The following is a 112,460-nucleotide window of genomic DNA, read 5'->3' as shown; positions in this document are numbered from 1 at the left end:
CCATTTCTGTCGATTTGAGGGGCGACAGATATGGTTGGGTCAAGACAATCAGGAACATCGATGGCGCGCCGCCTTGGGGCGAACATCGCCGCCCTGCGCAAGGCGAGAGAGTGGACCCAATCCGACCTTGCCGAACGGGTGGGGGTGGACACCGAGACCATCTCCCGCTTCGAGCGCGGTGCGACGCTTCCATCCCTGCTGACCTTGGACAAGATCAGCAAGTCCCTCCGGATCGGCGTCGGAGAACTGCTCGCCGAAAGCTCGGCACAACCTGACGATCAAGCCTCCACACTCAGCGCGTGGCTTGCCGATCTTGATGAGGCCGACCGAACCTTCGTTCTAGACCTCATCAAGCGGACCTGCAATCACCTGCGCGACCGCGAAGTCTGAGAGGCGGATTTCCGTAACCGCGAGGTACCCCCACCCCCGTCTAGGGAAATGCCGGGGGCTACTTCGGTTTCGGTTTCCTGTCGGCCCGAAGGGGCCCCACCCGAGCGTCGTCCGAGGACGCAACGTCAAAGTGCGGGTCTCCATGGTCGAAGCCTTCCTCCGTCAGCTTCGACCAGACTTCATCGTTTGGCAGGACACAGGCTGTCAAGGGTTCGCTCTGCCGGTCTTCGACCGCCCTTGACAGCACCCACCATCCCGCAAGGCTCGGTGTTCTTAGTCTGAGAACGTAGCAGCCAGACGCCACATCCAATGTTCCCCGGCGCTACGCGCCAGATGCCCGCTGCGCGTGCGCACTCCCGCGCATGCAGAAGGAAACCACCGTGATCGCATCGGGCATCTTCGTCTTCCTCAGCGTCCTGCTGATCTTCTTCAAGTTGTCTCGTCACTGGCAGCTTCGCTTGCTGGGCAGGCCGCTGCTGCTGGACCTGTCAGTGGCCTCAGCGACGTTGTTCCTTCATTGGGGAACGTTCACGGGAGTCATGGCGGCCACCATCGCCGGGCTACTCGCCAGCTTGTCCACGAGCCTTGCCCGCCGAGTCTTCGGCTACGCGCGAGGCGGTACGTACTACCCCGGACTGCTGCACATCCGGCACTGATCGGCCCTTTGCCAGACCTCATCCACTGAGCCCGCGCATGCGGGCTTTTTCGTTTCTTGGAGTCCCGAAATGAGCACCATCTACCAGCGCATTACGCAGACCATTCTGGACAAGCTGTCTTCGGGCGTTGCCCCTTGGGTCCGCCCTTGGCGCACCGTTGTCGATCCAATTCCGTGCAACATGACCACGAACCGCCCCTATCGAGGCATCAATGCCTTCATGCTGCACCTGCTCGCGGAAGAAGCGGGCTATTCGTCGAATCGCTGGCTGACCTATCGGCAAGCGGCATCGCTCGGGGCGCACGTCAGGCGCGGCGAGAGAGGCGTTCCCGTCATCTTCTACCAGCGGCGTGAGCCGGGCGCAGAAGCTCAGGATACGGAGTGCGCGGATGGCAGCGGGGCGCGCGCTCCGATCATCCGCGTCTACACTGTGTTCAACGTCGCCCAGATCGACGGCTTGCGGCTGGACGCACAGGACAACAGCCACGTACCCGACGATGCAAATGAACGAGCGGAAAGCCTGCTGCGCCGGTCAGGTGCAATGATCCGGCACGGGGGAAACCGGGCCTACTATCGTCCGGCGACCGACTCGATCCAGTTGCCGCAGCCAAAGGCGTTCGAGGATGCGGGCGCGTACTACGCCACGGCACTGCATGAACTGGTTCACTGGACGGGCCACGTTGGCCGGTGCAACCGAGAGTTCGGCAAGCGTTTCGGTGATCGCGCCTATGCGGCCGAAGAGCTTGTCGCAGAACTGGGTTCGGCCTTCCTCTGCGCCGACTGCCGGGTGGACGGTCGGCTGCAGCACGCGGAGTACATCGGCCAATGGGTGGCGTTGCTAGAGCATGACTCCCGAGCCATCTTCGTGGCCGCCACCAAGGCACAGCAGGCAGGCGACTATCTGCTAGGCATCCGTGAGGCGGCTGGTGTTGCCGTCGCCGCATAGAGTTGCGCTCGCGGCCTTACCCCTACACTGTTGAACCGTCGCGCGTCGTTGGGAGCCACCGTGAAGGCTCCGCAAGACCACGGCACAACCGGCTTCATCCCGTCGCAAGAACACTGGACCACATGTGGACCACGGGCTTTTCGAGCGCAAAGAAAAAAGGGCTACGATTTCTCGTAACCCTTTGATCTTATTGGTGGGCGGTGCAGGGATCGAACCTGCGACCCTTGCCGTGTGAAGGCAATGCTCTACCGCTGAGCTAACCGCCCTTCGCGTCGCCGCTGAGGCGATTCGAGGCCCGGCGCGGGCCGCGCGGGGCGCGCATTATTGCCCAGTGCAGGCCGCGGTGCAAGACGCGCACGTCCGCAGGCCGTACCGATCGGTCCGGGCAACCGATACACTAGCCGGATGATCGGTCCGATGCTCGCAGTAATCCTCCTGCTCAGCGCGCTGGCGCTGTGGCAGAACGCGCTCAAGGCGCGCGACCTCGCGCGCGCGCGCGGCCACGACCTCTGCGCCCGGGCGGGCGTGCAGTTGCTCGACCAGAGCGTATCGCTGGCCGGCGTCGGCTTTGCGCGCAATGCCGATGGCCACCTGCGCCTGCGTCGCAGCTATCGTTTCGAAGTCAGCCTCGATGGCCACGACCGCCATCGCGGCGGACTGACGATGCTCGACGGACGCCTGCTCGCGTGGAGCCTGCCGGTCGCGGATGCGCGACCGGTCGTGCGCGACTCGAACGTGATCGAATTGCCGCGCCGGGCAAACTGAACGCCGCCTACTTCACCACGCGCAGGTGCGGGCCTTTCTTCGGCGCCGGGTCGGCCGGCGCGACGGTAGCAGCAGATGCATCCGTTTGCGCGGGCGGTTGCTCGGTTGCGGTCTGATTCTCGGCCGGGAACATCATGCCCTGTCCATTTTCCTGCGCGTAGATCGCGAGCACCGCGTTGATTGGCGCCTCGACGGCTTGGGAGACGCCGGCGAAGCGCGCCATGAAGCGCACGTGATCGGCGCCGAGTTCGAGCTGGGCGACGGCGCGCGCGGCGACGTTGAGCACGACGCGACCGTCCTTGATCGCGCTCCTCGGCACGCGGACGCCGGGGGCGTTGGCATCGACGAGAATGTAGGGGGTCATGCCGTTGTCGGCGATCCACTCGTACATGGCGCGCAGCAGGTACGGGCGGTTGGAGGTCATCTTGGCGGCGGTCATGGTGTGGTCGCGCGCGCTCACGCGCGCAGCGCCTTCTCTTCTTCTGTAAGGCTGCGGCTGAAACCCGGGTTGCGGAAGATGCGCTCGCCGTAATCGTCGATCACGCGTGCCTCACGCGGCAGTTCGATGCCGAGACTGGGCAGGCGCCAGATCAACGGCGCCAGTGCGCAATCGGCCAGGCTCATCTCCGGATTGAGGAAGAACTTCGCCGCCTTGAACAACGGCAGGCTCGCCAGCAGCGTCTCGCGCAGGCGTTTGCGCGCGGTGTCGGCGGGGCGACCGCCGGCCGCGATCTGCTCGACGAACGGATACCAGTCGCGCTCCATGCGCACCGTCGCCAGACGCAGGCGCGCGCGCGACAGCGGATCGATCGGCATCAGCGGCGGATGCGGGTAGCGCTCGTCGAGGTACTCGCAGATCACGCTCGTTTCGTAGAGCACGAGGTCGCGGTCGACCAAGGTCGGTACGCTGTGATACGGATTGAGATCGACGAGATCCTCAGGGGGCGACGCCAGATTGACCGCGACGAAGTCGTGGGCCACCCCCTTCGCCGCCAGCACCAGGCGGACGCGATGACACTGCACGTCGTCGCGCGAGGAATACAGCGTCAGAACGGTACGCGATCGCGGATTCAAGACCATGCTGCGACTTCCCTATTTTCCCAACGCCCCCTGGGAGCCGATATCGGCGGCCACGCTGGCTTGCCGCCATGCTTTTGCAACAATTTACACCTACGCGACGGCGTCGCCTAGCCCGCACTGCGCCGCAGGAGCGGCGTGAACGGCGCAGCCGGCCGCGTCGCGGCGAAGTGCAGGGATGCCCGGAACAAACGAAAACCGGCGCCACAGCGCCGGTTTCATGCCAGATCTGCCGCCATCCCGACCTGACTGCCTCCATTGAGGAGTACGGCCAAGGATGGGCGCTTCTCGACTTTCGCGATCAAGGACGATCGCAAAGATCAACCCACGTCCTTCCAGTACTCCTTGTTGAGCAGCCACGCCAGGAAGGTAAAGAACGCGAGGTACAGGATTGCCCACACACCCACCGCCTCGCGCTTCAATGCCGCAGGCTCGCCGACATACTGCAGGAACGCGGTGATGTCGCGTGCGGCCGAGTCGAATTCCTCCGCCGACAGCTTGCCCTTGCTCGCCAGTTCGAGTTTCTCGACCGCAGGCTCCTCGCCCGGCTTGGCCGGCGCGTAGTGCGCAACCTGGGTGCCCTGCAATTCCCAGAGCACGTTCGGCATCGAAGCGCCGGGGAACACGGTGTTGTTCCAGCCCACCGGGCGCGACGGATCGAGGTAGAAGGACTTGAGGTAGGTGTAGATCCAGTCCGGGCCTTTCGCGCGCGCTTCCAGCGAAAGGTCGGGCGGTGCCTTGCCGAACCACACTTCGGCGCCTTCGGCAGGGCTATCGCCGACGGCTGGCTTGGATGGCATGTTCGATACGACCTGGTCGCCGATCTTCGCACCGGTGAAAGCGAAGTTGCTGAGCACCTCGTCCGGCGAGAGCTTGAGATCTTCCGCCAGACGCGAATAACTCTGGTACTTGATCGAGTGGCAACCCGAGCAGTAGTTGAAGTACAGGCGCGCGCCGCGCTGCAGCGAGGCGATGTTGCCGACTTTCGTGTTGGCGACCTCGAGGCCGCCACCTTCTTCGGCGAACACAGGCGCGGCGAACGCGAACACGGCAAAAACAAGCGCGGTTTTACGCATCATGGCCGGAAGATTTTCATTGAGAAGTGCTGCCAGGGATGGCCGCTTTTTGATTCTCGTCGTCATGGATGATGGCATGGACATGGACATCAGTGGCCCCCGAAAGTCACGCGGTCGGGAACGGGTTTCGTTTTTTCGTACCCGAACGCGGTATAGATCCAGAGGAAGATGAAATAGCCAAAATACATGAGGACGAGCAGCCAGCCGAAGTGCATCTCGATGCTGGTCACGTCCGCGCTCGCGCCGAACAGCTTCGGGATCATCTCGCCGGTGATGCCCGCGCCGATCGAGCCGAGCAGCAGGAACGTCGCCGCGAACAGGCCGAGCGCCAGCTTGTAGCCGAGCCCGCGATAGCGGATCGACTTGACCGCTCCGCGGTCAACCCACGGCAGCAGGAACAGCAGCACGATCGAGGCGAACATCGCGAAGATACCCAGGCCCTTGCTCGGGATCACGCGCAGGATTCCGTAGAACGGCGTGAAGTACCACACCGGCTTGATTTCCGGCGGGGTGACCAGCGGATTGGCCGGAATGAAGTTGTCGTTCTCGAGGAACCAGCCACCGACCGTGGGTTGGTAGAAAATGATGAACGCGCAAATTGTCAGGAAGAACCCGATGCCGACGATGTCGTGCACCGTGTAGTACGGATGGAACGGGATGCCGTCGAGCGGCTTGCCCGTGGCCGGATCCTTCTTCTTCTTGATCTCGACGCCGTCCGGGTTGTTCGAGCCGACCTCATGCAGCGCGAAGATGTGCAGCACGACGAGCAGCAGCAGCACCAGCGGCAGCGCGATCACGTGCAGCGCGAAGAAGCGGTTCAGCGTCGCGTCGGCCGGGTTGTAGTCGCCCATGATCCACTGCACGAGCGTGTCCCCGATCAGCGGCACCGCGCCGAACAGCGAGATGATCACCTTCGCGCCCCAGAACGACATGTTGCCCCACGGCAGCACGTAGCCCATGAACGCCTCGGCCATCAGCGCGAGGAAGATGAACATGCCGAGCAACCAGACCAGTTCGCGCGGCTTCTTGTACGAGCCGTACATCAGGCCGCGGAACATGTGCAGGTAGATGACGATGAAGAACATCGACGCGCCGGTCGAGTGCATGTAGCGGATCAGCCAGCCCCAGTCGACGTCGCGCATGATGTATTCGACGGAGTCGAACGCGGTTGCCGCACCCGGCTTGTAGAACATCGTCAGGAAGATGCCGGTCAGGATCTGGTTGACCAGCACCACCATGGCGAGGACGCCGAAGTAGTACCAGAAATTGAAGTTCTTCGGCGCGTAGTACTCGGTCATGTGCTTGCGGTACACCGGCATCATGCCCGGCGCACGCTCGTTGACCCAGTTGCCGATGCTCGTGAATACGTTGGCCATTAGGCTTTGTCCTCCGGATTCACGCCGATCATGATGTGGGTGTCGTCGACGAACTTGTACGGCGGCACGACCATGTTCAGCGGCGCGGGCACGCCCTGGAACACGCGGCCGGAAATGTCGTAGCGCGACTTGTGGCAGGGGCAGAAGAAGCCACCCTTCCAGTCCGGATCGAATGGTTCCGGCTTGATGTCGGGCACGTACTCGGGCGAACAGCCCAGATGCGTGCAGATGCCGATCATCACCAGCCACTCGGGCTTGATCGAACGGTCGATGTTCTGCGCGTACTTCGGCTGGTCGCTGGCGAGCGAGTCCGGATCGCGCAAGCGGTCCTTCAGGCCCGGCAACGTGTCGAGCATCGCCTTGGTGCGGTTGACGATCCACACTGGCGAGCCGCGCCAGAGCACGGAAATCTTCTGCCCGGGCTCGATCTTGCTGATGTCATGCAGCACCGGCGCACCGGCGTTCTTCGCGCGCTCGCTCGGTTGCCACGACTTGATAAAGGGAGTCGCCGCGAACGCAGCCCCGATACCGCCGACGACCGCGGTCGTCCCGGTCAGGAATCTGCGGCGTCCCTGATTCACACCCTCATTTGCCATCCGGCACTCCGAGATATTGAGAAGTTTGCAAAACCGGGCATCCTGCCACGGTTTGCAAACAAACGGTCGCGGCAAAGCCGCGCCACGTTTGCCGCATCAAGCACTTGCGTGCCTGATGCGTCGGCGCATCCGTGCGCCGAGTCTGAAAATCCGCTGAGCAGCCCGCGCGGGCTCCCCCAAAAATCGTGTTAGTTTAACCAAAGCCCAGCCTCGCAGACAACGAAAACAAAACGTCTGCCCCTGCTTTCGATCCCGAATGAAAAATCTCGCCCGCCTGATCCAGTTCGTCGCGCAGTATGTCACCCTGGGACTTGCCCTCGCTTTCGTCGTCTCGTTGGTCGCGCCACGCTGGACCGAGCGCTTGCGCGGCACGTCAGCGGGGACACCGCCTCCCGCCGCCGCGCAAGGCGAATCCGCAAGACCACCGGCAACCAAGCCGGTAGTGCGATCGCCGGGACCGGGCGTAGCCTTTGGCCCGGCCAGCGCAACGAGCGCCGTTCAGCCGGACGCCGGCTCGATCACCGCTTCGTATTCGAGCGCCGTTGAGGCCGCCAGCCCAGCGGTCGTGAGCATTTTCGTCAACAAGATCGAGCAGCAAACGAGGCAAGTGCTGGTAAGGACCGACAACCCCAATCTGCCGCCCGTAGTCCCGGCGAAAGTGGTGACCAACGTGCCCACGCAGAACCTTGGATCCGGCGTGATCGTCAACTCGGACGGCTACGTCCTCACCAACCATCATGTCGTCGAGCGCGCCACCAACATCAGCGTGGGCATGCCTGACGGCCGCAGCATGCCTGCCAAAGTCATCGGCAGCGACAAGGAAACCGACCTCGCGGTGCTCAAACTCGACGTCTGGAACGTAGCTACGATCCCGATCGCGAAGCGACCGGCAGTGGTCGGCGACATCGTGCTCGCGATCGGCAATCCGTTCGGGCTGGACAAGACCGTGACAATGGGCATAGTGAGCGCGGTCGGCCGCATCATCCACCCGGAGACGGGCGAGGATTTCATCCAGACCGACGCAGCGATCAATTCGGGCAATTCGGGAGGCGCGCTGGTCAATGCCTACGGTGAGCTGGTCGGGATCAACTCCGACACCCTGCCTTCGGCGAACGGCGGCAATGTCGGCATCAGCTTCGCCATTCCGGTCGAGCGCGCGAAGAAAGTACTCGACCAGATCATCCGCTACGGCCGCGTGATCCGCGCCTGGATCGGCGTGACCTGCCGCGATGCGCCCAGCCAGTCCGGCGACCCGATGCCCGTGGTGACCGGCGGCGCCTTCGTTACCGAGGTTGCCGCCGACAGCCCCGCGGCCAAGGTGGGACTCACGACGGGAGATGTGATAACCCGCATCGACGATCAATGGGTGCCGAACGCGCTGGCGCTGCGCAACCGCGAAACCCACCTCGCGCCGGGAACCAAGGTCGGCGTGACTGTCCTGCGCGGCGGCAAGCAGTTGCAATTCAACGTGGAACTCGCCGAACGCCCCCAGCCCCCTGCCCAGATCGGACAGGACGCCGGCCCGCAGGCGGGAAACTGATCCGCTTGGTCAGCGCGCCTGCCCGTAGCGCTTGCGCAGGGTCGCGACGCGCTCGACATAGACCCGGGTTTCGTCGAACGGCGGCACGCCGCTGTATTTCTGCACGTTCTGCGGGCCGGAGTTGTACGCTGCGGCAGCGAGGCGCTCGTCACCGTTGAACAACTTGAGCAGTGTCGAAAGGTAGCGCGCGCCGCCGCGAATGTTCTGCGCCGGATCGAACGGGCTGGCCACGCCCATGTCGCTCGCTGTCGCCGGCATCAATTGCATCAATCCCTGCGCGCCCTTGACCGAAATCGCGTTCGGGTTGAACGCCGACTCGGCGTGGATCACCGCGCGCAGCAACGCCTGATCGACGCCGAATTCGGACGCCGCCGTGGCGACCTCGTCCCTGTACGCATCGGTGTTGAGTGCGAGAGTGGCGAAGTTGACCGCCGATTTCACGTCGCAGGCATAGCAGGTCGCGATGTAGGTGAACATCATCGTGTAAGTGCCGCCGCCGGGCTTGACGTTGGTGTATTCGACAATGCCGTTCGCACGCTCGATCTTGTACACCGCGCCGCGCCGCACCTCGATGTGCCGGTCCGGGCGCTCGGTCGCGTTCGCCGGGGTCCTGGCCGGCACCTCGCCGTTGAGGCGCGTTTCGCTGACGACATCGGCGAACGGGAAAGCCGGTGCCGATCGGTATTCGATGCGCGGCCCGTCACCTGACGGCTTCGCGGCGACCGGTTCGGGCGCAGCGGGGGCGGGCTTGGCCGCATCGGGCTTGGGCGAATCCGGCCCGTGCCTGTCGGCGTTGGAAACCGTCGACAGTGTCGCCACACCGGACTTGAGCGTCGGCTTGCGTGCCTTCGCAGCCGGTTCGGCATATTCGCTGTTGGCGAGCTTGGTGCAGGCGGCATAGCCCTCGGGCTTGTTGGTAATCGCGATCTCGCCGCGTGCGCCCGAGCAGCGATACACCGCCCCGGCGCGCGCGAACGGCGCCAATGCGGCAAGCACCAAGGCCAGCGTGACCCAAAGCCCCGAATGGTGTAACGCAGGAATCATGGATGCCTCAAGTTTCAGGCGTCAAGTTTCTGACAGACAAGGGGTTTTGCCAAGCATCATGCAGCAAGAAGGCGAGCCGACCGTGCCGCCGGCACATGGCAGGCAGCCTCATCCCGCCTTAGAATGCGCGCTTCACGAAAAATTCCCTGTCTTCACGAGTTTCGCACTCCATGCCCGGCAAACTTTTCATCAAGACCCACGGCTGCCAGATGAACGAGTACGACTCGGCCAGGATGGCCGACGTGCTCGCCGCCTCGCACGGGCTCGAACTGACGCAGAACGAGGCCGAGGCCGACGTCATCCTGGTCAACACCTGCTCGATCCGCGAGAAGGCGCAGGAGAAGGTATTTTCGCAACTCGGACGCTGGCGCGAGCTCAAGGCGAACAAGCCGAACCTCGTCATCGGTGTCGGTGGCTGTGTCGCGAGCCAGGAAGGCGACGCGATCGTCAAGCGCGCGCCGTTCGTCGATCTCGTGTTCGGACCGCAGACGCTGCATCGTTTGCCGCAGATGATCCAGGCGCGCAAGGAGACGAAGAAGGCGCAGGTCGACATCTCTTTCCCCGAGATCGAGAAGTTCGATCATCTGCCCGCACCGCGCAAGGAAGGCGTGGCCGCATTCGTCTCGATCATGGAAGGCTGCTCGAAGTATTGTTCGTACTGCGTAGTGCCGTACACGCGCGGCGAAGAAATCAGCCGCCCGTTCGACGACGTGATCGCCGAGGTGGCGCAGCTCGCCGACCAGGGCGTGCGCGAAGTGAATCTGCTCGGCCAGAACGTCAACGCCTATTGTGGCGCCACGCATGACGGCGGTGCGGCGGATTTGTCCTTGTTGATCCACGCGATCGCCGAACTCGACGGCATCGGCCGCATCCGCTTCACCACCTCGCATCCGCTGGAATTTTCCGACTCGCTGATCGAGGCCTATGCGAACGTGCCGAAACTCGCGAACTACCTGCATCTGCCCGTGCAGTCCGGTTCCGACCGCGTGCTCGGCGCGATGAAGCGCGGCTATACCGCGCTCGAGTTCAAGCAGAAGATCCGCAAGCTGCGCCGCGTGCGTTCGGACATTTCCGTGTCGAGCGACTTCATCGTCGGCTTCCCCGGCGAAACCGACGCCGAGTTCGAGCAGACGATGAAACTGATCGCCGACGTCGGCTTCGACCAGAGCTTCTCCTTCATCTTCTCCCGGCGCCCCGGCACGCCGGCCGCGAACCTGGCGGACGACACGAGCGACGCGGTCAAGCACGCACGCCTCGAGCGTCTGCAGGCCGCGATCAACGCGAATGCCAAGGCGATTTCGCTGGCGATGGTCGGCAGCGTGCAGAGCGTGCTCGTCGAAGGCCCGAGCAGGAAGAATCCGCAGGAAATGACCGGGCGCACCGAGAACATGCGTTACGTGAACTTCCCGGCACCCGCGAACTTGGTCGGCCAGTTCGTCGACGTGCAGATCACCGAGGCGATGAGCAACTCGCTGCGCGGACGCATCGCCGCGAAAGCAGCGGCGTGACTACGGTTTGACGATCTCCGACTCGACGACCATATCGAGCACATAGGCTACCGCCGGAGCATCAGCCGGCGGATTGGGGATCTTGAACTTCTTCAACCGCAGCACGTTGCGCACGCCCGGTTCGTGCGTGTAGCCCTCGATGTCCTGATACAGCACCTGCCACTCGCCGGGCGTACCGATCTTGAGGCCGTTGCCGTCGTAGTGGACTTCGCGCACGCGCAGGCATTGTTTGTCGTGGATCAGCGGGTGGTTGCAGGGCACGGTTTGCGCGGCGACTTCGAGGAACATGCGCTCGCCCGTGTCGCCGTAGCGCGTCTCGGCAGTGGGCTGGCCGACGAACGCGAGGCGATCGCCATTGCCGATAGTCAGTACGAGGAGCGGTGCGTCGATGGCGGACGACAGCGCAAGCGCGGGCTTGCCTTCGAGCCGTCTCGCGATCGCGCCATCCAGCTCGGCGAGCTTCGGATCGGCGCAGGCCATCATCGTCGACGCGAGATGCACGACCTGCAGGTGCCCCGCATCCGCTGAATACGCACCGCCGATGCGGTTGCAGGCATTCACGACGGCTATGCGACCGGCGGCAAAGTCGAGTTGCAGCGGCATCTCCGGCCGCGCGAACAGGGCGTCGATACGCGCGCCATTGCGGTTGGTCGCCTCGGCCAGCACCCAGTGGTAGCGATCCAGCAGCGCGGAATTCGTCATGGCGGCGGCCGTCGGCTTTGCTCCAGGCGCAGCGGCCGAACCGGCATTGCGTGCCGGCGTCGCGGAGCAGGCCGCGAGCACAAGCGCAACGATCAAGTACAGATACTGCATGGCGCGGCTTCCGTCGTCGATGGAGTGGCAACGAGTATGCAACGGCAAGCGTCGCTGCCGCCACTGGCCAACCCGGGCCCCGCGCGCTACGCTCGCGCACCTATGACGAAACCCATCCATCGCGATTTCGCGCTCGCACCGAACAACGGCGAACGCATGGCCAATCTTGCTGGCCCCTTCGATGCGCACCTGCGCCAGATCGAACTGCGCTGCGGCGTCGAGATCGCCCACCGCGGCAACGTGTTCCGCGTCAGCGGCGAGGCGGCGAAAGTCGAACTCGCGGAGCGCGTGCTGCGCGATCTGTTCGAAGCGACCGCGAGCGACACGCTGGACGGGGCGCAAGTGTCGTTGCGCCTGTCCGAGTCCGGCATCGAGGCGCTCGCCGACAAGGGCTTCGAGGCGCAGGAAGTCGCGATCAAGGTCAAGCGCGGCAGCGTGCGCGGACGCGGCGCGAACCAGCTGAAATACCTGCACGCCATCACCCGCCACGACATCAACTTCGGCATTGGCCCGGCCGGCACCGGCAAGACGTATCTGGCCGTGGCGATGGCGGTCGATGCGCTCAACGACTCGCGCGTGCAGCGCCTCGTGCTCGTGCGCCCCGCGGTCGAGGCCGGCGAGAAGCTCGGCTTCCTGCCGGGCGACCTGACACAGAAGGTCGATCCGTACCTGCGCCCGCTGTACGACGCGTTGTTCGAGATGCTCGGCGTCGATCGGGTGACCAAGCTGATCGAGCGCAACGTGATCGAAATCGCGCCACTGGCCTACATGCGTGGACGCACCTTGAACGACTCGTTCGTGATTCTCGACGAGGCGCAGAATACGACGGTCGAACAGATGAAGATGTTTCTGACCCGCATCGGCTTCGGCTCGGTCGCGGTCGTCACCGGCGACCTGACCCAGATCGACCTGCCCAAGCAGGTGAAGAGCGGCCTGCGCGACGCGATCGAGGTTTTGGCCAAGGTCGAAGGCATCAGCATGACCTTCTTCGAGGCCCGCGACGTGGTGCGCCATCCACTCGTGCAGCGCATCGTGCGCGCGTACGAATCACGCGAATCAGGCGCTCACGAGCCATCGACGAAGGTGGACGCGTGAGCACGCGCCTCGATCTTTGCGTGTTCGTGCGCAACGACTTCGGACGGCGCGGCGTGCCGACGTCGCGTTCATTCGAGACCTGGGCGCATGCCGCCCTCGCCGGCCGGTGCCGCGGTCGGATCGAGGTCAACATCGCCCTGCTCGACATCGAAGCCGCGCGCGAATGCAACCTGCGCTATCGCGGCAAGGACTACGCGACCAATGTGCTGAGCTTTGCGTACGAGTCCGCGCCACACGAGAAGTCCAGGCTGCTCGGCGAGCTTATCCTGTGCCCGCCGGTCGTCGCGCGCGAGGCTGCCGAGCAAGGCAAGGCGGTGCGCGACCACTACGCGCACCTGACCATCCACGGCATGCTCCACCTGCTCGGCTACGACCACGAGAAAGACAGGGACGCCCGCAAGATGGAGGCGCTGGAGTGCCGCATACTGGCCGGATTCGATATTGCCGATCCATATAACTGACTGAATCACAAGACTTTATTGTTCCGCAAGCGATTCCCCGGTATACTGCACGGCCGCCCGGATGGGCTTTGCCTCGACGTAGATGAACGACGATCCTCCGAATTCGGCCCCGCCGCGATCCTGGTTGGACCGGATCAGCCAGTTGGTATCTGGCGAACCGCGCAACATCGAAGAATTGCTCGAGGAGCTGCGCCACGCGCAGGCGAACGGCCTGCTTTCCAATGACACTCTGTCGATGGTCGAAGGCGCCATCGAAGTGGCCGATCAGCAGGTCGGCGACGTGATGGTTCCGCGCGCACAAATGGTCGTCCTGCCGGTCGATGCGCCTTTCGACGAGATCCTGCGCCGCGTGGTCGACTCGGGTCATTCGCGCTTTCCCGTGCACGGCGAAGACGCCGATGAGATCGTCGGCATCCTGCTCGCCAAGGACCTGCTCCGCAGCTTCGCCGGCAGCGAGGTTCCGAGCAACATCCGCGCGTTGCTGCGCCCGGTGGCGATGATTCCCGAGTCGAAGCGGCTCGACATCCTGCTCAAGGAGTTCCGCCTCTCGCGCAACCACATGGCGATCGTGATGGACGAATACGGCGGCGTCGCCGGCCTGATCACGATCGAAGACGTGCTCGAGGAAATCGTCGGCGAGATCGACGACGAGCACGACGAGGAGGACCCGGCACGCAAGAAACTGATCCAGGCCCAGCCCGATGGCCGTTACCTGGTCAATGCGTTGACCCCGATCGCGGATTTCAACGAACGCCTCGGCAGCCAGTTCTCCGACGACGAATTCGACACGATCGGCGGCATGGTCACGAGCGAGTTCGGCCACCTGCCCGAAACCGGCGAGGAAGTCGACCTCGGCGGCTTCCATTTCCACGTCACCCGCGCCGACGATCGCCGCGTACTGCAGTTCGCGGTGCGACCCGCCGATGTCTGATCACGCCGGCGCACTGCCCCGCGCTTGGCAACGCGTTCTCGCAGCGTTGTGTTGCTGCTGCCTGCTGATCCCGGCGGCGCACGCACAAATCAGCGCAGCCGATGCAGCGCAGCCTGGCGCCAATCTCACCGTCGCCCTGGTATCCTTCGGCCCCGGCAAGGAAGTATGGGAGCGCTTCGGCCACAACGCGATCGAGATACGCGACGGCAGCACCGGCGTTGCACGCCTGTACAACTACGGCATGTTCGATTTCGCGCAGGAGAATTTTTTCGTCAACTTCGCGCGCGGCCGCATGATGTATCGCATCGCGGTCGGCGACCCGGCCGATGAATACCCGATCTATGTCGACGAAGGTCGCTGGATCGTGCGCCAGCAACTGAACCTCTCGCCGATCCAGCGCGCCAGGCTGGCCGAATACCTCGAAGTCAACGCACGCCCGGAGAACGCGCAGTACCGTTACGACTACTTCCGCTCGAACTGCTCGACCAAGGTGCGCGATGCCATCGACGGCGCACTCGGCGGCGCGATCAAGGCGCAACTCATCTCGCCATCGCGCGGTTTCAGCTACCGCATGGACGCCGATCGCCTGATGCGTCCCGATACGGCGCTGATGCTGGCCATCGACGCCGGTCTGGGTCCCTACGCCGACCAGCGCCTGTCGTACTGGGACGAGAGCTTCGTGCCGATGGAATTCATGCGCCACGCGCGCGAGATCACGCTGCGCGACGCCAATGGCCAGACGATTCCGCTCGTCGCCAACGAAACCGTGATCAACAAAGGGCATTTGCCCGATCCGCAGGAATTCCCGCCGCGCTGGACCTGGGGCGCGCTCGCGACCGGCATGCTTGCAGCGCTGATCCTGCTTGGCCTCGCGCGCGCGCGCGAGCGCGCGGCGGCGCGTATCGCGTTCGCGGCGAGCGCGAGCCTGATCGCCCTCGTCTGCGGCATCGGCGGCCTCATTCTTGTCGGCCTGTGGGCCTTCACCGAACACGTCTCCGCTTGGCGCAACGAAAATACCTTGCTGCTGAACCCGCTGTGCTTTCTTCTGCTGCCAGCATGGCTCGGCGCGTTCCGCCGGCGCTGGCAACCTTCACGCTTTGCGCAACGTGTTGCATGGGCAATCGCGTTCTGCGCCATCCTCGCCTGGTTCGTGAAAATCCTGCCCGGCTTCGTCCAGGACAACTGGTTCTGGATCGCGTTGCTGCTGCCCATCCACCTCGCCCTGGCCTTGGTCCTCGCACAAATCGCTGCGCACCGGTATTCGTAGACGCGCGCCGCGCGATTGCTGCCGTGACCGCACTTCCTGCATGATGCGCCGGTCAACGGCCATGGCGATAGAATGATGGACATGCAAGTCCAATCCGGCGCTCAAGCCAACGCCCCCGCAACCGCGCCGCCGGACGCAGCGGCGACGCCGATGCTGGTCAACTGCATCGCCTACGGCAAGGACGGGCGCAAACTGCGCGACGTCGCGCTCGACGATATCAGCAACGTACTGCAGTACGCCGACCAGTTCATCTGGGTCGGCCTGCACGAACCCGACGAGGCGCTGCTCGGCAAGCTGCAGGAGGAGTTCGGCCTGCACGACCTCGCGATCGAGGACGCGCACCGCGCGCACCAGCGACCGAAGATCGAGATCTACGACGACGTTCTGTTCGTCGTCCTGCACACCGCGCAGGTCGTGACCGGCAAGATCGAGTTCGGCGAGACGCACATCTTCCTCGGCAGGAACTTCCTGCTCACGGTCCGCCATGGCGCCTCGCTGTCCTATGCCGCGCCGCGCAAGGCCTGCGAGCAAACGCCGGAACTCATGACGCTGGGGCCGAGTTACGCGATGTACGCCGTGCTCGACTTCATCGTCGACAACTTCATGCCGATCGTGTCGACGTTCAAGGAAGAACTGCACGAGCTCGAAAAGGAAATTTTCGAGGACACGTTCAAGCGCGAAGTGATCGAGCGCCTGTATCTGCTCAAGCGCGAACTCGTCACCCTGCGCCTGGCGGTGTCGCCGATGCAGGACATCCTCAATCAGCTTTCGCGATTCCACGGCCGCCAGGTCGACGACGAGGTGCGCCCGTACCTGCGCGACGTCTACGACCACGCCACGCGCATCAGCGATGCGACCAACACGATGGGCGAGTTGCTGACCGCGGCGATGAACGTCAACCTCGCGATGGTCAGCGTCGCCCAGAACGAAGTGGTCAAGCGCCTTGCCGGCTGGGCCGGTCTGCTCGCCGCACCGACGCTGATCGCGAGCTGGTACGGCATGAACTTCCACAACATGCCCGAGCTTTCCAGCGATCACGGCTACTACGTGTTGATCGGCGCCACGGTGGCGATCTGCGTCGGTCTGTACGTCGTACTCAAGCGCGCGAAGTGGCTGTAGGCACATTCGCGCAACGTGCGCGCAGGGTGGCGCCGCGAACTACCCGCGAGTCCGGGCCACCTCGTCGCCCGGCCTTCCGGCTGTGCCTTGAGCCACACATTCAGACTCGATTTCGGCCCGGGCCAGGCGGCGGTGAACGCCGCCATCGTCAACATCGGCAGGAACGGCACGGTCGTCCTGTTCCGCTCGGGCGGGGAACACGCATCTGATCACCGACGAAACCGGCGGGTCCGCACTGGATCGGCAATCCGGCGAGGCGAGCGGCGCACGGGCATTTGGCCGAAAGCTCGTCTTGACGGCACCCCGACCGCACACGACACTCGCGCGGACATGAATTATCGGCGAGAGGGGCTATGAACGGCATTGTCGGCAAGCTGGTCTGGGGCGCAGTCGCGGTTGCCGGTGCAATGTGTCTGGGCGTCGTCGCGTTGAGCCGCGGCGAGTCGGTCAACGCCATCTGGCTGGTCGCCGCCGCGCTCGCGGTGTTCGCCATCGCCTACCGCTTCTATTCGAAGTTCATCGCCGACAAGGTGCTCGGTCTGGATCCCACGCGCGCCACGCCCGCGCGCCTGCGCAACGACGGCCTCGACTACGTGCCGACCGACAAGTGGATCGTCTACGGTCACCACTTCGCCGCGATCGCCGGCGCCGGCCCGCTGGTCGGCCCGGTGCTCGCCGCGCAGATGGGCTATCTGCCGGGCACGCTGTGGATTCTCGCCGGCGTCGTCCTCGCCGGCGCGGTGCAGGACTTCATGGTCCTCGGGCTGTCGGTGCGCCGCGACGCACGTTCGCTCGGCCACATGCTGCGCGCCGAACTCGGCAACGCCGCCGGCGTGACCTGCATGATCGGCGTGCTCGTGCTGATGATGATCGTGCTCGCCGTACTCGCGCTGGTCGTGGTCAAGGCGCTCGCGATCAGCCCGTGGGGCACGTTCACCGTGGCCTGCACGATTCCGATCGCGATCTTCATGGGCATCTATCTGCGCTTCCTGCGCCCCGGCCGCGTGCTGGAAGTGTCGATCATCGGCCTCGTGCTGCTGCTCGTCTCGATCTGGCTCGGCGGCGTGGTCGCGGCCGACCCGGCGTGGGCGCCCTGCTTCACCTTCAGCGCAAAACAACTCGCCTGGCTCGTGATCGGCTACGGCTTCTTCGCCTCGGTGCTGCCGGTGTGGCTGCTGCTCGCGCCGCGCGACTACCTCTCCACCTTCCTCAAGGTCGGCACGATCGCGCTGCTGGCGATCGCGATCTTGCTCTCGGCTCCGTACCTGCAGATGCCGGCGGTGACGAAATTCATCGACGGCACCGGTCCGGTGTTCCAGGGCAACCTGTTTCCGTTCCTGTTCATCACGATCGCCTGCGGCGCGGTCTCGGGCTGGCACTCGATCATCTCCTCGGGCACGACGCCGAAGCTGCTGTCGAACGAAGCCGAGGCGCGCATGGTCGGCTACGGCGGCATGCTGACCGAAGCCGCGGTCGCGATCATGGCGATCATCGCCGCGAGCGCACTGCATCCCGGCGTCTACTTCGCGATGAACTCGCCCAGTGCATTGATAGGCAGCGATGTCGCGAGCGCAGCGTCGGCGATCAGCCAGTGGGGCTTCATCGTCACCCCCGAGCAGCTCACGCAGACGGCGAAGGACATCGGCGAATCGACCATCCTCTCGCGCGCCGGCGGCGCGCCGACGCTCGCGGTCGGCATGGCGCAACTGCTGCACGGAATCATGCCCAGCGAAGGCATGATGGCGTTCTGGTACCACTACGCGATCCTGTTCGAGGCGCTGTTCATCCTGACCACCGTCGATGCCGGCACGCGCGTCGGCCGTTTCATGATCCAGGAACTCGTCGGCCTCGCCGTGCCGGCGCTGAAGAGGACCGAATCCTGGGGCGCGAACATCGTCACCACGATCTTCTGCGTCGCGATCTGGGGTTATTTCCTCTACGCGGGTGCGACCGATCCGCTCGGCGGCATCAACACGCTGTGGCCGCTGTTCGGCATCGCCAACCAGATGCTCGCGGCGATCGCGCTGACCCTGTGCCTGGTCGTCGTGGTGAAGAAGAAACTATCGCGCTACGCCTGGGTGCCCGGCCTGCCGGCCGCATGGCTGGTGATCTGCACGCTGAGCGCGGGTTGGGTCAAGCTGTTCGACGCGAAGATCAGCTTCCCCGCCGCTGCGGCCAAGTATTCGCAGGGCATCGCGGACGGCAAACTGATTGCGCCGGCGAAAACCGCGGCCGAAATGCAGCAGATCGTCACCAACAACACCATCGATGCGGTGTTGACCGGACTGTTCATGGCGCTCGTCGTCGCCACCGTCGCGTTCGGCGCGCGCGCGATCCTCAAGGCAAACGCCGCCGCGCAGCCGACCGTGAACGAGGAGCCCTACATCGCCCTCGCCTCGCTGTCGCGCTGAATTCATTGGTGCGCTCAATCCTGATTGCGAAGATAAAAGGCGGCCATCCATGATCACACTGCTCGAATGAACGGGAACGAGGTTTTGCAACAATTCTGGCGCCGCGCCGTGCAGACGGCGCGCCTCGCGATCGGCGTGCCCGATTACGACACCTACGTGCGGCACCTGCGCCGCAACCACCCCGAGCGCGCGATCCCGAGCTACGAGGAATTCTTCCACCAGCGTCAGGAGGCGCGCTACAAGAACGGCGGCACGCGCGGCTGCTGCTGAGCCGCGCACTGTCGTCGCCGCATGGTTGCAATTCGCCCGCGCAGACCGCATTGTCTGGCGCCTGATTCGATTTACCGCCCCCGTCTGCATGAAGTGGTTCCTGCTCGCCCTGTTCATCGTGCCCGCGATCTACGTGCATTTCCGCGGCCGCGTGCGCTACAACCCGTTCCGCCAGCTCGGCGATCATTCGACGATCTTCGCGCCACTGAACCTGTTCATGTACGCGTTTTCGCGCGTACGCGCGAACCCGTACCTGCCGCCATCCGAACTGGCGGGCGTGGACAAGCTGCGCGCGCACTGGCGGGAAATCCGCGACGAGGCGCTCGCGCTGCGCGCAGCGCACGAGATCAAAGCGTCGAACCAGTACAACGACGTCGGCTTCAACTCGTTTTTCCGCTTCGGCTGGAAGCGCTTCTACTTGAAGTGGTACGACGACGCGCATCCCTCGGCGCTGAAGCTGTGCCCGCTGACCACGCAGTTGCTCAAGCAACTGCCGCAGGTCAAGGCGGCGATGTTCGCCGAGTTGCCGTCCGGCGCGCGCCTGATGAAGCACCGCGACCCGTACGCGGGCTCGCTGCGCTATCACCTCGGCCTGGTCACGCCGAACGACGACGGCTGCTGGATCGACGTCGACGGCCAGCGCTACAGCTGGCGCGACGGCGAGGATGTGGTCTTCGACGAGACCTACATCCATCACGCCAAGAACGAGACGCAGACCGACCGCATCATCCTGTTCTGCGACGTCGAACGTCCGATGAGGTATCGCTGGGCGCAGTCGGTCAACGACTGGTTCGGCCGCCACCTCGTGCGCGCGGCGAGTTCGCCGAACGAGGCGGGTGACGCCACCGGCGGGCTCAACCGCGTGTTCAAGTACTTCTACGCGGTGCGCCTCAAGGGCAAGGCGCTCAAGGAAAGCAACAAGCGCCTGTACTACGCGATCAAGTGGTCGATCGGCGTTGCCGTGCTCGCGCTGATCATCTGGTTGTAGCGTCGGGATCGTGATCATGTCCGCCGTTCCGCTGCGCGTCGACATCTGGTCGGACTTCGTTTGCCCGTTCTGCTTCATCGGCGCGCTGCGCCTGGAGCAGCTCGCCGCGCAACGTGCGCTGGCCCTGCACTGGCATGCATTCCAGTTGCGCCCGGCCGGCGCACCGCCGATGGACGCGGCCAAGCGTGAGTGGATCGGCGAACATACACCCCGGCTCGCCGCGCAAATGCGCGAGGAATTCGGCCTCGACATCAAGCGCGGCCCGCTCGACATTGATACGCGCGCCGCGCACCGCCTGTTCGCCGCGTCGCTGGAAGCCGGCAAAGGCGTACAACTGCACGATGCGCTGTTTCGCGCCTACTGGCTGCAAGGCGAGGACATTTCCGATCCGAACGTACTTGCCGCGATCGCCGCAAAGAACGGTTTCGACGGCACCACCGCGATTTCCGGCCACGACCAGGCGAGTGAGCGATCCGTCGCCGCCGACCTGGCGCAGGCCGCACAGTACGGTTTCCAGGGCGTTCCCGCGCTGGTTTTCGGGAGGAAGTATTATGTCAGCGGCGCGCAGCCGCTCGCCGTGTTCGCGCAGGCCGCGGAGCAAGCCGCGTCCGAACAGGACGCGTGACGCGGCGACGGCAATGCACTCGCGCGCCACCGAATTGATCGACACGCTGCGCCTCGCGCCCCACCCGGAAGGCGGCCGCTATCGCCGTGCATACACTTCCACTTCGCAACTCTTGCACAACGGCACGATGCGGTCGGCGACGACCGCGATCCACTATCTGCTCTGCGCCGGCGAGGTCAGCCGCTGGCATCGTATCGATGCCGACGAAGTCTGGCAGCACCATGAGGGCGATGCGCTCGAATTGATGCTGTTCGATGCGGCGACCGGAAAACTCGACCTCCACCGCCTCGGCCGCAGCGACGACCGACAGCACCCGCTGGTCGGTGTGCCGGCCGGCATCTGGCAGGCCGCACGCCCGCTCGGTGACTACGCGCTGGTCGGTTGCAGCGTCGCACCTGGCTTCGACTTCACCGGCTTCCGGCTGCTCGACGCCGACGCGGCGGCGCTGGACGCCCTGGCGCAAGCCGCGCCGGACGCACTCCGGTATCGCTGACAAGCCATGCCAACCCGCGCGGTGCAGGTATGGCGGCGTTCGCGGGCAACAAGCCCACGCTGTTGACAGTCCGGCGCATGCCCCCGGATAATGCCTTGATTTTCAAGCAATAAGGACCCGCGCCTTGAACAAGTCCCGCCGGCCCGTGCTTGTCGTGATCCCAGCCTACAACGAAGCGGCTACCGTCGCCGAGGTCGTGCGCGACGTGATTGCGAATGCGGTTTGCGATGTCGTCGTGGTCAATGACGCGAGTTCCGACGATACCGCCGCGCAGGCGCGCCGCGCCGGGGCGGCGGTGATCGATCTGCCGCTGAACCTCGGCGCCTGGGGCGCGACGCAGACCGGCATGCGTTACGCCCAGCGCAATCGCTACGATGCAGTTGTCACATTCGACGCCGACGGCCAGCATCATGCCGAGTCGTTGCCGACGCTGCTTGCTGCGCTCGAGGCCGGCAACGCCGATGTCGTCATCGGTACGTACGCACAGCGTCTGTCGACTGCCAAACGCATTGCCTGGTGGTACTTCCGCATGTTGACCGGTTTGCCGGTCCAGGACTTCACCTCGGGACTGCGCGCCTACAGTCGGCGTGCGGCACGCACGCTCGCCTCGCGCGAGGCAAGCCTGCTCGACTATCAGGACATGGGAGTGTTGATGCTGCTCTACCAGAAGGGATTCCTTTTGCGCGAGCTGGAAACGCCGATGTCGCCGCGCAAGGCGGGCATGTCGCGCGTGTTCGCCTCGTGGTCTGTCGTCGCGCGCTACATGCTGCACACGACCGTGCTCTGCTTCGCGCGCCTGGACGTGCGCGGGCGCATCCGCCAGCGCATCGCGGTGCGTTCCGAGACCGCGGCATGACCGTCGTCCTCGTCTCCGCCTTGCTCGGCATCGCGCTCGCCGGCGCGATCCTCTATCTCGTGCGCCGCGACCACCTCCACGGCAGCTACGCGCTGTGGTGGCTCGTCGTCGCCGCTGCGACCCTGGGCATCGGCATGTTCCCGCATGTCGTCGACTGGCTCGGCGAAATAGTCGGCATTGCCTATCCACCGATACTTGCGATCATCCTCGGCATGGGCCTGATCCTGATCCGCATGCTGTTGATGGACGTCGACCGCTCGCGGCAGGAACGCACCTTGCGCCGCCTGACCCAGCGCCTGGCCATTCTCGACCAGGAACTGAGCGATACGCGCGCCAAACTGGCCGTGCAGGATTCCGCGAGTGCGGCCGAGGCGCCTTCCACGCGCAAGAGCGCCCAGGTCATCGCGCTGCCGAAGTCCGGCGGCGAAAATTGACGCGACGCGATGGCGTAGATCCCGATCGTGCGCGTACTCCATATCGGCAAGTTCTACCCACCGCACATGGGCGGCATCGAACGCTACAGCGCCGACCTGTGCGCCGCCCAGGCCGCGCGCGGGGTCGAAGTCGCGATATTGGCGCATGCCTCGCCCGGACAAGGCATGACGCGGCGATTCAACAACGCCGGCGTCCAGGTGCACCTCGCCGCCTGTCATGGGCAGCTGCTGTATGCGCCGGTCAGCCCCTCGTTCCCGTTCCTGCTAGCGCGCCTGTTGCACGAATTCTCGCCCGACCTGCTGCATCTGCATGTGCCGAACACCTCGGCGTTCTGGCCACTGCTCGTGCCTGCGGCACGACGCCTGCCCTGGCTCGTGCATTGGCATGCCGACGTGCCGCTCGACATCCGTCGCCCGGCGGTGCGCGCGGCATACGCGCTCTATCGTCCGTTCGAGCAGGCCGTGCTGCGTCACGCAGGGGTCATCGCCGCAACCTCGAGGCCGTATCTCGATTCCAGTGCCGCGCTTTCGCCCTGGCTTGCCAGGACCCATGTCGTGCCACTAGGCGTCGGCCCGCTCGAAAAAGTGGAGAGCGCGTCAACCGGCGTTTCCTCTTCCGCAGTCCACTGGCCGGGCGACGGATTGCGCGTGCTCGCGGTCGGCAGGCTGAGTTACTACAAGGGCTTCGATGTGCTCTTGCGCGCCATCGCGCTGGCACCGGAAACGAGTCTGCTGCTGATCGGCAGCGGCGAATGCGACGCCAGCCTGCGCGCGCTTGCGCGCGAGCTGCGCATCGAGGATCGTGTGTGCTTTGCCGGCAGTATCGACGACACCGGGCTCGCCGACGCATACTCGCGCGCGCAGCTGTTCTGTTTGCCTTCGGTCGAGCGCACCGAGGCGTTCGGCGTCGTCCTGCTCGAGGCAATGCGCGCGCGCCTGCCGGTGATCGCGACGAAGATCGCCGGCTCCGGCGTCGGCCATGTCGTGGCGGACGGGGTCACCGGCACGTTGATTGCTCCAGGCAACGTCGCCGCATTGGCGAGCGCGATACGCAGGTTCGCCGACGACGCCGGCATGCGCCGGCGATTCGGAGACGCCGGCTATGCGCGCTGGCAGGCGGAGTTCACCCTGGATCGAAGCGCGGAGCAGATGCTCGGACTGTATCGTTTGTTGGTCCCGGCCAGCATGCATCGCGCAGCAGCAGCGCCAGCAGCGTCACCCACGCCGGCGCGAGTTGAAGAACGAGACGGTTGATCGCGGTATAGCTCTGCGCCCAGACCGAGGCGTCGGTGAAGAAGAACAGGACCAGCAGCGATGCCGAACAGACGCCCAGCAGCAGCGCCGGCAGGCGCAGCCAATCGTGCGCAACCAGTTCGCGCCAGCGCCACGCCAGCACGGCCGGGGCCAGCCACCAGAGCAGATTCCAGTTCGGCTGCGCGAACAGGGTTTCGACCGTGCTCGTCAAAGCGCCTGACCGCCACTGCAGCTTGAGGAGCAGCGCCAGCGGCCCGATCGCGGGTATGGCGGCACTGCCGTCCGCAGTCTGCACGCCCGCGTGCAGACACAAAAAGCGCAGACCGCCCAAGGGAAACAGCGCCACGAACAACACCGCCGCGCTCGTCCCGAGCCAGCTTTGCCAACGCCGCGGCAACGTGCCGAAACCGATCGCGCCGAGCAGGCACGTAGCCCAAATCCAGCCTTCCATCTTCAGCCAAGGCAGCACCACCGCGCAGATCAGCGCGGTGCATAGTTGGCCTCTGTCCCGCCAGCGCAACCATCGCACCCATGACAGCACGGAAAAACCGAAAGCCGCGGCGACCCAGAGATCGGCGTAACCCGCCAAAGCAGCATGCACCGTCAGCAACGGCAGCGATCCGAGCGCATAGATGCAGAGCAACGCGCGCGTCCGGTCGAGGCCAAGCGCACGCCACTGCCCATAGTGGCCCAGCAACAGCGCGACCCACAATCCCAGCCACGGCAGGTTGATCAGTGGCTCTACCCATCCGTCCGCGGCACTGGCGAACCAGACTTCGATCCACGCCAACGCATTCGGGTAGTGCCACGCAACTTCCGTATGCACATTCTCGTGCCACGCGCGCAGCCAGTCGCCAGGCGAGACGAACGGCACATAGTGACCGAGCAGGAACCAGACTTTGGGCTTCACCGCCCAGGCCGACCAGGCGTCCCATGGATACAGCGGACGCAACCAGATTTCGCGAGCAACGATCCAGCCCCGGAACACGAGCGAAGCAATCAGTATGCCCAGAGGTACATGCATCCAACGCGCGATCGAGGCGGAAGGTAGCGGAGCCGCCGCCATTCTGCGACGCCAGGCAACCGGCGCGGCGAAAATCAGCACCAAGAGCAGGCATCCGCCGGCGTACTTCCAGGCCTGCGTCGTCTCCGTGCGCGCCACGACGGAAGTAGCCATCCCCGTCAGCAACATGCCGAGAAAGAATCCATAACCGGTTGCGCCGATTTTCCAGCCGGCGACCCGCTGCGGATTGAATGCGAGATACACCGCAACACCTGCCGACAACGGCAGGAGCCATGCGCCTGGATAGACCCAATTCAAGGCGCCCTCCCGTCGACCCGGAATATGCGCAGCCCCTTGCTCGCATACAACGGCTCGACGGAAATTCCAGTCGTGTCGTTGCCGAGCCGCCGGGAATTCTCGTCGTACTTCCACTCGCTGTCGAACACCGCAATCAGCGCGTCCCGTGGCAGCGGCGTTGCCGGTGCCTCACTCAGCGCCAACTGCAACGGAGCCACATTCAGCGGCAGCAGGAAGTAGATCATGCGCAGCATCGTATACGGCGAGTCGGCATGCACCAGCACGCGTCCGGCATGCATTTCGGCTGCGATTCCGGCGATTTGCCGCGTCGCCGCGAGAGTCGCCTCGTCCGGCTGCAGGGCAACCCTCTCGGCCCACGGCCTGCCCGCGTAGACTTCCTCGGTCACCGCATGCTTTGCAAGCAGATCGTCGAGCCAGCGCAGATCGAGAAGCAGCCAGACGATCGCGGCGGCGACGATGGCCACCCGGGCGAGACGTCGCCGTGGCCAGCGCAACGCGATCCACGACACCGCGAGCGACAACCCGACGCCGAGCACGAGGACCGGCTGCATCCACGACGGCGAGGACGTCGCAATCTGCGGACCGAGGGCGCTGATCGAGTACAGCGCCCACGGCCGGTAGCCAAACCAGTCGCTGCGAAGACGTGGCAGTACGTCGCTCCACGACGATGACTGCAGCTGCACCTGCTCTATGCGAAATGGTTTGAATACCGCAGCCACGCTGGGCGGTACCAACTGCCCTCCCGCGTACTGCGCAAAGCCCAACTCGGTGATTTCACCACGCCACTCCGCGAACCTGGAGAGATCGACTGCGATCTCGCCTTTGCCCGGCGTGGGCAACGAAATGGTTTGTACATCTTGCGGGCTGTCGCTGCGGCGGAATACGAGAGCAAGCTCGAGGGTGTGGGGAAAGCCGACGATACGGTAACGCAATATCGGATATTGCTCGGCGCGGACGCGCGCCAGGCTTTCCGTCTGCAGCCCCATGCCATTGCTGTCGAAAGCTCGCACGAGCAGCCCCTGCGGTTCAGTCGAGGCCTCTCCGAACTGGACGTGGAATTCACGCGGCGATACCGACAGACGCGCGGCGGCCGTCCACGGCGCACTCCAGGGCACATCTGCCGCCCACGCAAACAAGGCCAACCAGATCACGAACAGGATCGGAAGCAGGACGAGGCGTCGGATCATGCTGCGAATTGTGTCATCAGGCGGTTAATTTCATGTTCGCTGAAGCCCGCGGCGCGACGTGCCATTTCATTGAATGGCGGCTTCAACGCGGAGCGCGCATATTGCGCGACCAGGTGCTCGAACATTGCCTGCGCGTCGCCCCCGGAACGCGTGCAACACCAGGCGAACCAGCGCGAACCCGCAGCGACGTGAGCGATCTCCTCGCGCAGGATGACATCGAGGATTGCGATGGTTCGTGTGTCGCCGACCTCGCGCAAACGCACGATCATGCCCGGCGTCACGTCGAGCCCGCGCGCCTCGAGCACGCGCGGCACGAGCGCCATGCGCTCGAGGCAGGAATTGGACGTCTTTACCGCCATTTCCCAAAGGCCGTTGTGCGCATCGAAATCGCCGTAGGCATGACCCAATTCGGCCAGCCGCGCCGACAGCATCTGAAAATGGCGTGTTTCGTCAGCGGCCACCCGCGCCCAGTCGCGGTAGTACTCGTGTGGCATGTCGCGAAAGCGATAGACCGCGTCCCAGGCCAGGTCGATCGCGTTGAACTCGATGTGCGCGACCGCGTGCACGAGTGCGGCGCGGCCCTCGGCGCTGCCCAGCCCGCGTCGCGGCAATTCACGCGGATGGACGAGGCGTGGCCGCGGCGGTCGGCCCGGTTGCGCAATCGGATCGGGTTTGTCCCGCGATTCGATCGCGACGTCGCCACCGGCAATCCGCGCCGCGGCCTCGGCGCTGCGCGCAAGCTTGTCTTCGACACTCGTTGCGGCGATGCAGGCTTGCGCCAGCGAAAAAACGTCCATATCGGCACATCCACCCGAACAGTTGGTTCACGCGCAAGTGCGAAGACGAAAAGGCGGGGATTCGTCCCGTTTCTTCGCGTCCGCGCGCGAACCAGTTTTCCCTGTACGACGATTCTACGACACGTGGCGCCGCTGTGCCTTGTTTTCGTCCGCGCGCGCGAACTCGAGTTCACGCAGGTAGGTGCCGTCGACCCCGGTGACGTATTCGCCGGAGAAACACGAAGTGTCGAAATGCCGCAGATCCTCGTTGCCGTCGGCGACCGCGGCGATCAGGTCCTCCAGGTCCTGGTAGACCAGCCAGTCCGCGCCGATGAACTGCTGCACCTCTTCCTCGGTGCGACCGTGTGCGACCAGTTCGGCGGCGGCCGGCATGTCGATGCCGTAGATGTTGGCGAAGCGTACCGGCGGCGCGGCCGAGGCGAAATAGACCTGGCGCGCGCCCGCGTCGCGTGCCATCTGCACGATCTGCTTCGAGGTCGTGCCGCGCACGATCGAGTCGTCGACGAGCAGCACGTTTTTCTTGCGGAATTCCAGTTGCACCGGATTGAGCTTGCGCCGCACCGATTTCACGCGCTCGCTCTGCCCCGGCATGATGAAGGTACGGCCGATGTAGCGATTCTTGACGAAGCCCTCGCGCATCGGCACGCCGAGCGCCTGGGCGAGCGAACTGGCCGCCGTGCGCGAGGTGTCGGGAATCGGGATCACCGCATCGACGTGGTGATCGGGCCGCAGGCGCTTGATCTTCTCCGCGAGGCGTTCGCCCATGCGCAGGCGCGCCTTGTACACCGACACGTCCTCGATCATCGAATCCGGACGCGCGAGGTAGACGTACTCGAAAATGCACGGCGCATGCAGCGCGCCTTCCGCGCACTGCCGGCTGAACAACTTGCCGTCGGCGGTCAGCAGCACGGCCTCGCCCGGCGCGACGTCGCGCACGAGGCGGAAACCGAGGATGTCCATCGCGACCGACTCGCTTGCCACCATGTATTCGCGCCCTTCCGCCGTCTCGCGCTCGCCGAGCACGAGCGGGCGGATGCCGTGCGGATCGCGGAACGCGACCACGCCGTAGCCGAGCACGAGCGCGACCACTGCGTAGCCTCCGCGCACGCGCGCGTGCACGCCGGCGACCGCCTTGAAGATATGGTCGGGAGTCAGCGCATGCCGTTCCTGGATCTGCAACTCGTGGGCGAAGATGTTGAGCAGCACTTCCGAATCGGATTCGGTGTTGATGTGGCGGCGGTCCTCCTCGTACATCTGCCGGCGCAATTCGTCCGTGTTGATCAGATTGCCGTTGTGACCGAGCGCGATGCCGTACGGCGAGTTGACGTAAAACGGCTGCGCCTCGGCAGCGGCTTCCGAGCCCGCGGTCGGATAGCGGCAGTGGCCGATGCCGATGTTGCCGCGCAACTTGAGCATGCTGTCGCGGCCGAACACGTCGTTGACCAGGCCCGCGCCCTTGTGCAGGCGCAGCTTGTCGCGCTCGATCGTGGCGATGCCGGCCGCGTCCTGGCCGCGGTGCTGGAGCACGGTCAAGCCGTCATAGAGCGCCGAAGCGACTTCGGATTTGCCGACGATACCGATGATTCCGCACATAAGGTTTTACTGGCGTGAAGGCGAAAGATCAAAAGGGTTTGACACGGATTTGCGCGGAACAACACGGACAAGAGCGGATCAGACAGAACAACCGAACAAAACGACGTTCGTCGCAGCGCAATTCTACCCGCTTGCGCACCTATCTTTCTCGTCGATTTCGATCTATCGCCTCTTATCCGCGTTTTATCCGCCCTGATCGATGTCAAATTTTCTTTTGCTCCTGATTCGGCGATGGCGAAGGCAGCGCCTGCGGCAGCAATCCGCGCAGGTCGAGATACTTCGTCGCCTCGGCCGGCATGTGCGCGGAGGCCCATTGCGCGGCCTGCTGGAAGCTCGGCAGCAGACGCGACTGGTGCCACCACGGATCGCGCGGGAACGGGGTGAAGCCGAGCAGCAGCACCACCAGCGTCACCAGTGCGAGGCCGCGCGCGAGGCCGAACACCGCACCGAGCAGGCGATCGGTGCCGCTCAAACCACTGCCCGCGATCAGCTTGCGCAGGAAAAAACCGACGATCGCGCCCGCGATCAGCACGGCGACGAAACACAGCGCATAACCGAGCACGATGCGCGCCGACGGCAGGCTGACCGCGCTCAATGCCCCCGCGACCTGCGGGCCCAGCGTCCAGGCGACCCACAGCGCGACGACCCACACGGCGAGCGCAAGCACCTCGCCGATGAAACCGCGCCACAGCCCCATCAGCACGGACAGAGCCAGTGCGGCGACGATGACGTAATCGGCCCAATTCATCGCGGAGCCGGAACTTTCACGGTTGCGTCTTGACGATCGCCGTCACCTGGAACTTCTGCTTCAACGCCGCCACGGCGGCGTCGGCGCCGCCGCGGTCGGCATACGGACCGGCGCGCACCTTCCAGAATGTCGTCTCGCCGTCGCTGGACTTCTCGACGTAGGCAGCGACGCCACCGTTGCGCAGCCGGTCGCGCAGCTTGTTCGCCTCGTCCTCGGCCTTGAACGCGCCGGCCTGGACCACGTAGGCACCGGCACGATTCGCCGGCAGGTTCGGCGCAGGCGATGCCGGTTCCGCCGCGACCAGCTTCGCCGCCGCGGGTTTCGCCTCGCCCGCCACGGCCTTGTCCGCCGGTTTGTCGGACGGCCTGTCCGGATCCGCGGTCTGCACGATGCCACTCGGCAGCTTCGCGTCGGCCTGCTTGATCTTCAGGCGCACGTTCTCGGCCGATGCGCGTTCGGCATAGGGGCCGACGCGCACGCGCTGCGCGGGCTTGCCCTGATATTCCGTCGCCTCGGCGAACGCCGGATAGCCGAGCTTCTTCATCTTGTCGACGAGCGCGCCGGCATGGCCCGCATCGGCATAGACGCCGAGGTTGACGAGGAAGCGCCCGGCCATCGGCACCGCCGGCGCGGGCGGCGGCGCCGACATGGAAGTCGAAGCCGGGGCCGCAGTCGCCGGCGGCGTCACCGGCGCGGTCGCGACCGCCGGCTTCGCCGCAGGCGTGGAGCGGGGCGCGCTGTCCGGCGCCTCGAAGCTTGCCGGCGCGCCGGTATCGACCGTGGCGAGCTTGTCGCCGGACGCGGGCGCGGCCGTTGCGGCCTGCGGCACGCCAGGCGCCGGAGCCGACGTTGCCTCCGGCTTGGGCGGCTCCACACTCAGATTGCGTGTTTCGAAATTGCGCTCGGGCGCCGGCGGGATGCTGAGACTCTGCGTGGTCGTGGTCGCGAGCTTCGGCGGCGTGCCGGAAAAGAACATCGGCACGAAGACGATCGCCAGCGCGATCAGCACGGCCGCGCCGAGCAGACGTTGTTTCAGGGCAGAATCCATACGTTGTCTCCATCGATCTTCCCGACCGAAACCAGACCGGCCATCCGGGCCGGGCTTCTAAAAACAAGATCAGACATTGTCCGATTATAGCCGCGCCCTGCGCGCAAGCCGCGCCTACCCGGCCGCACCGTTCACCTCAGGTTGCGGCGGCGAACCCATGTCGCGTCGCCCACGCCAACGCGGGCGCCGCGACATGGAACGAGCCGAAAGCGATGACGCGGTCACGCGCGCCCGCCGCGGCGAAGGCGGCATCGAGCGCCTGGTCGACATCGACGCGGACCTCGCAACGCGGCGCCAATGCGGCCTTCGCCATGCGCGCGACGAGATCGGCCGCGGCGAGACCGCGCGGAGATTCCGCATCGAGCCCGCCGACGAACCAGCGCCCGATGTGCGCGGCAAGCGGCGTGACGATGCCGGCGATGTCCTTGTCGGCAAGCGCGCCGAACACAGCCAGCGTGCGGCCCTGCGTCGACGTCTGCTCGAGCCAGCTTGCCAGCACCTGCGCCGCCTGCGGGTTGTGTGCGACGTCGATCACGAGCTCGGCCACGCCGACCTTGGCGAAGCGCTGCAGGCGCGCAGCCACGCGCGCGGCACGCACGCCCGCCGTCAAGGCAGCGTCGCCGATTTCGACGCGCGCGCGCAGCGCATGCAACGCGGCGATCGCCGCCGCCGCATTCGCCCGCTGCACCGGCGCCGCGAGTACCGGATCGGGCAGCGCGACTTCGCGTTCGCCGGCAGACCAGCGCCAGCCGGGTTTCGCGGACCCGAAACGATAGTCGCAGCCCGCACGGAAAACCGTCGCCCCGATGGCACGCGCGCTTTGTTCCAGCGCGACGGACGCGGACGCGTCGCCGATGATCGCCGGCCGGCCGCCGCGGAATATGCCGGCCTTCTCGCGCGCGATCTGTTCGCGGTCGTCGCCGAGCCAGTCCTGGTGGTCGAGATCGATCGTGGTCACGATCGCCGCATCGGCATCGACGATGTTGACCGCGTCGAGCCTGCCGCCGAGGCCGACTTCGAGCACCGCGACATCGAGTTTACTTTGCGCAAAAATCCACAATGCGGCCAACGTGCCGAACTCGAAATAGGTCAACGTGACCGGCTGATCCGGCTGCGCCATGCGCGCCGCCTCGATGCGTTCGAACGCGTCGACCAATACCGCATCGTCCACCTCGGCAGCGGCGATGCGTACGCGCTCGTTGTAGCGCAGCAGATGCGGCGAGGTGTAACAGCCGACGCGCTTGCCCGCCGCGGCGAGCATCGCCTCGAGGAACGCGACGGTCGAGCCCTTGCCGTTGGTGCCGCCAACCGTGATCACGACCGGCGCGACCGGCGGCGCGCCCATGCGCGCCCACACCGCGCGCACGCGCGCCAGGCCCAGATCGACGCCGAGCGCGTGCACGCCCTGCTGGTAGGCCAGCCATTCTTCGAGAGTGCGTGGAGTCATTGCAAATTGGTTCCGTCTCTGGCGTGATGCCGGCATGCCGCACGCGTCCGTCAACGCCCATCTGGACAACGCCATCGCCGCGTTGCCGCCCGGTGCGCTGGCGGTCGGCTACAGCGGCGGCGCGGATTCTAGCGTGTTGCTGCATGCGCTCGCGCGCAGTCCGCGCGCGCGCGCGCGGGGGCTGCGCGCGATCCACGTCGATCACGGCCTGCACGCGGACAGCGCAGCGTGGTCGGCGCATTGCCGCGAGGCAGCGGCGGAGCTCGACATCGCGATTGATATCGTCCGCGTCGAGGTCGATCGCGACGGCGGCGGCGGGCTCGAGGACGCCGCGCGCGGTGCCCGCAGGGCGGCGTTCGAACGCTTGCTGCGCCCCGGCGAGATCCTCGCGCTCGCCCATCACCGTGACGATCAGGCGGAAACCGTGTTACTGAAGCTGCTGCGCGGCGCCGGCCCGGAAGGCCTCGCCGCGATGCGTGGTCTGCGCACGTTTGCCGCGGGATACCTGTGGCGGCCACTGCTCGGGCTGCCGCGCTCGACGCTGCGAGCCTATGCCGGCGAACACGGCCTGCGCTGGCTCGACGACCCGAGCAACGCCGACACGAGGCTGCGCCGCAATTTCCTGCGCTGCGAGATTCTGCCGCGCCTGCGCGCACGCTGGCCCGCGGCGGAGGTCGCGCTCGCGCACAGCGCGGCCTGGGCGGGCCATGCGGCCGATTTCATCGATGCGGAAGCACGCACCGCGCTGATCCGCCTGCACGGGTCGGATCCGGCAACACTCGTCTGGCGCGGGTGGCTGGCGTTGCCCGCTGCGCTTCGCGGTCCGGTATTGCGCCTGTGGTTGCGCGAATTGCGCCTGGCCGAACCCGCGCATTTCCATGTCGACGAACTCGAGCGCCAGTTGCACGGCGCCGGCGACGACCGCCTGCCCTGCGTGCGCTTCGCCGACACCGAGTTGCGCCGCTACCGCGACCTGCTTTACGCGCTGCACCCGCTGCCGGCACTGCCCGCCGATTGGGAAGCCGCCTGGGACGGCGGCGCCGCCCTGGGGTTGCCTGGCGGCGGCACGCTTGAACTGTCGCCGCCGCAGAAGCTCGAACCGCCGCTGCTCGTGCGCTACCGGCGCGGCGGCGAACGCATCCGGCCCGCAGGGGCGGCGCATACGCGCGAACTGCGTCTGCTGCTGCAGGAGGCCGGCGTGCCGCCGTGGCTGCGCGGGCGCATCCCGCTGGTCTTCCGCGCCGGTGAATTGATCGCGGTCGGCAACCTGTGTTTCGCCGCTGCCGCGGCGGGTCCGCGCATGCGGATCCGCTTCGATCCCCTCGCCCGCCGATAGCGCGCCGCGATGTGCATTGATTCCGCAACGCGCTTGGGTTAGCGTGCACGGCATGCCGCAGACTGCCGCCGAGCCCAACAAGATCGCCGAATTCGAAGCCTCGCTGGACGAACTGGAGAAACTCGTCGCGCGCATGGAGGGCGGCGAGATGAGTCTCGACGAATCGCTGCAGTCGTTCGAGCGCGGCATCGCGCTGTACCGCAACTGTCAGGGCGCGCTCGACGAGGCGCAGCTGCGCGTCAGGCTGCTGCGCGATCCGGCGGCGCCCGGAACGGCAGAAGACTTCGACCCGCAAACGCCGTAAGCGCCGCACCTTGTCCACCGACTCCACCCGTGCCGCCACCGCGGCCTTGCAGCAATGGGGCGCGCGTGCCGACGCGGCGCTCGCCCGCGCCTTGCCGCCCGAGGATGCGCCGCCGCCGGAACTGCACCGCGCAATGCGCTATGCCGTGCTCGGCGGCGGCAAGCGCCTGCGCCCCGTACTCGTCTACGCGACCGGCACCGCTTTCGGCGCGTCCGCCGAGGCGCTCGATTCCTCGGCCTGCGCGGTCGAAATCATCCATGCCTATTCGCTGGTACACGACGACCTGCCGGCGATGGACGATGACGACCTGCGCCGCGGCCGCGCCACCTGCCATGTCGTGTTCGGCGAAGCGATGGCGATCCTCGCCGGCGATGCGCTGCAGGCACTGGCGTTCGAGGTGCTCGCCGACGACACGCGCCTGCGGGACAATCCGCGCAACCAGGTCGAGATGCTGCGCACGCTCGCCGCCGCCTGCGGCGCGCACGGCATGGCCGGCGGCCAGGCGTTCGACCTTGCCGCGGTCGGCAAGGCGCTGACGCCGGACGAACTGGAGCGCATGCACGTATACAAAACCGGGGCGCTGATCCGCGCCTCGGTCCGCCTCGGCGCGCTCGCCGCCGGCTGCCGCGACGCGGAAACGCTCGCTTCCCTCGAGCGCTATGGCCACGCGATCGGTCTCGCCTTCCAGATCCGCGACGACATCCTCGACGTCGAAGGCAATGCCTCGACCATCGGCAAGACCGCGGGCAAGGATGCCGCCGACAACAAACCGACCTATCCCGCCATCCTCGGCATGGACGGCGCGCGCAGACAGCTCGACACGCTCACCCGACGCGCGCTCGATGCGGTCGCGCCGCTCGGCGACGGATTCGCCGCGCTCGCCGCGCTCGCGCGCTTCGTCGCCGAACGCCACGCGTAGCGGTCTGCGCTGACGCATCGATTTGCCGCGCGCGTTGTCGCGCGCGCGGCGCGGCGGGTTACTTGATCAAGCGCAGGCTGACCGGATAGCGGTAGGCGACACCTTCGTTCGCCTTGACCGCGGCGATGATCGTCAGCACGAGCCAGGCCACGCCGACGACGACGCCTACCGGAATCGCGAGGAGCAAGCCGAGGCCGAGGGTAATGATGCTGAGCACCAGCAGCGCCAGACCGATGATCGCGAGCGTGATGTTGAAATTGAGCGCCTCCTTGGCCTGATCATCGACGAACGGCAGCGTGTCCTTCTTGATCAGCCAGATCACGAGCGGGCCGATGAAGCAACCCCAGGCGAACATGTGCCCGGTCACGATGGCGCCGAGCAGTGCGGACAGATGCGCGAACATCGCCCACTGCCTTTCTTCCGCGCCCGGCATGCCGGGAGGCGCCGGCGGCGGCGTGACGGCGTCGCTCGATGCAGAACCATTGCCCGACGGGGCCTCGTTCGGCGGAACGCTCATGCGCATCTCCTGCGTGATTGGGGACGAGGCCAGTTTCCTGCGGACGCGCGCGTTCGGCAAGCGCCGGAGGTCATGCTTGAATCCATGAGACCGCACCACATTTGCGTGGCGTTCATTGGCCGGCGATCGTCATGCGCTCGACCAGGATCGAGCCGGTCAGGATGTGCGAGCGCGGATCGACGTCGGCGCCGATCGCGGCGATGCCGGCGAACATGTCGCGCAGGTTCGATGCGATGGTGATGCCCTCGACCGGATAGGCGATCGCGCCATTCTCGACCCAGAAGCCCGAAGCGCCACGCGAATAGTCGCCGGTGACGATGGTCACACCCTGCCCCATCACCTCGGTGACGAGCAGGCCGGTGCCGAGCATCGACAGCATCGCCGCGAAATCGCCAGCGCCGGTGGTGACGATGAGGTTGTGGATGCCGCCGGCGTTGCCGGTCGATTCGAGGCCGAGCTTGCGCGCGGAGTAACTGCCGAGCACGTATCTTTCGAGCACACCCGCGCTGACCAGGGGGCGTTCGGCCGTCGCCACGCCTTCGGCGTCGAAGTTGCCGGAGGCTTGCCCACGAGTGAGGTGCGGCTTCTCGATGATGTCGACGAAGGACGGAAGTATATTTTTCCCCGCGTGATCGAGGAGAAAACTGGCCTTGCGATAGAGCGCGCCGCCCGACACTGCCGAAACCAGATGGCCGATCAGACCGCGCGCCACCTCGGGCGCGAACAGCACGGGCGAGGCGCGCGTCGACAGCTCGCGCGCGTTCAGGCGCGCGAGCGTGCGCTCTGCCGCCTTGCGCCCGATCGCGGCCGGATCGCCGAAATCGCCGGCCGCACGCACCGATTCGTACCAGTAGTCGCGCTGCATGCCCGTCTCGTCGCCGGCGATCATCGCGCACGACAACATGTGTCGCGTGCCACGCTCGCGGCCTATGAATCCGGCGGACGTCGCCAGCACCGACAACGACGCGCCGGCCTGTACCGATGCGCCTTCGGAGTTCGTGATGCCGGCGTGGCTGCGCCCGGCATCCTCAATCTCGATACCCAGACGGATCGCATCCGCAGCATCGATGCTCCACGGATGCCAAAGATCGAGGTCGGCAAATTCGCGCGCGAGCCGCGCCGGATCGGCCAATCCCGCGCAGGGATCCTCCTCGGTGTACTTCGCGATCGCGCAGGCCTGCTCGATCGTCTTCGCGATCGAATCGGCGGCAAGATCGGCGGTGCTTGCCGAACCCTTGCGCTTGCCGAAATACACGGTCAGACCAAAACCACGGTCACGCGAATGCTCGACCGTCTCCACCTCGCCGAGGCGCACGCCGACATTGAGGCCGGAATCGATGCTCGCGCCAACCTCGACTTCGCTGGCGCCGGCGGCACGGCAGCGCCGGATCACGTCCTCGGCCAGATCGGCGAGGCGGTCGAGCTGGGCAACGCTGTCGTCCACCAGCGCGGCAGGGGAATCGGAAATGACCTGGTTCACTCGGCGGTTCCTCGGTGCGATCGGCTATTATCGGCGATATGCCGACCGGTGAACACGAACTCAATACCGCAGCGCCCGAACCGGGCGAGGCCATGCCCAGCCGCAGCCAACTGCGGCGCGAAGCGCTGGACGTGCTCAAGCTCGCGCACACCCTGGTCGATCTCAGCGATGCCCAGCTCGCCCACGTCCCGCTCGCCGCCGATCTGCTCGACGAGGTGCGCCGCGCGCGCGCCGTGACGCAGCAGATCGCACGCAAGCGTCAAACCCAGTTTCTCGCCAAGCAGATGCGCAAGCTCGACGAGGCAGATGTCGAGGCGATCCGCGCCACGCTCGAGCACGACCGCGACAACATCCGCCGCGAAGCCGCCGCCCTGCATCGCGTCGAGCAGTGGCGCGACCGCCTGCTCGAAGGCGACGACGAAACGCTCAACGAATTCATCGCCCACCACCCGCTCGCCGATCGCCAGCGCTTGCGCGCGCTCGCGCGCCAGGCGCGCGGCGAACGCGAACGCAACAAGCCGCCGCACGCGGCACGCGAGTTGTTCCGCGCGCTGCGCGAGGTGATCGGCGGAAAAGAAGACGGACAGGGATGAAAAAAGAAAGGCGGCCGCAGGCCGCCTTGGATGTATCGATGGTGCCGGAGAAGGGAATCGAACCCCCGACCTACGCATTACGAATGCGCCGCTCTACCAACTGAGCTACTCCGGCACGGAGCCGCGCATTTTAGCCGCGAACGCCAGACATCACAAGGCCTGGCGGCCGAGCGGATCAACCGGCCCGCGCGTTCAACCACATTCCTCTGCCGGGCCTCCGGAAGCCGACGCCAGGCCGGTCGAATCCAGGATCAGGTCACCGCACGAATCCGCGGCCTGGGCGTGTTGCGGGCTGACGACGATGCGAACCGTCTGCGCGTTGGCGCCGAGATCCACGCGGGACAGCGCGTAGTAGCCGCCCGGCTGCGACATGGTTGGCAGCGCGAGGCCGTTCGTCCCCACGTCTGCGGTATAGCGGTTGAAGCCGGCATGATGCCGTTCCTCGCTCATCATCAACATGTGCAGGAAAGCCTTGCCTTCCGCACGCCGGGCCTTGCGCACTGCCGTCTGGTACGACGGTAACGCAATCATCGCGATGATTGCCAGAACGGCGAGCACAACGACAAGTTCGATCAGACTGAAGCCGGAACAATCGGAGTGCTTGCGCATGCTGCCTCCCTGGTCAGCCCGGCGCCGCGGCCGTCGCGGCCACGGCATATACGCTTTCGACGACTCGCGAAAAATCCTCGCTGGCGCCGACGCCCCGGGCGGTGATCCGGAACAGGCGCTGCGGCGATGACGCGGAACCGGCGGTCTTCGGCGCGTTGCCCAAATCCTCCACCACATACACGGGCGTGGCGGCAAGCTGCGCGGTCGCGTCAGCGTATCCGAGCCGGGCCAGGTCGATGCGAAACGGATTCGCCGCCGCCTGCGCTGCCGGCGTGCGCATGTACGCGACCGGATCGACCGGCGCACCGGCGTCGCGTACCGCGCAGCGTAGCGCGGCGCACACTGCCTCGGCGCCGGCCTGCGCGGCGACCCGCGCAATTTTCGCCCGCGCCTCGCTCATCGCGCTGTCCGCGGCGAGCTGCGCGAGTTGCGCACTGCGCGCGGCACCGACCATGCGATTCTCGAACACCGCGCTCTTCGCCATCGCCACCGCGAGCAGCGAGAGCACGAGCAGGATGATCGTCGATACGAACAGCACCGCACCGCGCTGCGTGCGCATCGACTCCCGCATGGCCGCGCGCGCGATCATGCGGCGAGTCCACGCAGGGCGACGACGGTGCGGAACTCGCGACGCAGCATCCGCCCCGACGGCAGGCCGGTAACCGGCATGGCCGCGGCGGGACGCAGCACCTTGTCGCCGTCGATCGAGTAGCGGTAATCCCAGGCGTCGGCCGCGGCCTCGGCGGGCAGGTCCTCGACCGTGTTCACGAGCAGCGAAATTTCGACTGCGTCGACGTCCTTCCACGAACACGGCTGCTCGGCGCCGGCCGGTCCGCATTGCAGCAGGCTGCCGTCGGCGGACACATGCCGGCTCAGCGCATCCGCATCCAGCCAGTGTGCGTTGCCGGCAGCGTCGGTCAGCGAATAACGCAGATCCAGGCGCTCGACGCCCTGCACGACTTCGTTGGCGACGCCGTTGATCCGCCGCATCAGCACGGCGATCTTGCGCCCGCGCACCTTGTCGTCCGCGGTCAACTGCAGGTACCAGGTCGAGGTCTGCAATTGCGCGTCGAGATCGAACAACCGCGTATGCGCATCCGCCACGGAACATTTCGGCGCGCCGAGACTGCCGACCACCGGCAACACCGCGTCGCCCTGCAGGCTGACCGGAAAAATCTGCGCCTGCGTGCAGCCCGCGAGCAGCGCCAGGTGCGCGGACTTGAGCCCGTCGAGCACGGCGTCGCCCGGCGTGCGGCGCAGGTTGAGCGCGGTGATCTGTCCATCCGTGTCGCAGACCTGGCTCGCGCCGCCCGCAGCCAGGCCGTCGCCGCGCAGATAGCGCACGCTGAGCACGTCGGTCCCCGGAAGCTTGTCGCCCGCGGCCAGACCCGCACCCGGCACGCCGGCGACCACGGGACTGCACGATTTCGCCGCGCAGCGGCTGCCGCCGACGAAAATGCCGCGGTCGAGCGGATACGGCACGCCGCCGGCAAGGTCGGCAGGAGCGCGCGCTTGCGCCGGCTGCCCGGCGATGTGGGCGGGCAGCGCGTCCGTGAACACCAGAGGGCTGACCTTCGAGCCACAAGCCAGGAGCCCCGCCGAGCGCAAATCGTCGGCGATGAGGCTCATCGCGATGCGGCCATTCTCCTGCAGTCGCGAGAGCGCGGCCTGCGTGGTGTTGACCTTGCCCGCCGCGGCAAACAGGATGTAGATGCCCTCGGCCACGAGCAGGCCGAGCACCAGCGCGATCATCAGTTCGACCAGCGAAAAACCACCCGCGCCATGCACGCGCGAATCGACGCACACGCCGGCAGCACGACGCTGCGCGAGCGCGCCGCTCACGGCTGGAACACCCACACCAGCGACTGCGGCGACGGCTCGCCGCCCTTCGCCAGCGCACGTTCGGACCAGTCGATCTCGATCCGGCAGACGCCATCGTAGACATCCGCAACCACGGCGCCCGCGGACGGATCGCACTTCAACCGCGCCTTCGCGTCGGGCAGCGCCACCGCGAGCGCGCGATCGAAACGGGCGAGATCGTCGCCCGCACGCGCCGCCGCGTTGCAGGCATGCATGCGGCAGTCGACGCCGGCCGCCGCGTTTCCGCGCGCACCATCGTAACTGCCCTGCGCCACCGCAGCCGGATTGACGTGCATCGACTCGACCAGCGCCTGCACCGCCAAGCCGACCTGCGTGCGCTGGTATGCGCCCTGGTTGATCTTCGCCGTGGTCGCCATCAGCCCGGCGAGGCCGAGCAGGCCGACGCTGCTGACCACGACCGAGACGAGCACCTCGATCAGGGTCGCGCCGCGCTGGCGCCGGGTTGTCAGAGCCATATTCATTGCGAACGAACCTGCGTCACCCTTCGCATCCAGGCACCGCCACGAACCGGCGTCGCCATCTTCACGACCACGAGAATACGCTGGCCCGGCAACAGGCGCGATGACTATCCATCACCGCGGCATGTAGGAGACCATCGACGCGTGGATAGCGCAAAACGCTGACTTCGATTTCACCATAGCTGCACCGCAACGCATGTGCGTCATTGCGAATCCGGCACTTCACGCCAGTTGATGCGTGTCAAGCCAGATTTGCCGCGGAACAGGATGTTGCCGTCGGCTTCCGACGAAGCGCTCTTGCCCGTGCCGCCACTCGTCGTATCCAGGCCCCACATTGCCGTCAGCATCGAAGACGAAGTCGACGATCCGGATCCCGGCCCGTTGACCAAAGTCAGGTTGGTGACTACGCCGTTCAGGTATTGGAGACTGGAAACCCGCACCGACGGCGTATCCGCGCTTTGCAGCAGCGTCTTGCCGATGACGACGTTGCCGGAGCTATCGGTGTCGAGACCGGAGTCGAAGTTCAGCGAGAACACGCGCGAACTGCCTTTGTTGCAGATGTTCTGTCCGTACAGATTGGCGGCGAAAAGCACCACTCCACTATTTGCGACCATCTGGACGTTGATGCGTTCCGCCGATGCCTGCGTGCCGGTACCGCTGGTAGCTGCCGGAGCCAGATCCATGTAGAACCCGCGCTTGCCGACAAGGGCCGTCGCAGTCACGCCAGTCGCAGGGTCGTCCGCGATCAGGTCGGTGCGCTTGATCGGGAATGTGCTCGTCTTGTCGATTGCGGCGTTCGTGCCGTCGATGAAGGCATAGAACGTCTGGGTCTGCGTGTTGACAAGATCTGCATCGGACAACAACTGGCCTGTACCAACGAAGACATAGCGCTTCTGCGACGTCGGATCGATGGCAGTCACCGGGTATGTGGTAACGGGCTGCGGCTTGCTGGTAAGCGGATCGACAAGTGTCGCGAACTGCTCCGCCTTGTACGTACTCTGGGTCAGGTCCACGCGCCAGACATTGCCGAGCAGATCGCCGGCGTACAAGGCGTCCGCAGTAAAGTCCGGTCCGCTGGGAACCGAGGCGACAAGATGCGCCAAGCCCGCGGGGTTCGTGGTCGAGGGCGCACCAACATTGGCTGAGATGATCTCATAGAGGCTACCGTCTTTCGGGTTGATCAGGTAGATGTACCCGCCACCATCGTCGTTGCCGTAACCAGACGTCAGCACTACGGTCCAGCCGTATTTCTTGGTCTTGATGATGTGCGGCAGGCCGTAGGAATAGCCCATGTGCACGAGTTTGCTCGGATCTGTTTCCCACAACACCTTTGATGCCAGTGTCGCCTCATTGGTAATCGTGGAAGGATCGGTGACGTCGAGCGCGACGTAGCCGCCACCGACGCAGGATGTCCGGCCATTGGCGCAGGTAGTGGCACTGCTGCCAGTGCCGCCGCCCTTGCCGAGACCTGCGATGACGATCGTGCGCCAGTCCGATGGCGCCGTGGCCCACGTTGGATCGGTGGTTGCGAGGTTGGCGCGCGCGAAGTCCACGTCGCGAACGACGGGCACCGCATCGACCATGAAGTGGTGATTCAACGGGTTGGCAGTCAGTGAGCCCAGGCCGACTGGGTTTCCGCTCGAATCGACATTCGTCGTCAGCAGTGCGCTGGGCACATAGGCGAACAACTCCTTGCCACCCGTGGCCCCGGCCGAGCAGGTGGTAATCCCACTGCTCGTGGTGCAACTCGCCGTTGCATCGAACGCATGCAGCATGCCATCGTTGGCACCTACATAAAGCACCGGACCTCGGGACGATTTTGCGGTCTTGAACGCCGAATAACCCGGATTGAGCGGGGTATCCGCGTATGGCAGGCTCGGCGAACCATAAACCACGGGTTGCGAATTTGTGATATCGCCCAAGACCGACGTATTGCGCAAGCGGAACGACGACGAGGCAGTCGACCCTTCGTTGCTGCGGTCGCCGCGAACGTAGTTCAGCACCTGCGTCTGCGTCGCGGAGGTCCAAGTCGGCGAAACGAGTTGTGCCTTCTGCCCAGTGGAAAGGTTACCGAAACGGAACGGTACGCCTTTGCCCGCGCCGAAGCCTGAACTGGTCGCAATCACGCGCGTGTCGTAAGTCAGCACACCCGCGCCCGAGTTTGGCGGCAGCCACGTCCCCGCATCCCAGATACCCTTCGTATTGCCCGTATCAGTGCTGAGCACGCTGCCTGTGACTTTGACCACAAGGCTTTGCGCACTCACACTCCCGCTCCAGTCATTCGCGTACTGGGAGACGTAGTTGATATTGCCAGCCGTAGCAACCGAACTCGAACCCAATCCGAGAGCAGACGACGTACCCGCCGGCGCGTTTGCCACGATCTTCAAAAACGCCGCATTCAGTCCCGAAATCATCTTGCTCGGATTGCTGGCCTGAAAATACTGGTCGGGCATCAGGTTGCCATGATCGTCCACATTGCCCGCGTAGATCGTATTTGCCGTCAGCGTACCGGTACTGTCCACGTAGTCGACCTTGGTCGAACCTTGGCCCAATTTGCCGCTGTTCCACCACGAAGTCGGCAGTGGCTTGGTACGCACGTACTCATCGCTGCTCGCGCTGAGCGTGGGGGTTCTGCCGATAATGCTGAACAATGGATTTTTGGCCGCATCCTTCTGCGAAGTGTCGAACCCACCGTACTTGGCCGTCAGCCAGAACTGATTCTTTTCGTGATAGTCGTTGTTCTCCATCACGTCGAGCCAGAACGTCGACACCGTGATCGCACTCGACTTGTTGACGATGTCCTGGCGGATGTCCCGGGTATGCAGATCGTACGCCAGACCCGCCATCAGGAAGCTGTGCGAATTGCAGCACCAACCGCCGGTGGGTGACCCGATAGAATCTATCGCCGCATTGCCAATGCCGGTAGCGAGTTGGTAGTCACCGCCTGAGCCGCCGCCGCCACTCGCCGATATCTGGTTCTCCAGCGTCGCGATCCAGTTTGCGGCCGTCACCGCGTTCACGCCGGTGGTCGACGAAGCATCGGCCGACACCTCCGACGGCATGGCCGGCTCCTTGCTGGTGGAGTAGGTACGCCCAGGGAGATTTGCGTCGGCATGCGTATGAATGTCACCGATGCCGATGATGTAGTTGGTGCTGCAGGTATAAGCGATCGGGTCGTCCTTGGCATTGCTGTTGGTGCCGTCGTTGTTCGCCGCAAACGAGATGACAGGAAAGCCGTCGTACATGGCCGTAGTCAGGCCATTCGAATAACTTGCCACGCTGCCGATGCCACGGTAATAACGCGTCGCGGCGTAGTACATCTCGCCGACCGGGTCGAAGCTCTTGTAGGCGCCTGCGCTGAAACCGAACTGGTTCAGATAGTTGATCACGCCGCTGTTCGAGCCGGCAGGTCCGTAGGTGCTGGCGTCGTTGCTATCGGGATTCGCAATGAACGTACCATCCGCGGTGTTCCATTCCGCCGAGGTCTTGGTCGTCGGATTGTTGGCGGCGCTGTTGGGCTGGACCGGTTGACCGGGGTTGGCCATGTACGGCCCCACCGACTTCATACGCGCGCGCATGACACCACCATCGCGGGTCAAGCTCGTGTCGAACAGGTAGCCGAATGCCGAATAGCGGATGGTGTCGGTACCGGCCGGGGTCTCCGCCGCGTACTTCTGCATCAGGCCCGTTGGTTTATATACCGAAGGCGCAGTGCTGCCATCGGCGGAATAGGGATAACCGCGGCAACGGGAATCGCCCTTGTCCTTGCCCAATACGCAGACTTGCACGGCGCCGTAAAGCTTGTAGGCCACGGTGACGTTCGACGTCGTTTTTACCGTCGGCGAATTCCATACGGAACAGGTCGAAATACCTCCCGAACTGTTCTTCGTACCCACTGTTTTGCAAGTCTGCTGATACTGCGTGGTCGTCTGCACGGCACTGGTCGCAACCGTCGTCACCATGGTGTAAGTTGCGGTATCGCAATATTTGTTGGAACCCGACCCCGTCACGCTCGAGCAGGTCAGCGGAATGGTGGTGACGCTGCTGGCCGCCGCAGCACCGGCATCCCCGGGATACGTCGCCAACGTCAGCCCGCTGTTGGTATTGCCGCCACTGTCACCGCATTTGCTACCGCAAGGAGATGCACTGCTGAACTCGAATTGCCGGCCGAGGTTACGGTTGGAAATGACCAACTTCGTCCACGATGTAAACGGCGTCGCCCCCTTGATGGTCGCAGCGGCATTAAGCGTCTTGTCGGGAAATCCGCCGTTACTTACGTTTCCATCGGAGTAGGCTTTCTGCAATACCGTATTGGTGCTTGTATCAACGCTGCGATAACCGCCGGTCAACGCATAACGCAGCGGGTCGATGGTCTGGGTCAACGCCCAGTTGAGAAAATTGCCGCTCCAATAGTTGGTCGAGCCGCTGTTGCATACATGCGAACTTGCAGCTACCTGTGGAACAAACACGCCCTTCGCAGCGCCGTCGCCATTGGCGACCGTCGTGTCGTAGGAGTAGCACCAGTCGGAACTCCAATACCCGACATAGGTTGCGGCAGGATCGTACGCGACGCCGATATACGGATCGTCATCGCCAGTTGGCCACTCCACCGACAGCGCCAACGCTACATTGGCGGGCACGATCACGTTCGAATACAGCGGCGCATCCGCAAGAGTCGTCGCTGCGGCTCCGGCCAGGCCTGAAAGACTTGCGCAGAAAAGGGCCAGCCCAGCCCGACCGAGAAACGCAATGCTATTCGTTGACGGTTTCATGGCATGGATTCTTGTGCAAAGAAATTAGGGGGAGCCGAGGCTCGTGAAAGTGGTCTGGAAATACGACTGGGCACCGCGCGTATCGGTGACGCGAACACTGACGCGGTAGTACACACCGAGATCCCTGACGCCGAGACCCTTGCCGGAGTTTGCGGAGACGTCGACATCATTGGTGAAGCTGCCGCCATGGCTGCCTTGGTCGGTTTGACAGTCCCTAGGCGGGCCCTCCTGCGGGCACATCCGGTCGATGACATAGCGGTAGGTCATGCCCGTGGCGTAGGCAGCGGCTTCACCGCTGGTACTGGCTTGCAGCAGCACGTACGGGATGCCTTGGGGATTGCTCGACAGCGCCGTAGCGTAGTAGTTGCTGCCCGAATTGGTGTAAAGGCGCGCATCTTCCGTGACGAACACGCCGCTGCTGAAACTCGTCAGTGCGTCCTTCACGGCCAGTTCCGACTCGTGGGTCATGTCGCGCTTGATCGCCAGGTTGCCGGCGATCACCTGCGCGGTGTCGGTAGAGCGGATCAGCGCTACCGCAGCGATCATGATCACGACGAGAGCGATCAGGGCGATGAACAGGATCACGCCATGTTGCTTGTGCGGGCTCGCGGGAATCTTCATGTTCGCCTCAGAACGATGCGTTGCGCACGGGGATGGTGGTTTCGAGCTTGCGATAGCGGTAGTTTCCCGCCGGGTAGGTCCAAGTGACCGTGACCGGATTGGCGCAGGCGGGTGTCGTGGCCGAAGTGCATGTGGGCGAGTCCAGCGCGTCGAACATCTTCACGCTGCCGCTGTTGACGTTTGTGGACTTTTGTTCGTTGAGTGGCGCACGCACGACCAATGCAATTCGGACCGCAACAATGGATCTGAGCGCAGCGCTCGCAGCCGCAGTTCCCGCATTGAGGCCCGTCGGCGTGTAGTTGTAGGCGATTCCGCCTATCGTCACGTTGCCAACCGGGTTCGTCCAAGTCAACGGATCGACGGGCCTTGGCTGCACTTGATAGATCACGCGCATCATTACCACATCGTCCGCGAGCGCCTGCGGCGTGCTCGTGGGCGAATTGAGCAAATCGAGACTCATCAGAGAACTCGTGGCGGTGTCGACACCAAGCATCAAAAAACTCGCAGTAACGCCGTTGCCAAGCGCGACCACGTAATTGCCGGCGGTGATCAGGCCCGCGGCGTTGCCGACCGTCGTATCCGCGAGCGGCAGACTGACATTGTTGCCGGCCGGATTGAAGGTGGAAGCGACGTGGCTGATCATGCACTCGCCGATTCCACCCGAGCCTACCAGCACCCACTCCCCGGCGCTGAAGCCGACATTGCTGTCCACCTGGGACAGACCACCACTAACGTTGGGCTTGAAACGCACCGGCGCTTCGGAATAACCACTGCCTCCAAGCATGACCATGAAGACATCCGACTTCGTCGCCGTGCTACTCCACGGGGCATCGCCCGGAACAATCATGACCGGGGCGAGACGCAAGGCACCAGGCAATACGCCGTTGAACGGCGGGTTGAGCGAGGGCGGGCCTGAGCTAGAGATCGAGGAGGCGGCCGTAGTCGCCCCGTCGGTAGGTTTGAAATTCAGCGTGCAGCCCCAGCCCGCCTTCGCCGCATAGCGCGACAACCCCGAGCCCGCGGAGCGGATCAACTTGTCGAGCGCGAACAACCCGTAGTTGCCGGATTGCATGGCATCGTTGACCGCAGTGGTACTACGCTTGTTGCCTTCGAAATCAGCGAGCACCTTGAAAGCACCCAGCACGAGGAGCATGCCGATGAGGATCGCGATCATCAGTTCGATCAGCGTATGGCCACCCTGGATATTGCGATTGGGCGCACTCATTGGATGACGACCTGAGTGGAGTAGGTCGCAGTCTGCAGCGTCGAGCCCGACTCGGCGCCACCTTCGACGTTCAGGCCCATCTGCCGATTCCAGGTGATGACGATCGTCGCAGTGCCGGACCCCCCCGAAGCGGCAAAGGTGCTTTTCGACGTGTCGGCACCTCTCAACGCGGTGGTGACGCGGCTCGTCCAGTTGGCGAAATCGGCCGGCTGCGCAGCCGACTTGGTTGTCCACATTTCCGCGATGAGGTCGTTGGCGAGCAATGCCGCCGTCGCGCGATCCTCAGAGTTGACCGAATTTGCCGAGGCCACTGCCTGCATCTTGACCATGCCAAGCACGCCGACGGTAAAGATCAGCAACGCGATCAGCACCTCGAGCATCATCATGCCACGCTGATATCCATGCGCTTGTTTCATGGCGGACACCCGTCGGGATATCCGGCAGCGAGGCTCTTGTCTGGGTCGCACATCCGCACCTTGCCCGAAGGGCTGACATAGACACGCAAGCTACGCGGGCCTTTGGAATTGTTCACCGTGAAATACATGTCGGCGTTGAGTGTGGTGAACGGCCCCGCACTGGTGCTCGCCACCTTGACCCGGCCGAGGTCGTTGAACTGCAACGCCGTATGTGTGGCGTCATCCGGCGTGATGACAACCGAGCCAACATTGCCGGAAGGCGAGGATTGCAGCAACGTCGGGAGCGAGTCGCTGCCTCCCGCAATCTTCGTGTAACTCACCGTCCAGTTCGTCGCCGTCGTGGCCAGCGTCGTGAGACGGCTCATACGTGCCGACTCGGTCTGCGCGAAGCGGATGCCGTTCTGCAACGAATCGGCGACCGAGCGTGTCCGCGAGTTCTGCAGCATGTCCGAGACGGCGGGCATGCTGGCAATGACCAGAATCGCAATGAGGGTCACCACGATCATCAGCTCGATCAAGCTGAAACCGGCGGTACGCGGTTTCATCAGCAGGTACCGCCGCGCGAGATAACCCAGCAGGTCGCCGGGGAAGGCACGGTCCACCCAGCGGGGAGTCCCTTGGTTGTTTGCGCGTTGGTCTGATCGACCCAATAGATGGCACCCGCAACCGGACCCGAGCCGGTAGCGACTATCGTGTACGTCGCAGCGGCGACGCCAGTGCACGTGAAGGTCCAATTCTTGACGGTGAGAGTCGATATCACCGCATTGTCGCAAGGAGATTTGTACGCACCGGATGTGGCGTAAGTCCGCGCATCCTGATAATACTGCTCCATCTTCGCACGCTGCGCAGCGAGTTGGTTGGTGCCATCGACGAGATAGCCGCGGATGACGTAGTCACGATAGCTCGGCAGCGCAATCGCCGCCAAAATGGCGATGATCGCGACCACGACCATCATTTCGATCAAGGTGAAACCCTTGACGCGCGTCGATGCCGAATGCATGGAATTGCCCCCTTCCCAGACCAGCACACACGCTACAGCAGCACCGCGGCGGTTGCATCCGGGGGCCGGACGTCCGGCCGAAGCCAGCCGACGAGCGGCGGAGCAGGCATTCGGGCGGGCGGCAATTTCACCCGGCGAAGTCGCATGGCGTGCGCCCCGCGTGCGGTCACCCCTCCGGCAACGGCGGGTGCGCGCGGCCGGGTCAACCCACCAGGCTGATGCGCAATTCCTTCGGCAGCGCGAAGGTGATGTTTTCCGGATCGCCGGCCAGTTCGACGGCCTGTACTCCGCCCCACTCGCGCAGGCGCGCGACGACACCCTGGACCAGGCCTTCCGGCGCCGAGGCGCCGGCGGTGACGCCGACGCGCTGCTTGCCGGCCAGCCAGGCGCGCTCGATGTCCTCGGCGCCGTCGATCAGGTACGCCGGTACGCCCTGTTTGCGCGCCAGTTCGCGCAGGCGGTTGGAATTGGAGCTGTTCGGCGAGCCGACGACCAGAACAAGGTCGCACTGCTGGCCGAGCTTGCGCACGGCGTCCTGGCGGTTCTGCGTGGCGTAGCAGATATCGTCGTGTCTGGGGCCGACGACGGCCGGGAAATGCTCGCGCAGCGCATCGATCACGGCCCGGGTGTCGTCGACCGAGAGCGTGGTCTGGGTGACGTAGGCGATCTGCTCGGGATTCTTCGGTATGAGTTTCGCCACGTCTTCCGGCGTTTCGACGAGATGGATTTCGCCGCTGGCACCGGCCTTGTCCCACTGACCGAGCGTGCCCTCGACTTCGGGGTGGCCGGCGTGGCCGATCAGCACGACGTCGAAGCCCGACTTGGCGTAGCGCGCGACCTCGATATGCACCTTGGTCACCAGCGGACAGGTCGCATCGAACACGCGCAGGTCGCGCGCCGCCGCCTCCGCGCGCACCTTCTGCGAAACCCCGTGCGCGCTGAAGATCACCGTGGCGCCATCGGGCACTTCGGCGATTTCATCGACGAAGATCGCGCCGCGCGCGCGCAGGCCGTCGACGACGAACTTGTTGTGCACGACCTCGTGGCGCACGTAGATCGGCGCGCCGAACGCTTCGAGCGCGCGCTCGACGATCTCGATCGCGCGGTCGACGCCGGCGCAGAATCCACGGGGGTTGGCGAGAAGGATTTGCATGCAAGGGATTTTAACGCGGATGGCCGCGTCAGGCCGCTTTTTGTGCTTTCGCGAACAAGCCGAACCAGATCAGCAGCACCGCGCCGACCGTGATCGCCGAGTCGGCGATGTTGAACGCGGGGAAATGCGCATCGCCCCAATACACGTCGATGAAATCGGTGACTTGACCGAAACGCAGCCGGTCGATCAGGTTGCCGAGCGCGCCGCCGATCACGAGCGAGAGCGGCAATGCGTTGCGCCAGTCGCGGCGCGGGATCGTCGCCAGCCAACGCACGAGCACGCCGCTGACTCCGACCGCAAGCGCGCTGAACAGCCAGCGTTGCGGGCCGGGGCCGAAATCCAGAAAACTGAAAGCCGCACCGGTGTTGAACGCGAGCGTCCAGTTGAGGAGGCCCGCAATCACTACATGCGGTTGATACGGCTGCAGCGATGCGAGCACGATCGCCTTGACGATCTGGTCGATGGTAATGACGGCAAGCGACAGGCCGAGCCAGGACAGGGCGTTGGGTTTGACGGTAATCATTCGGTTCGTTCGTCGATCAGACGCCGCGCGAGCAGTGCTTGCATGTCGCGCCGGCCATCGGCGACGAGATAGACAAATACCCTGCTCGCGGCGACGCGGTACACGATTCTGTAGGGCTTGAAAAACACTTGTCGGAAATCGCGGACCCCCAACTCCAGGAGTTCACGCGGATGCGATCCGCGCTCGGGCAGCTCGGCGAGCTTGCCAATCGCGGCGAGCAATCCATCAAGGACGTGATCGGCATTCTGCGGTGAATCGGATGCATCGATGTAGCCGATGATGTCAGCAATATCGCGCTCCGCACCGGCGGTGACCGAAACAGTGTAGCGCTTGCTCATCGCGCATCCGTGCCCGCAGAAAAACGCTGCCGCATCAGGTCGCAACCCGGCGGCGGCGCAAGCGCTTCGCAACGGTTTCGGCCGAAGCGAAGCGCCCCGCTTCGACATCGCGATGACCGAGCGCCAGCAGCTTGAGCAGCGCCAGCGTCTCCTGAGTCTGCTCGAATGTGGCGACGTCCTGGATAACCGCGCGCGCCTCGCCGTTCTGCGTGATCACGAGCGGTTCGCGCTCGACGTTGATCTTTTCGAGTACCTCTGCCGCATTGGCCTTGAGATAACTGATCGGTTTGATTTGCGAGGAATAACGCATGGAATTATCTCCGCGGGAAGACTGAATATAGTCTTTTAACGGACCTGCAACAAGGTTCACCCCTTAGAAGTACCGCCGCCGCTCACCCGGCCCATCCGGCAAATTGGAGACGCAGCGGCCGCAGATTTCCGGATGCTCGGGATGCACGCCGACATCTTCACGGCGATGCCAGCAGCGGATGCACTTCTGTCCATCGGCGACCTTGGCGGAAATCCACGATGCGCCTTCGCCCACGTCCACTTTCACTGCATTCGCCGGTGGATTCTTCTCGTCAGCGAGATGCAGACCGGAGGTGATGAAGAAGAAACGCAGTTCGTCCGCAAGCGGCGCGAGGCGCGCATGCAGCGACGCATCGGCGTGCAGCGCGACGTCGGCTTCGAGCGCGGCACCGATTTCGCCGGCATTGCGCATGCCTTCGAGCAGCTTCGCCGCGGCCGCGCGGATGGTCAGCAGGTCGTTCCAGAACGCGCGCCGCTCGGGCTTGCCCTGGGTCGGCGCGAGGCCGTCGTAGAACGTTTCGAACAGCACCGAGGCATCGCGCTTGCCCGGAATCAGCGGCCAGATTTCCTCGGCGGTGAACGACAGGATCGGCGCAAGCCAGCGCACCATCGCCTCGACGATGCGGTACATCGCGCTCTGCGCGCTGCGCCGGCCGTGGCTGTCGGTCTGCATCGTGTACAAACGATCCTTGGTGATGTCGAGGTAGAGCGAGCCCATCTCGTTGGTGCAGAAGTTCTGCACGCGCTGCACGACTTCGGGGAAGTCGTAGCGCGCGTAGGCGGCAATCACGGCCTGCTGCGTGTCGTGCGCCTGCTGCACGGCCCATTGATCGAGCAGCAGGCTGTTTTCGACCTCGACCAGATCACGCGCAGGATCGAAGCCGTGCAGGTTGCCGAGCACGAAGCGCGCGGTGTTGCGGATGCGGCGATACGCATCGGCGACGCGCTTGAGGATTTCGTCCGACAGCGCCATCTCGTTGCGGTAGTCGGCCGAGGCGATCCACAGGCGCAGGATGTCGGCGCCGTAGGTCTTCATCACGTCCTGCGGCTCGATGCCGTTGCCGAGCGACTTCGACATCTTGCGGCCCTGCGCATCGACAGTGAAGCCATGGGTGAGCACCTCGTCGTACGGCGCCTTGCCGTGCATCGCGACGCTGGTCAGCAAGGATGAATGGAACCAGCCGCGATGCTGGTCCGAGCCTTCGAGGTACATGACCTTGTCGCCCGGCTTGCGCGCGAGTTCGGGGCGCTGGTCGAGCACGCAGTAATGCGTCGTGCCCGAGTCGAACCAGACGTCCAGAATGTCGATGACCTTGTCGTAGTGTTCCGCCTCGTCGCCGAGCAGCTCGCGCGCGTCGAGCGCGTACCACGCATCGGCGCCGGCTTTCTCCACGCGCTGCGCGACCTGCTCCATCAGCTCGACGCTGCGCGGATGCGGCGCGCCCGTGGATTTGTGGATGAACAGCGCGATCGGCACGCCCCAGGTGCGCTGACGCGAAATACACCAGTCCGGGCGGCCGGCGATCATGCCATGGATGCGCTCCTCGCCCCAGGCCGGATACCAATCCACATCCTCGCGGATCGCCTTGAGCGCGCCGGCGCGCAGGCCAGCCGTCTCCATGCCGATGAACCACTGCGGCGTGGCGCGAAACACGACCGGCGTGCGATGGCGCCAGCAATGCGGATAGCTGTGCGTGATCTTCTCGGCGGCGAGCAGTACGCCACGCTCGCGCAACAGGTCGACGACTGCATCGTTCGCCTTCCAGATGAACTGGCCGGCGAACAATTCCGTGTCCGGCGTGTAGACGCCGTTCGGCCCGAGCGGATTGACGCCGGGGATGGAGTACTCGCGCGCGACGACGAAGTCCTCCATGCCGTGGCTCGGCGCGGTGTGCACGGCGCCGGTGCCGTCGTCGGTGGTGACGTGGTCGCCATTGATGACGGGGATTTCGCGCGCGTAGAACGGATGCTGCAATTTGGTCAGGTCAAGCCCGGCGCCCTTGATGTGGCCGAGCGCGACCGGATGTTCGAGGCCGTAGCGCCTGCCGATTTTTTCCAGCAGCAGTTCCGCAACGACGAGCAGCACGCGCCTGCCGTTGCGTGCCGGACCCTCGATCAGCACGTAGTCGATGTCCGGGCCGAGCGTGACCGCGACGCTGGCCGGCAGCGTCCACGGGGTCGTCGTCCAGATCGGCACGGTGACGATGTCGCCGTCATTCACGCTCGCGCCAAACTTCGCCGCCAGCGCCTTCGCATCGTGCGCATCGTAGGCGACGTCGATCGCCCACGACTGCTTGTCCTGATATTCGATCTCGGCCTCGGCCAGCGCGGAGCCGCAGTCGAAGCACCAGTACACCGGTTTTTCGCCGCGCACGAGGTGCCCATTCGCGATCACCTTCGCCAGCGCGCGGATTTCATCGGCCTCGAACTGGAACGCCAGCGTCTCGTACGGACGGCTCCAGTCGCCGAGCACGCCGAGGCGCTTGAAGTCGGTGCGCTGCAAATCGATTTGCTTGGTCGCGTACTCGCGGCAAAGCCTGCGGAATTCGGCCGCATCGACTTTGACGCCGACCTTGCCAACCTTTTTCTCGACCGCGACTTCGATCGGCAATCCATGGCAGTCCCAGCCCGGCACGTACGGCGAGCGCAGGCCCGCGACGAGCTTGGACTTGACCACGATGTCCTTGAGGATCTTGTTGACCGCATGGCCGAGGTGGATCGCGCCGTTCGCGTACGGCGGGCCGTCGTGCAGGATGAAGGCATGCTCGCGGGTGGCGGTGCGCTGCTGGATCTCGGCGTAGCGGTCGACCTTTTCCCATTCGGCGAGCATCGCCGGCTCGCGCCGGGCGAGGTCGGCCTTCATCGCGAAATCGGTCTGCGGCAGGTTGATCGTGGACTTGTAGTCGATGGACATGGATTGGTTACGAAAGGTTGAGGGCCGCAACGCCCTCCCCCCTGACGGCTTCAGCATCGGGGGAGAGGGTTGGGTGAGGGGGCGCTTCTCGTCGATGGAACGAGTGGGGCGCAAGAGCGAAAAGCCCCCCTCACCCTGTCCTCTCCCCCGGCAAGCCGGAGGAGAGGGTTCAAGATATTCCCAGAATTTCCCGCGCCCGCAATGCGTCGCGATCGATCTGTTTCACCATCGCGTCGAGGTCGGTGAATTTCTCCTCGTCGCGTAATTTTTCCACAAATTCCACTTGTATACGACGGCCGTACAAATCGCCGTCGAAATCGAACAGATGCGCCTCGAGCAACGGCTCCTTGCCGTTCACCGTCGGCCTTACGCCGAGGCTGGCCACGCCCGGATGCGCCGCATCGCCGATGCCGTGCACCTTCACCGCGAAGATGCCGTCCACCGGCGACGTGCGCGAGCCAAGGCGCAGGTTCGCGGTCGGGTAGCCGAGCTTGCGCCCGAGCTGCTGGCCGCGCACGACATGGCCACCGATCGCGAACGGTCGGCCGAGCCAGCGCGCCGCGAGCGCAAAACTGCCGCCGGCCAGCGCCTCGCGGATCGCCGATGACGAAATGCGTTCGCCATCGATCACGACCGGCTCGAGCGCCCGCGCCGTAAACCCGTGTTCGCGACCCAGTCGCTGCAGCAGATCGACATCGCCGCCGCGCGCGTGGCCGAAGCGGAATCCCTCGCCGACCCAGACCTCGCGCGCGTCGAGCCGCCGCACGAGCACGCGCTCGACGAACTCCTGCGCGCTCATCGCCGCCAGCGCCGCGTTGAAACGCAGCAGCAGCGCGCGATCGATCCTCGCCGCGCGAAACTGCTCGATCTTCTCGCGCACGTTGCTCAGCCGCGCCACCGGCCGCCCGTGCGCGAAAAACTCGCGCGGCAACGGCTCGAAGCTGGCGACGACCGCGTCGAGACTCAGCGCGCGCGCGCGTTCGCGCACGCGCGCGAGCACGGCGCGATGGCCAAGATGCACGCCATCGAACGCACCGATGCAGACGACACTGCCTCGCGTGGCGACGGGCTCGCCCGCGATATCCCGGAACAACATACGCATCGCGCGATTATAGCGATGCTCTGGCGAGAAGTGCGGCCATGGGTGGCCGCTTTTTGACTTTTGCGCTCAAGGACGAGTGCATGAACAACTTGCGCCGCCGAAGGCCGCAGGGCAGTTGCTTTCCTTGTCATTCCCGCGGGCTTCCGGCGGGGCTTTCAACAGCCGAAGGGCTGGTCATCCAGTGCGTTTGCTTTGCTCTTGATTGACGAAAGTCGCTGGATTCCCGCCAGGAGCATGCGGGAATGACGAGCTGAACAACATGTCAATGCGCGCGCAAGTCGCGAAGACGCAAGCCGCCCGCGTAGAGGGCCGCCAGGTAAACGCCACCGGCCACAACGATGATGGTGCCGAGCCGCCACGCGCGCTGGACGACGCCCGCCGCACTCCAATCAGGCCAGATCGCCAGTCCCGCAAGAATCACCGCCACCATCAGCGCACAGGCCACACCGAGACGCAGCATATGTCTGCCCCAGCCCGGTTCGCGGACGTAAATCGCCTCGCGGCGCAGCGCACGCCAGAGCAGCAAAAGATTCAGATAACTCGCCAGACTCGACGCCACCGCCACCGCCATATGCAGGCCACGCACATGGGCGATGCGCGCCAGCACATCTTCATCCGGTGCCTCGGCCCCGCGCCAGAGTAGATACAGTGCGCCGACCAGCAACACGTTGAGCAGCATGTTCGCCACCATCGCGGCAATGCCGGCGCGCACCGGCGTCTTCGTGTCCTGGCGAGCGTAGAACGCCGGCACGAGCACCTTGACCAGCGCGAACGCCGGCAGGCCGAAACTCAGCGCGGACAGGCTCAGCGCGACCATGTCCGCATCGCCCGCGGTGAACGCGCCGTGCTGGAACAGCGTCGCGACGATCGGCTTGCCGAGCAGGACCAAACCGAGCATCGCCGGAATCGCGATCAGCAACGTCGTGCGCAGGCCCCAGTCGAGCGCACGCGAAAACCCGGCGTGGTCGGTGTTGACGTGATGGCGCGACAGGCTGGGCAGGATCACCGTGCCGAGGGCGACACCGAAAAGACCCAGCGGCAGTTCGAGTAACCGATCGCCCTGCTGCAGCCAGGACTGCGAGCCGGTGATCAACAACGAGGCGATCACCGTGTCGAGCAGCAGGTTGACCTGCGCAACCGACGAGCCGAACAAGGTCGGGATCATCAGGCGCATGATGCGCCGCACTTCCGGGTGCGAGCCGCCCCAACTCGGCAGCGTCAGCAGGTCGAGCCGGCGCAACGCCGGGAACTGGAACAACAACTGCAGGATGCCGGCGAGAAAAATGGCCCACGCCAGCGCCTTGATCGGCACCTGGAAATACCGGCTCCACCACAGCGCACCGGCGATCATGCACAGGTTGAGGATGACCGGAGTCAGCGCGGGCAGCGCGAAGCGGTGGAAGCTGTTGAGCACGCCACCCGCCAGCGCGGTCAGCGAGACGAAAAACAGGAACGGGAACGTGATGCGCAGCAGGTCGGATGTCAGGCGCGCCTTTTCCGGCGTGTCGAGCGCGCCGAACGAGAACAGCGCGGCGACCTGGTCCGAGCCGAGCACGCCGAGCGCGGTGACGATCAGCAGCACGCCGCCGAGCGTACCGCTGGTTTTCGCCACCAGCGTCTTCAGCTCCGCATGCGGGCGCCTTTCCTTGACCTCGGTGAACACCGGCACGAAGGCGGTGCTGAACGAGCCTTCGGCGAACAAGCGACGCAGGAAGTTCGGGATGCGGAAGGCGACCCAGAACGCGTCGGTCATCCAGCTCACGCCGAACGCGGCATTGATCGACTGGTCGCGCACCAGGCCAAGTACGCGCGAGATCATGGTCATCGCGCTGAACGAGAACATCGAGCGCAGCAGGCTTGGGGTCTTCACGGGATGCAGGGCCCGGAACTAGGGACTCGGGGAAGGCCACGGTGATGCGCGGTTCGGGAGCCGCAACACGAGTGCCCGCGAAGCGGGCTGCGCAGTTTCGCTCCACCCGGCCGCGAGCCTCGCATCCCGAACCCCGACAGCGCATTGACGCAACGCCGCGCAGCCCTTACAATTTCCGCCCTTTTTCCGCCCCCGATTTTCAATCTTTTTTCTGGAGTCATCCCTTGGCAAACATCAAATCCGCGAAGAAGCGTGCGCGTCAGGCCGTCAAGCGCAACGCCCGCAATTCCAGTGCGCGTTCCGCGCTGCGCACCGCCGTAAAGAAGGTCGTCAACGCGATCGCGGCGAAAGACAAGGCAGCCGCCGAGGCCGCCTACAAGACTGCCGAGCCGATCCTCGATCGCGAGTCGAGCCGCGGCCTGATCCACAAGAACAAGGCTGCGCGCCACAAGAGCCGCCTCTCCGCGCACATCAAGGCGCTGGCCTGAGTCGTTCGAGCGCATCCCGGAAAAAGCCGGCCAACGCCGGCTTTTTTTTTGCCGCCGCGATGTGAATGGCCCCCGCTCGCCCGCCCCTCTCCCACGAGGGGGGAGCGGCCGGGGAGAGAATGAGCGGGAGCAGAATGACGCCGGCAAAACCGTCACGCGTCCTCACTCCGCGACTCCTCCGCTGCCTCGGCGCGCCGTCGATCGAAGAAGTCCTGGATCTTCAGGACGACTTCCCACGTGCCCTCGCGTGCGATCGCCGAGACGAGGAACCATGGTTCCTTCCACCTGAGCTTTTTCACCACCGCCTTGGCCAGCTTCTGGCGCTCGTCTTCGGGCACGAGGTCGGCCTTGTTGAACACGAGCCAGCGCGGGCGTTCGAGTAATTCCTCGTCGAATTTCTCCAACTCCGCCTCGATTGCGCGCACCTGTTCGGCCGGATCGGTCTCGCCGTCGAGCGGCGCGATGTCGACCAGGTGCAGCAGCAGGCGCGTGCGCGAGACGTGTTTCAGGAACTGGATGCCGAGCCCTGCGCCATCGGCCGCGCCCTCGATCAGGCCGGGGATGTCGGCAATGACGAAGCTCTGGTCGGTGCCGATGCGCACCACGCCGAGGTGCGGCTGCAAGGTGGTGAAAGGGTAGTCGGCGACACGCGGCGTCGCCGCCGAGACGGCGCGGATGAACGTCGATTTGCCCGCATTCGGAAAGCCGAGCAGGCCGACGTCGGCCAACACCCTCAGCTCCAGACGCAGCTCACGCGTCTCGCCCTCCGTGCCCGGCGTGGCCTTGCGCGGTGCGCGGTTGGTCGAGCTCTTGAAATTGACGTTGCCGGCGCCGCCGCGACCGCCCTGGGCGACCTTGATTACCTGGCCGTGATGGGTGAGATCGCCGATCGTCTCCTCGGTATCAACGTTGATGACCGCGGTGCCGACCGGCACGCGGATGATTCTGTCCTCGCCGGCCTTGCCGGCCATCTGCCGGCCCATGCCGTTCTCGCCTCTTTGCGCCCGAAACGTGCGGTCGTGGCGGAAATCGATCAAGGTATTCAGACCCTCGTCGGCGACGAGGAACACACTGCCGCCGTCGCCGCCGTTGCCGCCATCTGGCCCACCCAACGGGATGAATTTTTCGCGTCGGAAACTCACGCAGCCGCTGCCGCCGTTGCCGGCATGAACGGTGATTTCGGCTTCATCGACGAATTTCATGGTGTGAGCCGGGAATGGGGATTCGAGAATCGTGAAAGCTAACACTGCCGTCATTCCGGCGAAAGCCGGGATCACGAGCAAACGCAGTCTGCAGAAAAACAAAGCCCCGCGCGAGGCGGGGCCCTGTCGATATGCTGGCGCTCGTGGCTCAGCCCGCGACGACGCTGACCATGCGGCGCTGCTTGAGGCCCTTGACCGCGAAGTCGACCTTGCCGTCGATCAGCGCGAACAACGTATGGTCGCGGCCGATGCCGACGCCGGTGCCCGGATGGAACTGGGTACCGCGTTGGCGCACGATGATATTGCCGGCTTCGACGGCCTGACCGCCGTAGATCTTCACGCCGAGGTACTTCGGGTTCGAGTCGCGGCCGTTACGGGTACTGCCGCCTGCCTTTTTGTGTGCCATGACTGATTCTCCTTACGCGCCCGAGATCGAAGTGATTTCGACTTCGGTGTAATGCTGCCGGTGGCCCATCTGCTTCATGTGGTGCTTGCGGCGGCGGAATTTGATGATGCGGACCTTGTCGAGACGGCCGTGCGACACGACCTTGGCCGCGACCGAGGCACCGCTGACGGTCGGCGCGCCGACCTTGACGCCTTCACCCGAACCGAGCAGCAGCACCTGGTCGAAATTGACCGCGGCGCCGACGTCGGCTTCGAGTTTTTCCACGCGCAGGGTTTCCCCCTGCGCGACGCGGTACTGCTTACCGCCGGTGACGATGACTGCGTACATTGGGCATTCCTCTGTAGTTATTTTGACTTCTGCCGTACAAAGACAGCCGCCAATCATAACTTTTTCAAAGGCCTACCGTCAACTGGCGACTAACCAACCGGATTCACTCGACCTCGATCTCGACGCCGCCGACCACGCCGGCCACGAGATTGTAGATGAACGCCCCGATGGCCCCGGCGATGAAGCCGAAAATGCCGTACAAGATCGGCAGGAAGATCAGGGCCCCGATTCCCCCGAAAATGCCCACCGACGAGCCGTGCCCGCCCAATCCGGCCAGCATCGAGCCGAACATCAGAAAGAAAAGCCCGGCCAGCAGGCCGAAGGCCGCCATGAGGGCGCCCTGGAAGATCGCGAGCTTGAGTACGTTGATGCGTTTGATGACCATGTCTTTTCCCCGGAAAATGAATGGATGCGCAACAGCGCGGCAACCTTAGCGCCGAAACCCGGCATGCGCAATCGCAGGCCTGCCGACACACGCTCCCATCATCCGTGCCGCGACTTGACCGACGCGTTATAGTACCCGGTCGTTCTGAATTCCCGGCAAGTCATGGACACGATCCGCATCCGCGGCGCACGCACGCACAACCTGAAGAACATCGATCTCGATCTGCCGCGCGACAGCCTGATCGTGATTACCGGCCTGTCCGGCTCGGGCAAGTCTTCGCTCGCCTTCGACACGATCTACGCCGAAGGCCAGCGCCGCTACGTCGAATCGCTGTCGGCTTACGCGCGCCAGTTCCTCTCGGTGATGGAGAAGCCCGACGTCGACCACATCGAAGGTCTGTCGCCGGCGATCTCGATCGAACAGAAATCGACCTCGCACAACCCGCGCTCGACGGTCGGCACGATCACCGAGATCTACGATTATCTGCGCCTGCTGTTCGCGCGCGTCGGCACGCCGCGCTGCCCGGACCACGGCATTCCGCTCGAAGCGCAGACCGTGAGCCAGATGGTCGATGCGACGCTGGCGATGAATCCCGAACGCCGCTACATGCTGCTCGCGCCGATCGTGCGCGAGCGCAAGGGTGAGCACCTGCAGGTGTTCGAGCAACTGCGCGCGCAGGGTTTCGTGCGTGCGCGCGTCGACGGCGCGCTGCACGAACTGGATGCGGTGCCGGCATTGGCGCTGCGCCAGAAGCACACGATCGAAGCCGTGATCGATCGCTTCCGCCCGAGCGAAGACATCAAGCAGCGTCTCGCCGAATCGTTCGAGACCGCGCTGCGCCTCGGCGACGGCATCGTGCTCGTGGTCGATCTCGACGACGACAAGTCCAATCCGACGATCTTCTCCTCGCGCTACTCGTGCCCGGTCTGCGACTACTCGCTGCCCGAACTCGAACCGCGCCTGTTCTCGTTCAACTCGCCGGTCGGCGCGTGCCCGGGTTGCGACGGCCTCGGCGTCACCCAGGTGTTCGATCCGGCGCGCGTCGTCGTGCATCCGAACCTGTCGCTCGCCGCCGGCGCAGTGCGCGGCTGGGATCGGCGCAACATGTACTACTTCCAGATGATCCTGTCGCTGGCCAGGCACTACGGCTTCGACATCGACGCACCGTGGGAGTCGCTGGCGGAGACTATCCGCAAGGCCGTGCTGTTCGGCTCGGGCGACGAGCAGATCACGTTCCGGTATCTGACCGAAACCGGCGGCGCGGTGACGCGCAAGCACAAGTTCGAGGGTATCGTGCCGAATCTCGAACGACGCTACAAGGAAACCGAATCGCCGGCGGTACGCGAGGAACTGGCCAAGTTCATCAGCGAGCGACCCTGTCCCGACTGCCACGGCCAGCGCCTCAACCGCAGCGCGCGCAACGTCTTCGTCGGCGACAGCAATTTGCCCGCGCTGACCGCGTTGCCGATCGACCAGTCACAGGCGTTCTTCGACGTGCTCAAGCTCGCCGGCTGGCGCGGCGAGATCGCGGCGAAGATCGTCAAGGAGATCCGCGAGCGGCTGAAATTCCTCGTCGACGTCGGCCTGGATTATCTGACGCTCGATCGCCAGGCCGATTCGCTCTCCGGCGGCGAGGCGCAACGCATCCGCCTCGCCTCGCAGATCGGCGCGGGTCTCGTCGGCGTCATGTACGTGCTCGACGAACCTTCGATCGGCCTGCATCAGCGCGACAACGAGCGCCTGCTCGGCACGCTCACGCGCCTGCGCAATCTGGGCAACACGGTCATCGTGGTCGAGCACGACGAGGACGCGATCCGCATCGCCGACCACATCGTCGACATCGGCCCCGGCGCGGGCGTGCACGGCGGCGAGATCGTCGCCGAAGGCAAGTTGAAAGACGTGCTCGAAGCCGAGCGCTCGCTGACCGGCCAGTACCTGTCCGGCAAGCGTGGCATCGATGTGCCGAAAAAACGTCATCCGTTCGACCCGCAGGTCGTTCTGAAGATCAAGGGTGCCTCAGGCAACAACCTCAAGAACGTCGATCTGGAAATTCCTGCCGGCCGGTTCGTCTGCGTGACCGGTGTATCCGGATCGGGCAAATCGACGCTGATCAACGACACGCTGTTCCGCCACACCGCCGCCGAATTGAACGGCGCGAACGAGAAGCCAGCGCCGTTCGAGAAAATCGAAGGCCTGGAATTGTTCGACAAGGTGGTCGACATCGACCAATCGCCGATCGGGCGCACGCCGCGCTCGAACCCCGCGACCTACACCGGCCTGTTCACGCCGCTGCGCGAGCTCTACGCGCAAGTACCCGAGGCGCGCGCGCGCGGCTACCAGCCGGGGCGTTTCAGCTTCAACGTCAAGGGCGGCCGCTGCGAAGCCTGCGAAGGCGACGGCATGATCAAGGTCGAGATGCACTTCCTGCCGGACGTCTACGTGCCCTGCGACGTCTGCCACGGCAAACGCTACAACCGCGAGACGCTGGAAATCCACTACAAGGGCCACACCATCTCCGACGTGCTCGACATGACCGTCGAGGATGCGCTGAAACTGTTCGAACCGGTGCCCGCGCTCGCGCGCAAACTGGAAACACTCGTGGATGTGGGACTTAGCTACATCAAGCTCGGCCAGAGCGCGACGACGCTGTCGGGCGGCGAGGCGCAGCGCGTCAAGCTCTCGCGCGAGCTGTCCAAGCGCGACACCGGCCGCACGCTGTACATCCTCGACGAGCCGACCACGGGCCTGCACTTCCACGACATCGAACAACTGCTCAAGGTGCTGCATCGTCTGCGCGACGACGGCAACACCGTGGTCGTGATCGAGCACAACCTCGATGTGATCAAGACCGCCGACTGGGTGATCGACCTCGGCCCCGAGGGCGGCCATCGCGGTGGACAGATCATCGCCACGGGCACACCCGAGGACATCGCGAAAAACGAGGCCTCGCACACCGGCCGTTTCCTCGCGCGCGTGCTCGGCACCCACACCACCGGGAAGAGGAAAGCCGCATGAACGACGTGACGAAAACGATGGCCGCGGCCGCGCTGCGCAAGGTCGCCGAAATCACCATCGCCTTGCGCTGGGGCGATCAGGACGCGTTCAACCACGTCAACAACGCGATGTATCTGCGCTACCTCGAAGAAGCGCGCGTGCGCTGGCTCGCCGATGTCGTCTCCGATTGGGATCACGGCGACGGCAGCAAACCGATCATGGCCGCGGTGCAGGCGAACTATCGCCGCCCGCTGACCTGGCCCGGCGAGATCGTCGTGCAACTGTTCTGCGAGAAGCTCGGCACGAGCTCGATCACGATCGGGCACCGCATCGTCGACGCCCGCGACACCTCGCTGCTCTACATGGACGGCAACGTGGTCATGGTCTGGATCGATCCGGCAACGGGAAAGTCCACGCCGTTACCCGACGCGATACGCGCCGCCTGCGCCTAGGGATTTGCAGCGGGCGCGGCATCGCCCACGGCGAAACCGGCAGACGCCCCTTCTCCCGATTTCGTCAAGATGCGAATTTCTATGCTTTGCCCCGGCGCGATCTCGTGCTTCGGCCGCATCAGCATCAGATGCTTGCCACCGGGCGCGAACACGATGCTCGCGCCCGGCGCAATCTCGATCGAGCCTAAAGCCTTCATGTGCGCGACGCCGTCGACCTCGGCGCTCTCGTGCAGCGACACATCGCCGAACGCTTCGCTGCTCGCGCCGGTCACCGTCAACGGCGCATCGCCGGTGTTGCGCAGCGTGGCGTAGCCGGCCAGCATCATCGCGCCGGGTGGCGCGGTGCGGATCCACGCGCCGGTGATTTCCAGGCGTCCCGCCGCCCGCACGGCCGGGCTCGCCGTCAGCGTCAGAGCCAACAGCGCGATCAATCGCAGCATGGGACATCTTCCTTCGGAGGTTTCTCGCTATCATAGCCTGCGTGACCCACCCTGCAAGGATCGCGACCATGCGCCGCACGACACCCGCCGTTTTCCTGCTCGCCGGAATAGCCGCGATGGCCGCTGCGCAAACCCCATCGTCGCGCTATGCGTTGTCGATCTACAGCGCACAGGCGAACAACGGCGACAGCCTGTTCGAAACCGTTGCCGATGCAAGCAGCGCCGACAGCATCGGCGGCTACGCGGTCGTGCGCGACCGGCGCCAGTTCAACTTCAACCCGGGCAGCAATGCGATCGAGGTGCGCGAGGTCGCACGCTGGCTCGATCCGTCCGCATTGAGCGCGCGTTTCGTCGACCCGGGCGACGCGACTATCGTCAGCCAGCGCTTCGACGACCAGACCCTGTCGTTCGACACGCTCGTGCAGCGCCAGATCGGTCATCCGGTAGAGATCGCTGGCAACAGCGCGAATCCGGGCGCGGCGCCGATCAGCGGCACGCTGCTGTCGAGCAACGGCGGCCTGACCGTGCAACTTGCCGACGGCCGCGTGACCACGGTGACCGACTACGGCCGGGTGACCTTCCCGGACCTGCCCAAGGGTATGTCGGCGACGCCGGCGCTGCGCCTCGACGTCAACGCCAAGCAGGGCGGTCCGCGCAGCATCGAACTCGTCTATCCGACCCGGGGCCTGGCCTGGCGCGCCGAGTATTCGGGCTGGATCGGCAGCGGCAGCGACTGCAAGCTGACCTTGTCTGGCTGGGCCCTGATCGCCAACCGCAGCGGCGCAAGCTATCGCGGCGCGCAGATCAAGCTGATCGCCGGTTCGCCGAACCATGTCGGCTCCGCGTCCGCACCGCGCCCGAAAATGGCGATGCTGAACGCGCAGGGCGGCCGTGTCGGCGCCGCGGAAAGCGGCGATGTCGGCGACTACCACGAATACACGATCGATACGCCGCTTGACCTCGTCGACAACAGCCTGCAGCGCGTCGCCCTGTTCCCCGACACGCCGATCGTCTGCCAGCGCCAGTACCTGTTCGAAGCCACGCATTTCCGCGCGAATCCCGGCATGGCGCCGATCACCGAACGCAGCTTCGGCGCGAGCGGCACGCAGCCGGTGCGCTCGACGCTCGCGTTCCGCATCGACCGGGTGCTGCCGGCGGGGCGCGTGCGCATGTTGCAGAGTGCGAACGACGGCGCACCGGAGTTCGTCGGCGAGGACCAGATCGGCCACACACCGAAGAACGAGCCGGTGGCGCTGCAACTAGGCGACGCTTTCGATCTGCGCGGTGAGCGGCGCCAGACCGATTTTTCGATCGACAGGAACCAGCGCAACCTGAGCGAAACCTTCGCTCTGCGCGTGGGCAACGCGGGCAACGCTGCAAGAAGCGTCGTCGTGCGCGAACACCTGTATCGCTGGACGCAGTGGAACATCACCCAGGCGTCGACGAAGTACGAGAAGAAGAATTCCGACACGGTCGAGTTCAAGCTCGACGTACCCGCGAACGGCGAGGCGACGCTGACGTACGCGGTGCAGTATCAGTGGACGGAGTCGTTCAAATAACGCGCTTTGTCACGGGTCATTCCGGCGGGAAATGCCGACTGCGGGGGCAGGATGCCGGAGCGAACATTCGCGCAGTGAATGGCGCGAAGGGCATGCGACGGGAGCCGCATGTAAATCCAGACTGCACGGATGCCTTGCCTGATTGGACCTGTATGCTCGAACAACTCCGCCACGACGACATCCTCGAACTGCGCCTTGCCCGTCCACCGGTCAACGCATTCAACCTTGATCTGAGTCGCGCGTTGCGCGAGGCGATCGAAGCAGCGCCGGACCGTGGCGCACGCGGCATCGTGCTGTGCGGCCGGCCCGGCATGTTCAGCGCCGGCCTCGACGTCGCTTCCGTACTCGAACTCGACGCGGCAGGACGCATGGGCGAACTCTGGCGCGAATACTCGACCCTGTGCCGCGCGATCGCGGCGTCGAGCGTGCCGATCGTGGTCGCCATCGCCGGTCACGCGCCGGCCGGCGGCGCGGTGCTGGCGACGTTCTGCGACTACCGCGTAATGGCGCGCGGCGCGTTCCGCATCGGCCTCAACGAAACCCAGGTCGGCCTGTCCGTGCCCCCCGAAATCCAGACCGGGTTGCGCCGCCTGGTCGGCGCCTACCGCGCAGAGCGCCTGATGGTTGCCGGGACGATGCTCGATTCCGAGGAAGCGCTGCGCATCGGCTTCGTCGATGAGCTGGCCGAACCGGACGAGGTGGCACCGCGTGCGTTCGCCTGGTTGCGCGCGCTGCTCGCGCTGCCGCCGCAGGCGATGACGAAGACGCGTGCAATCGCACGTGCCGATGTCGTCAGTGCGTTCGACGCCGAATGCGGCAGCGACGTCGACGCTTTCGTGCGCGGCTGGTTCGGCGACGAGTCGCGCGCAACGCTCAAGGCCGTGCTGGCGAAGTTGAAATCGAAAGCATAACGCGGAGCGCCCGCCAGCCGCGGGTCGACACGGATAAAGCCATTCGGTTTTTCCCCTATCCGTGTTGATGCTTTTCAAATCCGCGTTTATCCGTGGAAAAAGCTCTTGCTCGATCAGCCCCGTACATCGCGTTCGACGGGGTTTCCGGGATCAGCGATCCACCCGCTCCACGACGGCGCGTAGACACGCGAGCCGTGCAGCCCGGCGATTTCGAACGCAAGCAGGTTCTGGCAGGCGCTGACACCCGAACCGCAACTGTGGATCACCGTCGCCGGCGCATGCGCGCCGATCGCTACGAGCAGCTCCTTGCGCAATTCTGCGGCAGGCTTGAAGCACCCGTCCGTGGCGAGATTGTCGGTAAGCGGTCGATTGCGCGCGCCGGGAATATGCCCCGCAACCGGATCGATGGGCTCGACCTCGCCGCGGAAACGCGGCGCTCCGCGCGCGTCGAGCACGAGCGCCGCACCGCGTCGGCGCAACGCGCGCAACTCGTCGGTGTATACAATTTCACTCGCTTTGAATGCAATCGCCACCACCGTCGCCGGTCGCGCCACCGGCGTGGCCTCAAGCGGCAAACCGGCCCGCTTCCAGGCGCCCCAGCCGCCGTCGAGCACGGCGACATGGCGCGCGCCGACCAGCCGCAGCATCCACCACAAGCGCGCGGCGGCAATCGCGCCGCCGGCATCGTCATAGGCGACGACGCGCGTCGACGGCGTCCAGCCCCACCGACCGAGCACGGCGGAAAACGCCGCCGCGTGCGGCAACGGATGGCGGCCCAGAGCGGGCCGAGACAGGTCGGACAGATCACGGTCGAGATCGGCATGGACCGCGCCCGGAATATGTGCCGCGGCATGCTCGCGCGCACCACGCGCGGGATCGGCCAGCTCGAAGCGGCAGTCGACGACGAGCAGGTCCGCCGCGCCGAGTTGCGCGGCGAGATCGGTGACGGAAACCAGCGGCGAGGATCCCGTCACGACGCGAGTTCCATGCGCCGCACGAAGTTGAGCAACATCGCCGCGGTCGCGCCCCAGATGCGCTGTCCGGCGTACCAGAATTCGTAGATGTCGCGCTCCCTGCCCTGGTAGCTCATGCGCACGGCGTGCTTCTTCGACGGATCGAGAAAATGCGCGAGCGGTACCTCGAACACTTCGGCAACCTCGCGCGGATTCGGCACGGCCCGATAGTCCGCGTCGAGCCAGGCAACGACCGGCGTGATGCGATAATCCGAAATCGTCTCCAGCGTGTCGAGATAGCCGATCGGCTCGATCAGTTCGCCGCCAATACCGATCTCCTCGTGCGTTTCGCGCAGCGCGGCGGCAATCGGGTCCGTATCCGCCGCGTCGACCGCGCCACCGGGAAAGCTGACCTGCCCGGCGTGGTGGCTGAGGTCTTCGGTGCGCCGTGTCAGCAGCACGCTGAGGCCTTCGCCACGATCGACCAATGCGACGAGCACGGCGGCCGGGCGACGCACTCCGACTCCGATCAGCATGCGCACGTCGTCGTGGTTCCAGCCTTGCGCGCCGGGCAGGGCATCGAGCGGGCGGACGCCACGCAACACGCGCTGGCGCTGGTCTGCCACGTTTGCGCGAGCGTTCATGCCGCCGGCGCCTCCGGCGCGCGTCGCGGCAGCACCTCATCCATCAAATGCGCGCGTTCGGCGTCGCCGAGCGCGCCCCAACGGGCGATTTCGTCGATGGTGCGCTGGCAGCCCTCGCAGCAGCCGTTGGCGTCAAGCACGCAGACGCCGATGCACGGCGTCAGGATCGGTTTCGGCGGCGGGCTTTTCCAGGAGAACATGCTGCTTGGACGATGGCATCGATTCCGCAAAACATCAACGCCGCGACGAGCGCGGCGTTGGGTTTCTTTCAGGACATCCGCTGAAAGCCATGGAGGAGCGCGGCCACGGAGGACTGCTTCTTGCTTCTCGCGCTCCGGGGCGAGCAAGAAAAATGGCGTTTACGGCTTGACATCCATGAGTTTCAGCTCGAACACCAGCGCTTCATCCGGGCCGATGCGGCGGCCGTCGCCGCGCTCGCCGTAGGCGAGATCGGACGGCACGTAGACGCGCCAGTAATCGCCGATCTTCATCAGCGGCAGCACTTCCTGCCAGCCTTTGAGCACTTCGTTGACCTTGAACTTGAACGGCTCGCCGCGGGCGAACGAGGAATCGAGCTCCTGACCATTGAGCAACGACAGACGGAAGTTCGCCGTCACCTCGCTCTGCAGGGTCGGGTGCTTGGTACCGGTGCCGTCCTCGATCACGATGTACTGCACGCCGCTCGGCAAGGTCTTGACGTTGGGCTTGCTCTTGTTCTCGGCGAAGAAGCGCTGCGCCTTCGACTTGTTCTCCGAGGAGAGCTTGTCGTACTCACTCTTGGCCTTGCTGTACTGCTCATACTGGAAGCGCCCGAGCACGTCACGCATCGTTTCGACGTTGACGGTCGGCTGGCGCTTGGCATAGCCGTCCTGCAGCGCCTTGATCACCTGATTGATGTCGATGTCGACCTTGCGGCCGGCGAGATCGTCGCCGATCTGGAAGCCGAGCGCGTAAGAAAGATTCGGGCGGTCTGCGGCGGTCAGCGGCGCAGGCGGCTTCTGCTGCTGCGCGGCCGCAGGAGCGGCGGCAGGCTTGGTGTCCTGTGCGGCGAACGCGGAACCTGCGACGAGCATGCCCGCCGCGATGAGACCCAGATGCAACTTCATGCAAACCTCCGATAAGAAAATCCCGTGCGGACGCCCGGAAAACGCAGCGCCCCACTGCAAACCTGCGCGAAAGCCGGGCATTCTACCCGAGCCGGCGCACGCCAGCCAGCGATACTACGGTTGCCGCCTGAACGAGGGCTGTTCAGGCGGGTATTTATGCATTCGTCCCCGGATGCGAAAATCAAAAAGCGACCATCCCTGGCTGCACTTTTGGTTTGCCTGTGCGTTCATCCTTGAACGCGAGACTCAAAAAGCCGCCATCCTCCGCGGTACTTTTCAAAGGAAAAAATTCCATGGCTTATCGCAATCTGCTCGTCGAAGACCGCGGCGCGGTGCGCCGCATCACGATCCACCGCCCGGACAAGCTCAACGCGCTCGATCGCGAGACGATCAACGAACTCGGCATCGCGTTCGGCCAGGCCGGGGCCGACGACGCAGTGCGCGTCGTGGTCCTCGCCGGCAGCGGCGAGAAGGCCTTCGTCGCCGGCGCCGACATCACCGAACTCGCCACGCTCACGCCGCTGCAGGCACAGCAAACCGCGCGCCGCGGCCAGGCGATGATGCTCGGCATCGAGCGCCTCGGCAAACCCGTGATCGCGCGCATTCAAGGTTTCGCCCTCGGCGGCGGCCTGGAACTCGCGATGTGCTGTCACCTGCGCATCGGCAGCGACAAGGCCAGGGTCGGCCAGCCCGAGATCAACCTCGGCGTCATTCCGGGTTTCGGCGGCACGCAGCGCCTGCTGCGCCTCGCCGGCCGCAGCGCGGCGCTCGAACTGTGCCTGACCGGTGCGCCGATCGACGCCACGCGCGCGCATGCGCTCGGCGTGCTCACGCGCGTGGTCGCGCACGAGGAACTCGATGCGGAAATCGACAAGCTCTCGGACCAACTTGCAGCGAGTGCACCGCACGCTGTTGCCGGCATCCTCGGTGCGATCCTGGTCGGCGGCGAATGCGGCATCGAAGCAGGGCTCGACTACGAGGCGCAGGCGTTCGGCCTCGCCTTCTCGACCGAGGATATGCGCGAAGGGACGAAGGCGTTTCTTGAGCGACGCAAACCGAATTTCAAAGGCGCCTAGAGTCTTTTTTTCACCTGCGCGGCATGCAGATCAAGTAGCTACTCGCGTGCATTGTCACTCGATGGGAACCGTGCTTCGTTTAATCGACATGCCTTCTCTTGCTCGAAGGCAACGGATGTGTCGCCTTCGGTTAGCAAATAGTAGCCATCCTGCAGCGATGCCCGGACGCGAGTCACGAGTTCTGGTAGGCCGGAGCTATTCATGCGCTCCGCGATACTTCTTCTCGCCTGCGGTCACCCGCATGTCGAGCCGGTTCTGTGGCGTCGGCAGCGGGCAAGTCGCATACGGCGTGAACGCGCACGGCGGGTTGTAGGCCTTGTTGAAATCGAGGATCACCTTGCCGTCCTTCGGCAGCTCGGCGTAGAGGAAGCGCGCGGCGCCGTAGGTTTCCTTGCCACTGGTGCGATCGGCAAAAACGAGAAACAGCTCGGTGTCGCCGGGATTCTCGATGATCGGCTCGACCTTCCAGGTCTTGCCATCGTGCTCGAACGTGGCGGCGCCGGGCACGACGACCTTGTCGATCTGGCCAAGGATGTTGCCTTCCTCGACTTCGCGCGGCGGGTTGTATGCCTCCCACTTCGCCTCGACGCGCCACGCAGGGTCGATGGCGAAGCTGTCGATGCCGGTGAAACGCATGCGCGTCGGCGCCGCGCTGTCCTTGATGCGCAGGCCGAACTGGTCGCCGCGGTGGACCAGATAGAAATTCACCGTGCCGAAACTGACGAGCGTCGGTTTCTCGTGGCTGTCGTCGACAAGCTCGGCGCCGACCTTGTTCGCATCGTCGATCTTCGCCGCCTTCACTGCGCGTGGATCGAGCGAGAACGTGGCACGCCCGCGGTCGAGCACGATGTTGCCCAGATGCGGCGGCGCCTTGGCGATCACGATCGCATTGTCCTTGGCCGAGCCGATCGTGTTCGTGCCCTGCTTGAGCCACTCCAGGCCGACCAGGCTGAGCCACCCGTCCGGTGCCTTGAGCCGCTCAACACGTTTGGCGCGCCAGGTCTCGATGTCCTTGCGGTAGCCTGCATCGTCGGTGCTCGGCGCGGCAGCGACGCCGCTCGTCAGAATGGCAGTCATCAACACGATTCCCAAATAGCGCATAGGGTTCCAGTTCGTTTTCTCGTCATTCCGGCTTTCGCTGGAATGAGGGCATAGGGTCGGGGCTAGCGCCCGCGCAAAAACATGCGATCCAGATCGGCAATGGAAAGCTGCACCCAGGTCGGCCGCCCGTGGTTGCACTGCCCCGAGCGCTCGGTCGCCTCCATCTCGCGCAACAATGCGTTCATTTCGGGCAGAGTCAAGCGCCGGTGCGCGCGCACCGAGCCGTGGCAGGCCATTGTCGACAGCAAGTCGTTATGCGCTTCCTGCAGGCGTCGCGTCGTGCCGTGCGCAGCGAAATCGGCGAGCACGTCGCGTACCAAGACGCCGACATCGGCACCTTCGAGCAGGCCCGGGTAGCGCTTGATCGTGACGCTCTGCGGCCCCGAGCGCACGATTTCGAAGCCGAGTGCCGCCAGTTCGTCCGCGTGGTCCTCGACCGCTGCCGCCTCGCGCGCACTGACCGCGAGCGCCAGCGGCACGAGCAGAAGTTGCGCGCGGATTCCGTCCGTCGCCTGTGCCGTCTTGAGCTTCTCGTAGGTGATGCGTTCGTGCGCAGCGTGCATGTCGACGAGAATCAGTCCTTGCGCGTTCTCGGCGAGTACGTAGACGCCGGCGAGCTGGGCCAGCGCGTAGCCGAGCGGCGGAGCCTCGCCGTTGGATTCCTGCAAGGCGGACTCGTTCGCCGCGGCAACATCATGCGCGGTTTCCGCGCCGCCGGTCGGTTCCACGCCGCCGGCAAGCAAGGCGAGATAATCGACGCGCGGTTCGCGCACGCCCAGATTCAATCCGGCCTGGCCGCGCCAGACGGGCGAGGCAACCGGCGCATAGTTCGCCGCCTGCGCGGCCTGCATCGCGGCATCGAACGGCGATGCGCGCGGATTCGATTCGGCGGGAATCGGCGAGGTGCCCGCGATCACCGACGTGACCGAGCCCGCGCGCGTCTGCGCCAGTGCTTCGTGCAGCGTGCGGTAGAGAAAATCATGCACGAGCCGGCTCTCGCGGAAACGTACTTCCGACTTGGCCGGATGCACGTTGACATCGATGCTCGCCGGATCGAGTTCGAGAAACAGCACGTAGGCCGGATGGCGGCCGTGGTAGAGCACGTCGGCATAGGCCTGACGCACCGCGTGGGTGACGACCTTGTCGCGCACGAGGCGGTGGTTGACGTAGAAATACTGCTGGTCGGCCTGGCTGCGCGAAGCGGTCGGCAGGCCGACCCAGCCCGACAATCGCAGGCCCGCGCCTTCGTGGTCGACGCGCAGACTCTGCAGGGGGAACTCATCACCGAGGATCTCGGCGAGACGCGCCGCCATCGCCGCTTCATTCTCCGCCGGACGCATCAGGCGCGAGGGCTTGCCGTTGTTGGTCACGCGGAATTCGATCCGCGGACGCGCCAGTGCGAGCGACTTGACCAGTTCGTCGATGTGGCCGAACTCGGTGCGCTCGGCGCGCAGGAACTTGCGCCGTGCCGGCACGTTGTGGAACAGGTCGCGCACTTCGATTGTCGTGCCGGACGGATGCTGCGCCGGGCGCGGAACGGATGTCTGCCCCGCTTCGATTTCGATGCGCGAGGCCGCGTCCGCATCCTTCGCTTTCGAGGTCAGCGCAAAACGCGACACCGAGGCGATCGATGGCAGCGCCTCGCCGCGGAAGCCCAGCGTGCGCACGCGCTCGAGATCCTCGAGCGAGGCGATCTTGCTGGTCGCGTGCGGAGAAACGGCGAGCAGCAACTCGTCGGCCGCGATGCCACCGCCGTCGTCGCGCACGCGGATCAGGCGCGAACCGCCCTCTTCGATGTCGATTTCGACGCGGGTCGCGCCGGCATCGAGCGAGTTCTCGATGAGCTCCTTGACCACGGAGGCGGGCCGCTCGATGACTTCGCCAGCGGCGATCTGGTTGACGAGTTCTTGCGGAAGCTGGCGGATGCGCGGCATCGGCGCATTTTACCGTTCTGCGGAGAAGAAGAGCGTTTTTTGGCGCGCATGACGCGGACAAGAGCAAGCAAATCAAGACAAACAGTTTTTTGCTCTATCCGTGTTGGTCGGCTCTTGTCCGTGCGAACCGCGGCAAGGCTCTTCCTTACGATCGCGGCACGCGCGCCAGCGCGATGCTGTCGCCGGTCGAGTCGTCGCTGTCCCCCGTCTTGCGTGAGGCGAGACGTACGGGCTTGCCTTTCTCGGCGTCGATCGCGAACTGCGTGCCCGGCGGCGGCGTCGTCTGCAGATAGTTGCGCATGCCATTGAGGATCGCGGTCGCAAGCAACTCGCGCTGCTCCGGATTGTTGAGACGGCGCTCCTCCTCGGGGTTGGTGATGAACGCCGTTTCGACAAGGATGGAAGGCACGTCGGGTGAGCGCAGCACGACGAAGTTCGCCTTCTCGACGTAGCCGCGATGCGTCGGGCCGAGCTTGGCGATTGCGCGCAGCACCTGTTGCGCAACCGCACCGCTCGCTTCGATCGTCGAGGACTGGGAAAGATCGAGCAGTACCGCCGCCAGCGTGTTGTCTTTCTTGTCGAGCTTCACGCCGCCGACGAGGTCGGAATTGTTCTCGCGGTCGGCGAGGAATCGCGCCGCCTCGCTCGTCGCGCCACGCGGCGACAGCATCCACACCGAGGAGCCACGCGCATCGCTCGAGGTAAACGCGTCGGCATGGATCGATACGAACAAGTCGGCCTTCATCTCGCGCGCCTTGCGATAGCGGTCCTCCAGACCGACGTAGTAGTCGCCGTCGCGCGTCAGCACCGCGCGCATGCCGGGCGCCTTGTCGATCTGACGCTTGAGTTCGCGCGAGACCATCATCGTGATCTGCTTCTCCTGCGTGCCGGCGTTGCCCCTCGCGCCGGGATCGTTGCCGCCGTGACCGGGGTCGATCATGACCACGACGTCGCGTGCTTTCGCCGCAGCCGCGTGCGCGCTCTTGACGACTTCGGCCTTGCCGCCCTTGCCCTTGGGATACAGGTCGACGATCAGGCGATAGCCGGAGCCCGCATCGGGTGGCATCAGGAAACTCTTCGGTCGCACGTCCGCGGCGAGGTCGAGCACGACGCGCAGGTCGGTCTTGTTCTGCGCGCCGGTGCGCAGCGACTTGAGCAGACCACGGCCGCCCGGCACGGCAAAACTTTCAGCCGCCGCCGAGTCGCGCATGTCGAGCACGATGCGCCCCGGGTTGGTGATTTCGAACAGCTTGTAGTCGACCGGCCCCGCAAGATCGAGGAACACGCGCGTGCGGTCCGCTTCGACGGAAATCTTCGCGGCCTTGAGTTCGGTTGCGGAAGAAAACGGCACCAGCGCCAGCAGCAATCCGCCGGCGATCAGATGACGCAATGATTGGCGCGATTTCCCCCACATAGCGCGGATTGAATCTCAACGCGCGAAAAAAATCAAGGATTTTTCTTTATAAATCCGCAGTCTAGGTTAGATTCCTGAATGACTACTAGAGATTGTGTTCAGGCAGGAGCCTGGCCACCAAGGATGCCGAGCCAGTGCACGCCCCGCTTCGTCCGGGACTCCAGGCGCAGGCGGCGTTTCGCACCCGCATGTGCGAAATGCGCCACCAGATCCGGCGCCGGCAGCACGTTGCCACCGCGTTCGGGCCATTCGACAAGCAACAGGAACCGCCCCGCAGCCAGATCGGAAAGTCCGAGGAATTCCAGTTCGTCCGGTGCCGCGATGCGATACAGGTCAAGGTGGTGGGCGCGCAGGCCGTTCGCCTCGTACGACTCGATCAGGCTGTAGGTCGGACTCTTGATGCGCGCACCGACGCCAAGCACGCCGAGCATGGCGCGCGCGAACGTGGTCTTGCCTGCGCCGAGATCGCCGTGCAGGTGGATCACGCCGCCGTCGCCCAAGTGCGCGGCCAACCGCCGGGCCAGCGCGACCAGCCCGGCTTCGTCCAGTTCGGCTTCGAATGCGCCGCTCATGCCGGATCGAGCCCATTGCGCAGCCGCCGCAGCAGTGCGAACACGTCGCTCGCGATCAGGCCAACTTCGCCGTCACGCGTCGCCGCGTCGCCCGCGCGCGCGTGCAGGGCCACGCCGATCCATGCCGCATGCCACGCATCGAAACCTTGTGCAAGCAGGCCGGCGATCACGCCGGTCAGCACATCACCCATACCACCCGAAGCCATTCCAGGATTTCCCCAGGGACAGACAGCGACTCCGCCTTCCGCGCTCGCGATCAGTGTCCCCGCGCCCTTGAGCACGACGACGGCACGACGGCTGCGCGCCAGTTCGCGCACGGCAGCGAAACGGTCGCGTGCGATCGCGTCCGTGTCGACGCCGAGCAGGCGCGCCGCCTCGCCGGGATGCGGCGTCAACACGGTTTGCGCCGACAGCGCCACGCCATCGTTGGCAAGCAGGTTCAATCCGTCCGCGTCGAGCACGAGCGGCTTGCCGGCCGCGATCGCAATGTGCCAGAGCGCGTGGCCCCATGCGCGCCGGCCCAGCCCCGGGCCGAGCGCGACTACGCTGGCGCGCTCGATCAGCGGTTTCAACTCCTGGATACCGGGCACCGCATGCGCCATCAGTTCGGGGCGCGCGGCGTTGATCGCGGTGATGTGTTCGGCCTGCGTCGCCACGCTGACCAGCCCCGCGCCGGTGCGCAACGCGGCTTCGCCCGCCAGACGAATGGCGCCACCCATGCCGACATCGCCGCCGATCGCGAGCACATGGCCGTAGCGGCCCTTGTGCCCGTCGCGCGCGCGCGGCGGCAGCGCGGCGGCGATCATGGCGGCATCGAGCAGGCGCGCATCGCGGGGGATGTTCGTGCGGACTTCCTCGGTAAGCGCCAGTGCATCGACAACGACCTCGCCGACGCAATCCGCGGCAATGCCGGTGTGCAGCCCGCGCTTGTCCGCGAGAAACGTGATCGTCGCCGTCGCACGCACCACCGGCCCCGGCGCGAACCCGGTGTCGGCGTCGAGACCCGACGGCACGTCCAGCGCGAGCACCGGCATCGAAGCCGCGTTCAAATTCGCGATCCAGTCGCGTGCGACGCCTTCGACGGCGCGCGCAAGGCCGATGCCGAAAAGCGCGTCGATGTAGACATCGGCGTGCGGCCATGCCGCGTCCACCGACTGCACCTCACCGCCCGTGGAACGCCAGTCCGCATGCGCCTGCGCGGCTTCGCTGCCATCGCGTGGCTTGCCGAGCGCGAGCACGATCACGTCCATTCCGGCGTTGCGCGCGCAGCGGGCCAGCATGTAGCCGTCGCCGCCGTTGTTGCCGACACCGCACAGCACCGCGATGCGGCGCGCACCGGGCCAACGCAGGCGCAGCAGATCGAATGCGGCGGCGCCGGCGCGGCACATCAACTCGTAGCCCGGAAGGCGCAGCGTACCGATCGCCGCGCGCTCCATTTCGCGCACCTGCGCAACGGTGTACAGCGAGCCGCTGGAGAAAGGGGGTTGCATCCGGGAATTATACTGGCCCACATGCCGCATCTTTCCGACCATTCGCAACTCGCCGCGCGCATCAAGCGCTGGGGCGCGGAACTCGGCTTCCAGCAGGTCGGCATCAGTGCAACCGATCTCGCCGCCGACGAAACGCATCTGCTCCGCTGGCTGGCCGCTAAACGCCACGGCGAGATGGACTACATGCAGCGTCACGGCGTGAAGCGCAGCCGGCCTGCCGAGTTGCAGGCGGGAACCCTGCGCGTCATCTCGGTGCGCATGGACTACGACCCGCCGCAGGCGCGCGATGCCTGGGAGGTGCTCGACGATGCGCAGCTCGCCTACGTTTCGCGCTACGCGCTCGGCCGTGACTACCACAAACTGCTGCGGACCCGCCTGCAGAAACTCGCCGACCGCATCGCCGCTGAAATCGGGCCGTTCGGCTACCGAGCATTCGTCGATTCCGCGCCGGTGTTGGAAAAGGCGTTGGCACGCAACGCCGGCCTCGGCTGGATCGGCAAGAACACCACCGTGATAAACCGCAGCGCCGGCTCATGGTTCTTCCTCGGTGAGTTGTTCACCGATCTGCCGCTGCCGGTCGACGCGCCGGCGAGCGAGCATTGCGGCACCTGCGCGCGCTGCATCGACGTCTGCCCTACGCAGGCGATCGTCGCGCCGAACCAGCTCGACGCACGCCGCTGCATTTCCTACCTGACGATCGAGCTGCACGGGAGCATTCCCGTCGAGTTCCGCCGCGCGATGGGCAACCGCATCTACGGCTGCGACGACTGCCAACTGGTCTGCCCGTGGAACAAGTTCGCGGTGAAGTCCGCCGAACCGGACTTCATCACCCGCCACGGCCTGGATTCCGTGTCGCTGATCGAACTGTTTGCCTGGAGCGAAGAAGAATTTCTGACAAATACCGAGGGTTCGGCGATCCGCCGCATCGGCTACGAGCGCTGGCTGCGCAATATCGCCGTGGCGCTCGGCAATGCGCCACGCAGCGCGGAAGTCGTCACTGCACTATCCGCACGCAAGGAGCACCCCTCGGAGCTGGTGCGCGAACACGTGTTGTGGGCGCTCGATTCTCATTGAGAAGTGCGGCCAGGAATGGCCGCTTTTTGATTTTTGCGATCGAGGATGACCGCAAAAATCAAGCCGCCTGTTTCGGAATCGAATTCTTCGTGTGGCTCAGCGCGTTCTGCCGGTCGACGTAAACCAGGGTCGGCTTGAAATTGGCCACTTCGGCCTCGCTCAGCACGCCGTAGGCGCAGATGATGACGATGTCCCCCGGCGCGGCGCGATGTGCGGCGGCGCCGTTGATCGAGATGATGCCCGAGCCCTCGTCGGCACGGATCGCGTAGGTCGAGAAGCGCTCGCCGTTGTTGACGTTGTAGATGTGGATCTGCTCGTACTCGCGGATGCCGGAAATGTCGAGCAGGCGCCCGTCGATCGCGCAGGAACCCTCGTAGTGCAGTTCCGCGTGGGTCACCGTCGCGCGGTGGATCTTCGCCTTGAGCATATTGAGCTGCATACCCATCACCGTAGCAAAAAAACAACAAACCCAGTCGACTTCGCCAACCTACCCTGCGGCGTCAAGCTGCCGCGCAGCAGCCAGCTTCAACGCCGACAGTTATTGCTGCAGGCGCAACCGGTCAGCAATAGCCCTAATTGTCTCGCGCAATTTAGCTGCATAGCAACAATTTGCGCGTGCCACCATTGAAATCAACAGGTTATAGCCATCGTGCGCACGAAAAAAAACCCTCAGCTGAATCCAGAGAGGGTTTGTAAGTCAGAGTGACGATTACCAAACATGCGCCCTGCGTGCACTGGGGCAACGAGCTCGCGTTGCGAAAATCCCAATGACGGTGGCGACTTTACCACACGAAAAACTTTTTTGCTACAAGTTCGAGAACGAATCTGCGCGAGTGGCGTGATTTCGTTCAAACATGCGCAACACGGGGGGATTCGGATCGATTTCGAGGTTGTCTATCAGCCGCGTCTTGCCAAGCCGGGCCGCGACCAACGCAACCAGTCCGTCGCATTGGCCGGCTGCGGGTTCGAGCAGGGTATGTGCCGAGCGCACGACCGCATAGTCCAGCGCAAATCCGTTGCCTTCGAGGATCCCGCGCGAGAGCCTCTCGACCTCGGCGATCGGCATACCGTCATTTACCGCGTCCTGCATGCCGAGCAGCACCTCGCGGATCAGACCGGCGCGTCCGCGTTCGTCCACCGACAGGTACTGGTTGCGCGAACTCATCGCCAAGCCGTTCGCCTCGCGCACGATGGGCGCACCGACGATTTCGATCGGCAGGCGCAGGTCAAGCACGAGACGCTCGATCACGAGCAGTTGCTGGTAGTCCTTGCGCCCGAACACGGCGACGTCGGGTTGGACGAGGTGGAACAGTTTCGTGACCACGGTGGCGACGCCGGCGAAGTGGCCGGGACGAAGTTCGCCTTCGAGCGGTACGGACACCACCGGCACGTCGACGCGCACGCTCTTATCGATGCCGAACGGATACATTTCCTCGACCTTCGGCGCGAACAACAAGTCGCAACCGTGCGCGGCGAGCCCGAGCCGATCCTGCTCCAGCGTGCGCGGATACCGCGCGAAATCCTCATTCGGCCCGAACTGGGTCGGGTTGACGAACACGCTGGCGACGACGCGATCGGCGTGGGCACGGCAACGCCCGATCAAGGAGAAATGACCTTCGTGCAAGTTGCCCATCGTCGGCACGAGCCCGACGCGCAAGCCGTCGCGGCGCCAGGCGGCTATGTGCGTGCGCAGCTCAGTTGCTGTTGTGACCGTATCCATCGCGCTCAGAACGAATGCTCGGGGCCGGGGAATGAGCGGTTGCGTACGGCCCTGGCGTAGGCTTTGATCGCATCGGCAACCGAGTCCGTGCCGGCAAGGAAGTCCCGGGAGAACTTCGGACGCCTGCCGGGCGTGATGCCGAGCATGTCGTAGATCACCAGCACCTGGCCGTCGCAGTCCACGCCGGCACCGATGCCTATCGTGGGAATGCGCAACGCGGCCGTGATCGTCTTCGCCAGCGCGGCCGGCATGCATTCGAGTACGAGCAGCGAAGCGCCGGCCTGCTCGACCGCCTGTGCATCGGCGATGAGGCGTTCGGCGGCCGAGCGGGTCTTGCCCTGCACGCGATAGCCGCCAAACTTGTGCACCGATTGTGGCGTGAGCCCGAGATGCGCACACACCGGCACCTGACGTCGATCAAGCGCGTGAATGGCGTCGAGCACGTAATCGGCCCCTTCGAGCTTGACCATAGCCGCGCCACCCTCGGCGACGAGACGCGCACTCGATCGCAGCGCGGTGTCGATATCTCGGTAGGTCATGAACGGAAGGTCGGCGACCAGTAGTGGCGCAACGAGGCCGCGTTTCACCGCCGCGCTGTGGTAGACCATATCGTCCAGCGTCACCGGCAAGGTATTCTCGCGCCCCTGCACGACATTGCCGAGAGAATCGCCGACGAGCACGACATCGACGCCGGCCGCTTCGCATTGCGCGGCGAAACCGGCGTCGTAGGCAGTCAGCATGACGATCTTCTCGCCGGCGGCTTTCATCTCGAACAGCCGCGGCACGGTGACCGGCGACCTGGCGGCAGCGGACTTGGGGTGGGCGGACATGGGGCGCTCGTCGGACGCGGGCTGGTTAGTGTATCGAATCGCCCGGTCGCGTGGTGCAGCGCCGCAATTCAAATCGGACCGTGCGCCAAATTAATCCCGTGATCCGCATCCACCCCGGCCAGCAAAGCGCCTACCGGCCCCAGTCCGGGTACGACGAGATCGGGCGCGATCTCCGCCAACGGAACCAGGACGAACGCGCGCTCGTGCAGGCGCGGATGCGGCACCCGCAAGTCGACATTGTCGATACACGCGTCGCCGTAGAGCAGCAAATCGAGATCGAGGATGCGCGGGCCGTTGCGCTGGCCAATACGCCGGCGACCGGCGCGGTGTTCGATGTCGAGCAGGGAGTGCATCAGATGGCCGGCCTCGATCCCGGTTTCCAGCCGTGCCACCGCGTTGATGAAATCTGGCTGTTCGACGCCTCCCCAAGGCGCTGTTCGATAGAGGCGCGAACGGGCGACCACCCGCGTACGCGGCAAGGCATCCAGTTCGCGCAATGCATGCTCGACCTGCTCGCCCGGAGCGTCGAGATTGCTGCCGATCCCGATATAGACGGCGACCACGGCGCCCCGGCTACTCCGAAGGCGAGTGCACCGCCGCGGGCAGCCGCTTGCGGCGGCGGCGCGGGCGCTTCGGCAGCGGCGCGGCGGCAACGTCGCCGGCATCGTCCATCGCAGTGGACGACGGCGTCGGCAACGCATTCAACTGAACCGCGAGAGCATCGTGGGACAGGGCCTGCGCCTGGGTCCACCACGCACCGAGCGCGGCGATCTCGGTACCCTCGCCGCCACGCAGCAAAAGAAAATCATAGGCCGCACGAAAACGCGGATGCGCAAGCAGGCGGAACACGCGCTTCTTCTGTCGCTGCTCGAAGCGCGGCTGCAACGACCAGATCTCCTCGATCGCGATCGCGAACCGGCGCGGTATGGCGACGTGCCTGGACTGCTCGTTCATCACGAGGTTGCCGATGCGCATCCACGCCAGATTCATGTCGGTCCCGCGCGCCAGCTCTTTCTCGACCTGCGCACGTACCGGCCCCCAGAGCAGGATCGCGAACAGGAACGCCGGCGTCACCGGCTTGCCCTCGGCGACGCGCGCGTCGGTGTTGGCCATGCCCTGCTCGATCATTGCGCGGAACGTAACACCGCTCTTGATCGCCAGCGCGCGCGCGGTCAGCGGGTACACGTCGGCGAGCAGGCCGGAGGTGTCGAGCGCGCGGAAACTCTTCAGGCCACTGCCGGCCATGAACATCTTCAGCGACTCGTCGAACAGGCGCGCCGGCGGCGCCTGCAGCAGCAGTTCGCCGAGATCGTCGAACGGTGCCCGCGCGTCGGCCGCAATCGAAAACTCCAACTTGGCCGCAAGTCGCACCGCGCGCAGCATGCGCACCGGGTCTTCGCGGTAGCGCTGCACCGGATCGCCGATCAGGCGCAGCTCGCGCCGCATGAGGTCCTCGTAGCCGCCGACGTAGTCGCGCACCGAGAAATCCGCTATGTCGTAGTAGAGCGCGTTGACGGTGAAATCGCGACGCACCGCATCTTCTTCGATCGTGCCGTAGACGTTGTCGCGCACGATGCGGCCGTCGACGACGTGACGATCACCGCTGCCATCGTCGCTCGATCCACGAAACGTGGCGACTTCGACGATCTCGTTGCCGAACACGACATGGGCGAGGCGGAATCGCCGGCCGATCAGACGGCAGTTGCGGAACAGGCGCTTGACGTCCTCGGGCGTGGCATTGGTCGCCACATCGAAATCCTTCGGCCGGCCGCCGAGCAGCAAGTCGCGTACTGCACCACCGACGAGGAATGCGGAAAAACCCGCTTCGTTGAGACGGTAGAGCACGCGCAGCGCTCCTGCGGAGATATTCTTGCGCGAGATCGCATGCTGCTCGCGCGGGATGATGCGCAGATTCACCGGCACGCTGGTGCCGGGGCTGGACGGGACGGTTTCAGTCATTCTTGTTGTTTTCGCTTTCCTGCAAACGACCGCGGACGCGCGGAACATCTGTTTCGCGGCCGATGAAACCGATATACTACCGCGCTTGCGGTGCAGACCCAATCCGCTCCCATCGTCTAGAGGCCTAGGACGGGGCCCTCTCAAGGCCTAAACAGGGGTTCGAATCCCCTTGGGAGCGCCAGTATTTCGGCGACAAGCGGCTACGCTCGCACGCTTCCAGCCGGGACATCTTTCCAACTGGCTCCTGCAAAAGCTTTCTGACTCGCCATGCCCTTCGTCGTCACTGAAAACTGCATCAAGTGCAAATACACGGACTGCGTGGAAGTGTGTCCGGTGGATTGTTTCCACGAGGGACCGAACTTTCTCGTGATCGATCCGGAGGAGTGCATCGACTGCACCCTGTGCGAGCCGGAGTGCCCGGCGAACGCGATCTATCCTGAAGACGACGTGCCGGCTGGCCAGGAGCATTTCGTCCAGCTCAACGCGGAGCTGGCGAAGTCATGGCCGGTGCTGACCGTACGCAAGGACGCGCCGGCCGACGCGAAGGAATGGGACGGCAAGCCGAACAAGTTGCCGCTGCTGGAACGCTGAAACCCGCCCCCAGTTGCGCTTCCGTAAAAAGAAGGGCGCGATGAATCGCGCCCTTCTCGCTTGGTCTGACGACGTGCGAAGCTCAGGACATGCGCTCGCGCAAGGCTGCGATCATGCGCTGCGCGGCGGCTTCGCCCGACTTGTCGCCCGGCGCCGGGACGACGCTGACGCGCGCACCGCCGGCGTCCTCGGTGACGTTCACGCGCAGAGCCGCCTTCACGCTTTGCGTCTGCGCCTTGTCGCCACCGAACGGGTGCAGGATGCGCGAGTACCAGTGATGTTCCTGCGGCACGGCCGGCCGACTGGTGACTGCGCCATCGAAATCGTAAGCGTAGCTGTGTGCCGCATCGTCCTTGCTCGAGACCTTGCCGAGCTGGACGCGCTCAAGCGCGAGGCCGACACGCTGGTAGGCATTGTCGACCGTATCGGCGACATGCAGATCGACCGGGCCTGTACTCACGCTGGGTGGCGCACTGCCGACGCCGGTAGACGATGCGCCCGCCACAGCGGTCGCCGTCGCGCCCGGGACGACGAGCTCACGCGTCGTCGATGGCGTATCGAGATCGGGCGGCACTTCGAGTGGCCGGGTTTCCTGCGCACCTTTGTAGTACTCGGCGCGATCACGATGAAACCAGCCGCAGCCGCCGAGCAAGGCGGTGGCAACGATCAGCGTCGGAACGAATCCACGGATGGGGAAATGGCGCTTCACGGTTGCATCCTGAAGAAGGGAAAGTGGGATTTTAAGCGGCACTGCTGTGCCGCGGCTGAATCGAGACAGCAAGTTGCATCACCGCGTCGAGTACCGCACGGGCGTGCGCGTGGTGCGCAGCCGGAAGGCTAGTCAGCGGCAGGCGTAACTCGCTCGTGCCGATGCCGAGATGGGCGAGCGCCCATTTCAGCGGAATCGGGTTGGGTTCCGCGCCCAGCAGGTCGAACAGCGGCGTCAGCGCGTCGTGCAAAACCTGCGCCCGCGCGCGGTCGCCGGCACGCGCCGCATCGCACAGCGCACGGAACGGCCGCGGCGCGGCGTTGGCGGCGACCGAGATCACGCCTTCGGCGCCGGCCAGCATCGCGGCCATCCCGGTCGGATCATCACCGCTCAGGAACACGAACTTGGGGCTCTTGAGCGCCGCCAATGCCGCCACGCGCGCAGCATCGCCGACCGCCTCCTTGATACCGACGATGCGCTCGTGCAACGCCAGCTTCGCCACGACATCTGGCTTGAGGTCGCAACCGGTGCGCCCCGGCACGTTGTACAGCACGACCGGCAAGCCGCCGTGGTCGGCGACTTCAGTGTAGTGACGCAGCAGGCCTTCCTGGGTTGGCCGCACGTAGTACGGCGCGACGACGAGCGCCGCATCGGCACCGAGACTCTGCGCGCGCTTCGTCGACTCGATGGTCTTGCGCGTATTCGCGGTACCGGTTCCGGCGAGGATGGTCATGCGACCGCCGGTACGGGCAACGGCCTGGCGCAGGAGTCCATCGTATTCGGCCTGATCGAGCGCGTGCGCTTCGCCGGTCGAACCGGCAACGACGAGCGCCTGGGTGCCGCCTTCGAGCTGAAAATCGATCAGCTTCGCGAACGCATCGAAATCGACCGCACCTCCGCGGAACGGAGTGGCGAGCGCGCATGTGCTGCCGACGATACTCTTCAAGGCGAACTCGTTGCCGGACAAGGGAATTCTCGGGGAGCGGCGATGTTACTTGCGGGTAGGTGGCGTGGCAAGTATTCTCGCGGAATCCACGAATCCCCTGCCGAGTCGACTTTGACCGACACCGCGCAACGCCCCGCAGCGAACGAAAACTACCTGTTGATCAGCGCGTTCGCCGAACACGCCAAATCCCCGCTGGTCGCCATAGCCAAACGCATCGCCGACTGCAGCTGCAACCTTGCCGAATCGCGCGTGGCGATGCTCGGCCAGGAAGTCGCCGTGCTCGTACTCGCGCAGGGTCCGTGGGATGCGATCGCGAAACTCGAATCGGCGCTGACCCGGCTCGAACGTGACGATCGCCTGCGCCTGTCCTTTTCGCGTACCGGCGCCAAACCGGTGCAGACGAATCTGCTGCCCTACGTGGTCGAGGTCGTCGCGGCCGACAAGCCCGGTATCCTCTTCCAGCTCGCCGAATTCTTCCAACGCCACCAGATCAGCATCGAGCAGTTGCAATCGACGCGCTACCGCGCGATGCAGACCGGTGCGGACATGTTCTCGGCGCAGATCACGATCGGCATCCCGTCCGACACGCACATCGCCGGGCTGCGCGACGATTTCCTCGAATTCTGTGACGGGCTCAATCTCGATGCGATCATGGATCCGATGAAGTTCTGAGGTGTCAGACCACAAATGAAAGTCGGCAACAAAGTTCCGGATTTGCGTGGCGCTGTCGGCGACGATGTCCAGATTCGCCTGCGCGACCTTGCGGGCAAGTACGTCGTCGTCTACTTCTACCCGAAGGACGCGACACCGGGCTGCACGCTCGAAGCGCAGGATTTTCGCGACCGGCAGAAAGATTTCGCCAGGCGCGGTGCCGTCGTGCTTGGCGTGTCGCGCGACTCCCTCGTTTCGCACGACAAGTTCAAGCTCAAGCAGGCGCTCAACTTCGAACTCGTTGCCGACACCGATGAGACCTGGTGCAATGCTTTCGACGTGATCCACGAGAAAGTGCTGTACGGCAAGCGCCATCTCGGTGTCGTGCGCTCGACCTTCCTGGTCGGCCCCGATGGCAAACTCAAGCACGAATGGCGCGGCGTCAAGATCAAGGGCCACGCCGATGCCGTTCTCGCCGTGCTGGATGCCGAGCCCAAGTGACCCGATTCCGCCGGGCACATTTTTGCTGTCACATTCCCGCCGCACCCTGCGGCGCCGTTCCTTTCGCACGATCAACGAGGGTGACCATCGCATGACCCGAGGCAAGCGCATCTACGTTCTCGACACCAATGTACTGATGCACGATCCGACCGCCCTGTTCCGTTTCGAGGAGCACGACGTATTCCTGCCAATGACGGTACTCGAAGAACTCGATGCGGCGAAAAAAGGCACCTCGGAGGTTTCGCGCAACGTGCGCCAGGTCAGCCGCTTCATCAACGAGCTGATCGAGCAGGGCGGCAGCAAGTCGATCGAGCAAGGCCTCGAACTGCGCCTGCCGAAGACGTTGCAACTGAAAAAGAAAGGCGCGCAGGTCGGTCGTCTCTACTTCCAGACGCAGAACTTCACCCCCATCAACGGTGCGGCAGCGAAGAAGAAGGGCATCCCCGACAATCTCATCCTCGCCGCTATCGTCGATCTGCGCGAGCAGCGACCCGACGTGCCCGTCGTGCTGGTGTCGAAGGACATCAACCTGCGCATCAAGGCCTCGATCTACGGCATCACCGCCGAAGACTACGAGAACGACCGCGCACTCGATGACTTCAGCCTGCTGTACAAGGGCTACAACGAACTTCCGGCGAATTTCTGGGAAAAGCATTCCGAAGTGCGTTCGTGGTCCGAGCGCGGGCATACGTTCTACGAGATCAAGCTGAAAAAGGACGAGGCCTGGGTCGCGCAGGAATTCGTCTACCTGCCCGGCGAAGACGAGATCGAAATGCGCGTACTGCGCGTCGCCGAAGGCAAGGCCACGCTGCAGATCATCGACGACTATCGCGGTTCGCACGCGGTGTGGGGCGTGCACGCGCGCAACCGTGAACAGAATTTCGCCCTCAACGCGCTGATGGACCCGGAAGTCGATTTCGTTACGCTGCTCGGCACGGCCGGCACTGGCAAGACCCTGCTTGCGCTCGCCGCGGGCCTCGCGCAGACGATGGATACGCAGCGCTACCGCGAAATAATCATGACGCGCGCGACAGTCTCGGTCGGCGAGGACATCGGCTTCCTGCCCGGCACCGAGGAGGAAAAGATGACGCCATGGATGGGTGCGCTGACCGACAATCTCGAGGTGCTCGCCACGCCGCAGGAGGGCGGCGCCTGGGGCCGGCAGGCGACCAACGACCTGCTCGCCTCGCGCATCAAGATCCGCGCGATGAATTTCATGCGTGGCCGCACCTTTCTCAGCCGCTACCTGATCATCGACGAGGCGCAAAACCTGACCTCGAAGCAGATGAAGACGCTGATCACGCGCGCCGGCCCCGGCACCAAGATCGTCTGCCTCGGCAACGTCGAGCAGATCGACACGCCCTACCTGACCGAAACGACCTCGGGCCTGACCTACGCCGTCGACCGCTTCAAGGACTGGCAGCATTCCGCGCACATCACCCTGCGCCGCGGCGAACGTTCGCGGCTGGCCGACTACGCGTCGGAAATGTTGTAACTCCCCTTCCTGTCGATGCCGAAGAAAAACGGCCGCTTCTCAGCGGCCGTTTCAGCGATCATTGACAACCGGCCGGCGGCGGCCCGAGCCGCACGAGATTCTGCGTTCCACCGAGACCCTGATTGGCTCCCGCGGTGAAACTGTAAGTCAAACTCGCCGTCGTGCAGCTGGTGAACAAGATATTCGCCGAGCCGACCGTCGTGGTCGTCACCTTGCTTGTGGGATCCAGAAAGGCGCCACCGGAACCCGAAACGATGGCCGCACCGTACGAATTGACCTGGGTCGGTGCGCCGCTCGACTGGATCGTGAACCAGTTCTGGCTCGCCCCGCCGCCAATCTGCTGCCCGTTCGGCGCATAAGTGAACCAGCCGCCGAAAAGAATCGGCCCCGGCGTCTTGGTCTGATCGACGTTGAGAACAAGGCCCTGACCGCTGGTATTGGGGTTGTACCAACTGCCCGAGTACTGATCGCCACCGCCAGCCGGACCGCTGTCCCCGCTGGTTGTGCACGTCGCGCCGCCCGTCAGTCGATCCAGTGCAATGAAGCCTTTGCGATTGCTGCCGTCGCTGAAGGTGTAACGCAAAATGCCATGTGCGCAATCGGTGAATTGGAGCGTCGCCTGGCCGACCACGACCGGAACCACCGCCGGGCCCGCGTTGAAACTGCCTCCCGTTCCCGCGTAGATGGTCAACGCCGCAACCTTGTCGGTGCTGTTGACGTCGCCCTGCAGCGAATACCAGCGCTGCCCACCTGCCGCGGTGGTATCGTAGGTGAACCAGCCCGCAAACAGCCTGCCGTGGCCGGCCCCACCCACGTCCGGGCTCGATTCGAGCACGAGGCCCTGACCGCTCACACTCGCGTTGTACCACGAGCCGGTAAGGCCGCGCTGATTGAGATTCACCGACAACCCGGCCGAACTGGTAATCGCGCTGTAATTCGGCCCGGTGCCGCCGCTCACCCAGGATGCGCGCAGGGTATTCGTTGCCAGATCGATCACCGCCACCGAAGCGCCGCTGGCGTTGTTGACGTAGGCGTAGGTCCCATTGGAATCCACTGAGATGCCCAACGGGCCGGTACCTACCAACAATTCGGCGGTTACCTTGTTCGTTGCCGCGTCGATGACGGATACGGTGCCACTGACATAGTTGGAAACATACACTTTGCCGCCATCCTGCGAAGTTGCGATGCCGAGCGGGCCGATGTCGACCGGAATCACGGCAACCTCGGCATCCTTGGTTGTATCGATCACCGACACGGTACCAACCTGCTTGTAGTCGCCCTGACCATAGTTGGCGACATAGGCGAACGTGCCCGCCGGATTGACCACGATGCCCACGGGATTGTTGGATGTCAGCGCAATCGTCGCGCTCGAAACCGTGTTCGTCGTTGCATCGATCACCGCGACCCGGCTCTTGTCGGCCAGGGTGACGTACGCTTTTTTCCCGTCCGGAGTGAAGGCGACACCGACCGGCACACCGCCGACCGTGATCTTGGCCGTTTCCTTGTTCGCCGCGGCATCGATCACTGAAACCGTGTTGCCGACGCTGTTGGTCACATAGACTGTTGCACCGTTGGGATTGACCGCGACTGTCTGCGGCCGCACGCCAACGGCAATCGAAGCGATCACCGTGTTGAGCGTTGCAGAGGTCGGGTCGGAGTCGATGACCGACACCGTGCCCGCCGTCTTCAAGTCCGTGCTGTCGCCATAGTTGACTACGTAGACGCGGGTTCCGGCGGGGTTGATCGCGACGCCAAGCGGTCCCGTACCGGTGGCCGGCGTCGTCGACGTTGCCGTCGTCGCATGGATGGTCGCGACGACCTGGCTGGTCGGCAGGGCGACATCCAGCACGGTCACGCAACCCGCGTAGGTCGTCGTATCCACGGTGCAACCGGAATAATTGGCGACGTAGGCGAACGGAGCGGCGGACGCGAGCGGCGCGAACAGGGCCAGGCACAGAGTTGCCAAAGAACGTTTCGTGTTGCCGAACTTTCCGTGGGACCTGTTTGCGCCAGACAACTCCAGCGACATCTTCAGCGAACCCGCGCTGGACGCCTTGCTCATGCTTGCACCTGTGTTCGGATTACGAGCGCGGAATGATACGTCAAAACAGTCGAGGGCTGCGGCGCGTTCAGCATCATCGCAGGCGCCGTTCAGTTCGCATTCCTCGTTGACTGCCCTTCGACCCGACAGTCGGCCGCGAATCAGTTCCGTTGCCGTGCGTAGACCACCGACCACACGGCAAGCAGCAGCGACAGGATCAACGCCGCCACCCCCGCCCGCGAAAGTATCGGCGCACCGACGGTCGAAGAGGGGGGCGGATCAGCAGCGCACACTGGCGGCGCCGTCGCCAATCCCTGGAAGGTTTCGGGCAGCGCCGAACCGGTCGAAGGGTTCGCTACCGTACCGGCAATGCTCATTGCGCCGGTGGCGAGATTGATCTGCGCCAGGCGATTGAGTTGCGTCGGCGGATTGAAGCCGTCGTAGTTTCGTAGCAACGCCCAAAGGGTACCCGCGGCATCGAAGCCCACATCCACCGGCGTGGACACCGCAACGCCGTATGCCCCCATCGATGTCGCCTTTCCGCTGTCGGTGGCAATCGTGTACAAATTCGCATTGCCGCTGCCACCAACTCCCCACAAGACTCCGTTGCGAAAAGCGAGACCCGTGATCTTCACGCCGAGATTGCCGACAAGCTTGGTTTGACCGGTACCCGGAATGATCTCCCAAAAATTGTTGCTGTCGGCAGACGCCATCCACAACCGTCCATTGCAATCGAACGAAAGCGAAAGGCCTTTTGCCGAAGTGGACGCCACTCCTGCAACCTGGCTTACCGTCGCAGCCTTGCCCGTACTCTGGCTCAGGGTGACCAGCGTCGGAGTTGCGGCTCCCGTCAATGCCAGTGCGTACAAATTGCCGTCGGCTGGGCTAAAGGTCAAAGCGCCTACAGCAACGATGGGTTGACCGTTGCCGCCATTGCCGGCAGTGCCTGCGACCGAAACCGACCGGCTGGCCAGGTTGATCCGGTAAATCGTCGCAGAACCGTCCACGGCCGATGGATCGCCCACGCTGAAGGCCTGCGCACGGCAAAAACCGGCGACAACAAGCAAACTTGCGGCGATGAAGGCACGCAAAGCCATCTGATCTTGATTTTGTTTCTAGTAGTTTTGGTAATCGTCTGCCCGCAGCAGCGCACCTGCCCGGGCTCCGCGAGCCTAGCACAATTGCCGGGTAAAACAAACGGATAGCCGGATTTGGCGGGGGAACACGTCCGCGCCCGCGGCGGCTTCAGAACGACGTGGTCAGCAACGCCTCGTAGCGCATCCGGTTTGCGCCAAAGTTGCCGTCTGCCGTGTAACTCGGAATGCCGAGCAGTTGAAGCGGCGCGTAGACGGCGCGGAAACGGAACATCGACCGATCGCCGAGCGCGCGCGCGTAGTCGAATTCCCAGTCGTGCGACGCCAGGTTCGGCTGCAGCAAGTGCTGGAGCACGGGCAGATTGGGCAGCGGTTGTTCGCGCGTGCTGAAACGTACGGTCAACTCTCCCAGCACCGCGTTGCGCCAAGCCGCCGCGACCGAGTAGATGTCGAGGTTCTCCCAAGCGAGCGCACGACTGGAAAGATAAACGTAACGCTGAAACTGCGCCGGCAGCGAGTAGCCGGCAAACGGCGCGACCTGTGCATACATCACGTGCTCGAGATCGGCACTCAGGCGCAGATTGCGCGCCGGAGTCCAATCCACGCCGATATTTCCGCTCGCGGGAATATCGAAGCTGCCAGCCTGGCCAAAAATTCCGCGGTAGGTGTAGAAATTGTCCATTGCCACGCGCGACTGATAGCCGGCACGCCAGTCCAGATCCTTCGCCAGCCTGCCGCCGATATCGAGGCGCGTGCCGAAGCCGACGGAATTTTCCTTGTGGCGCAGCGCAACCTGGCTCTCCTCCCACGCCCAACCGTCGACGCCGAACGCCGACTGCGACCCCTGCAGCGGCGCGAACAGGCTGAACTTCTGGTAGGCGAGAATCAGCGAGAATCGCCAGTAGCCCAGGTTGTCCACGGGTTGGGTAAACGATGGCGCGACGATCGTGCGGCGCAGGCCGGGCGAAAGATCCGGCAACAGATTGCCGGCGTCGGTCGCGGCCGCATAAATCGGCGAGTCCGAAACCCGTGACGATTGCATCGCCACATGAAACGGCTGCGTGTCCCCGACCGACGCATCCGGGAAACGCGAAACCGGCGTGCGTGCCCAACTCGAGCGCGTGCGGGTGAAGATCGTGGGCGCCTCCACGGCTGCTTCACCGGGCTCCCGCGCCCAGGTGAAGTTCGACTTCAGCGTACTCAGCGCGTAGTCGCTCCAGCTTTCGACGAGATCGCCCGACATGGCCATCTCTTCAAGCGCCGAGGCACGCACCACATTGGCAACACCCTTGAACTTGCCGGCGGGCTGCGCAGCGAACGACAATGAGGCAGGCAACACCAACACCGCGCCGACAAGCGCAGAAAACAGACGTTGCTTGATAGCCATCGACTGCATGTGGTCCAGACGCACGCCCAGATCTCTCCCCGAATCAGGCTCGAATGTTGGCAAAAAAACCACACTTCGTCAAGACTCACTTAACATCTTTCATCCCGCCAGTTTCTGCCGCCAGCGCATCATCCATAGGTTTCGCATGCTGAGTCGACTACGGCGCACATCCCAACATGTTGCATCAATACAACACGCCGATTTTCACATGAGCCGAACCGAGCTACCCCCCTGCGTCCTGAGTATCGCCGGATCAGACTCCGGCTCGGCGGCCGGGATCCAGGCGGACCTCAAAACCTTCGCCGCCTGCGGCGTGCACGGGCTCACCGCAATCACGGCCGTCACCGCGCAAAACACCCGGGAAATCACCTCGGTCCGCATGTTGCCGCCGGCCATCCTGCTCGCCCAGCTCGATGCGGTTCGCACGGATTTTCGTATCGCCGCGGTCAAGATCGGCATGCTCGGCAACGCGGCAAACACGCGCCTCGTGGCACGCTGGCTGCGACAGCATCGACTGCCGAACATCGTCGTCGATCCGGTGCTCGTCGCCAGCAGCGGCAACCGCCTGCTTGCACGCAGCGCGATCGCCGTGCTGCGCCGCGAACTTGTCCCGCTCGCGCGGGTATTGACACCGAACGTGCCCGAAGCCGAGGCCCTGCTCGAGCGCCCGATCCGCACCCATGCAGAGATGCGCACCGCCGCCGAGGACCTGTGCGGGCTTGGCGCGCAAGGCGTGCTGATCAAGGGTGGCCATCTCGACGGCAAACAGGTTCGCGACTATTTCAGCACGGACAGGAGCAATTTGGATTTCACCCATGACCGGCGAGATTATGCGGTGCGTGGAACCGGCTGCACTCTCGCCTCCGCCGTGGCTGCCGGCCTGGCGCTTGGGCTGTCGCCGCGCGCCGCGGTTGAACGCGCCGAGCGCTATCTGCAGGGCGCGTTCCTTGCCGCGCAACGGCGCGGTCGCGGATCTGCACGGATTCTGCAACATGACGTGCCACACTGACTTTCGCAATCGACTGCGGCGCAGTTAACGATCGGGTAATGCAGACTGCGCCAGACTCCGCCCCCGTGTCGAAATCGACATCGAACCCAAGGAGCCCGCGATGAGGATGACCCTGCTGTTCACTGCCGTAGTGGCCACCTGCGCGAGCAGTGCATACGCCGCCGACACGCCCCCGTTGCAAGCCCAGCCGCTCGCCATGGCGCCTGGCGCCGGGACTGCGGCAAAGCCCGCGTTCGCGGGCAACGCCGTCAGCAGTCCGAAACTCACTGCCGCGATCGCGACGCGCAATGACGACGGCACGCTCGAAGTGGGCTGCGTCGAAAAACCGAATCCGCGTGCGGGCAAGGCACCGACCCGTACACCGCTGCCGGAGGCGCAATGATGAGCCCACGCATCCGCCTGTCCGCTTTTGTCGCGACCTTCGGCGCGCTCGTTTCGTCCGCTGCCTTCGCCGCAACCGCACTGACGCCGGGAACTCCACTCACCGTGAATTTTGGCGCCAACACCCTGATCACGAACGCGTACATCGACGTCGACGCCTCGGCAAAGCAGCTCACCGTCAACATGACGGGGAGCGGCGGCGACGTCGACCTGTTCCTGCGCTACGGTTCACCATTCCCCGACACGGCCAACTGCTCGACCGCGGCGACCGCGCCGCCGTGCCTGAGCTACGACATGATCCAGCGCTACGCGCAATACCACTCGATGAGTTCATCATCGAACGAATCGATCGTGGTCACCAACGCGAGCACGATTCCGTTGACCGCCGGACGCTGGTACATCACCGCGATCAACGGTTCGAAGTCGAGCGCGACCGCAACGCTGACCGCGACCCCATCGACCACGGTGGCGACCGCAAACATCGCACTCGATTTCGGCAATCCGAGCACCAACTCCACCGACCCGACGCAGAGCTGCGATGTTGCTCCTTGGTCGGACGCGACCGCGGCATCTGCGGTCGGCGGCAATCCGGGCACGACGCTCGGCGACCAGCGCAAGAACGCGCTGCAATATGCCGTGCAGCAGCTCGCGCAACAGCTCAATTCACCCGTCCCGATCACGGTGCATGCCTGCTGGGCGCACCTCGGCGGTACCGCCACGCGCGCGACCCTCGCGCATGCCTCCTCGACCAGCCTCGCGTTCACCGATACCAGCTTCCCCATGCCCTGGCTGGCAAAAAGGTATACCTGGTACTCGAACACGCAGATCGCGCGCATGGGCGGTACGACCCCGTGCGGCGCGCTCGGCGGCAGTTGCGTCGGCGTTGACGGTGATGTCGTCGAAATCACGTTCAACTCCGACATCGGCACGGCCGGCGTGCTCGGCGGCAGCCCGTTCTATTTCGGCTATACCCCGGACAACAGCACGAACTCGTCCGATTTCATCGCCATCGCGATGCACGAGATCACCCATGGCCTCGGCTTCCTCGGTCTCGCCAACACCGACCCGAGCGCAGGGCCGATTGGTGCGCGCGCCGGCATTACCAAGAGCGCGACGACGGTCACCTACCAGAACTATGACCTCGGCCCCTGGGACGACGTGTTCGGCGACAGCATCGTCGACGTCGGCGCCGACATGCAGAGTTATACGCCGTTCTTCGGCTACGAACTCAACAGCCAGCCGAACAATGCGGCCCGCGCCGCGGCGATGACGTCGGGCAACACCGTGACCACGACCAGCACCGGCACGCGTTTTGCGCCGACCTTGCTGCGCTGGTCCGACCCGCTCGCGGTGAACTCGTCCGCGAACCAGGCAACCGGCCCCGCGCCGAACAATTTCCCCAGCCTGTACGCACCCTGCGACGTGACCAAGACCACGGCCTGCAGTACCTCGGTCGGCTCTACCCTGTCGCATACGGTGCAGCAGGGCGATCTGATGAACGCGTTCTACAACGCCGGCCAGTCGCGCATGATGGGCCTCGCCCAGCCGATGCTCGCAGCGATGGGCTGGTCGAACGCGCCGGCGCCCGCGGCGACGTTCGCCAAGCCGTTCACCGGCATCTGGTACGACCGCGCACACAGCGGTCACGGTCTCGACTTCCGTTTCGTCGGTCATGACGATCTCGGCGACAACTACTTCCTGATCTTCTACACCTACGATGCGAGCGGCGCGGTGGAGATATTCCAGTCGCAGGGTCATGTCGTCGACGGCGTCTACGTGCCGGCAATCATCGGCCCCGACGGCAGCACGCTGGTGCGCATGCACTACGACCCGGTGGCGAAGAAAGCGACGCCGGTCGCGGTCACCGGCGGCAGCATCGTCGTCGACTTCAACCAGGCCGCGAATTCGCCGGCCTGCCGCGCCATCGATCGCAGCGCCGAAGTCAACGCGGGTCTCCTGCTCGGCGTGCTCAGCTGGAAGTTCGTCGACCAGAGCAGCCCACCCAACACGCTCGAACAGGGCGATTGGTGCATCCAGCCGCTGACCACGCTCGCGCAGAACGCCTCGCCCGATCTGGGCGGCCTCTACTACGGCGGCTCCAGCGACTCGGGCTGGGGCTTTTCGGTGCTCGACGTGAATCGCGGCAGCCAGGGCAACCAAGTCGCGCTCGACTTCTACTTCGGCGACGCCAGCGGCAAGCCGGTGTGGGCCGTGGCCAACGCACTGCCGTTCGTCAACGGCCAGCCTATCCCGCTGATGCAGAACGCCGCAGGCTACTGCCGCAGTTGTACGCCGGTGAAGCAGAATCCGGTGCAGATCGGCACGATCACGCTGAATCTCGACGCTTCGAATCCGGCGAACGACACGGCGACGATCAACGCCAACCTGCCCGGCGGTGCATTCGTGCGCAACAACGTGCGGATCTACAACATCGGCGTCGCGCAACAACCCTGAATCGCCTGCGCCCATGCAGAAAGCCCGGCTTCAAGCCGGGCTTTTTCGTCATTTCATGCGTTCGATCAACGCCTCGGCGAAACTGTCCGTGGTGCCGTTGCCGCCGAGGTCGGGCGTGACCCTATCCCTGGCCACAATCGTCGCGCGCATCGCGCCGCGCACCCGGTTCGCCTCCACCTCGTGGCCGAGATGGCCGAGCATCTGACAGGCGCCGAGCAACAGCGCGCAGGGATTTGCGATGCCCTTGCCGGCGATGTCTGGCGCGGAGCCGTGCACGGCCTCGAAGATCGCCGCATCGCTGCCGATGTTCGCACCCGGCGCGAGGCCGAGGCCGCCGACGAGGCCGGCGCACAGGTCGGAGAGGATGTCGCCGAACAGGTTCGTGGTCACGATCACGTCGAACTGCCACGGATTCATCACCAGCTGCATGCAGGTGTTGTCGACGATCATCTCGTTGTGCTCGATCTCGGGGTATTGCGCCGAGACTTCACGCGCTACCTTGAGAAACAAACCCGAGGTCGACTTCAGGATGTTCGCCTTGTGCACGATCGTGACCTTCTTGCGCCCGGCGCTGCGCGCCAGGTCGAACGCGTAGCGCACGATGCGCTCGGAGCCCTTGCGCGTGATCTTCTGCGTCAGCGTCGCGGTCTCGCCGTCCGCCGACACCTGCTGGCCCTCGCCGATGTAGGCGCCCTCGGTGTTTTCACGTACGGTGAGGATGTCGATGTTCTCGTAGCGCGACTTGGTGCCGGGGAACGAGATCGCCGGACGCACGTTCGCGTACAGGTCGAACTTCTTGCGCAAGGCGACGTTGATCGAGGTGAAGCCTTCGCCGACCGGGGTCGTCAACGGGCTCTTCAGTGCAACCTTGTGCCTGGCAATGGCGTCCAGTGTGGCCTGCGGCAGCAGCTCGCCGAACTTGTTCTGTGCGGCGACGCCGGCCTCGACGAAATCGTATTTGATGTCGAGACCGAGCGCGTCGATCACGCGCAAGGTCGCCTGCATGATCTCCGGGCCGATGCCGTCGCCGGGGATCACCGCAATCGTGGTAGTCATCTGGTGCTCGCGTTCTGCAAGGATGGAGCCGCCTATTATCGCCGTTGCTGCGAAGCCGTGGTAGCGGGCATCAGAAGAAAGATGAACCGTATGCCGGCTATGCCGGCATGGTTTCAAGTCGATCGAGAAAATCCACCGCGCGGCGCAGGTGCGGGATCACGATCGATCCACCGACGACGAGGCCGACGCTGAACGCCTCGAAGAACTCGTCGCGATCCACGCCGGCCTCGCGGCACTGCGCGAGATGGTAGCTGATGCAGTCGTCGCAGCGCAGGACCAGCGAAGCAACGAGGCCGAGCAGTTCCTTAGTTTTCTGATTCAGCGCACCGCCTCTGTACGTCTGCGTGTCGAGCGCAAAGAAACGCCGCACGACCTGGTTGTCGTGCTCGAGGATGCGCTCGTTCATGCGCTTGCGGAACTCGCTGAACTCCCTGATCCGGTCCGGCACCTTCGCCGCTGGCTTCGCCGGCGCGCGCTTCGCGGCTTTCTTCGACGCAACCCCGCCCGCTGCCGACGGCTTGCGTGCACTCATGCCGCCGCACCGGTCAGTTGCGCGAGCTTGCCGCTGCGCTCGGCGGCGGCGAGATCGTCGAAACCGCCGACATGCTCGCCGTTGATGAAAATCTGCGGCACGGTGCGCCGATTGGCCGAACGGCTGAGCATTTCCTGCAGGCGGGCCGGATCCTGATCGATGCGGAATTCCTCGTAGTCGAGGCCTTTGGCCTTGAGCAGGTTCTTCGCGGCGACGCAGTAGGCGCAGTTCGCGCCAGTGAAAATTTCGACTCTGGTGCCCATCATGGATTTCCTTCGCGCGCTGCGCGCTTCCCTGCCAGTGTGGGGGTTGCGCGGACGGATTTCCAGAGCCGCGCTCGCTTGAACGCCGTCTGAGCGCAACGTCACCGCGCAGGGTGCAAACAGTGGATGCGGAACCTTTGCAGGAGTAAGGTGATCCCAGGATTTCCCGCTACCTCGCGTCACCTCCATGTTTGCCAAGCATTTCCTGCCTGCCCTCTTCGTCGCCGCACTCGCGGTGCTCACCAGCCATGGCTACGCCGCGGACACGCGCCTGCCCAACCTCGGCAGTTCGGCGGGCAAGATCGCCTCGCCCGAAGAGCAGCGCCAATACGGGTTTTACGTGCTGCACGAGTTGCGCAACCAGAGCGCGGTGCTCGACGATGCGCTGCTCGCGGACTATCTGAATACACTCGGCTACAAGCTCGTTTCCTACAGCCCGCAGCCGGACCAGCCGTTCACGTTCTTCATCGTGCGCGACAACGAGATCAACGCATTCGCCCTGCCCGGCGGTTTCGTCGGCGTCAATGCCGGCCTGATCACGACCAGCGACACCGAGGGCGAGCTCGCCGCGGTGCTCGCACATGAAATCTCGCATGTCACCCAGAACCATCTGATCCGCGCGGTCGAAGCCGAGCAGAAGATGACGCCGCTGATGCTGGCCGGCATGCTCCTCGCCGTCGTCGCGGCGTCGAAGTCGAGTCCGTACAGCACGAGCAATTCGGACATCGGCGCGCTGGCGACAGTGCAAGGTCTCGCCGAACAGATGCGCATCAACTTCACTCGCGCCGACGAGGCCGAAGCGGACCGCGTCGGCATCACCACGCTGGCCAAGGCCGGCTTCGATCCGGACGCAATGGCCGGGTTCTTCGAGCGCATGCAGCGCGCACTGCGCCCGGGCTTCGATGAGAACGACATACCGGCGCTGCTCATGGACCATCCAGTCACGACCACGCGCATCAGCGAGGCGAAGGCGCGCGCCGAACAGATCAAGAAGGAGTACCGCCCGGTGGTCACGGTCGGCGACGTGCAGGCGGCGCCGAAGGAACTGGCCGGAGTGGCCAATGTTCAGGCGGCCGCCGAAGGCAATGCAGGAAACGGCGGCGCGACGAAGGACGGCACAGGCAGGCCCGCCGTGATCGCGACCGGCTCGCTGCTCGCCTCGATCGGCCCCGCGGCGCGGCCAAATCCGGGCACGCTGCGTCCGGTTCAGCCGACCGCCGAACAGCGCACGCGCGCGCAGGCCTACTACGAACTCATGCGCGAGCGCGTGCGCGTGCTGGCCAGCCCGCGCCCGGGCGAGCTGGTCACCTACTATGCCGACAATCTGCGCAACCACAGGGAATTCGACACACCGGCCAACCGTTACGGCCACGCGCTCGCGCTGATCCAGGGCGGCAAGGCGAAACAGGCGATCGAGCCGCTGCAGAAACTCGCCGCGGCGGAGCCGGAGAACCTCGTTTTCCAGATCGCGCTCGGTGACGCCGAACTGCACTCCGGCGCGCGCGACGCGGCCCTGCAACGCTACGCGCATGCGCAGAAGTCGTTTCCGAACAATCGCGCACTCGCGCTCGCCTACGCCGACGCCTTGCTCCAATACGGCGACAAGGCCGCCGGCAAGCGGGCGCAGGAATTGCTGCGCCCGCAACTGGCAAAGGACGACGAGGACCCGGCGCTGCAGACCACCTTCGCGCGCGCCTGCGAACTCGCCGGTGACCCCGTGCGTGCCGGCGAAGCACATGCGACCGCCGCCTATCTCAACGGCCGCGCCGAAGACGCGCTCAACCAGTTGAAGGATATCTCCAGGCGCAGCGATCTCGACTACTACCAGCGCACGCGCGTCGAAGCGCTGATCGCGGCGATGACCCCGCTCGTGCTCGACTATCGCCGGCACAAGATCCGTCCCGAGGACCAGGGCAAGCTCACCGCGGACAGCGATTGCCTCAAGCCGAAAACCGGATTGAGTTTCAGCGTGCACAGCGACTCGACCGCCGCGCAGAAAGATGCCTTCGCGCGTGCGGACGGAACGACGAGCGCGTTCGACCGGCGTTTCGACGCATCGCTCGCCGATTCGCGCGCCTCGAAACTGTCCGCCGAACCGGCGCAGGATTCGGGTTCCGGGGGCAATTGCGGCGCGGCGTCATTCAATCGTAACAATTGACGTTTGAAATACCGCAATCTGTCATAAAGCGCGCGCCCCGCGCCAATGGATTGACCGCGTGCAAAAAAACATCCTGATCGTCGAAGACGAACCCGCGATCCGCGACATGGTCGCCTTCGCCCTGCGCAAGGCCGGCATGGAACCGAGCCACGCCGCCGACGCGCGCGCCGCACAGACCATGATCGTCGAGCGCGTGCCCGATCTGATCCTGCTCGACTGGATGCTGCCCGGCATGAGCGGCCTCGATCTCGCCCGCCGCCTGCGCAAGGAAGAACTCACGCGCGACGTGCCGATCATCATGCTGACGGCGCGCGGCGAGGAGACCGACCGCGTCGGCGGCCTCGAAGCCGGCGTCGATGACTACGTGGTCAAGCCGTTCTCCCCGCGCGAACTGATCGCTCGCATCAACGCGGTCATGCGCCGCACCCATGGCATCGATTCCGACGGCGTGATCGAGGCCGGCGCACTGAAGATCGACAGCGCCGCGCACCGCGTCTACGCGGGCGAGGACAGCGTGCCGATCGGTCCGACCGAATACCGCCTGCTGCACTTTTTCATGACCCACCCGGAGCGCGTCTACTCGCGCAGCCAGTTGCTCGACTACGTCTGGGGCGGCAGCGTCTACGTCGAGGAGCGCACCGTCGACGTGCATATCCGGCGTCTGCGCAAGACTCTCGAACCGCACCGTTGCGACGGCCTCGTGCAGACCGTGCGTGGCGCGGGCTATCGATTCTCGACCACGCCCGTCGCATAGCCCCATGCACGGCCGGCTGCACAATGCTGCTCTTCCATCGAGACGTGCGGCCGAGGATGGCCACTTCCGGACTTTCGCGATCAGGGACGATCGCACAAGTAAATGTATAATTGTGCGCATCGCACGTCTGCTTCACCAAGCCAATGCAGCTGCAATTCCTGCAAAGCCACGCGTGGCAAGTCTCGCTGGGACGTTTCTTCGTCCTGCTGGCGGTCGCGCTTGTGCTCGGCTGGTGGCTGGGCATGGTCGGATACACGCTGATCGCCGTCCTGCTCGGCTACTCGCTGTGGTCGCTGCTCAGCCTCTACCGGCTTCAGTCCTGGCTGCGTTCGCGTCAGCGCACGCCACCACCGGAGGATCGCGGTGTGTGGTCCGACATTTCCACCTACCTGTACATGAAGCTGCGCGCTGAACGTTCGCGCAAGCGGCGCCTCGTCAACCTCCTGCGCGCATTCCGCGAGGGTGCAGCGGCGCTGCCCGATGGCGTCGTCGTGCTTGACCGCGGGCGCAGCGTGGTCTGGTTCAACGAAGCGGCCGCGCGTCTGCTCGGCATGGCTTCCCCGCGCGACCGCGGCGCGCATGTCAACGACTTCCTGCCGGTGCCGGCCCAGGCCTGGCTCGAGGATGATCCGACGCGCGAACCGCTGCGCGACGCCGCCTCGAACGCCGACGACGCGGTGCGCCTGTCGTTACGCCTGATCCCGTATTCCTACGACCACAGCCTGCTCGTCGTGCGCGACATGACTCCGCTCGCGCGACTGGAACAGGTGCGTCGCGACTTCGTCGCCAACGTGTCACACGAACTGCGTACACCGTTGACCGTGCTGCACGGATACCTCGAGATGCTCGAACCCGAAGTCATGCCGCAACTCGCCCCGGTGCTCGCCGACCTGCGTGGGCAGTCGCGACGCATGACCCAGATCGTCGAGGATCTGCTCACGCTGTCGCGCCTCGAAGCGCAGCAGCAGATCAACGACAGCGAGCGCGTGTCGATGCGCGCGTTGCTGTCGACGCTGAAGCGCGAAGCCGAAGGCCTGTCGCAGGGCCGCCACCACATAAACATCGTGCCCGGCTGCGAATCCGACTTGTGCGGCTCGACCGACTACCTGCACAGCGCATTCTCCAACCTCGTCTCCAACGCGGTGCGCTACACGCCGGAGGGTGGACGCATCGAGATCTCCTGGCGGACGACCGCGGGTGACGGCGCACGCTTCGCCGTCGCCGACACCGGCTACGGCATCCCGGCCGAGCACCTGCCGCGCATCACCGAGCGCTTCTACCGCGTCTCGACCAGCCGCTCGCGCGAATCGGGCGGCACCGGACTTGGCCTGTCCATCGTCAAGCATGTGCTGCAGCTGCATCAGGCACGCCTCGAAATCGAAAGCGAGCTCGGTGTCGGCAGCACCTTCTCCTGCGTATTCGCGCGCGAGCGCCTGCTGGCACCGGAGAAAGAAGGGTTGAAGACCGGCACTCAATAGACGATGCTCACACGGATCCACGACGAATTGCCATGAACGCCAAACGCTCCGACGTACTCGGGACGGCCGCCAGCCCGCAATCCTCGGCCCTCGGTCCTGCCGCCGCGGCACAGGGCATTTCAGCCGCGGCTCCTGACCCCGCTGCGGCGGCGCGCAACCTGCACGACCCCGCGCTTTATCTCAACCGCGAACTCGCCCAGCTCGAATTCAATTTCCGCGTGCTCGCCCAGGCGCAGGACGCGTCGGTGCCGCTGCTCGAGCGCATGCGTTTCCTGTGCATCTCCAACTCGAACCTCGACGAGTTCTTCGAAGTCCAGGTCGCGATCCTGCGCCATCACCTCGCATTCGGCGATGCCAAGGCCGGGCCCGACGGCACCTCGCCGGCCGAGTTGCTCGCGCGCATCCGCTCGCGCGTGCTCGACCTGGTCCACGCGCAGTACACGTTCTGGAACGACACGCTGCTGCCCGAACTCGACCGCGAGGGCATCCGCTTCATCGCGCGCGACAAGTGGACGTCCAAACAGACGCGCTGGCTGCAGGGCTACTTCCAGAATGAAGTGTTGCCGGTGCTCTCGCCGCTCGGCCTGGATCCGGCGCACCCGTTTCCGCGCATCCTCAACAAATCGCTGAACTTCGCCGTCTCGCTCGAGGGCAAGGATGCATTCGGGCGTGAGGGCCACATGGCGCTGCTGCGCGCGCCGCGCTCGCTGCCGCGCATCGTGCGCCTGCCCGAAGACGTGTCGGACAAACCCTACGATTTCGTGTTCCTGTCGAGCATCCTGCACCAGTTCGTCGACGAGTTGTTTCCGGGCATGAAGGTCACCGGCGCATACCAGTTCCGCGTCACCCGCAACAGCGAACTGTTCGTCGACGAGGACGACGTCGAGAACCTGGCGCTCGCCTTGCGCGACGAGCTGCGCGGCCGCGGCTTCGCCAAGGCGGCGCGCCTGGAAATCGCCGACACCTGTCCGAAACCCGTCGCCGATTATCTGATGCACAACTTCGAGCTCGGCGAGTCGGACGTGTACCGCCTGCCCGGCCCGGTCAACGTGCATCGCATCACCGCGATCTACGACCAGGTCGAGCGGCCCGACCTCAAGTTCCCGAAATTCACCCCGCGCCTGATCGCACCGATCACCCTTGAACGCAGCCTGTTCGATGCGATCGCCGAGCGCGACATCCTGCTGCATCATCCGTACGAATCGTTCGGCGCGGTAATCGAACTGGTCAAGGAAGCCGCAGCCGACCCGAACGTGCTCGCGATCAAGCAGACGCTGTACCGCACCGGCAACGATTCGCCGCTGGTCAACTCGTTGATCGATGCGGCGCGCGCGGGCAAGGACGTCACCGTCGTCGTCGAACTGCGCGCGCGTTTCGACGAGGAGGCGAACATTTCACTCGCCAACCGCCTGCAGGAAGCCGGCGTGCAGGTCGTCTATGGCGTGGTCGGTTACAAGACTCACGCGAAAATCCTGTTGATCGTGCGCCGTGAGAAGGCCGGCCTGCGCCGCTACGTGCACCTGTCGACCGGCAACTACCACACGGTCACCTCGCGCATCTACACCGACTTCGGCCTGATGACTGCGGACAACGACATCGGCGAGGACGCGCACAAGCTGTTCCAGCAGCTATCCGGTCTCGGCCCGGTGATCAAGCTCAAGCGTCTGTTGCAATCGCCGTTTACGCTGCACAAGAGCGTGATGGAAAAGATCGAGCGCGAAATCGAACACGCGAAAGCCGGCAGGCCCGCGCGCATCATCGCCAAGATGAACGCGCTCAACGAACCGAGCGTGATCGAACTGCTGTACAAGGCGTCGATGGCCGGCGTGCGCATCGACTTGATCGTACGCGGCGCGTGCACGCTGAGACCGGGCCTGCCGGGCATTTCGGAGAACATCCGCGTGCGCTCGATCGTCGGCCGCTTCCTCGAGCACAGCCGCGTCTACTGGTACGCCAACGGCGGCGAACCGGAGATCTACTGTTCCAGCGCGGACTGGATGGAGCGCAACCTGCTGCGCCGCATCGAGACCGGCTTCCCGATCCTCGACCCCGACCTGGCCGGGCGCGTGTTCGACGAAGCACTCGCCAACTACCTCGCCGACAACACCCAGGCGTGGGTGCTCAAGGCCGACGGCAACTACGAGCGCACGACGCCAGGCGGAGACAAGCCGCATTCGGCGCAGCAGGCCCTGCTCGCGAAGATTTGCTGAACCCGTTCCTCGCGCCCAAATGCAGGTCTCTAGTGCGTGCCTACGTAGGCGCGCAACCGCTCGACCTGCTGGCTCAGCACGGCGTCGACGTCGTCGCGCACCTTGTCGAGCCCGCCCGGGTAGTAGCCATCGACAAGATAGCTCATGCCGACTTCACTGCCGGTACCGGCGCGCTTGATCGTCCAGGTCATCACCGCGGTCACCGGTGCGGCCTGCAACGGACCGAGCCCGCCGGACAGCCGCAGCATGCGCCCGGGCATCGCCGACAGCACGGTCATGTGCTGCACGCTGCCGCCGTCGGCGAGCTGTTCGCACCAACAGCCGCCCGCGCGCGCATCCAGCGACAGGTTCGATGCGTTGCCGGAGTAGGTGTGGCTCGAGTCCCACCAGCGCGCGACACCGATGATCGCAGTGTAAACGCGATCCGGCGCCGCGCTGGACTGGAACGCGTACTTGAGCTCGATGTGTCCGGGTGCGGACGCCTCGACTCGAGTCGGCGCGCCGCGGGCGCCCACCGCGTCGGCCGGCGGCGCAGCGGGCGTGGCGGCTTCGGTTTTCGCCACTGCAGCAGGCGCAGGTTTCTCTGCCGGGGCCGCCGCGGCCGCTTCGTCCTTGCCGCCCCCGCGGCCGAACAACGGAATATGCGAGCAGGCGGCACAGATCAGCGCGAGCGCCAGGCCCGCCACGGGTTTCGCAATCGTTTTCATCTTCATCCCCTCGTTGGTGCCGGTCATCGCGCCTTCTGCGCCCACGCCGCGACGATACGATGCAGGGCCTCCAGGCCATCGAACAGCGCGGCCGGGCCGGGCTGCAGGATGATCGGCGATTTTACTTCGTGTAGTTCGCCGTCGCGCACCGCGGCGATCGCATCCCAACCCGCGCGCGCCGCAACTTTGTCGGCGCGGAAGCGCTTGCCGCACCACGAGCCGATGATGATTTCCGGGGCGCGGCGGACTATCTCGGCCGGATCGGCAATGATGCGGTCGCGCGCCAGCGGCTTTTCCGCAAGCTCGGGAAAGGCGTCGTCGCCACCGGCAATGCGCACGAGCTCGGCGACCCAGCGTATGCCCGAGATCATCGGCTCGTCCCATTCCTCGAAATAGACGCGCGGGCGCCGCGGCAGCATCTTCGCGAGGCGTTCGACCTGCGCGATTCTTTCTTCCGCGGCGAGCACGAGCGCCGTGGCCTTGTCCACGGCACCGACCAGCGCACCGAGGCGACGGATGTAGTCGAGAATGCCGGCGAGCGAGCGATGATTGCTGATCCAGACCTCGACGCCGGCACGGATCAACTCGCGCGCGATATCGGCCTGGATGTCGGAGAAACCAATGACGAGGTCGGGATTGAGCTTGAGGATCTCGCCGATCTTCGCGCTGGTGAATGCGCTGACCCTGGGCTTTTCCCTGCGCGCGCGCGGCGGCCGCACGGTGAAGCCGGAGATGCCGACGATGCGGTGTTCCTCGCCGATCGCGTAGAGGACCTCGGTCGGCTCCTCGGTCAGGCAGACGATGCGCTGCGGCCCCGGCATCGCGAGGTCACGGATACAGCAGGCACTTCTGCCATCCGCGCTCGCCGCGCGCGTAGCGCACGCGATCGTGCAGGCGCGCGCGCTGGCCGAACCAGAATTCGAGCATGTCGGGCACGAGACGGTAGCCGCCCCAGAACGGCGGCCGCGGCACCTCGGCGCCGGCGTAGCGCTGCTCGGTTTCGGCGATGCGTGCATCCAGTTCGGCACGATCGGGCAGCGTCTGCGATTGCTTCGACGCCCACGCGCCGATGCGGCTCTCGCGCGGGCGCGAGGCGAAATAGGCATCGGCTTCCCCGGCTCCGGCCTTCTCGACCTCGCCCTCGACGCGCACCTGGACGACATGGCGCAGCGTCTTCCACAGGAAGCACAACGCGGTTTGTGGATGCGCGGCGAGTTCGCCCGCCTTGGCGCTCTCGTAGTTGGTGTAGAACACGAAGCCGCGTTCGTCGACCGCCTTGAGCAGGACGATGCGCGCGCTGACGCGGCCCGCAGCGTCGGCCGTGGCCAGGGTCATCGCGGTCGGTTCGGGTTCGCCGGCGGCGCCGGCTTCGGCGAGCAAATCGCGAAACTGCGCGATCGCCTCGAGCCGGATCGGATCGGAATGATTGTGCGTCGTGCCCATCGTGAAATGCTAGCACGCCGCGCATCCGGCCCGCCGCGGGTGCGACGGGCTGCCGCGATCCGCAACTTCTAGTCGAGCACGAAGTTGACGCGCATGTTGACGCGCCATTCGGTCACCTTGCCGGCATCGTCGGTCATCACCTTGATGTCGTTGACCCAGGCGCCCTTGATGTTGTTGATCGTCTTCGCCGCGCGCTTCAAGCCGTCCTTCACCGCATCCTCGATGCCCTTGGACGAGGACGATGAAATTTCGATCACCTTCGCTACCGTCATGAGACCAGCCTCCATCAACGATGCGCGCGGCAACGCGCCGTGCGTCGGGCCAGTCTAGTGCCGGCGGCGAGGAAAGGCTTATGCGGTCGCAGCAAGCGGCGGCGCCTGATTTGCGCGAGGCAGCCAGCGCAGCCAGACCAGCCAGAACACGAGCGCATCGAGGATGATCAGCGCCTGCCACAGATAGAGATGGAACCAGTCGAACCAGACCCGGTTCCACAGCAGCAGGTAATACAGGCTGATGATGCGCACGAGGTTGAGCGCCTGGATCGCGACGAAGCCGATGCCGATGCCGGCGAGCTTGTGCTTCCACGGTGCCGGAAACGCGAGCACGGCCGAGACCAGGATCAGCACCGCCTCGACGCCGTTGCAGCCGGCGACGATCTCGATGCCCGGGCCATCGATGCCGCGGCGGATGCTGTTGAGCTGGGCGACGACGTTGCCGTCGAACAATTGCATGATCCACACCGCCACGTGCGCGAGGGCACCCGTGAACGGGACGATGACGTGCCGCTGCACCGGCTGCAGCAACTCGATCGCGAACAGCGCGACGAGCATGCCGAGAAAGATGGCGATGAAACGGAACATGGGGCGGTGAGCGATAAACGACGAGCGGAGATATTATCCCGAAAAACGCCGGGTCTTTGTAGAATTGGGCCCGGCCAGCGGAAACCCGCGATTGGCCGCTCCCCGTTTCCTTTTTCCCGCCCACGACTCCCAGCCCATGAACCCCGCCCCCAGCCTCTTCCTGATCGGCCCGATGGGCGCCGGCAAGACCACGGTCGGACGGCGCGTGGCCGCGCAGCTCGGTCTCGACTTCCACGACCTCGACCACGAGATCGAAGAGCACAGCGGCGCGACGATCCCACTGATCTTCGAACTCGAGGGCGAAGCCGGTTTCCGCAAGCGCGAGACCGAACTGCTGGCCGAATTCAGTGCACGGCCGGGCATCGTGCTGTCGACCGGTGGCGGCGCGGTCCTTGCCGCGGACAACCGTCGGCATCTGCGCGAGCGCGGCTACGTCGTCTACCTCGAAACCACGATCGAACAGCAATTGAAACGTCTCGCCCACGACCGCAAACGCCCGCTGCTCGCCGGGCCCGACCGGCGCGAGCGCCTGGCCCGACTCGCCGCCGAACGCGAGCCGCTGTACCGCGAAACCGCCGACCTCGTCATGCCGACCGGCTTCAACGGCAGCAGTGGCGCCACGGCGCGGCGCCTCGTCGAGGAACTGAACGCGCAGTGGCGACGCGGCTCCGCGCAGGCCGCGCCGGAGCAGGCGGCATGACCGCTGCGCCGGTTGCGCCCATCGAGCTTGGCGTCGAACTCGGCGCGCGCAGCTACCCGATCGCGATCGGCGCCGGCCTGCTCGGCGATGCACCGCGGATCGCCGCCGCGATCTGCGGCCGCCATGCGCTGATCGTCAGCAACGACGTCGTCGCTCCGCTCTATCTCGAACGTCTGGAAAATGCGCTGCTCCACCGCGGCGATGACGTCCTGCAGGGAGAACACCGCGCTTCGCTCCCGGGGATGACTGTCACCCGGCTGCTGCTTCCGGACGGCGAGGCATTCAAGACGCTCGCCAGCGCGGCGCAGGTATTCGACGCGCTGGCCGCGATGAAAGCCAATCGCGATGCGACCATCATCGCCCTCGGCGGCGGCGTCATCGGCGATCTGGCTGGCTTCGCCGCGGCGTGCTGGATGCGCGGCATCGCCTTCGTCCAGGTTCCGACGACCTTGCTGGCGATGGTCGACTCCTCGGTCGGCGGCAAGACCGCGGTCGACCTGGCGCAGGGCAAGAACCTGGTCGGCGCATTCCACCAGCCACGCGCGGTGATCGCCGATACCGACACCCTCGCGACCCTGCCTGCGCGCGAATTGCGCGCCGGTTTCGCCGAGGTGATCAAGTACGGCGCGCTCGGCGACGCGGAGTTCTTCGCCGGGCTCGAACGCAACGCCGACGCGCTGCTCGCGCGCGAAGGCGAGGCGCTGACCGCGACGATCGCACACTGCTGTCGGCAGAAGGCCGGCATCGTCGCCCGCGACGAGACCGAGCAGGGCGAGCGCGCCTTGCTCAACCTGGGCCACACCTTCGGCCACGCGATCGAAACGGCGATGGGCTACGGCGGCCTGCTGCACGGCGAAGCCGTCGCGGTCGGCATGGTGCTCGCCGCGCGGCTGTCGGCGAATCTCGGCCGCGCGGCGGCTGCGGACACGCACCGTCTCGTCGCACTGCTCGAGCGTTTCGGATTGCCGACGACGGTTCCCGCGGGCCTCGACCCGGACCGGCTCATCGGCCTGATGCAACTCGACAAGAAGAATCTTTCCGGCAGCCTGCGCTTGATCCTCTGGCGCGGCGTCGGCAAGGCGGACGTCGTGCCGGACGTGGATCTCGCGGCCGTTCGCGCCGTGCTCGCCCAGGCAACCTAGGAACACCATGCATCGCATCCTGCGCGTCATCGCGCGAGTTTCTGCGGCTCTCGTCGTCCTCCTCGTCGCTGCCGCGGTGGCGGCCTTCCTGCTTGTTCGCGCCAGCCTGCCTCCGCTGGACGGAACGGCGCAGACACAAGGGTTGAAACAACCCGTATCGATCGAGCGCGATGCGCAGGGCACGGCAACAATTCACGGCCAAAGCCGCACCGACGTGTCCCGGGCGCTAGGCTATGTGCACGCACAGGAGCGATTCTTCGCGATGGACCTGATGCGCCGCGCGGCCGCGGGCGAGCTGTCCGAACTTGTCGGCACGGCCACGCTGAAGCTCGACCGGCAGCGGCGTGCGTTCCGCATGCGCGCACGCGCCGAGGCCCTGCTCGCATCGTTGCCGCCCGAGCAGCATGCCGATATCGCCGCCTACCGCGACGGCGTCAACGACGGCCTCGCCGCGCTTGCATCACGGCCGTGGGAATACTGGCTGCTCGGCGCAACGCCGCGGCCGTGGAACGAAGCCGACTCCATCCTCGTGCTCGACGCGATGTTCTTCGACCTGAACGACTCGACCAACGCGCGCGAATTGGCATACGCGAAGATGCGGGCCGCGCTGCCGCAGAGCGTGTTCACGTTCCTGCGTACGGCCAGCGGCCCGTGGGACGCGCCGCTGGCCGGCGCGCAGATGCCACTGCCGGCGCTGCCGCCGGAAGGCGACATCGACCTGCGCAAGGCCGATGCGAAGCGGCTCAAGCTCGCCGACCACATCCCCTCTCCCGCGACGGCTCCATCGTCGGGAGAGAGGGTACGGAGTGAGGAGGTGCTTTTGATCTTGGCCTCATCGCGAGAGAAAAGGGAAAAGCCCCGCCCTCCCTACCCTCTCCCCGAAGCTTCGCTTGAGGGAGAGGGGGAATGGCAGGTGCTCGGCAGCAACAACTTCGCGGTCGGCGGAACGCTGACCCGGAACGGCGCGGCGATGGTCGCCAACGACATGCATCTCAACCTGCGCGTGCCGAACATCTGGTTCCGCGCGCGCCTGCAATATCCCGACCCGCACCGCGCGGGCGCAGACATCGATCTGACCGGCGTCACCCTGCCCGGCCTGCCCGCGCTCGTCGCCGGCAGCAACCGCCACATCGCCTGGGGCTTCACCAACAGCTACGGCGACTGGCTCGACTGGGTGCGCGTCAACCTCGATCCGGCCGACAAGGATCGCTACCGCACCGCAGACGGCTCTCAGCCGATCACCAAAAGTATAGAAATAATCAAAGTACACAACGCACCCGACGAGAAACTCGAAGTGCGCGACACGCAGTGGGGCCCGATCCTCGCCGACGACGCCGACGGCACGCCGCTCGCACTTGCCTGGACTGCGCTGCAACCCGGCGGCATCAACATGGAGCTGCTCAATCTGGATTGCGCAGCGTCGGTGGACGAGGCCATGGCCGTCGCCAATCGCGCCGGCATGCCGGCGCAGAACTTCACCGTCGGCGACGCTGCCGGCAACGTCGGCTGGACGATCGCCGGACGCATTCCGCATCGCACCGGCACCTGCGATCCGCAACTGCCCTGCGATTGGAGCCAGCCCGGCAGCGGCTGGGACGGCTGGCTCGATCCGGCCGACTATCCGCGGGTGACCAATCCGCCCGCGGCGCGCGTCTGGACGGCGAATTCGCGCACGCTCGATTTCGATTCACCCGACTATGCCCGGGTCGGCGACGGCGGCTTCGATCTCGGCGCGCGCCAGCGCCAGATCCGCGACGACCTGCAGGCAAAGCAGCAATTCGCGCCGGCCGATTTCCTCGCCATCCAGCTCGACGACCGCGCCGTGTTCCTGCAACCATGGCACCAGCGCCTGCGCGACGTGCTGGCGAGGGCCGGCTCGCCCGATCTCGCCGACATGAACAAGCTTGCCGACGATTGGAACGGCCGCGCGGATCCGAATTCCGTCGGCTACCGCCTCGCGCGCGCGTTCCGCCTGGAGGTGATCGACACCGTGCTGGGCGGCTTCGCGGCCGTGGTGCGCGCGAAATACCCCGACTTCCAGTTTCCCGCGCATTTCCAGGGCGAACACCAGGTCGACGCGATCCTCGCGCAGAAACCGCCGTACCTGCTGCCGCCAGGCTACGCCGACTGGGACGACCTTTTGCGCCAGTGCGCGCAGCGGGTCGCCACGAAGCTCGGCGCGCAGCCGGGCGGGCTTGCCGCGCGCCGCTGGGGCGAGGTGACGAAAACGCATATCGACCATCCCTTGAGTGCGGCGCTGCCGCTGCTCGGCAGGCTGATCGACATGCCTTCGGAAGAATTGCCGGGCGATGCCAACATGCCGCGCGTGCAGGGTGCGACGTTCGGCGCGAGCGAACGCTTCGGCGTGCAGCCGGGGCACGAGGAAAGCGGCTATTTCCACATGCCCGGCGGACAGAGCGGCAACCCGCTGTCGCCGTTCTACGGCGCGGGCCACGAGGATTGGGCGCAGGGCAAGCCGACACCGTTTCTGCCCGGCGCGACAAAGTACAAATTGATACTTTCACCGAAAGGATGAGCAACCGATGACGACCGAAACCCTGAGCCCCGCCAGCGTCAGCACGAAGGCCAACCTGTTCGGCGATGGCAAGTGCGTATCGCACACGCTGCATTTCGCCGACGGCAGCCGCAAGACGGTCGGCGTGATCCTGCCGTCGACGTTGACCTTCAACACCGGCGCGCCCGAAATCATGGAAGGCGTGGCCGGCTCCTGCGAGTATCGCTTGAACGGCAGCGAGGCGTGGATCAAGTCCGGCGCGGGCGAGAAGTTCAGCGTGCCGGCGAACTCGGCGTTCGAGATCCGCACGGCCGAGGGCTATCACTACATCTGCCATTTCGGTTGAGAAAACGCGGCGCCACCTGCTGCGCTCGCTGCGGTTGTGCGGCGTTTCCTGCGCGATTCAGGCGAACAGTTTTTCAGCGATGCGCAGAAACAACGCAGGCAACTTTTCCAGTTCGGCGATCGAAACGTGCTCGTCGATCTTGTGGATCGAGGCATTGATCGGCCCGAGCTCGACCACTTCGGCGCCGAGCGGCGCGATGAAGCGCCCGTCCGAGGTACCGCCGCCCGTGTTCGCCTCGGGTGCGATGCCGCAGAGTTCGCGGATCGCCGCGCTCGCCGCCACGCGCAGCGCGCCTTCGCGGGTGAGGAACGGCGCGCCCGACAGGTCCCAGGCGACGTCGAAATCGAGTCCGTGCCGGCGCAGGATCGCATCCACACGTTCGCGTAGCGATTCGGCCGTGCTTTCGGTGCAATAGCGGAAATTGAAATCGACGTCGAGCGTGCCCGGCACGACATTGAGCGCGCCGGTACCGGCGTGGACGTTCGAAATCTGCATCGATGTCGGCGGGAATTCCGCGTTGCCCTCGTCCCACTTCGTCGCCGCCAGTTCGGCCAGCGCCGGCGCGGCGAGATGGATCGGATTCTTCACCTTGTCCGGATAGGCGACGTGGCCCTGCACGCCCCGCACCGTCAGATGCGCGGACAGCGAACCGCGCCGGCCGACACGCATGACATCGCCGAATTTCTGCGCCGACGACGGCTCGCCGACTACGCACCAGTCGATGCGCTGGCCGCGGCGGCGAAATTCCTCGACCACGCGACGCACGCCGTCGACATTGGTCGGCCCCTCCTCGTCACTGGTGACCAGCAGCGCGATCGTGCCGCGGTGTTGCGGATGCGCGGCGACGAATGCTTCGAGTGCGAGCGTCATCGCCGCAACGCCGCTCTTCATGTCGGCCGCGCCGCGGCCGTACAGCTTGCCGCCGCGGATCGTCGGCTCGAACGGCGGACTGGTCCACTTGTCGAGCGGCCCTGGCGGCACGACGTCGGTGTGGCCGAGGAACACGAGCACGGGCCCATCGGTTCCGTGCCTCGCCCAGAGATTGTCGACCTCGCCGTAGCGCAGATGTTCGGTCGCGAAGCCCGCGCGCGCGAGGCGTTCGGCAAGCAACTGTTGGCAGCCGTGGTCGTCCGGCGTGACCGAGGGGCGGCGGATCAGGTCGATCGTGAGGTCGAGAACGTCGCTCATGCGCCGAAGATCTGCTGGAACAGCGTGTCGGAGAAACCGAGGCTCACCGCACCGTCGCGCACGACGACGGGACGGCGCACGAGCGCGGGATATTCCCTGATCAGCAGCAGCCACTCCGGATCGGACTCGGGCGACTTGCGGTTCGGCGGCAGGTTGCGCCAGGTCATGCCGGTGCGGTTGACGAGCTTGTCCCAGCCGCCGGCCTGCTGCGCCCAATCCTTCAGCGTCGCCGCGTCGACGCGGTGCTCACGGTAGTCGATGAACTGGTATTCGACCTTGTGCTTGTCCAGCCACTTGCGCGTCTTCTGACAGGTGCTGCATTTTTCCAATCCGTATACTTT

At 65.1% G+C, this 112,460-nt stretch carries 109 protein-coding genes, 3 tRNA genes and 2 pseudogenes (1 of these 114 only partly in view); 47 read left to right on the top strand and 67 right to left on the bottom strand.

The genetic code is table 11. The annotated features are described in order from the left end of the window. The first annotated feature begins 60 nt into the window (after window positions 1–60). The 3 genes from AC16HO_RS05065 (at window position 61) to AC16HO_RS05055 (ending at window position 1,991) form a co-directional block, all read left to right on the top strand. The gene (locus AC16HO_RS05065; protein WP_484335312.1) at window positions 61–390 is read left to right on the top strand and encodes a helix-turn-helix transcriptional regulator; all 330 of its coding nucleotides are present in this window, start codon (window positions 61–63) and stop codon (window positions 388–390) included. Between the two features lie 362 nt (window positions 391–752). After that, window positions 753–1,046, top strand: coding sequence for a hypothetical protein (locus tag AC16HO_RS05060; protein ID WP_484335311.1), 294 nt, complete (start codon window positions 753–755; stop codon window positions 1,044–1,046). A 69-nt stretch (window positions 1,047–1,115) separates the two neighbouring features. Next, a complete protein-coding gene (locus AC16HO_RS05055) occupies window positions 1,116–1,991 on the top strand; it encodes an ArdC family protein (protein ID WP_484335310.1) in 876 nt (291 codons plus the stop codon). Between the two features lie 191 nt (window positions 1,992–2,182). Here the strand turns inward: AC16HO_RS05055 and AC16HO_RS05050 are convergent. After that, window positions 2,183–2,257: transfer RNA gene (locus tag AC16HO_RS05050), tRNA-Val, on the bottom strand. A 151-nt stretch (window positions 2,258–2,408) separates the two neighbouring features. Between AC16HO_RS05050 and AC16HO_RS05045 the strand changes: the two genes are divergently transcribed. Then, complete coding sequence (locus AC16HO_RS05045; RefSeq protein ID WP_395641892.1) at window positions 2,409–2,756, top strand: DUF3301 domain-containing protein; 348 nt, start codon at window positions 2,409–2,411, stop codon at window positions 2,754–2,756. A 7-nt stretch (window positions 2,757–2,763) separates the two neighbouring features. Here AC16HO_RS05045 and AC16HO_RS05040 read toward each other — a convergent pair whose 3' ends face one another. From AC16HO_RS05040 to petA, 5 genes are all read right to left on the bottom strand, one after another. Then, window positions 2,764–3,195 (bottom strand): ClpXP protease specificity-enhancing factor, encoded by a 432-nt coding sequence (locus tag AC16HO_RS05040; RefSeq protein ID WP_395642161.1) that lies wholly within the window; start codon window positions 3,193–3,195, stop codon window positions 2,764–2,766. A 17-nt stretch (window positions 3,196–3,212) separates the two neighbouring features. Continuing rightward, entirely contained in the window at window positions 3,213–3,836 is a 624-nt protein-coding gene (locus tag AC16HO_RS05035) for a glutathione S-transferase N-terminal domain-containing protein (RefSeq protein ID WP_395641891.1), read from the bottom strand. 317 nt (window positions 3,837–4,153) lie between these two features. After that, window positions 4,154–4,912, bottom strand: coding sequence for a cytochrome c1 (locus AC16HO_RS05030; protein WP_395641890.1), 759 nt, complete (start codon window positions 4,910–4,912; stop codon window positions 4,154–4,156). Between the two features lie 86 nt (window positions 4,913–4,998). Beyond that, entirely contained in the window at window positions 4,999–6,285 is a 1,287-nt protein-coding gene (locus tag AC16HO_RS05025; protein WP_395641889.1) for a cytochrome b, read from the bottom strand. Beyond that, entirely contained in the window at window positions 6,285–6,881 is a 597-nt protein-coding gene (gene petA, locus AC16HO_RS05020) for a ubiquinol-cytochrome c reductase iron-sulfur subunit (RefSeq protein WP_395641888.1), read from the bottom strand. The genes AC16HO_RS05025 and petA overlap by 1 nt, the downstream gene beginning before the upstream one ends. Window positions 6,882–7,137: 256 nt before the next feature. Here petA and AC16HO_RS05015 point away from each other — a divergent pair, with 256 nt between their 5' ends. Beyond that, window positions 7,138–8,421: a trypsin-like peptidase domain-containing protein gene (locus AC16HO_RS05015; protein WP_395641887.1), complete on the top strand. Its 1,284-nt coding sequence runs from the start codon at window positions 7,138–7,140 to the stop codon at window positions 8,419–8,421. 9 nt (window positions 8,422–8,430) lie between these two features. Here the strand turns inward: AC16HO_RS05015 and AC16HO_RS05010 are convergent, their stop codons facing one another. Continuing rightward, window positions 8,431–9,465 carry a lytic transglycosylase domain-containing protein gene (locus tag AC16HO_RS05010; protein WP_395641886.1) on the bottom strand — a complete coding sequence of 345 codons (1,035 nt, stop codon included), beginning with the start codon at window positions 9,463–9,465 and terminating at the stop codon, window positions 8,431–8,433. Between the two features lie 170 nt (window positions 9,466–9,635). Here AC16HO_RS05010 and miaB point away from each other — a divergent pair, with 170 nt between their 5' ends. Next, a complete protein-coding gene (miaB, locus tag AC16HO_RS05005) occupies window positions 9,636–10,973 on the top strand; it encodes a tRNA (N6-isopentenyl adenosine(37)-C2)-methylthiotransferase MiaB (protein WP_395641885.1) in 1,338 nt (445 codons plus the stop codon). Here the strand turns inward: miaB and AC16HO_RS05000 are convergent, their stop codons facing one another. Beyond that, the gene (locus AC16HO_RS05000; protein WP_395641884.1) at window positions 10,974–11,786 is read right to left on the bottom strand and encodes a DUF4377 domain-containing protein; all 813 of its coding nucleotides are present in this window, start codon (window positions 11,784–11,786) and stop codon (window positions 10,974–10,976) included. It lies immediately after the preceding gene. 102 nt (window positions 11,787–11,888) lie between these two features. Here AC16HO_RS05000 and AC16HO_RS04995 point away from each other — a divergent pair. From AC16HO_RS04995 to AC16HO_RS04930, 14 genes and pseudogenes are all read left to right on the top strand, one after another. Next, a pseudogene (locus AC16HO_RS04995) lies at window positions 11,889–12,045 on the top strand (PhoH family protein); the annotation flags it as partial. Continuing rightward, entirely contained in the window at window positions 12,027–12,881 is an 855-nt protein-coding gene (locus AC16HO_RS04990; protein ID WP_395642160.1) for a PhoH family protein, read from the top strand. The pseudogene AC16HO_RS04995 and the gene AC16HO_RS04990, both read left to right, overlap by 19 nt. Continuing rightward, window positions 12,878–13,342, top strand: a complete 465-nt coding sequence (gene ybeY, locus AC16HO_RS04985; RefSeq protein ID WP_395641883.1) for an rRNA maturation RNase YbeY — start codon at window positions 12,878–12,880, stop codon at window positions 13,340–13,342. The genes AC16HO_RS04990 and ybeY overlap by 4 nt, the downstream gene beginning before the upstream one ends. A gap of 82 nt (window positions 13,343–13,424) precedes the next feature. Then, window positions 13,425–14,273 (top strand): CorC family transporter, encoded by an 849-nt coding sequence (locus AC16HO_RS04980; RefSeq protein WP_395641882.1) that lies wholly within the window; start codon window positions 13,425–13,427, stop codon window positions 14,271–14,273. After that, on the top strand, window positions 14,266–15,540 hold the full coding sequence (locus AC16HO_RS04975) for a lipoprotein N-acyltransferase Lnb domain-containing protein (protein ID WP_395641881.1): 1,275 nt from the start codon (window positions 14,266–14,268) through the stop codon (window positions 15,538–15,540). The genes AC16HO_RS04980 and AC16HO_RS04975 overlap by 8 nt, the downstream gene beginning before the upstream one ends. Before the next feature lie 150 nt (window positions 15,541–15,690). Next, window positions 15,691–16,659 carry a magnesium/cobalt transporter CorA gene (gene corA, locus AC16HO_RS04970; RefSeq protein WP_395642159.1) on the top strand — a complete coding sequence of 323 codons (969 nt, stop codon included), beginning with the start codon at window positions 15,691–15,693 and terminating at the stop codon, window positions 16,657–16,659. A 353-nt stretch (window positions 16,660–17,012) separates the two neighbouring features. Further along, entirely contained in the window at window positions 17,013–19,070 is a 2,058-nt protein-coding gene (locus AC16HO_RS04965) for a carbon starvation CstA family protein (protein WP_395641880.1), read from the top strand. A 66-nt stretch (window positions 19,071–19,136) separates the two neighbouring features. Further along, a complete protein-coding gene (locus tag AC16HO_RS04960) occupies window positions 19,137–19,340 on the top strand; it encodes a YbdD/YjiX family protein (RefSeq protein WP_395641879.1) in 204 nt (67 codons plus the stop codon). Between the two features lie 88 nt (window positions 19,341–19,428). Next, window positions 19,429–20,328 carry a lipid A hydroxylase LpxO gene (gene lpxO, locus AC16HO_RS04955; RefSeq protein WP_395641878.1) on the top strand — a complete coding sequence of 300 codons (900 nt, stop codon included), beginning with the start codon at window positions 19,429–19,431 and terminating at the stop codon, window positions 20,326–20,328. Window positions 20,329–20,344: 16 nt separating this feature from the next. Next, window positions 20,345–20,953 carry a DsbA family oxidoreductase gene (locus AC16HO_RS04950; protein ID WP_395641877.1) on the top strand — a complete coding sequence of 203 codons (609 nt, stop codon included), beginning with the start codon at window positions 20,345–20,347 and terminating at the stop codon, window positions 20,951–20,953. 13 nt (window positions 20,954–20,966) lie between these two features. After that, the gene (locus AC16HO_RS04945; protein WP_395641876.1) at window positions 20,967–21,446 is read left to right on the top strand and encodes a cupin domain-containing protein; all 480 of its coding nucleotides are present in this window, start codon (window positions 20,967–20,969) and stop codon (window positions 21,444–21,446) included. A gap of 124 nt (window positions 21,447–21,570) precedes the next feature. Beyond that, a complete protein-coding gene (locus AC16HO_RS04940) occupies window positions 21,571–22,302 on the top strand; it encodes a glycosyltransferase family 2 protein (protein WP_395641875.1) in 732 nt (243 codons plus the stop codon). Next, window positions 22,299–22,736: a DUF2304 domain-containing protein gene (locus AC16HO_RS04935; RefSeq protein WP_395641874.1), complete on the top strand. Its 438-nt coding sequence runs from the start codon at window positions 22,299–22,301 to the stop codon at window positions 22,734–22,736. The genes AC16HO_RS04940 and AC16HO_RS04935 overlap by 4 nt, the downstream gene beginning before the upstream one ends. A gap of 27 nt (window positions 22,737–22,763) precedes the next feature. Continuing rightward, on the top strand, window positions 22,764–23,990 hold the full coding sequence (locus AC16HO_RS04930; RefSeq protein WP_395641873.1) for a glycosyltransferase: 1,227 nt from the start codon (window positions 22,764–22,766) through the stop codon (window positions 23,988–23,990). A gap of 1,317 nt (window positions 23,991–25,307) precedes the next feature. Here AC16HO_RS04930 and AC16HO_RS04925 read toward each other — a convergent pair. The 6 genes from AC16HO_RS04925 to folC all read right to left on the bottom strand — a co-directional run bounded on the left by AC16HO_RS04925 (window position 25,308) and on the right by folC (window position 32,131). Next, window positions 25,308–26,462 (bottom strand): hypothetical protein, encoded by a 1,155-nt coding sequence (locus tag AC16HO_RS04925; protein WP_484335309.1) that lies wholly within the window; start codon window positions 26,460–26,462, stop codon window positions 25,308–25,310. 32 nt (window positions 26,463–26,494) lie between these two features. Further along, window positions 26,495–27,295, bottom strand: a complete 801-nt coding sequence (locus tag AC16HO_RS04920) for a ferritin-like domain-containing protein (RefSeq protein ID WP_395641871.1) — start codon at window positions 27,293–27,295, stop codon at window positions 26,495–26,497. Window positions 27,296–27,409: 114 nt separating this feature from the next. After that, window positions 27,410–28,888, bottom strand: a complete 1,479-nt coding sequence (purF, locus tag AC16HO_RS04915; RefSeq protein ID WP_395641870.1) for an amidophosphoribosyltransferase — start codon at window positions 28,886–28,888, stop codon at window positions 27,410–27,412. A gap of 202 nt (window positions 28,889–29,090) precedes the next feature. Further along, entirely contained in the window at window positions 29,091–29,636 is a 546-nt protein-coding gene (locus AC16HO_RS04910) for a CvpA family protein (RefSeq protein ID WP_395641869.1), read from the bottom strand. A 16-nt stretch (window positions 29,637–29,652) separates the two neighbouring features. Continuing rightward, complete coding sequence (locus AC16HO_RS04905; RefSeq protein WP_395641868.1) at window positions 29,653–30,684, bottom strand: SPOR domain-containing protein; 1,032 nt, start codon at window positions 30,682–30,684, stop codon at window positions 29,653–29,655. A 136-nt stretch (window positions 30,685–30,820) separates the two neighbouring features. Then, on the bottom strand, window positions 30,821–32,131 hold the full coding sequence (gene folC / locus AC16HO_RS04900; protein ID WP_395641867.1) for a bifunctional tetrahydrofolate synthase/dihydrofolate synthase: 1,311 nt from the start codon (window positions 32,129–32,131) through the stop codon (window positions 30,821–30,823). A gap of 34 nt (window positions 32,132–32,165) precedes the next feature. Here folC and tilS point away from each other — a divergent pair, with 34 nt between their 5' ends. From tilS to ispA, 3 genes are read left to right on the top strand one after another with little or no spacing between them, the layout of a single operon-like run. Further along, on the top strand, window positions 32,166–33,467 hold the full coding sequence (tilS, locus tag AC16HO_RS04895; RefSeq protein ID WP_395641866.1) for a tRNA lysidine(34) synthetase TilS: 1,302 nt from the start codon (window positions 32,166–32,168) through the stop codon (window positions 33,465–33,467). A gap of 52 nt (window positions 33,468–33,519) precedes the next feature. Continuing rightward, entirely contained in the window at window positions 33,520–33,771 is a 252-nt protein-coding gene (locus AC16HO_RS04890; protein WP_395641865.1) for an exodeoxyribonuclease VII small subunit, read from the top strand. Window positions 33,772–33,781: 10 nt separating this feature from the next. Beyond that, complete coding sequence (ispA, locus tag AC16HO_RS04885; RefSeq protein WP_395641864.1) at window positions 33,782–34,690, top strand: (2E,6E)-farnesyl diphosphate synthase; 909 nt, start codon at window positions 33,782–33,784, stop codon at window positions 34,688–34,690. 58 nt (window positions 34,691–34,748) lie between these two features. Here the strand turns inward: ispA and AC16HO_RS04880 are convergent, their stop codons facing one another. Both AC16HO_RS04880 and pmbA read right to left on the bottom strand, forming a co-directional pair. Continuing rightward, entirely contained in the window at window positions 34,749–35,207 is a 459-nt protein-coding gene (locus AC16HO_RS04880; protein WP_395641863.1) for a DUF4870 domain-containing protein, read from the bottom strand. A gap of 112 nt (window positions 35,208–35,319) precedes the next feature. Further along, a complete protein-coding gene (gene pmbA, locus AC16HO_RS04875) occupies window positions 35,320–36,687 on the bottom strand; it encodes a metalloprotease PmbA (protein ID WP_395641862.1) in 1,368 nt (455 codons plus the stop codon). Between the two features lie 92 nt (window positions 36,688–36,779). On the opposite strand from pmbA, the gene yjgA reads away from it, so the two are divergent. Beyond that, window positions 36,780–37,280 carry a ribosome biogenesis factor YjgA gene (gene yjgA, locus AC16HO_RS04870; protein WP_484335308.1) on the top strand — a complete coding sequence of 167 codons (501 nt, stop codon included), beginning with the start codon at window positions 36,780–36,782 and terminating at the stop codon, window positions 37,278–37,280. Between the two features lie 39 nt (window positions 37,281–37,319). Here the strand turns inward: yjgA and AC16HO_RS04865 are convergent. The 18 genes from AC16HO_RS04865 to murJ form a co-directional block, all read right to left on the bottom strand. After that, window positions 37,320–37,395 (bottom strand) — tRNA-Thr (locus AC16HO_RS04865). 77 nt (window positions 37,396–37,472) lie between these two features. After that, complete coding sequence (locus AC16HO_RS04860) at window positions 37,473–37,889, bottom strand: type IV pilin protein (RefSeq protein ID WP_395641860.1); 417 nt, start codon at window positions 37,887–37,889, stop codon at window positions 37,473–37,475. Between the two features lie 13 nt (window positions 37,890–37,902). Then, window positions 37,903–38,478 carry a pilus assembly PilX family protein gene (locus AC16HO_RS04855; RefSeq protein ID WP_395641859.1) on the bottom strand — a complete coding sequence of 192 codons (576 nt, stop codon included), beginning with the start codon at window positions 38,476–38,478 and terminating at the stop codon, window positions 37,903–37,905. Further along, entirely contained in the window at window positions 38,475–39,731 is a 1,257-nt protein-coding gene (locus AC16HO_RS04850; RefSeq protein ID WP_395641858.1) for a PilW family protein, read from the bottom strand. Before AC16HO_RS04850 ends, AC16HO_RS04855 begins: the two co-directional genes overlap by 4 nt. Continuing rightward, window positions 39,728–40,231 (bottom strand): type IV pilus modification protein PilV, encoded by a 504-nt coding sequence (pilV, locus tag AC16HO_RS04845; protein WP_395641857.1) that lies wholly within the window; start codon window positions 40,229–40,231, stop codon window positions 39,728–39,730. Before pilV ends, AC16HO_RS04850 begins: the two co-directional genes overlap by 4 nt. A gap of 200 nt (window positions 40,232–40,431) precedes the next feature. After that, entirely contained in the window at window positions 40,432–45,000 is a 4,569-nt protein-coding gene (locus AC16HO_RS04840; protein WP_395641856.1) for a pilus assembly protein, read from the bottom strand. A 24-nt stretch (window positions 45,001–45,024) separates the two neighbouring features. Continuing rightward, window positions 45,025–45,621 carry a pilus assembly PilX family protein gene (locus tag AC16HO_RS04835; protein ID WP_395641855.1) on the bottom strand — a complete coding sequence of 199 codons (597 nt, stop codon included), beginning with the start codon at window positions 45,619–45,621 and terminating at the stop codon, window positions 45,025–45,027. 7 nt (window positions 45,622–45,628) lie between these two features. Then, the gene (locus AC16HO_RS04830) at window positions 45,629–46,846 is read right to left on the bottom strand and encodes a PilW family protein (RefSeq protein WP_395641854.1); all 1,218 of its coding nucleotides are present in this window, start codon (window positions 46,844–46,846) and stop codon (window positions 45,629–45,631) included. Further along, the gene (locus AC16HO_RS04825; protein ID WP_395641853.1) at window positions 46,843–47,262 is read right to left on the bottom strand and encodes a type IV pilus modification PilV family protein; all 420 of its coding nucleotides are present in this window, start codon (window positions 47,260–47,262) and stop codon (window positions 46,843–46,845) included. The genes AC16HO_RS04830 and AC16HO_RS04825 overlap by 4 nt, the downstream gene beginning before the upstream one ends. Next, window positions 47,259–47,864 (bottom strand): GspH/FimT family pseudopilin, encoded by a 606-nt coding sequence (locus tag AC16HO_RS04820; RefSeq protein ID WP_395641852.1) that lies wholly within the window; start codon window positions 47,862–47,864, stop codon window positions 47,259–47,261. Before AC16HO_RS04820 ends, AC16HO_RS04825 begins: the two co-directional genes overlap by 4 nt. Then, on the bottom strand, window positions 47,807–48,262 hold the full coding sequence (locus AC16HO_RS04815) for a type IV pilin protein (protein WP_395641851.1): 456 nt from the start codon (window positions 48,260–48,262) through the stop codon (window positions 47,807–47,809). Before AC16HO_RS04815 ends, AC16HO_RS04820 begins: the two co-directional genes overlap by 58 nt. 202 nt (window positions 48,263–48,464) lie before the next feature. Continuing rightward, complete coding sequence (gene ispH, locus AC16HO_RS04810) at window positions 48,465–49,415, bottom strand: 4-hydroxy-3-methylbut-2-enyl diphosphate reductase (protein WP_395641850.1); 951 nt, start codon at window positions 49,413–49,415, stop codon at window positions 48,465–48,467. A gap of 28 nt (window positions 49,416–49,443) precedes the next feature. After that, on the bottom strand, window positions 49,444–49,935 hold the full coding sequence (gene lspA / locus AC16HO_RS04805) for a signal peptidase II (protein ID WP_395642158.1): 492 nt from the start codon (window positions 49,933–49,935) through the stop codon (window positions 49,444–49,446). Then, complete coding sequence (locus tag AC16HO_RS04800) at window positions 49,935–50,276, bottom strand: type II toxin-antitoxin system RelE/ParE family toxin (RefSeq protein ID WP_395641849.1); 342 nt, start codon at window positions 50,274–50,276, stop codon at window positions 49,935–49,937. Before AC16HO_RS04800 ends, lspA begins: the two co-directional genes overlap by 1 nt. A 34-nt stretch (window positions 50,277–50,310) precedes the next feature. Then, window positions 50,311–50,586, bottom strand: a complete 276-nt coding sequence (locus tag AC16HO_RS04795) for a type II toxin-antitoxin system Phd/YefM family antitoxin (RefSeq protein WP_395641848.1) — start codon at window positions 50,584–50,586, stop codon at window positions 50,311–50,313. Window positions 50,587–50,649: 63 nt separating this feature from the next. Further along, the gene (gene ileS / locus AC16HO_RS04790; RefSeq protein WP_395641847.1) at window positions 50,650–53,499 is read right to left on the bottom strand and encodes an isoleucine--tRNA ligase; all 2,850 of its coding nucleotides are present in this window, start codon (window positions 53,497–53,499) and stop codon (window positions 50,650–50,652) included. A gap of 169 nt (window positions 53,500–53,668) precedes the next feature. Further along, window positions 53,669–54,601 (bottom strand): bifunctional riboflavin kinase/FAD synthetase, encoded by a 933-nt coding sequence (locus AC16HO_RS04785; RefSeq protein WP_395641846.1) that lies wholly within the window; start codon window positions 54,599–54,601, stop codon window positions 53,669–53,671. 262 nt (window positions 54,602–54,863) lie between these two features. Then, window positions 54,864–56,471 (bottom strand): murein biosynthesis integral membrane protein MurJ, encoded by a 1,608-nt coding sequence (gene murJ, locus AC16HO_RS04780; protein WP_395641845.1) that lies wholly within the window; start codon window positions 56,469–56,471, stop codon window positions 54,864–54,866. 224 nt (window positions 56,472–56,695) lie between these two features. On the opposite strand from murJ, the gene rpsT reads away from it, so the two are divergent. After that, the gene (gene rpsT, locus AC16HO_RS04775) at window positions 56,696–56,959 is read left to right on the top strand and encodes a 30S ribosomal protein S20 (protein ID WP_395641844.1); all 264 of its coding nucleotides are present in this window, start codon (window positions 56,696–56,698) and stop codon (window positions 56,957–56,959) included. Window positions 56,960–57,111: 152 nt separating this feature from the next. Here rpsT and cgtA read toward each other — a convergent pair whose 3' ends face one another. From cgtA to AC16HO_RS04755, 4 genes are all read right to left on the bottom strand, one after another. Beyond that, complete coding sequence (gene cgtA, locus AC16HO_RS04770) at window positions 57,112–58,161, bottom strand: Obg family GTPase CgtA (protein WP_395641843.1); 1,050 nt, start codon at window positions 58,159–58,161, stop codon at window positions 57,112–57,114. Between the two features lie 148 nt (window positions 58,162–58,309). After that, the gene (rpmA, locus tag AC16HO_RS04765) at window positions 58,310–58,567 is read right to left on the bottom strand and encodes a 50S ribosomal protein L27 (RefSeq protein ID WP_395641842.1); all 258 of its coding nucleotides are present in this window, start codon (window positions 58,565–58,567) and stop codon (window positions 58,310–58,312) included. Window positions 58,568–58,579: 12 nt separating this feature from the next. Continuing rightward, window positions 58,580–58,894 (bottom strand): 50S ribosomal protein L21, encoded by a 315-nt coding sequence (gene rplU, locus AC16HO_RS04760; RefSeq protein WP_395641841.1) that lies wholly within the window; start codon window positions 58,892–58,894, stop codon window positions 58,580–58,582. 103 nt (window positions 58,895–58,997) lie between these two features. Then, the gene (locus AC16HO_RS04755) at window positions 58,998–59,279 is read right to left on the bottom strand and encodes a hypothetical protein (RefSeq protein WP_395641840.1); all 282 of its coding nucleotides are present in this window, start codon (window positions 59,277–59,279) and stop codon (window positions 58,998–59,000) included. Between the two features lie 162 nt (window positions 59,280–59,441). Here AC16HO_RS04755 and uvrA point away from each other — a divergent pair, with 162 nt between their 5' ends. Both uvrA and AC16HO_RS04745 read left to right on the top strand, forming a co-directional pair. Then, window positions 59,442–62,294 carry an excinuclease ABC subunit UvrA gene (uvrA, locus tag AC16HO_RS04750; protein WP_395641839.1) on the top strand — a complete coding sequence of 951 codons (2,853 nt, stop codon included), beginning with the start codon at window positions 59,442–59,444 and terminating at the stop codon, window positions 62,292–62,294. Beyond that, window positions 62,291–62,725, top strand: coding sequence for an acyl-CoA thioesterase (locus AC16HO_RS04745; RefSeq protein ID WP_395641838.1), 435 nt, complete (start codon window positions 62,291–62,293; stop codon window positions 62,723–62,725). The genes uvrA and AC16HO_RS04745 overlap by 4 nt, the downstream gene beginning before the upstream one ends. On the opposite strand, the gene AC16HO_RS04740 is transcribed toward AC16HO_RS04745, so the two are convergent. After that, complete coding sequence (locus tag AC16HO_RS04740) at window positions 62,722–63,156, bottom strand: copper chaperone PCu(A)C (RefSeq protein WP_395641837.1); 435 nt, start codon at window positions 63,154–63,156, stop codon at window positions 62,722–62,724. The genes AC16HO_RS04745 and AC16HO_RS04740 overlap by 4 nt on opposite strands. A 77-nt stretch (window positions 63,157–63,233) precedes the next feature. Here AC16HO_RS04740 and AC16HO_RS04735 point away from each other — a divergent pair, with 77 nt between their 5' ends. Both AC16HO_RS04735 and AC16HO_RS04730 read left to right on the top strand, forming a co-directional pair. Continuing rightward, the gene (locus tag AC16HO_RS04735) at window positions 63,234–64,724 is read left to right on the top strand and encodes a DUF4139 domain-containing protein (protein ID WP_395641836.1); all 1,491 of its coding nucleotides are present in this window, start codon (window positions 63,234–63,236) and stop codon (window positions 64,722–64,724) included. 152 nt (window positions 64,725–64,876) lie between these two features. Continuing rightward, window positions 64,877–65,635: an enoyl-CoA hydratase/isomerase family protein gene (locus tag AC16HO_RS04730; RefSeq protein ID WP_395641835.1), complete on the top strand. Its 759-nt coding sequence runs from the start codon at window positions 64,877–64,879 to the stop codon at window positions 65,633–65,635. Window positions 65,636–65,748: 113 nt separating this feature from the next. On the opposite strand, the gene AC16HO_RS04725 is transcribed toward AC16HO_RS04730, so the two are convergent. The 3 genes and pseudogenes from AC16HO_RS04725 to AC16HO_RS04715 form a co-directional block, all read right to left on the bottom strand. Beyond that, window positions 65,749–66,609 (bottom strand): sulfurtransferase, encoded by an 861-nt coding sequence (locus tag AC16HO_RS04725; RefSeq protein WP_395641834.1) that lies wholly within the window; start codon window positions 66,607–66,609, stop codon window positions 65,749–65,751. Continuing rightward, window positions 66,606–67,432: pseudogene (locus tag AC16HO_RS04720) on the bottom strand (CoA pyrophosphatase). Before AC16HO_RS04720 ends, AC16HO_RS04725 begins: the two are co-directional and overlap by 4 nt. Window positions 67,433–67,591: 159 nt before the next feature. Continuing rightward, on the bottom strand, window positions 67,592–68,338 hold the full coding sequence (locus AC16HO_RS04715; RefSeq protein ID WP_395641833.1) for an FKBP-type peptidyl-prolyl cis-trans isomerase: 747 nt from the start codon (window positions 68,336–68,338) through the stop codon (window positions 67,592–67,594). Between the two features lie 293 nt (window positions 68,339–68,631). Between AC16HO_RS04715 and AC16HO_RS04710 the strand changes: the two genes are divergently transcribed. After that, window positions 68,632–69,414, top strand: a complete 783-nt coding sequence (locus AC16HO_RS04710) for an enoyl-CoA hydratase/isomerase family protein (RefSeq protein WP_395641832.1) — start codon at window positions 68,632–68,634, stop codon at window positions 69,412–69,414. A gap of 195 nt (window positions 69,415–69,609) precedes the next feature. On the opposite strand, the gene AC16HO_RS04705 is transcribed toward AC16HO_RS04710, so the two are convergent. The 5 genes from AC16HO_RS04705 to AC16HO_RS04685 form a co-directional block, all read right to left on the bottom strand. Continuing rightward, entirely contained in the window at window positions 69,610–70,491 is an 882-nt protein-coding gene (locus AC16HO_RS04705) for a DUF1684 domain-containing protein (protein ID WP_395641831.1), read from the bottom strand. An 86-nt stretch (window positions 70,492–70,577) separates the two neighbouring features. Further along, on the bottom strand, window positions 70,578–72,449 hold the full coding sequence (gene mutL / locus AC16HO_RS04700) for a DNA mismatch repair endonuclease MutL (protein WP_395641830.1): 1,872 nt from the start codon (window positions 72,447–72,449) through the stop codon (window positions 70,578–70,580). 145 nt (window positions 72,450–72,594) lie between these two features. Further along, window positions 72,595–73,863, bottom strand: coding sequence for an N-acetylmuramoyl-L-alanine amidase (locus AC16HO_RS04695; RefSeq protein WP_395641829.1), 1,269 nt, complete (start codon window positions 73,861–73,863; stop codon window positions 72,595–72,597). A gap of 98 nt (window positions 73,864–73,961) precedes the next feature. Beyond that, window positions 73,962–74,435, bottom strand: a complete 474-nt coding sequence (gene tsaE, locus AC16HO_RS04690; protein ID WP_395641828.1) for a tRNA (adenosine(37)-N6)-threonylcarbamoyltransferase complex ATPase subunit type 1 TsaE — start codon at window positions 74,433–74,435, stop codon at window positions 73,962–73,964. Further along, window positions 74,432–75,925 (bottom strand): NAD(P)H-hydrate dehydratase, encoded by a 1,494-nt coding sequence (locus AC16HO_RS04685; RefSeq protein ID WP_395641827.1) that lies wholly within the window; start codon window positions 75,923–75,925, stop codon window positions 74,432–74,434. The genes tsaE and AC16HO_RS04685 overlap by 4 nt, the downstream gene beginning before the upstream one ends. A gap of 21 nt (window positions 75,926–75,946) precedes the next feature. On the opposite strand from AC16HO_RS04685, the gene queG reads away from it, so the two are divergent. Continuing rightward, a complete protein-coding gene (gene queG, locus AC16HO_RS04680) occupies window positions 75,947–76,999 on the top strand; it encodes a tRNA epoxyqueuosine(34) reductase QueG (RefSeq protein WP_395641826.1) in 1,053 nt (350 codons plus the stop codon). Window positions 77,000–77,057: 58 nt separating this feature from the next. On the opposite strand, the gene panD is transcribed toward queG, so the two are convergent. From panD to pcnB, 5 genes are all read right to left on the bottom strand, one after another. Beyond that, on the bottom strand, window positions 77,058–77,438 hold the full coding sequence (gene panD, locus AC16HO_RS04675) for an aspartate 1-decarboxylase (protein ID WP_395641825.1): 381 nt from the start codon (window positions 77,436–77,438) through the stop codon (window positions 77,058–77,060). A 366-nt stretch (window positions 77,439–77,804) separates the two neighbouring features. After that, window positions 77,805–78,719 carry a pantoate--beta-alanine ligase gene (gene panC, locus AC16HO_RS04670; protein WP_395641824.1) on the bottom strand — a complete coding sequence of 305 codons (915 nt, stop codon included), beginning with the start codon at window positions 78,717–78,719 and terminating at the stop codon, window positions 77,805–77,807. A gap of 5 nt (window positions 78,720–78,724) precedes the next feature. Continuing rightward, window positions 78,725–79,549: a 3-methyl-2-oxobutanoate hydroxymethyltransferase gene (panB, locus tag AC16HO_RS04665; RefSeq protein ID WP_395641823.1), complete on the bottom strand. Its 825-nt coding sequence runs from the start codon at window positions 79,547–79,549 to the stop codon at window positions 78,725–78,727. Between the two features lie 68 nt (window positions 79,550–79,617). Further along, window positions 79,618–80,112, bottom strand: a complete 495-nt coding sequence (folK, locus tag AC16HO_RS04660) for a 2-amino-4-hydroxy-6-hydroxymethyldihydropteridine diphosphokinase (protein WP_395641822.1) — start codon at window positions 80,110–80,112, stop codon at window positions 79,618–79,620. Window positions 80,113–80,122: 10 nt separating this feature from the next. After that, window positions 80,123–81,508, bottom strand: coding sequence for a polynucleotide adenylyltransferase PcnB (gene pcnB, locus AC16HO_RS04655; RefSeq protein ID WP_395641821.1), 1,386 nt, complete (start codon window positions 81,506–81,508; stop codon window positions 80,123–80,125). A 105-nt stretch (window positions 81,509–81,613) separates the two neighbouring features. On the opposite strand from pcnB, the gene AC16HO_RS04650 reads away from it, so the two are divergent. Then, window positions 81,614–81,689: transfer RNA gene (locus tag AC16HO_RS04650), tRNA-Glu, on the top strand. Window positions 81,690–81,775: 86 nt separating this feature from the next. Beyond that, entirely contained in the window at window positions 81,776–82,099 is a 324-nt protein-coding gene (fdxA, locus tag AC16HO_RS04645) for a ferredoxin FdxA (protein WP_395641820.1), read from the top strand. 82 nt (window positions 82,100–82,181) lie between these two features. Here fdxA and AC16HO_RS04640 read toward each other — a convergent pair whose 3' ends face one another. Further along, window positions 82,182–82,808 (bottom strand): hypothetical protein, encoded by a 627-nt coding sequence (locus tag AC16HO_RS04640; protein WP_395641819.1) that lies wholly within the window; start codon window positions 82,806–82,808, stop codon window positions 82,182–82,184. 31 nt (window positions 82,809–82,839) lie between these two features. Then, window positions 82,840–83,754: a 4-hydroxy-tetrahydrodipicolinate synthase gene (gene dapA / locus AC16HO_RS04635; RefSeq protein WP_395641818.1), complete on the bottom strand. Its 915-nt coding sequence runs from the start codon at window positions 83,752–83,754 to the stop codon at window positions 82,840–82,842. Between the two features lie 42 nt (window positions 83,755–83,796). On the opposite strand from dapA, the gene AC16HO_RS04630 reads away from it, so the two are divergent. The 3 genes from AC16HO_RS04630 (at window position 83,797) to AC16HO_RS04620 (ending at window position 86,401) form a co-directional block, all read left to right on the top strand. Beyond that, window positions 83,797–84,426, top strand: a complete 630-nt coding sequence (locus AC16HO_RS04630; protein WP_395641817.1) for a glycine cleavage system transcriptional repressor — start codon at window positions 83,797–83,799, stop codon at window positions 84,424–84,426. A gap of 15 nt (window positions 84,427–84,441) precedes the next feature. After that, window positions 84,442–84,906, top strand: coding sequence for a peroxiredoxin (locus tag AC16HO_RS04625; protein ID WP_395641816.1), 465 nt, complete (start codon window positions 84,442–84,444; stop codon window positions 84,904–84,906). Window positions 84,907–84,997: 91 nt separating this feature from the next. After that, the gene (locus AC16HO_RS04620) at window positions 84,998–86,401 is read left to right on the top strand and encodes a PhoH family protein (protein WP_395641815.1); all 1,404 of its coding nucleotides are present in this window, start codon (window positions 84,998–85,000) and stop codon (window positions 86,399–86,401) included. A gap of 58 nt (window positions 86,402–86,459) precedes the next feature. Here AC16HO_RS04620 and AC16HO_RS04615 read toward each other — a convergent pair whose 3' ends face one another. The 3 genes from AC16HO_RS04615 to AC16HO_RS04605 form a co-directional block, all read right to left on the bottom strand. Continuing rightward, a complete protein-coding gene (locus tag AC16HO_RS04615; RefSeq protein ID WP_484335307.1) occupies window positions 86,460–88,463 on the bottom strand; it encodes a YncE family protein in 2,004 nt (667 codons plus the stop codon). A 140-nt stretch (window positions 88,464–88,603) separates the two neighbouring features. After that, the gene (locus AC16HO_RS04610; RefSeq protein ID WP_395641813.1) at window positions 88,604–89,539 is read right to left on the bottom strand and encodes an NHL repeat-containing protein; all 936 of its coding nucleotides are present in this window, start codon (window positions 89,537–89,539) and stop codon (window positions 88,604–88,606) included. 148 nt (window positions 89,540–89,687) lie between these two features. After that, on the bottom strand, window positions 89,688–90,947 hold the full coding sequence (locus AC16HO_RS04605) for a hypothetical protein (RefSeq protein ID WP_484335306.1): 1,260 nt from the start codon (window positions 90,945–90,947) through the stop codon (window positions 89,688–89,690). 184 nt (window positions 90,948–91,131) lie between these two features. Between AC16HO_RS04605 and thiD the strand changes: the two genes are divergently transcribed. From thiD to AC16HO_RS04590, 3 genes are all read left to right on the top strand, one after another. Further along, on the top strand, window positions 91,132–91,932 hold the full coding sequence (gene thiD, locus AC16HO_RS04600) for a bifunctional hydroxymethylpyrimidine kinase/phosphomethylpyrimidine kinase (protein ID WP_395641811.1): 801 nt from the start codon (window positions 91,132–91,134) through the stop codon (window positions 91,930–91,932). Window positions 91,933–92,038: 106 nt separating this feature from the next. Beyond that, window positions 92,039–92,314 (top strand): hypothetical protein, encoded by a 276-nt coding sequence (locus AC16HO_RS04595; protein ID WP_484335305.1) that lies wholly within the window; start codon window positions 92,039–92,041, stop codon window positions 92,312–92,314. Beyond that, complete coding sequence (locus tag AC16HO_RS04590; protein WP_395641809.1) at window positions 92,314–94,767, top strand: pre-peptidase C-terminal domain-containing protein; 2,454 nt, start codon at window positions 92,314–92,316, stop codon at window positions 94,765–94,767. The genes AC16HO_RS04595 and AC16HO_RS04590 overlap by 1 nt, the downstream gene beginning before the upstream one ends. A gap of 48 nt (window positions 94,768–94,815) precedes the next feature. Here the strand turns inward: AC16HO_RS04590 and AC16HO_RS04585 are convergent, their stop codons facing one another. The 3 genes from AC16HO_RS04585 to grxC all read right to left on the bottom strand — a co-directional run bounded on the left by AC16HO_RS04585 (window position 94,816) and on the right by grxC (window position 96,618). Next, a complete protein-coding gene (locus tag AC16HO_RS04585) occupies window positions 94,816–95,823 on the bottom strand; it encodes an isocitrate dehydrogenase (protein ID WP_395641808.1) in 1,008 nt (335 codons plus the stop codon). Window positions 95,824–95,920: 97 nt separating this feature from the next. After that, complete coding sequence (locus AC16HO_RS04580) at window positions 95,921–96,229, bottom strand: carboxymuconolactone decarboxylase family protein (RefSeq protein ID WP_395642157.1); 309 nt, start codon at window positions 96,227–96,229, stop codon at window positions 95,921–95,923. Window positions 96,230–96,351: 122 nt separating this feature from the next. Then, window positions 96,352–96,618 carry a glutaredoxin 3 gene (gene grxC, locus AC16HO_RS04575; RefSeq protein WP_395642156.1) on the bottom strand — a complete coding sequence of 89 codons (267 nt, stop codon included), beginning with the start codon at window positions 96,616–96,618 and terminating at the stop codon, window positions 96,352–96,354. Window positions 96,619–96,805: 187 nt separating this feature from the next. Between grxC and AC16HO_RS04570 the strand changes: the two genes are divergently transcribed. From AC16HO_RS04570 to ppk1, 4 genes are all read left to right on the top strand, one after another. Then, entirely contained in the window at window positions 96,806–98,776 is a 1,971-nt protein-coding gene (locus AC16HO_RS04570; protein WP_395641807.1) for a M48 family metalloprotease, read from the top strand. 58 nt (window positions 98,777–98,834) lie between these two features. Then, window positions 98,835–99,530, top strand: coding sequence for a phosphate regulon transcriptional regulator PhoB (gene phoB / locus AC16HO_RS04565; protein WP_395641806.1), 696 nt, complete (start codon window positions 98,835–98,837; stop codon window positions 99,528–99,530). Between the two features lie 143 nt (window positions 99,531–99,673). Beyond that, complete coding sequence (gene phoR / locus AC16HO_RS04560) at window positions 99,674–101,008, top strand: phosphate regulon sensor histidine kinase PhoR (RefSeq protein WP_395641805.1); 1,335 nt, start codon at window positions 99,674–99,676, stop codon at window positions 101,006–101,008. Between the two features lie 32 nt (window positions 101,009–101,040). Next, a complete protein-coding gene (gene ppk1 / locus AC16HO_RS04555) occupies window positions 101,041–103,218 on the top strand; it encodes a polyphosphate kinase 1 (protein WP_395641804.1) in 2,178 nt (725 codons plus the stop codon). A gap of 29 nt (window positions 103,219–103,247) precedes the next feature. On the opposite strand, the gene AC16HO_RS04550 is transcribed toward ppk1, so the two are convergent. From AC16HO_RS04550 to xrtH, 5 genes are all read right to left on the bottom strand, one after another. Next, window positions 103,248–103,925 carry a hypothetical protein gene (locus AC16HO_RS04550; RefSeq protein WP_395641803.1) on the bottom strand — a complete coding sequence of 226 codons (678 nt, stop codon included), beginning with the start codon at window positions 103,923–103,925 and terminating at the stop codon, window positions 103,248–103,250. A gap of 23 nt (window positions 103,926–103,948) precedes the next feature. Continuing rightward, window positions 103,949–104,746, bottom strand: a complete 798-nt coding sequence (locus AC16HO_RS04545; RefSeq protein WP_395641802.1) for a cobalamin-binding protein — start codon at window positions 104,744–104,746, stop codon at window positions 103,949–103,951. 7 nt (window positions 104,747–104,753) lie between these two features. After that, window positions 104,754–105,368 carry a pyridoxamine 5'-phosphate oxidase gene (gene pdxH, locus AC16HO_RS04540; protein ID WP_395641801.1) on the bottom strand — a complete coding sequence of 205 codons (615 nt, stop codon included), beginning with the start codon at window positions 105,366–105,368 and terminating at the stop codon, window positions 104,754–104,756. A gap of 68 nt (window positions 105,369–105,436) precedes the next feature. Continuing rightward, a complete protein-coding gene (locus AC16HO_RS04535) occupies window positions 105,437–105,640 on the bottom strand; it encodes a dodecin family protein (RefSeq protein WP_395641800.1) in 204 nt (67 codons plus the stop codon). Between the two features lie 78 nt (window positions 105,641–105,718). After that, window positions 105,719–106,228 (bottom strand): exosortase H, encoded by a 510-nt coding sequence (gene xrtH / locus AC16HO_RS04530; protein ID WP_395641799.1) that lies wholly within the window; start codon window positions 106,226–106,228, stop codon window positions 105,719–105,721. A gap of 136 nt (window positions 106,229–106,364) precedes the next feature. Here xrtH and AC16HO_RS04525 point away from each other — a divergent pair, with 136 nt between their 5' ends. The 4 genes from AC16HO_RS04525 to ppnP are packed head-to-tail and all read left to right on the top strand — an operon-like array spanning window position 106,365 to window position 110,931. After that, entirely contained in the window at window positions 106,365–106,928 is a 564-nt protein-coding gene (locus AC16HO_RS04525) for a shikimate kinase (RefSeq protein ID WP_395641798.1), read from the top strand. Beyond that, window positions 106,925–108,070, top strand: coding sequence for a 3-dehydroquinate synthase (aroB, locus tag AC16HO_RS04520; protein ID WP_395641797.1), 1,146 nt, complete (start codon window positions 106,925–106,927; stop codon window positions 108,068–108,070). The genes AC16HO_RS04525 and aroB overlap by 4 nt, the downstream gene beginning before the upstream one ends. A 7-nt stretch (window positions 108,071–108,077) precedes the next feature. Further along, window positions 108,078–110,606, top strand: a complete 2,529-nt coding sequence (locus AC16HO_RS04515) for a penicillin acylase family protein (protein WP_395641796.1) — start codon at window positions 108,078–108,080, stop codon at window positions 110,604–110,606. A 7-nt stretch (window positions 110,607–110,613) separates the two neighbouring features. Beyond that, window positions 110,614–110,931, top strand: a complete 318-nt coding sequence (ppnP, locus tag AC16HO_RS04510) for a pyrimidine/purine nucleoside phosphorylase (protein WP_395641795.1) — start codon at window positions 110,614–110,616, stop codon at window positions 110,929–110,931. Between the two features lie 57 nt (window positions 110,932–110,988). On the opposite strand, the gene dapE is transcribed toward ppnP, so the two are convergent. Then, complete coding sequence (gene dapE / locus AC16HO_RS04505; RefSeq protein WP_395641794.1) at window positions 110,989–112,119, bottom strand: succinyl-diaminopimelate desuccinylase; 1,131 nt, start codon at window positions 112,117–112,119, stop codon at window positions 110,989–110,991. Beyond that, on the bottom strand, window positions 112,116–112,460 hold the 3' portion of the coding sequence (locus AC16HO_RS04500; protein ID WP_395641793.1) for a Spx/MgsR family RNA polymerase-binding regulatory protein. Its footprint extends 9 nt past the window's final position; 345 of the gene's 354 nt are visible here — the last part of the coding sequence; its start codon lies off the right edge, out of view; its stop codon occupies window positions 112,116–112,118. Before AC16HO_RS04500 ends, dapE begins: the two co-directional genes overlap by 4 nt.

This window comes from Rudaea sp. (assembly GCF_057139185.1).
Note: the sequence above shows the minus strand (reverse complement) of the source record. Positions and strands in the feature narration are given on the sequence as shown.

Excerpts from the sequence above, each read along its gene's own strand:
- AC16HO_RS04570 (WP_395641807.1), top strand. The coding sequence starts at position 96,806 with ATGTTTGCCAAGCATTTCCTGCCTGCCCTCTTCGTCGCCGCACTCGCG.
- AC16HO_RS04965 (WP_395641880.1), top strand. The coding sequence starts at position 17,013 with ATGAACGGCATTGTCGGCAAGCTGGTCTGGGGCGCAGTCGCGGTTGCC.
- thiD (WP_395641811.1), top strand. The coding sequence starts at position 91,132 with ATGAGCCGAACCGAGCTACCCCCCTGCGTCCTGAGTATCGCCGGATCA.
- AC16HO_RS04625 (WP_395641816.1), top strand. The coding sequence starts at position 84,442 with ATGAAAGTCGGCAACAAAGTTCCGGATTTGCGTGGCGCTGTCGGCGAC.
- AC16HO_RS04685 (WP_395641827.1), bottom strand. The coding sequence starts at position 75,925 with ATGCAACCCCCTTTCTCCAGCGGCTCGCTGTACACCGTTGCGCAGGTG.
- AC16HO_RS04710 (WP_395641832.1), top strand. The coding sequence starts at position 68,632 with ATGGCTTATCGCAATCTGCTCGTCGAAGACCGCGGCGCGGTGCGCCGC.
- AC16HO_RS04580 (WP_395642157.1), bottom strand. The coding sequence starts at position 96,229 with ATGAACGAGCGCATCCTCGAGCACGACAACCAGGTCGTGCGGCGTTTC.
- AC16HO_RS04595 (WP_484335305.1), top strand. The coding sequence starts at position 92,039 with ATGACCCTGCTGTTCACTGCCGTAGTGGCCACCTGCGCGAGCAGTGCA.
- ispH (WP_395641850.1), bottom strand. The coding sequence starts at position 49,415 with ATGCAAATCCTTCTCGCCAACCCCCGTGGATTCTGCGCCGGCGTCGAC.
- grxC (WP_395642156.1), bottom strand. The coding sequence starts at position 96,618 with ATGGGCACCAGAGTCGAAATTTTCACTGGCGCGAACTGCGCCTACTGC.
- AC16HO_RS04910 (WP_395641869.1), bottom strand. The coding sequence starts at position 29,636 with ATGAATTGGGCCGATTACGTCATCGTCGCCGCACTGGCTCTGTCCGTG.
- AC16HO_RS04615 (WP_484335307.1), bottom strand. The coding sequence starts at position 88,463 with ATGAGCAAGGCGTCCAGCGCGGGTTCGCTGAAGATGTCGCTGGAGTTG.
- AC16HO_RS04550 (WP_395641803.1), bottom strand. The coding sequence starts at position 103,925 with ATGAAAACGATTGCGAAACCCGTGGCGGGCCTGGCGCTCGCGCTGATC.
- pdxH (WP_395641801.1), bottom strand. The coding sequence starts at position 105,368 with ATGGGCACGACGCACAATCATTCCGATCCGATCCGGCTCGAGGCGATC.
- AC16HO_RS04515 (WP_395641796.1), top strand. The coding sequence starts at position 108,078 with ATGCATCGCATCCTGCGCGTCATCGCGCGAGTTTCTGCGGCTCTCGTC.
- AC16HO_RS04525 (WP_395641798.1), top strand. The coding sequence starts at position 106,365 with ATGAACCCCGCCCCCAGCCTCTTCCTGATCGGCCCGATGGGCGCCGGC.
- AC16HO_RS04880 (WP_395641863.1), bottom strand. The coding sequence starts at position 35,207 with ATGAGCGTTCCGCCGAACGAGGCCCCGTCGGGCAATGGTTCTGCATCG.
- queG (WP_395641826.1), top strand. The coding sequence starts at position 75,947 with ATGCCGCATCTTTCCGACCATTCGCAACTCGCCGCGCGCATCAAGCGC.
- AC16HO_RS04620 (WP_395641815.1), top strand. The coding sequence starts at position 84,998 with ATGACCCGAGGCAAGCGCATCTACGTTCTCGACACCAATGTACTGATG.
- pilV (WP_395641857.1), bottom strand. The coding sequence starts at position 40,231 with ATGAATATGGCTCTGACAACCCGGCGCCAGCGCGGCGCGACCCTGATC.
- AC16HO_RS04825 (WP_395641853.1), bottom strand. The coding sequence starts at position 47,262 with ATGAAACAAGCGCATGGATATCAGCGTGGCATGATGATGCTCGAGGTG.
- AC16HO_RS04715 (WP_395641833.1), bottom strand. The coding sequence starts at position 68,338 with ATGAAGTTGCATCTGGGTCTCATCGCGGCGGGCATGCTCGTCGCAGGT.
- rpmA (WP_395641842.1), bottom strand. The coding sequence starts at position 58,567 with ATGGCACACAAAAAGGCAGGCGGCAGTACCCGTAACGGCCGCGACTCG.
- AC16HO_RS04950 (WP_395641877.1), top strand. The coding sequence starts at position 20,345 with ATGTCCGCCGTTCCGCTGCGCGTCGACATCTGGTCGGACTTCGTTTGC.
- AC16HO_RS04860 (WP_395641860.1), bottom strand. The coding sequence starts at position 37,889 with ATGCGCAAGCACTCCGATTGTTCCGGCTTCAGTCTGATCGAACTTGTC.
- uvrA (WP_395641839.1), top strand. The coding sequence starts at position 59,442 with ATGGACACGATCCGCATCCGCGGCGCACGCACGCACAACCTGAAGAAC.
- ppnP (WP_395641795.1), top strand. The coding sequence starts at position 110,614 with ATGACGACCGAAACCCTGAGCCCCGCCAGCGTCAGCACGAAGGCCAAC.
- AC16HO_RS04800 (WP_395641849.1), bottom strand. The coding sequence starts at position 50,276 with ATGAGCAAGCGCTACACTGTTTCGGTCACCGCCGGTGCGGAGCGCGAT.
- AC16HO_RS04960 (WP_395641879.1), top strand. The coding sequence starts at position 19,137 with ATGAACGGGAACGAGGTTTTGCAACAATTCTGGCGCCGCGCCGTGCAG.
- AC16HO_RS04705 (WP_395641831.1), bottom strand. The coding sequence starts at position 70,491 with ATGACTGCCATTCTGACGAGCGGCGTCGCTGCCGCGCCGAGCACCGAC.
- AC16HO_RS05000 (WP_395641884.1), bottom strand. The coding sequence starts at position 11,786 with ATGCAGTATCTGTACTTGATCGTTGCGCTTGTGCTCGCGGCCTGCTCC.
- panC (WP_395641824.1), bottom strand. The coding sequence starts at position 78,719 with ATGGATACGGTCACAACAGCAACTGAGCTGCGCACGCACATAGCCGCC.
- miaB (WP_395641885.1), top strand. The coding sequence starts at position 9,636 with ATGCCCGGCAAACTTTTCATCAAGACCCACGGCTGCCAGATGAACGAG.
- corA (WP_395642159.1), top strand. The coding sequence starts at position 15,691 with ATGCTGGTCAACTGCATCGCCTACGGCAAGGACGGGCGCAAACTGCGC.
- AC16HO_RS04785 (WP_395641846.1), bottom strand. The coding sequence starts at position 54,601 with ATGCGTATGTTGTTCCGGGATATCGCGGGCGAGCCCGTCGCCACGCGA.
- AC16HO_RS04935 (WP_395641874.1), top strand. The coding sequence starts at position 22,299 with ATGACCGTCGTCCTCGTCTCCGCCTTGCTCGGCATCGCGCTCGCCGGC.
- AC16HO_RS04890 (WP_395641865.1), top strand. The coding sequence starts at position 33,520 with ATGCCGCAGACTGCCGCCGAGCCCAACAAGATCGCCGAATTCGAAGCC.
- xrtH (WP_395641799.1), bottom strand. The coding sequence starts at position 106,228 with ATGTTCCGTTTCATCGCCATCTTTCTCGGCATGCTCGTCGCGCTGTTC.
- AC16HO_RS05055 (WP_484335310.1), top strand. The coding sequence starts at position 1,116 with ATGAGCACCATCTACCAGCGCATTACGCAGACCATTCTGGACAAGCTG.
- rplU (WP_395641841.1), bottom strand. The coding sequence starts at position 58,894 with ATGTACGCAGTCATCGTCACCGGCGGTAAGCAGTACCGCGTCGCGCAG.
- ppk1 (WP_395641804.1), top strand. The coding sequence starts at position 101,041 with ATGAACGCCAAACGCTCCGACGTACTCGGGACGGCCGCCAGCCCGCAA.
- AC16HO_RS05060 (WP_484335311.1), top strand. The coding sequence starts at position 753 with ATGCAGAAGGAAACCACCGTGATCGCATCGGGCATCTTCGTCTTCCTC.
- AC16HO_RS04590 (WP_395641809.1), top strand. The coding sequence starts at position 92,314 with ATGAGCCCACGCATCCGCCTGTCCGCTTTTGTCGCGACCTTCGGCGCG.
- AC16HO_RS05015 (WP_395641887.1), top strand. The coding sequence starts at position 7,138 with ATGAAAAATCTCGCCCGCCTGATCCAGTTCGTCGCGCAGTATGTCACC.
- fdxA (WP_395641820.1), top strand. The coding sequence starts at position 81,776 with ATGCCCTTCGTCGTCACTGAAAACTGCATCAAGTGCAAATACACGGAC.
- yjgA (WP_484335308.1), top strand. The coding sequence starts at position 36,780 with ATGCCCAGCCGCAGCCAACTGCGGCGCGAAGCGCTGGACGTGCTCAAG.
- AC16HO_RS05040 (WP_395642161.1), bottom strand. The coding sequence starts at position 3,195 with ATGACCGCCGCCAAGATGACCTCCAACCGCCCGTACCTGCTGCGCGCC.
- AC16HO_RS04545 (WP_395641802.1), bottom strand. The coding sequence starts at position 104,746 with ATGCCGGGGCCGCAGCGCATCGTCTGCCTGACCGAGGAGCCGACCGAG.
- tsaE (WP_395641828.1), bottom strand. The coding sequence starts at position 74,435 with ATGAGCGGCGCATTCGAAGCCGAACTGGACGAAGCCGGGCTGGTCGCG.
- dapE (WP_395641794.1), bottom strand. The coding sequence starts at position 112,119 with ATGAGCGACGTTCTCGACCTCACGATCGACCTGATCCGCCGCCCCTCG.
- aroB (WP_395641797.1), top strand. The coding sequence starts at position 106,925 with ATGACCGCTGCGCCGGTTGCGCCCATCGAGCTTGGCGTCGAACTCGGC.
- AC16HO_RS04735 (WP_395641836.1), top strand. The coding sequence starts at position 63,234 with ATGCGCCGCACGACACCCGCCGTTTTCCTGCTCGCCGGAATAGCCGCG.
- AC16HO_RS05035 (WP_395641891.1), bottom strand. The coding sequence starts at position 3,836 with ATGGTCTTGAATCCGCGATCGCGTACCGTTCTGACGCTGTATTCCTCG.
- pcnB (WP_395641821.1), bottom strand. The coding sequence starts at position 81,508 with ATGACTGAAACCGTCCCGTCCAGCCCCGGCACCAGCGTGCCGGTGAAT.
- AC16HO_RS04840 (WP_395641856.1), bottom strand. The coding sequence starts at position 45,000 with ATGAAACCGTCAACGAATAGCATTGCGTTTCTCGGTCGGGCTGGGCTG.
- tilS (WP_395641866.1), top strand. The coding sequence starts at position 32,166 with ATGCCGCACGCGTCCGTCAACGCCCATCTGGACAACGCCATCGCCGCG.
- purF (WP_395641870.1), bottom strand. The coding sequence starts at position 28,888 with ATGTGCGGAATCATCGGTATCGTCGGCAAATCCGAAGTCGCTTCGGCG.
- folC (WP_395641867.1), bottom strand. The coding sequence starts at position 32,131 with ATGACTCCACGCACTCTCGAAGAATGGCTGGCCTACCAGCAGGGCGTG.
- AC16HO_RS04610 (WP_395641813.1), bottom strand. The coding sequence starts at position 89,539 with ATGGCTTTGCGTGCCTTCATCGCCGCAAGTTTGCTTGTTGTCGCCGGT.
- AC16HO_RS04905 (WP_395641868.1), bottom strand. The coding sequence starts at position 30,684 with ATGGATTCTGCCCTGAAACAACGTCTGCTCGGCGCGGCCGTGCTGATC.
- AC16HO_RS04755 (WP_395641840.1), bottom strand. The coding sequence starts at position 59,279 with ATGGTCATCAAACGCATCAACGTACTCAAGCTCGCGATCTTCCAGGGC.
- AC16HO_RS05065 (WP_484335312.1), top strand. The coding sequence starts at position 61 with ATGGCGCGCCGCCTTGGGGCGAACATCGCCGCCCTGCGCAAGGCGAGA.
- AC16HO_RS04975 (WP_395641881.1), top strand. The coding sequence starts at position 14,266 with ATGTCTGATCACGCCGGCGCACTGCCCCGCGCTTGGCAACGCGTTCTC.
- AC16HO_RS04835 (WP_395641855.1), bottom strand. The coding sequence starts at position 45,621 with ATGAAGATTCCCGCGAGCCCGCACAAGCAACATGGCGTGATCCTGTTC.
- phoR (WP_395641805.1), top strand. The coding sequence starts at position 99,674 with ATGCAGCTGCAATTCCTGCAAAGCCACGCGTGGCAAGTCTCGCTGGGA.
- AC16HO_RS04730 (WP_395641835.1), top strand. The coding sequence starts at position 64,877 with ATGCTCGAACAACTCCGCCACGACGACATCCTCGAACTGCGCCTTGCC.
- cgtA (WP_395641843.1), bottom strand. The coding sequence starts at position 58,161 with ATGAAATTCGTCGATGAAGCCGAAATCACCGTTCATGCCGGCAACGGC.
- AC16HO_RS04630 (WP_395641817.1), top strand. The coding sequence starts at position 83,797 with ATGTTACTTGCGGGTAGGTGGCGTGGCAAGTATTCTCGCGGAATCCAC.
- AC16HO_RS04795 (WP_395641848.1), bottom strand. The coding sequence starts at position 50,586 with ATGCGTTATTCCTCGCAAATCAAACCGATCAGTTATCTCAAGGCCAAT.
- AC16HO_RS04815 (WP_395641851.1), bottom strand. The coding sequence starts at position 48,262 with ATGCATTCGGCATCGACGCGCGTCAAGGGTTTCACCTTGATCGAAATG.
- panB (WP_395641823.1), bottom strand. The coding sequence starts at position 79,549 with ATGTCCGCCCACCCCAAGTCCGCTGCCGCCAGGTCGCCGGTCACCGTG.
- AC16HO_RS05045 (WP_395641892.1), top strand. The coding sequence starts at position 2,409 with ATGCTCGCAGTAATCCTCCTGCTCAGCGCGCTGGCGCTGTGGCAGAAC.
- AC16HO_RS05030 (WP_395641890.1), bottom strand. The coding sequence starts at position 4,912 with ATGATGCGTAAAACCGCGCTTGTTTTTGCCGTGTTCGCGTTCGCCGCG.
- mutL (WP_395641830.1), bottom strand. The coding sequence starts at position 72,449 with ATGCCGCGCATCCGCCAGCTTCCGCAAGAACTCGTCAACCAGATCGCC.
- AC16HO_RS04745 (WP_395641838.1), top strand. The coding sequence starts at position 62,291 with ATGAACGACGTGACGAAAACGATGGCCGCGGCCGCGCTGCGCAAGGTC.
- petA (WP_395641888.1), bottom strand. The coding sequence starts at position 6,881 with ATGGCAAATGAGGGTGTGAATCAGGGACGCCGCAGATTCCTGACCGGG.
- AC16HO_RS04945 (WP_395641876.1), top strand. The coding sequence starts at position 20,967 with ATGCACTCGCGCGCCACCGAATTGATCGACACGCTGCGCCTCGCGCCC.
- AC16HO_RS04585 (WP_395641808.1), bottom strand. The coding sequence starts at position 95,823 with ATGACTACCACGATTGCGGTGATCCCCGGCGACGGCATCGGCCCGGAG.
- panD (WP_395641825.1), bottom strand. The coding sequence starts at position 77,438 with ATGCAGCTCAATATGCTCAAGGCGAAGATCCACCGCGCGACGGTGACC.
- AC16HO_RS05010 (WP_395641886.1), bottom strand. The coding sequence starts at position 9,465 with ATGATTCCTGCGTTACACCATTCGGGGCTTTGGGTCACGCTGGCCTTG.
- AC16HO_RS04855 (WP_395641859.1), bottom strand. The coding sequence starts at position 38,478 with ATGATCGCGCGCGCGGCCATGCGGGAGTCGATGCGCACGCAGCGCGGT.
- AC16HO_RS04830 (WP_395641854.1), bottom strand. The coding sequence starts at position 46,846 with ATGAGTGCGCCCAATCGCAATATCCAGGGTGGCCATACGCTGATCGAA.
- lpxO (WP_395641878.1), top strand. The coding sequence starts at position 19,429 with ATGAAGTGGTTCCTGCTCGCCCTGTTCATCGTGCCCGCGATCTACGTG.
- AC16HO_RS05025 (WP_395641889.1), bottom strand. The coding sequence starts at position 6,285 with ATGGCCAACGTATTCACGAGCATCGGCAACTGGGTCAACGAGCGTGCG.
- AC16HO_RS04920 (WP_395641871.1), bottom strand. The coding sequence starts at position 27,295 with ATGGACGTTTTTTCGCTGGCGCAAGCCTGCATCGCCGCAACGAGTGTC.
- AC16HO_RS04980 (WP_395641882.1), top strand. The coding sequence starts at position 13,425 with ATGAACGACGATCCTCCGAATTCGGCCCCGCCGCGATCCTGGTTGGAC.
- AC16HO_RS04695 (WP_395641829.1), bottom strand. The coding sequence starts at position 73,863 with ATGTGGGGGAAATCGCGCCAATCATTGCGTCATCTGATCGCCGGCGGA.
- AC16HO_RS04535 (WP_395641800.1), bottom strand. The coding sequence starts at position 105,640 with ATGACGGTAGCGAAGGTGATCGAAATTTCATCGTCCTCGTCCAAGGGC.
- ileS (WP_395641847.1), bottom strand. The coding sequence starts at position 53,499 with ATGTCCATCGACTACAAGTCCACGATCAACCTGCCGCAGACCGATTTC.